The 112,097-nt window shown below is 61.9% G+C and carries 102 protein-coding genes, 1 tRNA gene, 3 rRNA genes and 1 pseudogene (2 of these 107 only partly in view); 46 read left to right on the top strand and 61 right to left on the bottom strand.

The annotated features are described in order from the left end of the window. The 5 genes in view from rplB to rpsJ are tightly spaced (at most 22 nt apart) and all read right to left on the bottom strand, a layout consistent with a single transcriptional unit that may run on beyond the window. On the bottom strand, positions 1–334 hold the start of the coding sequence (gene rplB, locus ACPW74_RS21125; RefSeq protein ID WP_010672560.1) for a 50S ribosomal protein L2. The gene continues 488 nt to the left of window position 1, outside the view; the window shows 334 of its 822 coding nt (coding positions 1–334); it begins with the start codon at positions 332–334; its stop codon lies off the left edge, out of view. A gap of 15 nt (positions 335–349) precedes the next feature. Further along, positions 350–652 carry a 50S ribosomal protein L23 gene (gene rplW, locus ACPW74_RS21120; protein WP_005307955.1) on the bottom strand — a complete coding sequence of 101 codons (303 nt, stop codon included), beginning with the start codon at positions 650–652 and terminating at the stop codon, positions 350–352. After that, positions 649–1,254 carry a 50S ribosomal protein L4 gene (gene rplD / locus ACPW74_RS21115; protein WP_005340616.1) on the bottom strand — a complete coding sequence of 202 codons (606 nt, stop codon included), beginning with the start codon at positions 1,252–1,254 and terminating at the stop codon, positions 649–651. The genes rplW and rplD overlap by 4 nt, the downstream gene beginning before the upstream one ends. Before the next feature lie 17 nt (positions 1,255–1,271). Beyond that, a complete protein-coding gene (gene rplC / locus ACPW74_RS21110; protein ID WP_010672559.1) occupies positions 1,272–1,904 on the bottom strand; it encodes a 50S ribosomal protein L3 in 633 nt (210 codons plus the stop codon). Positions 1,905–1,926: 22 nt separating this feature from the next. Then, the gene (gene rpsJ, locus ACPW74_RS21105; protein WP_005307944.1) at positions 1,927–2,238 is read right to left on the bottom strand and encodes a 30S ribosomal protein S10; all 312 of its coding nucleotides are present in this window, start codon (positions 2,236–2,238) and stop codon (positions 1,927–1,929) included. A gap of 355 nt (positions 2,239–2,593) precedes the next feature. Between rpsJ and ACPW74_RS21100 the strand changes: the two genes are divergently transcribed. Beyond that, complete coding sequence (locus tag ACPW74_RS21100; RefSeq protein WP_104452026.1) at positions 2,594–3,508, top strand: DMT family transporter; 915 nt, start codon at positions 2,594–2,596, stop codon at positions 3,506–3,508. A 35-nt stretch (positions 3,509–3,543) separates the two neighbouring features. Here the strand turns inward: ACPW74_RS21100 and envZ are convergent, their stop codons facing one another. Both envZ and ompR read right to left on the bottom strand, forming a co-directional pair. Next, positions 3,544–4,854, bottom strand: a complete 1,311-nt coding sequence (gene envZ / locus ACPW74_RS21095) for a two-component system sensor histidine kinase EnvZ (RefSeq protein ID WP_010672557.1) — start codon at positions 4,852–4,854, stop codon at positions 3,544–3,546. Beyond that, a complete protein-coding gene (gene ompR / locus ACPW74_RS21090; protein WP_010672556.1) occupies positions 4,851–5,570 on the bottom strand; it encodes a two-component system response regulator OmpR in 720 nt (239 codons plus the stop codon). Before ompR ends, envZ begins: the two co-directional genes overlap by 4 nt. A 202-nt stretch (positions 5,571–5,772) precedes the next feature. Between ompR and greB the strand changes: the two genes are divergently transcribed. After that, positions 5,773–6,246 carry a transcription elongation factor GreB gene (greB, locus tag ACPW74_RS21085; RefSeq protein ID WP_039039492.1) on the top strand — a complete coding sequence of 158 codons (474 nt, stop codon included), beginning with the start codon at positions 5,773–5,775 and terminating at the stop codon, positions 6,244–6,246. A 268-nt stretch (positions 6,247–6,514) separates the two neighbouring features. Next, entirely contained in the window at positions 6,515–8,821 is a 2,307-nt protein-coding gene (locus ACPW74_RS21080) for a Tex family protein (RefSeq protein ID WP_128273070.1), read from the top strand. Between the two features lie 58 nt (positions 8,822–8,879). Here the strand turns inward: ACPW74_RS21080 and ACPW74_RS21075 are convergent, their stop codons facing one another. From ACPW74_RS21075 to bioH, 3 genes are all read right to left on the bottom strand, one after another. Then, positions 8,880–9,641, bottom strand: coding sequence for a putative metalloprotease CJM1_0395 family protein (locus ACPW74_RS21075; RefSeq protein ID WP_279980958.1), 762 nt, complete (start codon positions 9,639–9,641; stop codon positions 8,880–8,882). Position 9,642: 1 nt separating this feature from the next. Then, positions 9,643–9,876, bottom strand: coding sequence for a flagellar biosynthesis protein FlgE (locus tag ACPW74_RS21070; protein WP_425858463.1), 234 nt, complete (start codon positions 9,874–9,876; stop codon positions 9,643–9,645). Between the two features lie 72 nt (positions 9,877–9,948). Further along, positions 9,949–10,713 (bottom strand): pimeloyl-ACP methyl ester esterase BioH, encoded by a 765-nt coding sequence (gene bioH, locus ACPW74_RS21065; RefSeq protein WP_041212176.1) that lies wholly within the window; start codon positions 10,711–10,713, stop codon positions 9,949–9,951. A 38-nt stretch (positions 10,714–10,751) separates the two neighbouring features. Between bioH and ACPW74_RS21060 the strand changes: the two genes are divergently transcribed. After that, positions 10,752–11,480, top strand: a complete 729-nt coding sequence (locus ACPW74_RS21060; protein ID WP_029313494.1) for a ComF family protein — start codon at positions 10,752–10,754, stop codon at positions 11,478–11,480. A 148-nt stretch (positions 11,481–11,628) separates the two neighbouring features. After that, entirely contained in the window at positions 11,629–12,207 is a 579-nt protein-coding gene (gene nfuA / locus ACPW74_RS21055) for a Fe-S biogenesis protein NfuA (protein ID WP_010672549.1), read from the top strand. Positions 12,208–12,276: 69 nt separating this feature from the next. Here the strand turns inward: nfuA and gpsA are convergent, their stop codons facing one another. The 3 genes from gpsA to ACPW74_RS21040 are packed head-to-tail and all read right to left on the bottom strand — an operon-like array spanning position 12,277 to position 14,233. Next, positions 12,277–13,281 (bottom strand): NAD(P)H-dependent glycerol-3-phosphate dehydrogenase, encoded by a 1,005-nt coding sequence (gpsA, locus tag ACPW74_RS21050; RefSeq protein ID WP_223931880.1) that lies wholly within the window; start codon positions 13,279–13,281, stop codon positions 12,277–12,279. A gap of 2 nt (positions 13,282–13,283) precedes the next feature. Further along, positions 13,284–13,754, bottom strand: coding sequence for a protein-export chaperone SecB (gene secB, locus ACPW74_RS21045; RefSeq protein WP_010672547.1), 471 nt, complete (start codon positions 13,752–13,754; stop codon positions 13,284–13,286). A 47-nt stretch (positions 13,755–13,801) separates the two neighbouring features. Next, positions 13,802–14,233, bottom strand: coding sequence for a rhodanese-like domain-containing protein (locus ACPW74_RS21040; protein WP_010672546.1), 432 nt, complete (start codon positions 14,231–14,233; stop codon positions 13,802–13,804). Between the two features lie 348 nt (positions 14,234–14,581). Between ACPW74_RS21040 and gpmM the strand changes: the two genes are divergently transcribed. Together gpmM and ACPW74_RS21030 are read left to right on the top strand one after the other, a co-directional pair. Then, complete coding sequence (gpmM, locus tag ACPW74_RS21035; RefSeq protein WP_039039496.1) at positions 14,582–16,111, top strand: 2,3-bisphosphoglycerate-independent phosphoglycerate mutase; 1,530 nt, start codon at positions 14,582–14,584, stop codon at positions 16,109–16,111. 9 nt (positions 16,112–16,120) lie between these two features. Then, on the top strand, positions 16,121–17,524 hold the full coding sequence (locus tag ACPW74_RS21030) for a peptidoglycan DD-metalloendopeptidase family protein (protein WP_039039497.1): 1,404 nt from the start codon (positions 16,121–16,123) through the stop codon (positions 17,522–17,524). Positions 17,525–17,730: 206 nt separating this feature from the next. On the opposite strand, the gene ACPW74_RS21025 is transcribed toward ACPW74_RS21030, so the two are convergent. Beyond that, positions 17,731–18,381, bottom strand: coding sequence for a Qnr family pentapeptide repeat protein (locus tag ACPW74_RS21025; RefSeq protein WP_279980956.1), 651 nt, complete (start codon positions 18,379–18,381; stop codon positions 17,731–17,733). 88 nt (positions 18,382–18,469) lie between these two features. Here ACPW74_RS21025 and ACPW74_RS21020 point away from each other — a divergent pair, with 88 nt between their 5' ends. Together ACPW74_RS21020 and ACPW74_RS21015 are read left to right on the top strand one after the other, a co-directional pair. Continuing rightward, positions 18,470–19,477 (top strand): substrate-binding domain-containing protein, encoded by a 1,008-nt coding sequence (locus tag ACPW74_RS21020; RefSeq protein WP_279980955.1) that lies wholly within the window; start codon positions 18,470–18,472, stop codon positions 19,475–19,477. Between the two features lie 109 nt (positions 19,478–19,586). Beyond that, positions 19,587–19,976, top strand: coding sequence for a nuclear transport factor 2 family protein (locus ACPW74_RS21015; RefSeq protein ID WP_041214080.1), 390 nt, complete (start codon positions 19,587–19,589; stop codon positions 19,974–19,976). 55 nt (positions 19,977–20,031) lie between these two features. On the opposite strand, the gene ACPW74_RS21010 is transcribed toward ACPW74_RS21015, so the two are convergent. The 4 genes from ACPW74_RS21010 to ACPW74_RS20995 form a co-directional block, all read right to left on the bottom strand. After that, entirely contained in the window at positions 20,032–20,724 is a 693-nt protein-coding gene (locus ACPW74_RS21010; protein ID WP_104452033.1) for a helix-turn-helix domain-containing protein, read from the bottom strand. Between the two features lie 138 nt (positions 20,725–20,862). Then, complete coding sequence (locus tag ACPW74_RS21005) at positions 20,863–21,504, bottom strand: bifunctional 4-hydroxy-2-oxoglutarate aldolase/2-dehydro-3-deoxy-phosphogluconate aldolase (RefSeq protein WP_039039502.1); 642 nt, start codon at positions 21,502–21,504, stop codon at positions 20,863–20,865. Positions 21,505–21,513: 9 nt separating this feature from the next. Continuing rightward, on the bottom strand, positions 21,514–23,310 hold the full coding sequence (gene edd / locus ACPW74_RS21000) for a phosphogluconate dehydratase (RefSeq protein WP_425858462.1): 1,797 nt from the start codon (positions 23,308–23,310) through the stop codon (positions 21,514–21,516). Positions 23,311–23,370: 60 nt separating this feature from the next. Continuing rightward, positions 23,371–23,880 (bottom strand): gluconokinase, encoded by a 510-nt coding sequence (locus tag ACPW74_RS20995; RefSeq protein WP_039039504.1) that lies wholly within the window; start codon positions 23,878–23,880, stop codon positions 23,371–23,373. A 165-nt stretch (positions 23,881–24,045) separates the two neighbouring features. Here ACPW74_RS20995 and ACPW74_RS20990 point away from each other — a divergent pair, with 165 nt between their 5' ends. The 4 genes from ACPW74_RS20990 (at position 24,046) to ACPW74_RS20975 (ending at position 31,470) form a co-directional block, all read left to right on the top strand. Then, entirely contained in the window at positions 24,046–25,407 is a 1,362-nt protein-coding gene (locus ACPW74_RS20990) for a GntP family permease (RefSeq protein ID WP_223918078.1), read from the top strand. 152 nt (positions 25,408–25,559) lie between these two features. Then, on the top strand, positions 25,560–26,909 hold the full coding sequence (gene pssA / locus ACPW74_RS20985) for a CDP-diacylglycerol--serine O-phosphatidyltransferase (protein WP_279980954.1): 1,350 nt from the start codon (positions 25,560–25,562) through the stop codon (positions 26,907–26,909). A gap of 176 nt (positions 26,910–27,085) precedes the next feature. Further along, positions 27,086–29,155, top strand: coding sequence for an ATP-dependent DNA helicase RecG (gene recG, locus ACPW74_RS20980; protein ID WP_279980953.1), 2,070 nt, complete (start codon positions 27,086–27,088; stop codon positions 29,153–29,155). Between the two features lie 254 nt (positions 29,156–29,409). Next, positions 29,410–31,470: an AsmA-like C-terminal region-containing protein gene (locus tag ACPW74_RS20975; protein ID WP_425858461.1), complete on the top strand. Its 2,061-nt coding sequence runs from the start codon at positions 29,410–29,412 to the stop codon at positions 31,468–31,470. A 46-nt stretch (positions 31,471–31,516) separates the two neighbouring features. Here the strand turns inward: ACPW74_RS20975 and ACPW74_RS20970 are convergent, their stop codons facing one another. Then, entirely contained in the window at positions 31,517–32,425 is a 909-nt protein-coding gene (locus ACPW74_RS20970) for a bifunctional GNAT family N-acetyltransferase/hotdog fold thioesterase (protein WP_010672532.1), read from the bottom strand. 173 nt (positions 32,426–32,598) lie between these two features. On the opposite strand from ACPW74_RS20970, the gene ACPW74_RS20965 reads away from it, so the two are divergent. Further along, positions 32,599–33,279: a spermidine synthase gene (locus tag ACPW74_RS20965; RefSeq protein ID WP_223931886.1), complete on the top strand. Its 681-nt coding sequence runs from the start codon at positions 32,599–32,601 to the stop codon at positions 33,277–33,279. A 65-nt stretch (positions 33,280–33,344) separates the two neighbouring features. On the opposite strand, the gene dtd is transcribed toward ACPW74_RS20965, so the two are convergent. The 3 genes from dtd to typA form a co-directional block, all read right to left on the bottom strand. Beyond that, positions 33,345–33,782 carry a D-aminoacyl-tRNA deacylase gene (gene dtd / locus ACPW74_RS20960; RefSeq protein WP_010672529.1) on the bottom strand — a complete coding sequence of 146 codons (438 nt, stop codon included), beginning with the start codon at positions 33,780–33,782 and terminating at the stop codon, positions 33,345–33,347. A 126-nt stretch (positions 33,783–33,908) separates the two neighbouring features. Continuing rightward, complete coding sequence (locus tag ACPW74_RS20955) at positions 33,909–34,781, bottom strand: virulence factor BrkB family protein (protein ID WP_039039511.1); 873 nt, start codon at positions 34,779–34,781, stop codon at positions 33,909–33,911. Between the two features lie 177 nt (positions 34,782–34,958). Then, complete coding sequence (gene typA / locus ACPW74_RS20950; protein ID WP_143238199.1) at positions 34,959–36,770, bottom strand: translational GTPase TypA; 1,812 nt, start codon at positions 36,768–36,770, stop codon at positions 34,959–34,961. A gap of 350 nt (positions 36,771–37,120) precedes the next feature. On the opposite strand from typA, the gene glnA reads away from it, so the two are divergent. The 5 genes from glnA (at position 37,121) to add (ending at position 43,004) form a co-directional block, all read left to right on the top strand. Next, positions 37,121–38,530, top strand: a complete 1,410-nt coding sequence (glnA, locus tag ACPW74_RS20945) for a glutamate--ammonia ligase (RefSeq protein WP_010672526.1) — start codon at positions 37,121–37,123, stop codon at positions 38,528–38,530. A 191-nt stretch (positions 38,531–38,721) separates the two neighbouring features. Beyond that, positions 38,722–39,291, top strand: coding sequence for a DUF4124 domain-containing protein (locus ACPW74_RS20940; RefSeq protein WP_010672525.1), 570 nt, complete (start codon positions 38,722–38,724; stop codon positions 39,289–39,291). Positions 39,292–39,377: 86 nt separating this feature from the next. Then, on the top strand, positions 39,378–40,433 hold the full coding sequence (glnL, locus tag ACPW74_RS20935) for a nitrogen regulation protein NR(II) (protein WP_010672524.1): 1,056 nt from the start codon (positions 39,378–39,380) through the stop codon (positions 40,431–40,433). A 9-nt stretch (positions 40,434–40,442) separates the two neighbouring features. After that, positions 40,443–41,861 (top strand): nitrogen regulation protein NR(I), encoded by a 1,419-nt coding sequence (gene glnG / locus ACPW74_RS20930; RefSeq protein WP_010672523.1) that lies wholly within the window; start codon positions 40,443–40,445, stop codon positions 41,859–41,861. Between the two features lie 141 nt (positions 41,862–42,002). Beyond that, entirely contained in the window at positions 42,003–43,004 is a 1,002-nt protein-coding gene (add, locus tag ACPW74_RS20925) for an adenosine deaminase (protein ID WP_201927525.1), read from the top strand. Positions 43,005–43,073: 69 nt separating this feature from the next. On the opposite strand, the gene hemN is transcribed toward add, so the two are convergent. The 4 genes from hemN to ACPW74_RS20905 all read right to left on the bottom strand — a co-directional run bounded on the left by hemN (position 43,074) and on the right by ACPW74_RS20905 (position 46,928). Further along, entirely contained in the window at positions 43,074–44,447 is a 1,374-nt protein-coding gene (gene hemN, locus ACPW74_RS20920; protein WP_041212163.1) for an oxygen-independent coproporphyrinogen III oxidase, read from the bottom strand. A gap of 28 nt (positions 44,448–44,475) precedes the next feature. Then, positions 44,476–44,916, bottom strand: a complete 441-nt coding sequence (locus tag ACPW74_RS20915; RefSeq protein ID WP_039039514.1) for a DUF2489 domain-containing protein — start codon at positions 44,914–44,916, stop codon at positions 44,476–44,478. An 11-nt stretch (positions 44,917–44,927) separates the two neighbouring features. Then, a complete protein-coding gene (gene yihI, locus ACPW74_RS20910; RefSeq protein WP_279976827.1) occupies positions 44,928–45,509 on the bottom strand; it encodes a Der GTPase-activating protein YihI in 582 nt (193 codons plus the stop codon). Between the two features lie 801 nt (positions 45,510–46,310). Next, positions 46,311–46,928, bottom strand: a complete 618-nt coding sequence (locus ACPW74_RS20905) for a c-type cytochrome (protein WP_010672518.1) — start codon at positions 46,926–46,928, stop codon at positions 46,311–46,313. A gap of 143 nt (positions 46,929–47,071) precedes the next feature. Between ACPW74_RS20905 and yihA the strand changes: the two genes are divergently transcribed. Further along, the gene (yihA, locus tag ACPW74_RS20900) at positions 47,072–47,725 is read left to right on the top strand and encodes a ribosome biogenesis GTP-binding protein YihA/YsxC (RefSeq protein WP_128272511.1); all 654 of its coding nucleotides are present in this window, start codon (positions 47,072–47,074) and stop codon (positions 47,723–47,725) included. Between the two features lie 980 nt (positions 47,726–48,705). Here the strand turns inward: yihA and aroE are convergent. The 7 genes from aroE to ACPW74_RS20865 all read right to left on the bottom strand — a co-directional run bounded on the left by aroE (position 48,706) and on the right by ACPW74_RS20865 (position 54,758). After that, positions 48,706–49,527 (bottom strand): shikimate dehydrogenase, encoded by an 822-nt coding sequence (gene aroE, locus ACPW74_RS20895; protein WP_041214090.1) that lies wholly within the window; start codon positions 49,525–49,527, stop codon positions 48,706–48,708. A 103-nt stretch (positions 49,528–49,630) separates the two neighbouring features. Beyond that, positions 49,631–50,539, bottom strand: a complete 909-nt coding sequence (gene hemF, locus ACPW74_RS20890; RefSeq protein WP_279980950.1) for an oxygen-dependent coproporphyrinogen oxidase — start codon at positions 50,537–50,539, stop codon at positions 49,631–49,633. Positions 50,540–50,639: 100 nt separating this feature from the next. Further along, a complete protein-coding gene (locus tag ACPW74_RS20885; protein WP_010672514.1) occupies positions 50,640–51,200 on the bottom strand; it encodes a Sua5/YciO/YrdC/YwlC family protein in 561 nt (186 codons plus the stop codon). A 273-nt stretch (positions 51,201–51,473) separates the two neighbouring features. Further along, positions 51,474–52,031, bottom strand: a complete 558-nt coding sequence (locus tag ACPW74_RS20880) for a DNA topoisomerase family protein (RefSeq protein ID WP_080769941.1) — start codon at positions 52,029–52,031, stop codon at positions 51,474–51,476. Positions 52,032–52,086: 55 nt separating this feature from the next. Continuing rightward, positions 52,087–52,560, bottom strand: a complete 474-nt coding sequence (locus ACPW74_RS20875; RefSeq protein WP_010672510.1) for a DUF494 family protein — start codon at positions 52,558–52,560, stop codon at positions 52,087–52,089. Further along, positions 52,553–53,668, bottom strand: coding sequence for a DNA-processing protein DprA (gene dprA, locus ACPW74_RS20870; RefSeq protein WP_279980949.1), 1,116 nt, complete (start codon positions 53,666–53,668; stop codon positions 52,553–52,555). Before dprA ends, ACPW74_RS20875 begins: the two co-directional genes overlap by 8 nt. A gap of 1 nt (position 53,669) precedes the next feature. After that, positions 53,670–54,758 carry a LysM peptidoglycan-binding domain-containing protein gene (locus tag ACPW74_RS20865; protein WP_039039523.1) on the bottom strand — a complete coding sequence of 363 codons (1,089 nt, stop codon included), beginning with the start codon at positions 54,756–54,758 and terminating at the stop codon, positions 53,670–53,672. A gap of 108 nt (positions 54,759–54,866) precedes the next feature. Here ACPW74_RS20865 and def point away from each other — a divergent pair, with 108 nt between their 5' ends. From def to ACPW74_RS20840, 5 genes are all read left to right on the top strand, one after another. Continuing rightward, entirely contained in the window at positions 54,867–55,379 is a 513-nt protein-coding gene (gene def, locus ACPW74_RS20860) for a peptide deformylase (protein WP_010672507.1), read from the top strand. A gap of 12 nt (positions 55,380–55,391) precedes the next feature. Next, positions 55,392–56,336, top strand: coding sequence for a methionyl-tRNA formyltransferase (gene fmt, locus ACPW74_RS20855; RefSeq protein ID WP_104452041.1), 945 nt, complete (start codon positions 55,392–55,394; stop codon positions 56,334–56,336). Between the two features lie 60 nt (positions 56,337–56,396). Next, positions 56,397–57,689 carry a 16S rRNA (cytosine(967)-C(5))-methyltransferase RsmB gene (rsmB, locus tag ACPW74_RS20850; RefSeq protein WP_279980948.1) on the top strand — a complete coding sequence of 431 codons (1,293 nt, stop codon included), beginning with the start codon at positions 56,397–56,399 and terminating at the stop codon, positions 57,687–57,689. 74 nt (positions 57,690–57,763) lie between these two features. Continuing rightward, positions 57,764–59,140: a Trk system potassium transporter TrkA gene (trkA, locus tag ACPW74_RS20845; RefSeq protein ID WP_010672504.1), complete on the top strand. Its 1,377-nt coding sequence runs from the start codon at positions 57,764–57,766 to the stop codon at positions 59,138–59,140. A 93-nt stretch (positions 59,141–59,233) separates the two neighbouring features. Beyond that, positions 59,234–60,676: a TrkH family potassium uptake protein gene (locus tag ACPW74_RS20840; protein WP_010672503.1), complete on the top strand. Its 1,443-nt coding sequence runs from the start codon at positions 59,234–59,236 to the stop codon at positions 60,674–60,676. An 82-nt stretch (positions 60,677–60,758) separates the two neighbouring features. On the opposite strand, the gene rmuC is transcribed toward ACPW74_RS20840, so the two are convergent. Both rmuC and ACPW74_RS20830 read right to left on the bottom strand, forming a co-directional pair. After that, entirely contained in the window at positions 60,759–62,090 is a 1,332-nt protein-coding gene (gene rmuC / locus ACPW74_RS20835) for a DNA recombination protein RmuC (RefSeq protein ID WP_104452043.1), read from the bottom strand. Further along, on the bottom strand, positions 62,087–62,302 hold the full coding sequence (locus tag ACPW74_RS20830) for a hypothetical protein (protein ID WP_010672501.1): 216 nt from the start codon (positions 62,300–62,302) through the stop codon (positions 62,087–62,089). Before ACPW74_RS20830 ends, rmuC begins: the two co-directional genes overlap by 4 nt. Positions 62,303–62,439: 137 nt before the next feature. Between ACPW74_RS20830 and ACPW74_RS20825 the strand changes: the two genes are divergently transcribed. Next, positions 62,440–62,952 (top strand): ferredoxin-type protein NapF, encoded by a 513-nt coding sequence (locus ACPW74_RS20825; RefSeq protein WP_041214095.1) that lies wholly within the window; start codon positions 62,440–62,442, stop codon positions 62,950–62,952. 52 nt (positions 62,953–63,004) lie between these two features. Here ACPW74_RS20825 and ACPW74_RS20820 read toward each other — a convergent pair whose 3' ends face one another. The 6 genes from ACPW74_RS20820 to ACPW74_RS20795 form a co-directional block, all read right to left on the bottom strand. Next, the gene (locus ACPW74_RS20820; protein ID WP_010672499.1) at positions 63,005–63,457 is read right to left on the bottom strand and encodes an Rrf2 family transcriptional regulator; all 453 of its coding nucleotides are present in this window, start codon (positions 63,455–63,457) and stop codon (positions 63,005–63,007) included. Positions 63,458–63,732: 275 nt separating this feature from the next. Then, complete coding sequence (locus ACPW74_RS20815; RefSeq protein ID WP_010672498.1) at positions 63,733–64,572, bottom strand: PfkB family carbohydrate kinase; 840 nt, start codon at positions 64,570–64,572, stop codon at positions 63,733–63,735. Positions 64,573–64,632: 60 nt separating this feature from the next. Continuing rightward, positions 64,633–65,604 carry a LysR substrate-binding domain-containing protein gene (locus ACPW74_RS20810; RefSeq protein WP_210538367.1) on the bottom strand — a complete coding sequence of 324 codons (972 nt, stop codon included), beginning with the start codon at positions 65,602–65,604 and terminating at the stop codon, positions 64,633–64,635. Between the two features lie 153 nt (positions 65,605–65,757). Further along, entirely contained in the window at positions 65,758–66,486 is a 729-nt protein-coding gene (locus ACPW74_RS20805; RefSeq protein WP_279980947.1) for a glutamine amidotransferase-related protein, read from the bottom strand. 83 nt (positions 66,487–66,569) lie between these two features. Beyond that, positions 66,570–68,066 (bottom strand): CoA-acylating methylmalonate-semialdehyde dehydrogenase, encoded by a 1,497-nt coding sequence (locus ACPW74_RS20800; RefSeq protein WP_041212151.1) that lies wholly within the window; start codon positions 68,064–68,066, stop codon positions 66,570–66,572. Positions 68,067–68,164: 98 nt separating this feature from the next. Further along, on the bottom strand, positions 68,165–69,493 hold the full coding sequence (locus tag ACPW74_RS20795; protein WP_279980946.1) for an aspartate aminotransferase family protein: 1,329 nt from the start codon (positions 69,491–69,493) through the stop codon (positions 68,165–68,167). A 171-nt stretch (positions 69,494–69,664) separates the two neighbouring features. Between ACPW74_RS20795 and ACPW74_RS20790 the strand changes: the two genes are divergently transcribed. From ACPW74_RS20790 to ACPW74_RS20765, 6 genes are all read left to right on the top strand, one after another. Then, positions 69,665–70,207 (top strand): cupin domain-containing protein, encoded by a 543-nt coding sequence (locus tag ACPW74_RS20790; RefSeq protein ID WP_010672493.1) that lies wholly within the window; start codon positions 69,665–69,667, stop codon positions 70,205–70,207. Between the two features lie 251 nt (positions 70,208–70,458). Next, positions 70,459–71,955 (top strand): aldehyde dehydrogenase, encoded by a 1,497-nt coding sequence (locus ACPW74_RS20785; RefSeq protein WP_041212149.1) that lies wholly within the window; start codon positions 70,459–70,461, stop codon positions 71,953–71,955. 125 nt (positions 71,956–72,080) lie between these two features. Next, positions 72,081–72,254 carry a hypothetical protein gene (locus ACPW74_RS20780; RefSeq protein ID WP_010672491.1) on the top strand — a complete coding sequence of 58 codons (174 nt, stop codon included), beginning with the start codon at positions 72,081–72,083 and terminating at the stop codon, positions 72,252–72,254. A 122-nt stretch (positions 72,255–72,376) separates the two neighbouring features. Then, positions 72,377–73,273, top strand: a complete 897-nt coding sequence (gene rarD, locus ACPW74_RS20775) for an EamA family transporter RarD (protein WP_010672490.1) — start codon at positions 72,377–72,379, stop codon at positions 73,271–73,273. Positions 73,274–73,329: 56 nt separating this feature from the next. Further along, on the top strand, positions 73,330–74,133 hold the full coding sequence (locus ACPW74_RS20770; protein WP_279980945.1) for an AraC family transcriptional regulator: 804 nt from the start codon (positions 73,330–73,332) through the stop codon (positions 74,131–74,133). A gap of 85 nt (positions 74,134–74,218) precedes the next feature. Beyond that, entirely contained in the window at positions 74,219–74,857 is a 639-nt protein-coding gene (locus ACPW74_RS20765; RefSeq protein WP_010672488.1) for a LysE family translocator, read from the top strand. Positions 74,858–74,910: 53 nt separating this feature from the next. Here the strand turns inward: ACPW74_RS20765 and ACPW74_RS20760 are convergent, their stop codons facing one another. Continuing rightward, the gene (locus ACPW74_RS20760; protein WP_041212148.1) at positions 74,911–75,576 is read right to left on the bottom strand and encodes a chromophore lyase CpcT/CpeT; all 666 of its coding nucleotides are present in this window, start codon (positions 75,574–75,576) and stop codon (positions 74,911–74,913) included. 198 nt (positions 75,577–75,774) lie between these two features. Here ACPW74_RS20760 and ACPW74_RS20755 point away from each other — a divergent pair, with 198 nt between their 5' ends. Continuing rightward, positions 75,775–76,218 carry an SRPBCC family protein gene (locus ACPW74_RS20755; protein ID WP_042882233.1) on the top strand — a complete coding sequence of 148 codons (444 nt, stop codon included), beginning with the start codon at positions 75,775–75,777 and terminating at the stop codon, positions 76,216–76,218. A 171-nt stretch (positions 76,219–76,389) separates the two neighbouring features. Continuing rightward, positions 76,390–76,704: pseudogene (locus tag ACPW74_RS20750) on the top strand (DUF3313 family protein); the annotation flags it as partial. A gap of 60 nt (positions 76,705–76,764) precedes the next feature. Here the strand turns inward: ACPW74_RS20750 and ACPW74_RS20745 are convergent. Then, positions 76,765–77,265 (bottom strand): DUF1993 domain-containing protein, encoded by a 501-nt coding sequence (locus ACPW74_RS20745; protein ID WP_039039533.1) that lies wholly within the window; start codon positions 77,263–77,265, stop codon positions 76,765–76,767. 290 nt (positions 77,266–77,555) lie between these two features. Here ACPW74_RS20745 and ydfZ point away from each other — a divergent pair, with 290 nt between their 5' ends. Then, positions 77,556–77,753 carry a putative selenium delivery protein YdfZ gene (ydfZ, locus tag ACPW74_RS20740; protein WP_010672483.1) on the top strand — a complete coding sequence of 66 codons (198 nt, stop codon included), beginning with the start codon at positions 77,556–77,558 and terminating at the stop codon, positions 77,751–77,753. Positions 77,754–77,857: 104 nt separating this feature from the next. On the opposite strand, the gene ACPW74_RS20735 is transcribed toward ydfZ, so the two are convergent. Beyond that, positions 77,858–78,199, bottom strand: coding sequence for an SH3 domain-containing protein (locus ACPW74_RS20735; RefSeq protein ID WP_042864616.1), 342 nt, complete (start codon positions 78,197–78,199; stop codon positions 77,858–77,860). Between the two features lie 237 nt (positions 78,200–78,436). Between ACPW74_RS20735 and ACPW74_RS20730 the strand changes: the two genes are divergently transcribed. The 3 genes from ACPW74_RS20730 (at position 78,437) to ACPW74_RS20720 (ending at position 81,732) form a co-directional block, all read left to right on the top strand. Continuing rightward, positions 78,437–79,222: a hypothetical protein gene (locus tag ACPW74_RS20730; protein ID WP_104452049.1), complete on the top strand. Its 786-nt coding sequence runs from the start codon at positions 78,437–78,439 to the stop codon at positions 79,220–79,222. 277 nt (positions 79,223–79,499) lie between these two features. Continuing rightward, the gene (locus ACPW74_RS20725; protein WP_279980943.1) at positions 79,500–80,393 is read left to right on the top strand and encodes a LysR family transcriptional regulator; all 894 of its coding nucleotides are present in this window, start codon (positions 79,500–79,502) and stop codon (positions 80,391–80,393) included. Positions 80,394–80,691: 298 nt separating this feature from the next. Further along, positions 80,692–81,732, top strand: a complete 1,041-nt coding sequence (locus tag ACPW74_RS20720) for an IS481-like element ISAs19 family transposase (protein WP_104452167.1) — start codon at positions 80,692–80,694, stop codon at positions 81,730–81,732. Positions 81,733–81,876: 144 nt separating this feature from the next. Here the strand turns inward: ACPW74_RS20720 and ACPW74_RS20715 are convergent, their stop codons facing one another. The 4 genes from ACPW74_RS20715 to ACPW74_RS20700 form a co-directional block, all read right to left on the bottom strand. Next, on the bottom strand, positions 81,877–82,842 hold the full coding sequence (locus ACPW74_RS20715; RefSeq protein ID WP_425858460.1) for an ABC transporter permease: 966 nt from the start codon (positions 82,840–82,842) through the stop codon (positions 81,877–81,879). Positions 82,843–82,844: 2 nt separating this feature from the next. Continuing rightward, positions 82,845–83,963 (bottom strand): ABC transporter permease, encoded by a 1,119-nt coding sequence (locus tag ACPW74_RS20710; protein WP_048209188.1) that lies wholly within the window; start codon positions 83,961–83,963, stop codon positions 82,845–82,847. Positions 83,964–84,042: 79 nt separating this feature from the next. Continuing rightward, positions 84,043–85,620 (bottom strand): ABC transporter ATP-binding protein, encoded by a 1,578-nt coding sequence (locus tag ACPW74_RS20705; protein ID WP_039039558.1) that lies wholly within the window; start codon positions 85,618–85,620, stop codon positions 84,043–84,045. Between the two features lie 86 nt (positions 85,621–85,706). After that, the gene (locus ACPW74_RS20700; RefSeq protein WP_039039539.1) at positions 85,707–86,705 is read right to left on the bottom strand and encodes a BMP family lipoprotein; all 999 of its coding nucleotides are present in this window, start codon (positions 86,703–86,705) and stop codon (positions 85,707–85,709) included. A gap of 567 nt (positions 86,706–87,272) precedes the next feature. On the opposite strand from ACPW74_RS20700, the gene ACPW74_RS20695 reads away from it, so the two are divergent. The 4 genes from ACPW74_RS20695 to ACPW74_RS20680 all read left to right on the top strand — a co-directional run bounded on the left by ACPW74_RS20695 (position 87,273) and on the right by ACPW74_RS20680 (position 93,068). Continuing rightward, entirely contained in the window at positions 87,273–89,201 is a 1,929-nt protein-coding gene (locus ACPW74_RS20695) for a hypothetical protein (RefSeq protein WP_279980941.1), read from the top strand. 4 nt (positions 89,202–89,205) lie between these two features. Beyond that, positions 89,206–89,667: a hypothetical protein gene (locus ACPW74_RS20690; protein ID WP_155488294.1), complete on the top strand. Its 462-nt coding sequence runs from the start codon at positions 89,206–89,208 to the stop codon at positions 89,665–89,667. Positions 89,668–89,735: 68 nt separating this feature from the next. Further along, positions 89,736–91,907 (top strand): DNA helicase II, encoded by a 2,172-nt coding sequence (gene uvrD, locus ACPW74_RS20685; RefSeq protein ID WP_279980939.1) that lies wholly within the window; start codon positions 89,736–89,738, stop codon positions 91,905–91,907. A gap of 180 nt (positions 91,908–92,087) precedes the next feature. Next, positions 92,088–93,068, top strand: a complete 981-nt coding sequence (locus tag ACPW74_RS20680; RefSeq protein WP_026141915.1) for an IS5-like element IS5 family transposase — start codon at positions 92,088–92,090, stop codon at positions 93,066–93,068. Between the two features lie 299 nt (positions 93,069–93,367). Here ACPW74_RS20680 and ACPW74_RS20675 read toward each other — a convergent pair whose 3' ends face one another. Further along, positions 93,368–94,273 carry a LysR substrate-binding domain-containing protein gene (locus ACPW74_RS20675; protein ID WP_039039541.1) on the bottom strand — a complete coding sequence of 302 codons (906 nt, stop codon included), beginning with the start codon at positions 94,271–94,273 and terminating at the stop codon, positions 93,368–93,370. 118 nt (positions 94,274–94,391) lie between these two features. Between ACPW74_RS20675 and ACPW74_RS20670 the strand changes: the two genes are divergently transcribed. The 3 genes from ACPW74_RS20670 (at position 94,392) to ACPW74_RS20660 (ending at position 96,986) form a co-directional block, all read left to right on the top strand. Then, positions 94,392–95,519 (top strand): S-(hydroxymethyl)glutathione dehydrogenase/class III alcohol dehydrogenase, encoded by a 1,128-nt coding sequence (locus tag ACPW74_RS20670; RefSeq protein WP_041212135.1) that lies wholly within the window; start codon positions 94,392–94,394, stop codon positions 95,517–95,519. A gap of 48 nt (positions 95,520–95,567) precedes the next feature. Continuing rightward, positions 95,568–96,416 (top strand): S-formylglutathione hydrolase, encoded by an 849-nt coding sequence (gene fghA, locus ACPW74_RS20665; protein ID WP_279980938.1) that lies wholly within the window; start codon positions 95,568–95,570, stop codon positions 96,414–96,416. Between the two features lie 63 nt (positions 96,417–96,479). Beyond that, complete coding sequence (locus tag ACPW74_RS20660) at positions 96,480–96,986, top strand: DinB family protein (protein WP_279980937.1); 507 nt, start codon at positions 96,480–96,482, stop codon at positions 96,984–96,986. A gap of 71 nt (positions 96,987–97,057) precedes the next feature. Here ACPW74_RS20660 and ACPW74_RS20655 read toward each other — a convergent pair whose 3' ends face one another. Continuing rightward, positions 97,058–97,780: a GIN domain-containing protein gene (locus tag ACPW74_RS20655; RefSeq protein WP_161647001.1), complete on the bottom strand. Its 723-nt coding sequence runs from the start codon at positions 97,778–97,780 to the stop codon at positions 97,058–97,060. 287 nt (positions 97,781–98,067) lie between these two features. On the opposite strand from ACPW74_RS20655, the gene ovoA reads away from it, so the two are divergent. Further along, positions 98,068–100,218: a 5-histidylcysteine sulfoxide synthase gene (ovoA, locus tag ACPW74_RS20650; RefSeq protein ID WP_223932237.1), complete on the top strand. Its 2,151-nt coding sequence runs from the start codon at positions 98,068–98,070 to the stop codon at positions 100,216–100,218. A 57-nt stretch (positions 100,219–100,275) separates the two neighbouring features. Here the strand turns inward: ovoA and ACPW74_RS20645 are convergent, their stop codons facing one another. From ACPW74_RS20645 to ACPW74_RS20595, 11 genes are all read right to left on the bottom strand, one after another. Beyond that, complete coding sequence (locus tag ACPW74_RS20645; RefSeq protein ID WP_279980935.1) at positions 100,276–101,247, bottom strand: bile acid:sodium symporter family protein; 972 nt, start codon at positions 101,245–101,247, stop codon at positions 100,276–100,278. A 273-nt stretch (positions 101,248–101,520) separates the two neighbouring features. After that, positions 101,521–102,966: an amino acid permease gene (locus tag ACPW74_RS20640; protein ID WP_223932238.1), complete on the bottom strand. Its 1,446-nt coding sequence runs from the start codon at positions 102,964–102,966 to the stop codon at positions 101,521–101,523. A 167-nt stretch (positions 102,967–103,133) separates the two neighbouring features. After that, on the bottom strand, positions 103,134–103,472 hold the full coding sequence (locus ACPW74_RS20635; protein ID WP_042015202.1) for a tRNA-binding protein: 339 nt from the start codon (positions 103,470–103,472) through the stop codon (positions 103,134–103,136). A gap of 62 nt (positions 103,473–103,534) precedes the next feature. Beyond that, positions 103,535–104,980 carry an amino acid permease gene (locus ACPW74_RS20630; protein WP_223932240.1) on the bottom strand — a complete coding sequence of 482 codons (1,446 nt, stop codon included), beginning with the start codon at positions 104,978–104,980 and terminating at the stop codon, positions 103,535–103,537. Positions 104,981–105,081: 101 nt separating this feature from the next. Then, the gene (locus ACPW74_RS20625; RefSeq protein WP_042864630.1) at positions 105,082–105,537 is read right to left on the bottom strand and encodes a beta-galactosidase subunit beta; all 456 of its coding nucleotides are present in this window, start codon (positions 105,535–105,537) and stop codon (positions 105,082–105,084) included. Next, a complete protein-coding gene (gene ebgA / locus ACPW74_RS20620) occupies positions 105,534–108,608 on the bottom strand; it encodes a beta-galactosidase subunit alpha (RefSeq protein WP_223932241.1) in 3,075 nt (1,024 codons plus the stop codon). Before ebgA ends, ACPW74_RS20625 begins: the two co-directional genes overlap by 4 nt. Positions 108,609–108,928: 320 nt before the next feature. Beyond that, positions 108,929–109,894, bottom strand: coding sequence for a transcriptional regulator EbgR (ebgR, locus tag ACPW74_RS20615; RefSeq protein ID WP_069651541.1), 966 nt, complete (start codon positions 109,892–109,894; stop codon positions 108,929–108,931). 164 nt (positions 109,895–110,058) lie between these two features. Next, positions 110,059–110,173 (bottom strand): 5S ribosomal RNA (rrf, locus tag ACPW74_RS20610). Positions 110,174–110,195: 22 nt separating this feature from the next. Then, positions 110,196–110,271, bottom strand: a tRNA-Thr gene (locus tag ACPW74_RS20605). A gap of 47 nt (positions 110,272–110,318) precedes the next feature. Further along, positions 110,319–110,433, bottom strand: a 5S ribosomal RNA gene (gene rrf, locus ACPW74_RS20600). A gap of 84 nt (positions 110,434–110,517) precedes the next feature. Next, positions 110,518–112,097: ribosomal RNA gene (locus ACPW74_RS20595) — 23S ribosomal RNA — on the bottom strand; it runs 1,309 nt beyond the window's last position.

The raw sequence follows: 112,097 nt of genomic DNA, 5'->3' as shown, positions 1-112,097 counted from the left end.
CTTTCAGGCCTTTCGGAGCCAGGATGTAACGACGCTCACCGTCTGCATACAGCACCAGGGCGATGTTTGCGGTACGGTTAGGATCGTATTCCAGACGCTCAACTTTGGCCGGAATGCCGTCTTTGTCGCGCTTGAAGTCGATCAGACGGTAGTGTTGCTTGTGACCACCACCGATGTGACGAGTGGTGATACGACCGTTGTTGTTACGGCCACCGGACTTGCTTTTGCTGTCCAGCAGAGCGGCGAAGGGCTTGCCCTTGTACAGCTCTTGGTTGACGATCTTGACGACGTGGCGGCGGCCCGGAGAAGTAGGCTTGCACTTAACGATTGCCATTTTTCAGAACTCCTCTTACTCGGCTGCGCCCATGAAGTCGATGTCCTGACCAGCTTTCAGGGTCACATAAGCCTTTTTCCAATCGGAACGACGGCCTACGCGTGCACCTGCGCGCTTGGTCTTACCCTTCATGTTCAGGGTACGGACGGTCTCAACTTCGACCTCGAACAGTTTCGCAACTGCAGCTTTGACTTCCGCCTTGGTGGCATCAACAGCAACTTTGAACACGATAGTGTTCTGCTTTTCTGCGACCATGGTGCTCTTTTCAGAGATGTGCGGAGCCTTCAGAACTTTCAGCAGACGCTCTTCACGGATCATGCCAGCATCTCCTCGATTTGCTTAACTGCGTCAGCAGTCATCAGAACCTTGTCGAAAGCGATCAGGCTGACCGGGTCGATACCGGCAACGTCACGCACGTCAACTTTGTACAGGTTACGAGCAGCCAGGAACAGGTTCTCATCGACTTCAGCAGTCACGATCAGAACGTCAGTCAGTTCCATTTCTTTCAGCTTGGCGATCAGTTCTTTGGTCTTCGGCGCTTCGATGCCGAACTTCTCAACAACGATCAGGCGCTCTTGACGTACCAGCTCGGACAGGATGCTACGGATAGCGCCGCGGTACATCTTCTTGTTTACTTTCTGGCTGTGATCTTGCGGCTTAGCAGCAAAGGTCACACCACCGGAACGCCAGATGGGCGAACGGATGGAGCCAGCACGGGCACGACCAGTACCCTTCTGACGCCACGGCTTTTTGCCGCCACCAGACACTTCAGAGCGAGTCAGCTGCGCACGAGTACCCTGACGGGCACCAGCGGCATATGCAACGACAACCTGGTGAACCAGAGCTTCGTTGAATTCGCGCCCGAAGGTAGTCTCGGAAACTTCAAGAGCGCTCTTGGCGTCTTTCATTACCAATTCCATTACTATCTCCTCAGACGTTACGCTTTGACGGCAGGTTTGACGATCACGTTGCCGTTGGTTGCACCCGGTACTGCGCCTTTGATGAGCAGCAGGTTGCGTTCAGCGTCAACACGAACCAGTTCCAGGTTCTGAGTCGTTACACGCTCAGCACCCATGTGACCAGCCATCTTCTTGCCCTTGAATACACGGCCCGGGGTCTGGTTTTGACCGATGGAGCCAGGTACACGGTGGGACAGGGAGTTACCGTGGGTCATATCCTGGGTACGGAAGTTCCAGCGCTTAACAGTACCGGCAAAACCTTTACCCTTGGATGTGCCGGTAACGTCTACCAGCTTAACGTCAGCGAGAAGATCTACTTTCAGCTCGCTACCAACAGTGAAAGTTTCACCGTTGTTCAGGCGGAATTCCCACAGACCGCGACCGGCTTCTACACCAGCTTTGGCGAAGTGGCCAGCTTCCGGCTTGGTTACGCGGCTGGCTTTCTTGGCGCCAGTGGTAACCTGAATAGCGTTGTAGCCGTCGGTTTCTACAGATTTGACCTGAGTTACACGGTTAGCTTCAACTTCGATAACAGTCACCGGGATAGAAACGCCATCTTCAGTGAAGATGCGAGTCATACCCACTTTGCGACCTACAAGACCGATTGTCATTGTTATCAACCTCTTTCCGTAATTAACCCAGGCTGATCTGGACGTCTACACCAGCTGCCAGATCCAGACGCATCAGAGCGTCAACGGTCTTGTCAGTCGGTTCAACGATGTCTACCAGACGCTTGTGAGTGCGGATCTCGTACTGATCACGCGCGTCTTTGTTGACGTGCGGGGAGATCAGAACGGTGAAACGCTCTTTGCGAGTCGGCAGCGGGATAGGACCGCGAACCTGCGCGCCAGTGCGCTTAGCAGTTTCAACGATTTCCGCAGTGGATTGATCGATCAGGCGATGATCAAAAGCCTTCAGGCGGATACGGATTCTTTGGTTCTGCATTGACAGAGCTCCAATAGATAAAAGAACATAAATCAACACCGTCCGACCGGGATTACTCCCGCCAGAGGTGTGATTTTTCACGTTTCCTCCCATATCGGGAGGACTGTATGGCTGGCAACTCGTAAACGGGAAGCTCAGCAAGCAGACATATCGTCTGGCTGCCTCATGGGCAAGCGGAGAGGATTATACGGATTTTTTCCACTCACGCAAGTGAAGGCGGACAGATTGTGCGCAATTTTATGTGACAGATGGATCTCGCCAACGGCTGGGCAAGCCCTTGCCTGGCAGGGGTAACGACAATGTTGCAAACAGGCTGATAGACTGCGCCCTCGCCCCTGTCTGCGGAACCCATCCCATGCTCAAGAATCAGAAGAAAGCCTACCAGTACGGGCTCTGTGCCGTCGCCCTCTGGTCCACGGTGGCCAGCGCCTTCAAGATCTCCCTCGCCTACTTTGAACCGGTACAGCTGCTGCTGGTCGCGGCCTGCACCTCGACCCTGACCCTGGGGTGCATCGTGGCCTGTCAGGGCAAACTGCCGCTACTGCTCGACTACATCAAGAGTCGCCCCCTCTACTACCTCGCTCTCGGGGTCCTGAACCCCTTTCTCTATTACCTGCTGCTGTTCAAGGCATATGATCTGCTGCCCGCCCAGCAGGCGCAGACTCTCAACTACACCTGGGCCATCACCCTCAGCCTGCTGGCCGTTCCCTTCCTCGGTCAAAAGCTGCGCCGCCGCGATGGCGTCGCCATCGTGCTCGGCTATTTCGGCGCCCTGGTGATCGCCACCAGGGGGAACGTGTTCGGTCTGCAGTTCGACAGTCCGCTCGGCGTCACGCTGGCGCTGGTGTCGACCCTGATCTGGGCCGGTTACTGGATCCTCAACACCCGCAATCAGGGGGATCCCGTCGTCAGCCTGCTGCTCGGCTTCCTCATCAGCCTGCCCTTCATCATCGTGGCGACCTGGTTGCTCTCGGACTTTGCCATGACTGCCTGGCAGGGATGGGCTGGCGCCATCTATGTGGGGCTGTTCGAGATGGGTTTCGGTTTCGTGCTCTGGCTGATGGCCCTGCGCCACGCCACCAACACGGCCCCCATCAGCAACCTTATCTTCATCTCGCCGTTTGCCTCTCTGGTGCTGCTCAACCTGTTGATCGGCGAAACCATTCACCCGGCAACCCCCATCGGGCTGGTTCTCATCGTCGCCGCCCTGCTTATCCAGCAACTCAAATATGGCAAGCGCTACCGCAAGGTGAGCGATCCCCACCCCTGACAGACAAAGGGCGTATCCCTCGATACGCCCTGCTTTCAATCCATCCACTCCAGCGGCTGGTTCTTGGGTAGCCGGATCTCCACCTGCAAGCCCCCCAGTTCGGAGCGCCCCAGCCTGATGGTGCCGTGATGCTGGGAGACTATCTTGGCAACGATGGCCAGCCCCAGCCCACTCCCGCCACCGGTGCGCGCCACATTGCCCTGGGTGAAGGGCTTGAGCACCCGGGAGTAGTCCTCTTCTGCGATCCCCGGGCCATTGTCGGAGAGTCGCAGCCGCACCCAGTGGCCATCATCCCTGAGCTCGGCCTGCAACCGGGTCGCGCCATAGCGCAGGGAGTTGCCCGACAGATTGTTGAGGATACGGCGAATGCTGATGGGATGGCAGGCCACACGCACCGCCTCCTCCGGCAGGAGCAGCTCCACTTCCAGTCCCTGATCGGTCTGCATCAGCAACGCATCGTGAATGAGCTGGGTCAGGTCGACGGGCCGGGCATCGAGCCCCTCGTTCGGGCGAATGTAATCGATGAACTGATCAATGATGCCGTTCGACTCATCGATGTCCGCATTGATGCTCTCCTTGAGGTACTCATCCCCCGAGGACATCATCTCGGTTGCGAGACGAATGCGGGTGAGAGGGGTGCGCAAATCGTGGGATACCCCGGCCATCATCAGGTTGCGCTCCTCGATCAGCCCCTTGATGGAGCTCGACATGTGGTTGAAGGTGCGGGTCAGGCGGCGCACCTCCCGCGAGCCCTGCTCCCCCAGGGCATCGGGAAAGTTGCCGCGCGCCACCGCCACGGCCCCCGCTTCCAGATCCTCCAGCGGTCGCACCAGCTGACGGGCAAAACGCCAGGCTGCAAACAGGGTCACCACCAGCAAGACGCTCATATAGAGGATGAGCGGTTCGATGTCGTCATCTTCAATTTCCGTCAGGGGAATGCGCACCCACATCTGGCTGGCCTGGGGAGGCTGGATCCAGATGATGTAGTGATCCTGGATTTCAACTCTGACCCTGGTATCCCCTTTCAATTCGCGGCTGATGCTCTGCTCCAGATAGGGGTAGGGCTTGGAATCATTCAGCCCGTGCTGCTCCGCCTCGCTCTGGGTATAGATGTCGCTGCCAGTGGTCACATAGACCAGCGCCTCGGCATCTTCACTGAGCGCCAGCTGGTTGTTGTCCACCGGAAAGATGAGTTTGACCTGGTTTGCCAGCAGGTGGCTGATCTGCTTGACGGTCGGCGCCAGCAGGTAGTTGTAGAAGGTAACGTAGGAGACGACTTGATAGACCACCAGCACGGCAGCCAGAAACCAGAGCATACGGGAGAACATGCTGCCCACTTTCTTCATGCGTTCTCGCCGTCCGGTACGAACACATACCCCAGACCCCAGACGGTCTGCAGATAGCGAGGCTGGGCCGGGTCCTGTTCCAGCAGGCGGCGCAGGCGGGAGACCTGCACATCGATGCTGCGCTCGGTGGCCGTGTACTCGCGACCACGGGCCAGGTTCATCAGCTTGTCACGGGAGAGCGGTTCGCGAGGATGACTCACCAGCACCTTGAGCACGGCGAACTCCCCGCTGGTCAGGGCAACCGGTTCGCCATCACGGCTCAGTTCACGGGTCGCCAGATTGAGCTGGTAGGCCCCGAAACTCACCATCTTCTCCGCCGCGGAAGGGGCGCCGGGCAGCTCCACGGTATGGCGGCGCAGCACGGCGCGGATCCGGGCCAGCAGCTCACGGGGGTTGAACGGCTTGGGCAGATAATCGTCGGCCCCCATCTCCAGACCGACGATGCGATCCACTTCGTCCCCCTTGGCGGTGAGCATCAAGACAGGGATCTGGTTGCCGGCCTCGCGCAGGCGGCGGCAGATGGAGAGGCCGTCTTCCCCCGGCAGCATCAGATCAAGCACCATCAGGCTGAAGTTTTCACGCGTCAGCAGGCGATCGGCCTGCTCCCCGTTGGCGACACCTCGCACTACAAACCCCTGCTCGGTGAGGTAGCGCTCCAGCAAGGAACGCAGTTTCAGATCGTCGTCCACCACCAGGACCTTGTATTGCTGACTCATTGCCACCTCTCTTTTATGTCTCCCCTCATACTAGAGCCGCCCCCTGCAACCACAAAGCATAAATATGTTACCGGTTATTGCCCTCATTCGGCCCCGGAGCCGGGAAGGATGGATGGCCAGCTCTGCTTTTTGCTCGACAGCGCGGCGACAATGACTAAGATCCCGAGCAACCGGATGCAATTGGCGAGGGAGTGATAACTCCATGAAAACCAAACTCATTACCCGTGAAGGCTACACCAGGCTCCGGCAGGAGCACGACATGCTCTGGCGGGAGGAGAGGCCCGATGTCACCAAAAAAGTGGCCTGGGCGGCGAGCCTGGGTGATCGCAGCGAGAATGCCGATTACCAGTACAACAAGAAACGCCTGCGGGAGATCGACCGCCGGGTTCGCTACCTGCGCAAGTGCCTGGAAGAGCTGACCATAGTCGACTACTCACCCTCCCAGGAGGGCAAGGTCTTCTTCGGCGCCTGGGTCGAGGTGGAAAACGACGAGGGTGAGACCAAGCGCTTTCGCATCGTCGGCTATGACGAGATCTTCGGCCGCAAGGATTACATCTCCATCGATTCCCCCATGGCCCGCGCCCTGCTCAAGAAAGAGGTGGGCGATGAAGCCATGGTGCAAACGCCAGTGGGTGACGCCTGCTGGTACATCAATGAGATCAGCTATCCCAAATAAGCCAGGCCGACCCTCACTGCCAAATCGGCTGACAAGGCCAGGAGAGACCGAGCATGTCCGCCCACCGGGTATGAGAAACGTCATTTCTGCCGGGGTGGCATCCCGCTGCCCGACCCCATATAGTGCTCACACCCGGCGCCTTGCGGCGCCAACCGGCCCGCGCGGCAGTGGCCTGGCAGGTATCTAAAGTATCGCCAGGACAGACCCCCTGTTCGGCGACATAGCCCCACGCTGGCCAGTTAGACAGGACCCGACCAAGAGACCCTCGATGCAAAGCCACGTAATAGAACATCAGATCGCCGGTGAGCTGAATGCCCGCCCGGAACAGGTGCAGGCAGCCGTTCGCCTGCTGGACGAAGGCGCGACCGTTCCCTTCATCGCCCGTTACCGCAAAGAGGTGACCGGCGGTCTGGACGACAGCCAGCTGCGTACCCTGGAGAGCCGCCTCGGCTACCTGCGTGAACTGGCGGATCGCCGCCAGGTGATCCTGCGCTCCATCGAAGAGCAGGGCAAACTGACCCCCGAACTGGCCCGCGAGCTGAACGAGGCCGACAGCAAGACCCGGCTGGAAGACCTCTACCTCCCCTACAAGCCCAAGCGGCGCACCAAGGGGCAGATGGCCATCGAGGCGGGGCTGGAGCCACTGGCGGATTTGCTGCTGGGTGACCCCATGAAGGATCCCGAACAGGAGGCGGTTCGCTTCCTCAATGCCGAGCAGGGGATCACCGACGGCAAGGCTGCCCTCGACAGTGCCCGCTACATCCTGATGGAGCGTTTCGCCGAGCAGGCCGATCTCCTTGAGAAGCTGCGGGACTACCTGTGGCAGAACGCCACCCTGCGTGCCCGCGTGGTGGCAGGCAAGGAGCAGGAAGGGGCCAAGTTCAAGGACTACTTCGAACACGACGAACCCCTGCACAAGGCCCCCTCCCACCGGGTGCTGGCCATGTTGCGCGGCCGCAACGAGGGGATCCTCAACCTGGCGCTGGTCACCGGCGAGGATGAGGGTACCAGCCCCTGCGAGGGTATCATCGCCCATCACCTCAGACTCAACCTGCAAAGTCGCCCGGCCGACAAGTGGCTGCAGGGGGTGGTGAGCTGGACCTGGAAGATCAAGCTCTCCCTGCAGATGGAAACCGAGCTGATCGGCCGCATCCGCGAGTCAGCAGAGGAGGAGGCGATCAAGGTGTTCGCCATGAACCTCAAGGATCTGCTGATGGCGGCACCGGCCGGCATGCGCTGCACCATGGGGCTGGATCCCGGCATCCGCACCGGGGTCAAGGTGGCGGTGGTGGATGCCACCGGCAAGCTGGTCGATCACGCGACCATCTATCCGTTCGAACCCAAGCGCCAGGTTGACCAGAGTCTCAAGACCCTGAGCGAGCTGTGCCAGAAGCACAAGGTCGAGCTCATCAGCATCGGCAACGGCACCGCCTCGCGGGAAACCGACCGCCTAGTGAGCGATCTGTTCGAGCGCTACCCGGCCGCCAAGGCACAGAAGATAGTAGTGAGTGAAGCGGGGGCATCGGTCTACTCCGCCTCCGAGCTCGCCTCCCAGGAATTCCCGGATCTCGACGTCTCCATTCGCGGCGCCGTCTCCATCGCCCGCCGGTTGCAGGATCCCCTGGCCGAGCTGGTCAAGATCGATCCCAAGAGCATAGGTGTGGGCCAGTACCAGCACGATGTCGGCCAGAGCCAGCTGGCCCGCCGCCTCGACGCGGTGGTCGAGGATTGCGTGAACGCGGTGGGGGTGGATGTGAATACCGCCTCGGTCGCCCTGCTCAACCGGGTTTCCGGCCTCTCCCAGACCCTGGCCCAGAACATCGTCGCCTACCGCGACGAGAACGGCGCCTTCAAGAGTCGTCAGCAGTTGCTGAAAGTTGGCCGACTCGGACCCAAGGCATTCGAGCAATGCGCTGGCTTCCTGCGCATTCGGGGCGGCAGCAACCCGCTGGACGGCTCGGCGGTGCACCCGGAATCCTACCCGGTGGTGGAGCGGATCCTCGCCAAGCTGGAGCAGACCGTGGACAGCCTGCTCGGCAACAGCAGCCTGCTGCGCACCCTCAAGCCCACCGACTACACCGATGAGCAGTTCGGGGTGCCCACCGTCACCGACATCATCGGCGAGCTGGACAAGCCCGGCCGCGACCCGCGCCCCGAGTTCAAGACCGCCACCTTCAAGGAAGGGGTGGAGAAAATCAGCGATCTGGTACCCGAGATGGTGCTGGAGGGGGTGGTCACCAACGTCACCAACTTTGGTGCCTTCGTCGACATCGGCGTCCATCAGGACGGGCTGGTGCACATTTCTTCCCTCACCGATCGCTTCGTCAAGGATCCCCGCGAGGTGGTCAAGGCCGGTGACATCGTCCGGGTCAAGGTGCTGGAAGTCGACGTACCGCGCAAACGCATCAGTCTGACCATGCGTCTGGATGAAAAAGCCGGCCAGCCTGCACGCAAAACGGCCGAGCCGCGTCACACTGGCAACGCCCGACCGAAACAGGCGCCCCGTCAGAGCGCTCCGACCGAGGGTGCCATGGGCAACGCCTTCGCGGCTGCCCTGTCGAAACTGAAGAAATAAGCCCCCAGAATGCAAAAAAGCCCCGAAAGGGGCTTTTTCATGCCTGTACTGAGCGGGATCAAACGTCCTGACTCAGGCTATGCGGGGAGGCTGGCCTCACCGCTTGCTGATAGTGCCTGGCAATCACCTGGTTTCGATTGTCCATATAAGCACCGAGCGGGCCTGTGGTTTCCTGCCTGAGGGTCATCAGATCCTTGCGGGCCTGTGCCTCCTTGCCAGAGGCGGCACGGGCCACACTCATGTCTTGTGACGATGGTTCATCGGGAGCCAGCGCAGCGGCACGCACCTGCTGCATCTTGGCGATGGTCGCGGCGGGATCCCCGGGAATGGTCCCCATGTCGATGACCACCTCCCCCCCGGTGGCATAACGCTTGCCATCCGGCCCACGGGAAAACTGGTAGGTAGGGCTCCCCGCATGCTCGCCGCCGGCGGCCTGGTGAGCCTGCTCGTGCTTGCGAACTTCGAGATCCCGTTCGACCAGCGCAGCCACCTGACGCTGCTGCTTTTGCTGCTCCTGCTGTTCACCCTCCTGACGTTGTCGACGCTCCCCCTCCTCCCCCGTTGCCTCGACAAAACGGTGCGCCACCATCACGGGGCCGGTCTGGCCGTTCTCTTTCGTGGACGAGGATGGGGCGGCGGGATTGGCCTGGGCGGCCCGGGATCTCTCTTTCTGGGAACCGACGCCGGACTCGGCGTTGGACGCCTCGCTCTGGCGGCTGGGGGGCACCAGTTCTGCGCGGCGGTTGTCAGTCTGTGCCAATTCCGTCTGCGGCTGCAGTTGATTCGGAATGATGGTCGGCAGACTGACGTTGATGTTCATGTCACACCCGGATATCGATCAGGGTGCCCAGCATGTCGCTGGCCGTCTGGATCACCTTGGCGGATGCCCCGGCATGCAGCTCGGCCACCTTGAGATTCACCAGTTCATCCGGCAACTGCACCTGATCACCCGCTGCCGTATTGAGATGGGCGATCTGGCTGGAAGCCTGGCCCGCCAACTGCTCGGCCCGTTGGAACCCCTGCACGCCCGCCGTCATGGCTGATTCGATACGCATTGGCACACTCCTCTGTAGGGTTGGCTAATTATCCATCAACCTGACGAGTTATTGAAGCCTGCCGCTCAAATCTCAGTCAATGAACTGCCGCAGGAGGGTGATGAACTGCTCTGGATGGGAGATGAAGGGGGCATGGGATGCCTTCTCCAGCACCAGACTGTGGCTGGCAGGGTAACGCGCATCCAGCAAGGGAATGGCGGCCTTCGGCACCAGGGTATCCAGCCTGCCGTAAAGACGCAGCCAGGGCAGATCCAGGCCGATCAGTTCATCCCGTAGATCGACCTCGGCCAGCAGGCCCAGACCCGCCTCCAAGGCCGCAAGCCGGGGAGCGGGTCGCTCCGCCAGCCAGTGACGCAACTGGCGAATGTCGTTTCTGGCGTGCTCGCTGCCCATGGCCTGGATCGCGAGGAAGCGCTCTATGGTCTGCATGAAGTCGCCGGCCAGCATCTGGTTGAACCCCGCCAGCACCTTGGGGGCAATCCCGGGCCACTCGTCGCGGGCCATGAAGCAGGGAGAACTGGCTACGGTAATGAGAGAGTGAAGGCGTTCAGGCATGGTCAGCGCCAACTGACTCGCCACCAGACCACCGAGGGACCAGCCGAGCAGATGGCATTTTTCAGGCAATATGGCCGCCACCTGCTCTGCCAGCCAGGGCAGGGTGTAGTCTGTCCCTGCTTGCAGGGGGCTGTTGCCAAAGCCGGGCAGGTCCACCAGATGCAGCCGATAGTGGGCAGCCAGTTCTTGGGCAATACCGTGCCAGACGGCCCCGTTCATGCCCCAGCCATGCAACAACACCAGGTCCGGGCCCTGGCCAAACCGCTCAACCGATACGCTCATCTAGACTCAAGATCCCTGTTTATCTGCTTGGAGCCTGCATGTTAAAGCGGCTGCTCGCCAAAGCAAGTCCGATCCTTGGCACCCAGTCCGACTGGCTCGGTCTGTGCCTGCTCTGTCGCCAACCCTGTGACGAGACGCCTTTGTTGTGCTCCTGGTGCCGCCACGCCCAGCGCCAACACGACAGACGATGCCTGATGTGTGCAGCACCGCTGCCGGAGCAACATCGCGAGAGCGAACTGCTGTGCGGACGCTGCCAGCGCAGACCCGCCCCCTGGGAGCGTTTGCAGGTGATCGGCGATTATCAGGCACCTTATGCCCAACTCATCCCCCGGCTGAAGTATTCCGGTCAGATCCTGCTCGCGCCGCTGCTTGCCCGCCTGCTGGCAGACCATCTGGACCTCGCCAATCCGCCGCAGGTCATCATTCCGGTTCCCCTGCACTGGTGGCGCCAGTGGTGGCGCGGCTTCAATCAGGCAGAAGAAATCGGCCATGCCCTGAGCGCACTCACCGGCATTCCTTGCGACACCCGCGTACTGCGCCGGACAAGGTCGACCCCGCAACAGACCCGGCTCAGTGCCGGCCAGCGGCGACGCAATCTGCGTGGCGCCTTCGAAATAGAACCTCACCACTACCGGCATGTGGCACTGCTCGATGATGTGGTCACCACGGGCGCCACCGCAGGTCAGCTCACCCGGTTGCTTCATGAGCACGGCGTCACCACGGTAGAGGTGTGGGCCATCTGCCGTACCCTCCGACACCTGAAATAACCGGGCAGGGATCCGGCCCGGGAGGCCGCTGGCGGCATGATTCCGATACGCCCGGGCTCACAGGCTCGCCATCGGCACGCTACCCAAGCCCCGCCAAGCGAGTTATCATGAATACCCTAGTCGTACACTCAGGTTTATGAGGATAGTGATGATCAGCATTTCCGACACCGCCCAGGCCCACTTCCGCAAGTTGCTGGAGAAGCAGCCTGATGGCACCAACATCCGGGTGTTTGTGGTCAATCCGGGAACCCAGAATGCCGAGTGCGGCGTATCCTATTGCCCACCCGACGCGGTCGATCCGGAAGATCAGCACCTGCCCTTCAGCGGCTTCGACTGCCTGGTCGATCCCCTGAGCGCCCCCTTCCTGGTGGATGCCACCATCGACTTCGTCACTGATCAGATGGGCTCTCAGCTCACCCTGAAGGCACCCAACGCCAAGATGCGCAAGGTGGCCGATGACGCCCCGCTGATCGATCGCATCGAGTACGTGTTGATGTCCGAGGTGAACCCCATGCTGGCCGGTCACGGCGGCAAGGTCACCCTGGTCGAGCTGACCGACGACAAACTGGCCATCCTGCAGTTTGGCGGCGGTTGCAACGGTTGCTCCATGGTCGACTACACCCTGAAAGAGGGGATCGAGAAGCAGTTGCTGGAGAAATTCCCGGGCGAGCTCAACGGCGTCAAGGATGCCACCGAGCACCAGCGCGGCGACCACTCCTACTACTGATTTGCCCCCTTGCGGCAAAGAAAAGGCCCCGCCAGCTGGCGGGGCCTTTTGCATTCTGCGGCTGGCAGATCACTCGTCCTTCTTGTCTCGCGACAGCAGGGCGATGGCCGCCTCTTTCGGATTCTTGCCCTCGTACAGCACCTTGAAGATCTGTTCGCAGATGGGCATCTCGACGCCACAGCGGGCCGCCAGCAGATGCACCTCCTTGGTGTTGCGATAGCCTTCCACCACCTGGCCTATCTCGGCCATGGCGGTGTCAACCGACTTGCCCGCTCCCAGCGCCAGACCGAAACGGCGGTTGCGCGACTGGTTGTCGGTACAGGTCAGCACCAGATCCCCGAGCCCCGCCATCCCCATGAAGGTCTTGGCGTCGGCCCCGAGGGCGGCGCCCAGACGCTGCATCTCCACCAGGCCCCGAGTGATGAGCGCGGTTCTGGCGTTGGCGCCAAAGCCGAGTCCGTCAGAGAGACCGGCACCGATGGCGATGACGTTCTTGACCGCCCCGCCCAGCTGCAGACCGATGAAGTCCGGATTGGTATAGACCCGGAACGAGCGGCCGCAGTGCAGCAGGTGGGAGAGATCGTCGGCAAAGTCGTCGTGGGTCGAGGCCACCGAGATGGCGGTCGGCAGACCGGCGGCCAGCTCGCGGGCGAAGGTCGGGCCCGAGATGACCGCCAGTGGAATGGCATCCCCCAGCACCTCCCGCGCCACCTCTTGCAGCAGACGGCCGCTGTCCGGCTCCAGCCCCTTGGTGGCCCAGGCGATCCGGGTATCCGGGCGCAGGAAGGGTTTGACCCGGGCCAGTACCTGGCCGAACACATGGCTCGGCACCACCAGCAGCAGCACGGGAGCGGCTTGCACCGCCGCCTGCAGATTCGACGTCAGTTGCAGATCGGCCGGGAAGGGGACATCCGGCAAGAATGCCTTGTTGCAGCGATCCTGTTCCAGCTCGGCGACATGGGCAGGGTCGTGACCCCACAGCAGGGTCGGATGACCATTGCGCGCCAGAGAAATGGCAAGGGCGGAGCCATAAGACCCCGCCCCCAGGACCGAGATTGCGATCTGGTCGGCCATTATCAGGCTTCCGCAGTCGCCTGCTGGGCCTGTACCTGCGCCATGTGCTGGGCGAACAGGGCGTCGAAGTTGACCGGTGCCAGGTTCAGCTGCGGGAAGGAACCCTTGCTCACCAGGTTGGACACCGCTTCGCGGGCATACGGGAACAGGATGTTCGGGCAGAAGGCCGCCAGGCAGTGGGCCAGTTGCGGCTCAGGCAGGTTGCCGATGGTGAAGATGCCGGCTTGCTGCACTTCGCACAGGAAGGCGGTCTCGGTTTCCAGCTTGCAGGTGACAGTCAGGGTCAGCACCACTTCATAGACGCTGTCGGCCAGGACATTGGTCTTGGTGTCCATGTCCAGCTTGACGTCCGGCTGCCACTCTTTCTGGAAGATGTGCGGGGTATTCGGGGCTTCGAAGGAGACATCCTTGGTGTAGACACGCTGGATGTGGAATTCCGGTTGCACTTCCTGGTTGTTGATTTCGTCAGCCATTTCGTTTGATTCCTTTTTAAGATAATGAGTGGGCGCAGGCCCTTAAATCAGCGTTTTTTGGTCACCGGCAGATTGTCTGCACGCCATTGGGCCATGCCACCGCTGAGCACATACACCTGCTTGAAACCGGCCTTGCTCAGTTGGCGACCCGCGCCACCAGCGGTCATCCCCGACTCGCACACCACTATGATGGGGGCATCCTTGTGCTTTTCAACCGGGCCCAGATTATTCGCCTGGATCTGGGCGAGCGGCAGGTGATGGGCCCCGGCCAAATGGCCCTTGGCAAATTCATCCTGACTGCGAATGTCCACGACGGTGGCATTTTCACGGTTGATAAGCAGGGTAGCGGCGTGGTTGTTGACCGCCTTCACCGGAGAAAAACGAGCACGCACAGTGGTATACACCAGAGTGCCTGCCAGGCCCAACCAGGCTGCGGTCAGCAGCGGATTGCGGGCCGCGAAATCCAAATACTCTTGCATCTTCTACTATCCAGGGACCAAGACAAGGGCCCGAGTATACATGGGGCCCTGCATAAGATCAGCCATCTTGGCGGCAAAGCGAGAGCAAGCTCCCATCAGGGATGGCTGCCGATTCTTCCTCCTCCAACCGAGCCGAACGAGAGGATGTGCCATGCCGAAAAGAGGGGGGAAACAGAGGAAACCCCGCCGCGGCAGACAAGCCGGCAACATGCCTAAAACAGCGGGATAACAGTTAAAAAGCGAGGCTGGAGAGGGACTTGGCTATCAGGTGACTATTTCGGCAGATGTAGTAATATTACGCTAGTTTCACTTCCCGCAATTCATTCCTATCCGAGAGGACATAGCCTTATGTCAACAGCTAAGAAACCGCTGGTTCTGGTCATCATGGACGGTTGGGGCTACAGCACCAAGCAAGAGTACAACGCCGTTGCTGCTGCCAAGACCCCCAATCTGGATCGCCTGGCCCGTGACTACACCAGCACCCTGATCTCCGGCTCCGGCCTGGACGTGGGTCTGCCGGACGGCCAGATGGGCAACTCCGAAGTGGGCCACACCAACATCGGTGCCGGTCGCGTCGTCTATCAGGAGCTGACCCGCATATCCAAGGACATCCAGGACGGCGACTTCTTCCAGAACGTCGAGCTGGCCAAGGCTGTCGACGCTGCCGTGACCAAGGGCAAGGCCGTGCACATCATGGGTCTGATGTCCCCGGGTGGCGTACACAGCCACGAAGAGCACATCATGGGCATGATCGAGATGGCCGCCAAGCGTGGCGCCGAGCAGATCTACTTCCACGCCTTCCTGGATGGCCGCGACGTCCCGCCGCGCAGTGCCCAGTCCTCCATCGAGCTGTTCGACGCCCTGTTTGCCCGACTGGGCAAGGGCCGTTTCGCCTCCATGATCGGTCGTTACTACGCCATGGACCGCGACAACCGCTGGGATCGCGTGCAGCAGGCCTATGACCTGATGACCCAGGGCAAGGGCGAATTCACCGCCGACAACGCCACCGACGCGCTGGCCGCCGCCTATGCCCGCGACGAGAACGACGAGTTCGTCAAGGCCACCCGCATCGGCGACGCTGTACCGATGATCGACGGCGATGCGCTGATCTTCATGAACTTCCGTGCCGACCGCGCCCGCGAAATCACCCGCGCCTTCGTCGATACCGACTTCACCGGCTTCGCCCGCACCGCCACCCCGGCCCTGCACTTCGTGATGCTGACCGAATACGCGGCCGACATCAAAACCGCCTGCGCCTATCCGCCCACCGCCCTGGTCAACACCCTGGGTGAGTGGCTGGCCAAGCAGGGCAAGACCCAGCTGCGCATCTCCGAGACCGAGAAGTACGCCCACGTCACCTTCTTCTTCAACGGTGGCGAAGAGGCCTGCTTCAGCGGCGAAGATCGCGAAATCGTGGCGAGCCCGAAAGTGGCTACCTATGACCTGCAGCCGGAGATGAGCTCCGAAGAGCTGACCGACAAGCTGGTTGCGGCCATCAAGAGCGGCAAGTACGACGTCATCATCTGCAACTACCCGAACGGCGACATGGTCGGCCACACCGGCGTGTTCGATGCGGCCGTCAAAGCCTGTGAAGCGGTCGACCACTGCATCGGTCGCGTCACCGACGCCCTGGCGGAAGTGGGCGGCGAGTGCCTCATCACCGCCGACCATGGCAACGCCGAGAAGATGATGGACGAAGAGACTGGTCAGGCCCACACCGCCCACACCAATCTGCCGGTTCCCCTCATCTACTTCGGTCGTAAAGCCGAGGTCGCCGAAGGTGGCAAACTGTCCGATCTGGCCCCCACCATGCTGACCCTGATGGGTCTGCCGGTGCCGCCGGAAATGACTGGCAAGCCCCTGATGATTCTGAAATAATCCTGCCCCATGCGGGGATGCGAAATTATTTCACAGAAAACCAGTCGCGTCGGCCTGTTGGCCGGCGCGCTGTTTTTTTGCCTGATCGGCGGTACCGGCACAGCCCAGGCTGCGAACCAGCAGTTGGGGGCCATGCAGTCCCAGATCAAGGAACAGCAACAGACCCTCAAGCTCAGCAAGCAGGAGCTTGCCAAGCTCAACACCCAGCTCAAGGCTGACGAGCAGGCCATTTCGGCTGCCGCCGCCAAACTCGAGCAGACCAGACAGCAACTCCGGCAGAACCAGCAGAAGCTGGCGTCCCTGCAGCAGGACAAGCTGGCACTGGAGCAACAAGCAAAACATCAGAAACAGTTGCTGGCCAAGCAGGCGGAAAGCGCCTTCCAGGCGGGCAACCACGATTACCTCAAACTGCTGCTCAACCAGCAGGATCCGGCCAAGCTGAGCCGCGCCCTCGACTACTTCGACTACCTCAACAAGGCCCGCATCGAGGCCATTGAAGCCCTGCGCGCCACCCGTGACAAGCTGGCCAAGAACCAGCAGGCCACCAGGGAGACCGAGAACCGCCTCCAGACCCTGCTCGGCGAGCAGCAGGAGCATCACCAGAGCCTGCTGGCCAGCCAGCAGAGCCGTGCCAAGGTGCGCAACCAGTTGCAGCAATCGGTGCAGGCCGACGAGCAGAAGCTAGACAAGCTGGTCAAGGCGGAGAAGGCGCTCAAGGCGCGGCTGGAAGAGCTGCGTCGTCAGCAGGAAGAAAAGGAACGCCGCGAACGGGCCGAGCGGGAGCGCCTTGCCAAGATCAAGGCCGAGCAGGAGCGCCAGCGCCGTCTGGAGGCCCAGCGCCTGGCAGCCGAACAGAAACGCATTGAGGAGCAGCAGCGGATCGCGGCCCAGCAGCGCCAGGTCGGCGAACAGCAGCGGCTGGCGGCCCAGCAGCAACGCGTCGCCGAACAGCAGGCCAAGGTGGCGCAGCAGCAAGCGGCCGCCCGCAACAGCGCCAAGGCGAGCAGCAACGGCTACGGCGGTCTGAGCACGGGTGGCAACCTGCGCTGGCCGGTGCAGGGCCCCATCCTCATCTCCTACGGCTCGCCGCGTACCGCCGAGCTGAAGTGGAAGGGCACCCTGATCGGCGCCAGCGAAGGGACCCAGGTCAAGGCGGTGGCACCGGGCCAGGTGGTCTACGCCGACTGGCTCGACGGCTTCGGCATGCTGCTGGTCATCGACCACGGCAAGGGCTACATGAGCCTCTACGGCCACAACCAGTCGCTGCTGCGACAGGTGGGACAAAAGGTGGAGCAAGGGGAACCCGTGGCCCTGGTCGGCGACAGCGGCGGACAGGAGCGCTCCGGCCTCTACTTCGAGATCCGCTATCAGGGCGAGGCCATCAACCCGACCAAGTGGCTGGCCAGACGCTAAGCCCGCCTTGTCGGTGCCCGAGTGGAGTCCGCTACCTCATCTCCAGCCCTTCTCCCGCGAGAGGGGCAGGGAGCAAAAGACAGCAACACCGCGTCGTTTACCACTTCACCTGACAAAAAGTCTGCATCGCGCAGGCTTTTTGCTTGGCAGGGGAGGCACCACACCGCCCGCCCCGATGATGAAAACTTACCTCTTTTCCACCCCGCTCAGGGGAAGACCACCAGCCCGATCTGCTCCAGCAGCCCCTGCTGCTGATCTTCATTGATCTGCACCCCGGCGAGGTCGACCCGGCGCAGATCCAGGCCGGGCAGATCGCACTGGCGCAGGTCGCAGCCTTGCAGGTTGAAGCTGGTCCAGTCGATTTGCCCGAACTCGGAGCCGCTGAGATCCGAGCCTGCCAGGGAGGCGCCCAGCAGGTTGGCCCCCTGCCAGCGGTTGCCGGCAAGCTCACACCGCTCCAGCAGGCAGCTTTCGAAGTTGGCGTAGCTGAAGTTGTTGCCGGTGAGGTGGGCCTCGCAGAAATAGCTTTTGGCGGTGATCCGGTTGGCGAAGCTGGCATGGGCGAAGTTGATCCCCATGGCCTGGCAGTCGCGCATCTCCAGCCCAAGACACTGGCTGCTGCCGAAGTCCGCCAGGGTGAGATCGCAGCGCAGGAAGCTCGCCTCCCTCAGATCGCAGCCCTGAAACAGGCATCCCAGTTCCCGTTCCCTGTCATAGAAGCTGCAGTCGACGAAGCAGCACTCCCCGAGATCGAGCCAGGAGAAGTGACAGCCGATGAAGCGGCACCCCTGGAACTGCTCCCCCTCCGCCTCCTGCTGCTCGAAGTGGATCCCCTCGAAACACCTACCCTCGATCATCTCCTGCCCCCTGTTGATGGCGTCATATGCTGACATTGCCGTGCAAAAACGGTAATGTTACGTGTAACATTTTTTGCCGGATCCCCAGATGAACGACACCCGCAAGCGCCGCCCTACCCTGCAGGACATTGCCGACCTGACCGGTGTCACCAAGATGACCGTCAGCCGCTACCTGCGCGACCCGTCCGCCGTGGCCGAAGGGACCCGCGAGCGCATCGCCGCCGCGGTGGAGGAGCTCGGCTACATCCCGAACCGGGCGCCGGACATGCTGTCGAACGCCACCAGCAAGGCGATCGGCATCCTGATCCCCTCCCTCTCCAACCAGGTCTTCTCGGCGGTGATCCACGGCATCGAGGCGGTGACCCGGCCCGCCGGCTACCAGACCCTGCTCGCCCACTACGGCTACAGCCCGGAGCGGGAGGAGGAGCAGGTCGCCTCGCTCCTCTCCTACAACGTGGACGGGCTCATCCTCTCGGACACCCAGCACACCGAGCGCACCCGCAAGATGATCGCCACCGCCGGCATCCCGGTGGTGGAGACCATGGATCTGCCCCTCTCCCCCATCGACATGGTGGTGGGCATGGATCATCGGGCCGCCGCCCGGGCCATGGTAACAGAGATGCTGCGCCGGGGACGGCGCAAGGTGATCTACCTCGGCGCCCGGCTCGACGTGCGCACCCAGCTGCGAATGGAAGGCTACTACCAGGCGATGGCCGATTTCGGTCTGACCGGCCAGCACCTGCTGACGGAGCAATCCTCCAGCTTCACCCTGGGGGGAGAGCTGCTGGCCCAGGCCATGGCGCGCTTCCCCGATCTCGACGGCCTGTTCTGCACCAACGACGACCTGGCGGTGGGGGCCCTGCTGCAATGCCAGGCCAGGTGGATCCAGGTGCCCCAGCAGGTGGCCATCGCCGGCAGCAACGCCCTCGACATCGGCCACGCCATGACCCCCAAGCTCGCCAGTATCGTCACCCCCCGCGAGACCATAGGTCGCGAAGCCGCCATCATGCTGCTGGCCCGCCTCGGCGGCCAGCCGCTGGCGACCAGGTGCAAGGACATCGGCTTCTCCCTCTATGAGGGGGAAAGCCTCGGCTGATCCCCGGCCATCATGGCGCGTTCGACCGCCATGATGGCGCCTTCTCCCCTCTCCCCTCGCCTCCCCTGGCCTATGCTGGCTCCTCCATCCACCCTGTCAGGAGCAGACCATGCACCACACCGAACGATTGAAAGCCTGCCTGCAGCGCGTCATCTGCGATCCCGCCTTCCCCCTGGCGGAGCTCGACGCCTGGTTCACCCCCGACTACTGCCAGGAGGTGAACGGCGAGCGGCTCGACTACCCGGCGTTTCACCAGCACATCGCCACACTGCGCCGCCATCTGGCCGGGGCGAGCATCGAGTTTGTCGCCACCCTGGCGCAGGGGGAGCGGGTGCACTCGACCCATGTGGTGCGGGCCACCCGCCAGGACGGCGGCACCCTGGTCTGCAAGGTGAGCGGCCTCTTCACCTTTCGCGGCGATCGGATCTGCCACACCGACGAGGTGACCTGTCTGCTGGCAGGCAGCAAGGAGGATGCGGATATCGGCTCGCGGCGCTGACTGCCGGCAACCCGCAGACACCGCCATGGCGGGCAGGAAGGCAGATAATGCGCCCTCAGGCCGCCGGTTCGCGCCGGGCAAGGCGCTGGAGGGCGCGGGACAAGGCGCCGGGATCCTCGTAGCCGAGCCGATCGGCGATCTGGGCCAGCGTGAGCCCCCGGTGCTGCAACTGGCGCGCCCGCCCCAGCACCACCTGCTCCCGCCACTGGCGAAAGCTGCACCCCAGCTGCTGGAGGAAGAGCCGGTTGAGGGTACGCACCGAGGCGCCGCAATCTGCCGCCAGCGCCGTCAGCGTCAGATGGATGGCGGGTGCCTGGCACACCCTGTCCAGCACCCGCAGCAGGCGCGGGTCCAGCGCCCCGGCGAGGGGAATGCGCGCCGCGAGCGGGTCGGCGCGCTCCAGCTCCTGGCCAAGCACCGTCAGATAGGCCCCTTTCACCTCCTCCTCGGCCAGCTCGGACAGGCGGGCGAAGAGGCCCGCCAGCAGCGGGCTGGCCTGCAAGGGGCCGAAGGCGGTACGGGCCGGCGTCGGCACATAGAGGAGGGAGAGTCGGGAGCGGCGCAGCACGCGAAACTCGTGCTCCCACCCCGCCGGAATAAAGCAGATCTGGCCCGCCACCAGCAGTTCTCCCTCCCCTCGCCCCGTGATGATGCCGCCCCCGTCGTGCAGATAGCAGTATTGGGCATGGGGGTGGCAGTGCAGCGCGGTGAAGTGCCCTTGCGGGTAGGATGGATGCAGACAGGACATGAAGGCTCCAGGGGAGAGGGGCGGCCCCCGACCTTAAGCCAGGGCGAGGCCGGAAGCAAACGGCCCACCCCCTCCGGGGGCGGAAAAACAGCAGGCCACCCGGGGGTGGCCTGTTTAATTTTTCTAAACGATATTTGCTTAGCGTTTAACCAATTCAACCGCTTCCCGGGAGAGGCGGGTCACCTCCTCCCAGTTGCCGCTCTTGACGGCGTCTGCCGGCAGCATCCAGGAGCCGCCGACGGTGGCCACACATTTCAGCGCCAGGTAGTCGGCCACGTTTTTCGGGCCGATGCCGCCGGTGGGGCAGAATTTCACCTGGGGCAGGGGCGCCGCGATGGCGGAGAGTGCCTTGGTGCCGCCGTTCGCCTCGGCCGGGAAGAATTTGAGGTGGTCGTAGCCCGCTTCCAGCGCCTGCATCACCTCGGACGGGGTGGCCACCCCCGGGATCAGCGGCGCCGTGCTCTTGGCCGCGTGGGCCAGCAGGGCCGGGGTCATGCCCGGGGAGATGACGAAGCGGGCACCGGCAGCGACGGCGGCATCAAACTGCGCGCAGTTGAGCACGGTACCGGCACCGACCATGGCATCCGGCATCGCCTTGGCGATGAGGGCGATGGCGTCCAGCGCCACCGGGGTGCGCAGGGTGATCTCGAACACCGAGATGCCGCCATCCAGCAGGGCCTTGGCCATCGGCAGGGCCTGCTCCAGGTCGTTGATGACCATCACGGGTACCAGGGGGGAGGCGGCAAACACCTCGGCAGGGGTCACTTTCCAGTTCTGCATAGCTCTTCCTTAGTCAAAGATGGTGGCGCCGCACTCGGCGCTCGATACCGCGCGACGCATCACGCTGAACAGTTCACGGCCCCACCCCTCTTGTTCCAGGGTGAGGTCGATCTCGGCCTGGGTACGGCCGCTCAAATCGGTCAGGCAGTCGAGGCGGCCAGACTCGGCATCCACCCGCAGCAGGTCGCCATCGGCGAGCAGGCCGATGGCCCCGCCGTGCAGGGCTTCCGGGGTGACGTGGATGGCGGCCGGGATCTTGCCGGAGGCGCCGGAGAGGCGGCCGTCGGTGACCAGGGCCACCTTGTGACCCGCCTTCTGCAGGTTGCCAAGCACCGGCATCAGCTTGTGCAGCTCCGGCATGCCGTTGGCGGCCGGGCCGTTGTGGCGCACCACGATGACGGCGTCCTGGTTCAACTCACCAGCCTTGTAGGCCGCCTCCACCGCATGCTGGGAGGAGAAGACCCGGGCCGGGGCCTCGATGACCCGATACTCGGGCGCGACGGCCGAAACCTTGACCACGGCGCGGCCCAGGTTGCCCGCCAGCAGCTTGGTGCCGCCGGTGGCCTGGAACTCGCTGCCAGAGGGGGAGAGCACGCTCGGATCCGCGCTCTCGCCCACCGGTTGCCACACCAGCTTGCCATCCACCAGTGCCGGACGGCTGAGGTAGTCCTGCATCTCGCCGAAGACCGGGGTTGCATCCATGTGGATCAGCCCCTCTTCGGCCAGACGACGCATCAGGCCGGGCACGCCCCCCGCCTGTTCGAAGGCGTTGACGTCCGCCGGGCCGTTCGGGTACATGCGCACCAGGAGCGGCACCACGTCGGAGAGATCGCTCAGGTCGTCCCAGGTCAGCTCCAGCCCGGCGGCGCGGGCCAGCGCCACCATGTGAATGCTGTGGTTGGTGCTGCCGCCGGAGGCGAGCAGGGCCACCAGGCCGTTGACCAGGGCGCGCTCGTCGATCACCGCACTCAGGGGGCGATAGGCCGGGGAGCCCGGGATCATGGCGCTGATGCGGCGGGCCGCTTCCTCGGTGAGGGCGTGGCGCAGCTCGCTGTGCGGATGTACGAAGGCGGAGCCCGGCAGCATCAGGCCCATGGCTTCGAACACCAGCTGGTTGGTGTTGGCGGTGCCGTAGAAGGTGCAGGTGCCCGCCGCGTGGTAGGCGCCGCACTCCATCTTGAGCAGGGCGTCGCGGCCCACTTCACCGGCAGCGTACTGCTGGCGCACCTTCACCTTCTCGTCGTTGCTGATGCCGCTCGCCATGGGGCCGGCAGGCACGAAGGCGGTGGGCAGGTGGGCGTGGGAAAGCGCCCCCATGATCTGGCCCGGGGCAATCTTGTCGCAGATACCGAGCAGCAGGGTGGCGTCGAAGGTGTTGTGGGAGAGGGAGACCGCGGTGGCCTGGGCGATGAGATCCCGGGAGAAGAGGGACATGTCCATCCCCGGCTGACCCTGGGTCACGCCGTCGCACATGGCGGGTACGCCGCCGGCAACCTGGGCACTGTGGCCGAGCTCCGCCAGGGCGCCCTTGATGATGTCCGGGTAGCCATGATAGGGCTGATGGGCACTCAGCATGTCGTTGTAGGCGGTGACGATGGCCACGTTGGCGCGGGTCATGTCGAGGATCCGCCCCTTCTCGTCACAGCTCGAGGCGGCCACGGCGTGGGCCAGGTTGCCGCAGGAGAGGGAGGCGCGGGTCTTGCCCTGATCGGCCTGGCGCTGGATGCGGGCCAGGAAGCGGGCACGGCGGGCGGTGCTGCGCTCGCGGATGCGGTTGGTCACCTGGGTGATCACGGGATGGGTCATAGCTTTCTCTCCAACTCTATATACGGGCGCGGTCGGCCTCAGCCGGGCGCGCGACATGGCTCATTGCGCCTGCGTCAGCGCGGTGACGGCACGGTCGACCACCTGTTCGAAGGTCCCGTCGATATCGATGCGAAACACGCCGGGCTCGCCATCCGGTCGCTCCAGGGTATCAAACTGGCTTTGTACCATGGCTTCGCGCATGAAATGGCCCTGCCGTGCCCGCATCCGTTCGAGAATGAGGGACTGGCTGCCATCCAGAAACAGGAAACTCACCGAGTCGTTGCCCTCGCGGATCTGGTCGCGGTACTGCTTCTTGAGGGCCGAGCAGACGATGACACCGAGCTCGTTCTTGCGCTCCAGGCTGTAGGCCGCATCGCGGATCCGCTCCAGCCAGGGGGCTCTGTCTTCATCGTTGAGCGGGTTGCCCGCCGCCATCTTCTGGATGTTCGCGCGAGGGTGCAGATCATCGCCGTCGATGAACTTGGCCCCCAGGGCATTGGCCACCTTGAGGCCGATGCTGGACTTGCCGCTGCCACACACACCCATCACGATAATGCACTTGCCCGCCATTATTTGACCTCTCTCTCACTTTTCAAAAAACGTTCGCCTGATGGGTTCTAAGCTACCACGTTACCGGTAACATGTTACCGGTAACGTTTCGCAATGTGAAGTGCAGCACAGAAATGTGCAGAACAACAACTAGAACCATTTGAGGACAATTTTATGGACGGAGCAATGAACACACCCGATGTCGCCTATCTGCTCTCGGTAGCGGGCGGAGCCATTGTCATGTTGCTGGTGCTGATCATGCGATTCAAGGTACATGCCTTCGTGGCATTGACCCTGGTCAGCATGCTGACGGCCCTGGCCACCGGGGTCACCTATGACCAGGTGATCCCCACCATGCTGACCGGTTTCGGCGGCACCCTGGCCTCGGTCGCGCTGCTGGTCGGCCTCGGCGCCATGATAGGCCGGATCCTGGAGATGACGGGGGGCGCCAAGGTACTGGCCGATACCCTGATCAACCGCTTCGGCTCCCACCGCGCCCCCTTCGCGCTGGGTGTGGCCTCCCTGCTGTTCGGCTTCCCGATCTTCTTCGACGCCGGTCTCATCGTCATGCTGCCCATCATCTTCAGCGTGGCGAAGCAGTTCGGCGGCTCCGTCCTCAAGTATGCCCTGCCCTCCGCCGGTGCCTTTGCGGTGATGCACGCCTTCCTGCCGCCCCACCCGGGCCCGGTGGCCGCCAGCGAGCTGCTGGGTGCCAACATCGGTCTGCTCACCATCGTGGGCCTGCTGGTCGCGCTGCCCACCTGGTATCTGGGTGCTTACCTGTTCGGGCTCTGGTCCGGCAAGAAGTTTGAGCTGCCCCTGCCCCCGAGCTTCACTGCCAGTGCCGAGCAGCTCTCCGACAAGGCGCCGAGCTTCGGCCAGGTGATCTCCATCCTGCTGCTGCCGCTGGTGCTCATCTTCATGGATACCGGCCTCAATACCCTGAGCGTCATGGGCGTCATCGACAAGGGTGCGGACTGGGTCAACGTGCTGCGCATGGTCGGCAAGACCCCGGTCGCCCTGCTCATCACTGTGCTGTACGCCCTCTGGATGTTCCGCCAGAGCCAGGGCAAGGTGCAGCTCGAGAAGTTCTGCAACGACGCCCTGGCCCCGGTCTGCGCCGTCATCCTGGTCACCGGTGCCGGCGGCATGTTCGGCGGCGTATTGCGGGCGAGCGGCATCGGCACCGCGCTGGCCGACGTCCTCTCCGATACCGGCATGCCGGTGATCCTGGCAGCCTTCCTGGTGTCCGCCGCGCTGCGGGTCGCCCAGGGTTCCGCCACCGTGGCCCTGACCACTACCGCCGCCCTGATGGCGCCGACCGTGGCCGCCACCACCGGCCTGAGCGAGCTGGACCTGACCTTCATCGTCATCGCCATCGCCGGGGGCGCGACCGTACTCTCCCACTTCAACGACTCCGGTTTCTGGCTGGTCAGCCGCTTCCTGAACATGGACGAGAAGACCACCCTCAAGACCTGGACCGTGATGGAGACCCTGCTCGGCACCATCGCCTTCCTCATCGTGGCCACGGCCAGCGCCATCCTCTGACGGAAACACATCGGGGCCGCATCCGTCGGCCCCGATGTGACTCTGCACCGACTTTTTACGGATTCTTGCTTGGGCCCATCGCCACAGATTGCTAGAATTGCCTATTCTTCGCCCCGAGTGGAACGCTTCATCCCGTGATTTCAGGCTTCTCTATGCATTCATCGGCACATTATCGACAGTTGCTGACCCGCTTACCCCAGATCGCGGTCGCCGCGGATCAGTTTCAGGTGCTCAGCAGCGCCAAGGACTTCAAGAGCCGGATCCTGTCGCTCATCGCCCATGCGACCCAGCGCATCTACCTGATCGCGCTCTATCTGCAGGATGACGAGGCGGGACGGGAGATCCTCTTCGCCCTCTATGCCGCCAAGCAGCGCAACCCCGCCCTCGACATCAAGGTATTCGTCGACTTCCACCGCGCCCAGCGCGGCCTGATCGGCAAGGGCAAGCAGGGGGGCAACCACCTGATGTACCAGGCCATGGCCGCCCGCCACGAACACCAGATCGAGATCTACGGCGTGCCGGTCAAGGGCCGCGAGCTGCTCGGGGTGCTGCACCTCAAGGGCTTCATCTTCGACGACACCCTGCTCTACTCCGGCGCCAGCCTCAACGACATCTACCTGCACCAGCAGGAGCGCTACCGCTTCGATCGCTATCACCAGATCCACAGCCCGGCGCTGACCCGCAGCATGGTCAACTACGTGGATGACGTCTTCCTCGGCAGCGAGGCCGTCCAACGGCTGGATCGCACCGGCATCCCTGGCGCCAAGCAGCTCAAAGGGCAGATCCGCCGCTTCAAGCAGCGCCTGCGCCTCTGCCAGTACCGCTTCGAGAGCATCCAGCCCAACGATCGGGAGATCGCCGTGACCCCCATGGTGGGCCTGGGCAAGCGGGGCAACCAGCTCAACCGGATGATCCGCAACCTGGTGCGGGCCACCGAGCGGGAGATCTTCATCTGCACCCCCTACTTCAACCCCCCCAAGGAGTTGAACAAGGACGTGGAGGCACTGCTCAAACGCGGCTGCAAGGTGACCATCGTCGTGGGCGACAAGACCGCCAACGACTTCTTCATCCCCCCGGAGGAGAAGTTCTCCACCATCGGCGGTCTGCCCTATCTCTACGAGACCAACCTGCGCAAGTTTGCCGAGCGCAACCAGCACCACATCGACAACGGCCGGCTCAACCTCATGCTCTGGTGCTGCGAGAAGAACTCCTATCACCTCAAGGGGATCTTCGTGGATGAGGAGTGGGCCCTGCTCACCGGCAACAACCTCAATCCCCGAGCCTGGGCGCTGGATCTGGAGAACGGCCTGCTGGTACACGACCAGCACCATCACCTGCGCGAGCAGTTCAGTGCGGAGCGGGAGAACATCCTGACCCACACCCGCCGCATCAGTCACTTCGACCAGATAGAGCAGATCAAGGATTACCCGGATCAGGTGCGCAAGCTGCTGGCCCGGATCCACAGGGTCAAGGCTCACCTCCTGCTCAAGCGCATCATCTGACCGCCAGGGCGCCCCGTCAGTGAAAAGGCCTGCCGTTTCCGGCAGGCCTTTTTCATGGATGACCCTCCCCCCGCTCCCTTGCCCACCAGCCCGGAACGGCACAACGCGGCTTGCATCGAGGCCGCAACAACCCCTATCATCTGGACATATTTACAGTGTTTTCGGGCATCTAATTGATGAAATTGGATAAAATCTCCCTCGACAGCCTCAAGGGTGTCGGCAGCAAGATGCTGGAGAAACTCGAGCGGCTGGGGCTGGCCACGGTACAGGACCTGCTGTTCCACCTCCCCCTGCGCTACGAGGACCGCACCCAGGTGTGGCCCATCGGCGATCTGCCGCCCGGCCTGCACGGTGCCGTCGAAGGCGAGATCCAGGACACCCAGCTGGTGATGGGGCGCCGCCGCATGCTGGTATGCCGTATCAGCGACGGCACCGGCAGCCTGACCCTGCGCTTCTTCAATTTCACCGCTGCCCAGAAAAACAGCCTGGCCCAGGGCCGCCTTATCCGCTGCTTCGGCGAGACCCGTCCCGGCAAGTACGGCCTGGAGATGGCCCACCCCGAGTACAAGCTGCTCGGCGAGGAGCAGGCCGGCCAGACCGAAGAGGCCCTCACCCCCGTCTACCCCACCACAGAGGGGCTGCGCCAGCTCACCCTGCGCAGCCTCACGGATCAGGCCCTGGCCCAGCTCGACCTCTACGGGGTCGAGGAGCTGCTGCCTGCCGGCCTCTATCCCCAGCAGATCGATCTGGCCGCCGCCCTGAAGCTGCTGCACCGCCCGCCTCCCTCGGTGGCGCTGGCCCTGCTCGAGAGCGGCCAGCACCCGGCACAGCAGCGGCTCGTACTGGAAGAGCTGCTGGCCCACAACCTCTCGGTCTTGAAGGTACGCGCCCAGGCTCAGAACCAGCTCGCCCGCGCCCTCAAACCCGCACCCGAGCTGGTCCGGCAGCTGCTCGGCGCCCTGCCGTTCACCCCCACCGGCGCCCAGAGCCGGGTGGTGGCGGAGATCGGCCGGGATCTGCAGCAGAGCCACCCCATGATGCGGCTGGTGCAGGGGGACGTGGGCTCAGGTAAAACGCTGGTCGCGGCGCTGGCCGCCCTGCAGGCCATCGGCAACGGCTGCCAGGTGGGGCTGATGGCCCCGACCGAGCTGCTGGCCGAACAGCACGCCATCAACTTCGCCAGGTGGCTGGATCCGCTCGGCATCAAGGTGGGCTGGCTGGCGGGCAAGCAGAAGGGCAAGGCGCGGGAAGAGGCGCTGGCCGCCATCGCGGACGGCAGCGTCAAGATGGTGGTGGGCACCCATGCCATCTTCCAGGAGCAGGTGGTATTCCAGCGCCTCGCCCTGGTCATCATCGATGAACAGCACAGGTTCGGCGTGCATCAGCGTCTCGCCCTGCGAGAAAAAGGAGAGCGGGAAGGGGTGCATCCCCACCAGCTCATCATGACCGCCACCCCCATCCCCCGTACCCTGGCGATGACCGCCTATGCCGACCTCGATACCTCCATCATCGACGAGCTGCCGCCGGGCCGCACTCCCATTACCACGGTCGCCCTGCCGGACAGTCGCCGCCAGGATGTGATCGAGCGGGTGAGGCTCGCCTGCGAGGAGGGCAAGCAGGCCTACTGGGTCTGCACCCTGATCGAGGAGTCGGAGGTGCTGGAGTGCCAGGCCGCCGAAGACACTGCCGCCGAGCTGCAAACCCTGCTGCCCGGCCTGCACATCGGCCTGGTACACGGCCGGATGCGCCCCGTCGAGAAACAGCGGGTGATGGAGGAGTTCAAGGCGGGCATACTGCAACTGCTGGTCGCCACCACCGTCATCGAGGTGGGGGTGGATGTGCCCAATGCCAGCCTGATGATCATCGAAAACCCGGAGCGGCTGGGGCTGGCCCAGTTGCACCAGCTGCGCGGCCGGGTCGGGCGGGGGTCGGTGGCCTCTCACTGCGTGCTGCTCTATCATGCCCCCTTGTCCAAGACCGCCCAGAGCCGCCTCGGGGTACTGCGGGAGACCAATGACGGCTTTCTCATCGCCCAGCGAGATCTGGAACTGCGTGGCCCAGGCGAGCTGCTCGGTACCCGCCAGACTGGTTTGGCCGATCTCAAGATCGCCGATCTGGTGCGCGACCAGCCGCTCATCCCTCAGGTGCAGAAGATGGCGCGCTTCCTGATGGACAAACACCCGGCTCATGTCGAGCCCCTGATCCGCCGCTGGCTGGGCCTGCGAGACCACTACTCCAATGCTTGACCAAGGCAGATGCAGAAGAGGGTCACCTTGCCTGATGGATAAACACCCGAGCCATGTCGAGCCCCTGATCCGCCGCTGGCTGGGCCTGCGGGACCACTACTCCAATGCTTGACCAAGGCAGATGCAGAAGAGGGTCACCTTGCCTGATGAATAAACACCCGAGCCATGTCGAACCCTTGATACGATGCAGGCTCGGTCTACGGGATCACTACTCGAATGCCTGACCAAGCAACAGAAACAGGAGGAAAGCACTGATGAATTCCTGGCTGCGCGGCCTGCTCTACACCTTTGCCTTCCTGCTGCTCTTTGTCTGGGTCGGTCTCGGCCTGTTCGATGCCGAGCGCGCCAAAGGCCCCATCGCCAACTGGCTCAGCCAGCAGACCGGGGTGCCCGTCACCATAGGCCGGCTGGTGTTCAATCCGCTGCACCCCTACACCCTGCTGGCGGAACAGGTGCGCTATGGGGATGCGGTACAGCTGGAAAAACTCTATCTGGAGATCGAGCACATCGACTGGTTTAACCGGGATGTGCGCATCGCCCACCTGGACCTCATCCGTCCCGTCATCAAGCTGCCGCTCCCCAACCAGCTGCCAAGCCTGCCGGTTCACTCCCTCACCATCAGCGACAGCACCATCGACAACCTGAGCCTGCAGAGCGAGGCCCTGACCCTGCGCGGCCTCAGTGCGTCCTTGAGTGACTGGGAACTGATCGACCCGAGACGCCAGCCCCAGGCCAACCTCACCCTGGGCATCAACCAGCTGGAGACCCCCATGTTCACCCTGGCCCGTCTCAGCCTAAAGGGGCGGCTGGAGGGGCAGGTGCTCAGTACCGACAGACTGACCACCAACCTGTTCGACGGCCTGCTCGAGACCGGCATGGTGCTGAACTGGCCAGAGCGCAGCCTGCAACTGCACGATCTCAAGGCCCGCGCCATGCGACTCGAGCTTGGTGACATTCCCCCTGGCGAGTTCCCCCTGCGCCGCATCACCCTGGACAGGGGTCAGCTTGCCCAGGTGAGCATCAATGCCATCGATCAGGAGCTCTCCCTCAACAACTTCAACGGCCAGCTCACCGCCTTCGACTGGCAGGCGGGCAGCCAGCCCAGCGGCTATCTGGCGGGCACCCTGGGCGACATGGGCCGCGGCCTGTTCCAGCTTGAGGCCATCGAGGGCAAGCTCGCCTTCTCCCCCCGGCAGCTGGATGCCGAGCTGCGGGGCAAGGCATACGAAGGGGAGTTCAACGTCGAGCTGGCCCTCGACACCCAGCAGCAGAAGCTCATCCTGAAGGATCTGGCCCTGAGCGGCATGGACATCAGCTTGCCCCAGGGGTGGTGGCAGGATTGGCAGGGCTGGCGCCCGCAACAGATCGACATCCGCAAACTGGCCTTCGACAAGCTCAAGGTGCTCTCTTTCGACGACACCCTGCCCCTCTCCCTGACCGGCTGGCAACTCTACCTGAACGATCTCGCCCTGCGGGGCAACCAGCCAGGCACCTTGCTGGGGCGTGCCCGCATCGAGAGCAAGTGGTTCGAGCTGGTGTGGGACGGTCTCAGTGCTCGCAACGGCACCCTGGATGGCGAGCTGACCCCCAGCTCCTGGCAGCTCAACACCCTCGCCACCTCCCTGCCCGACGAGGGCTCCCTCAACCTGAGCGGCCAGTGGGGCAGGACGCCCGGGCAGGAGAGCCGCCTGCAGTTGCAGGGCAAGCAGCTGGATCTGGAGCAGTGGGGCAAGTTACTGCACTCCCCCGTCTCCTTCGCGGGCAAGGTGGATCTGGCGGCAGATCTGCAGGCCGACCTCAACGGGCAGCCCGGCGAGCAGACGGCCAACTGGCGCCGGACCCTTCAGGGCAGCCTGAGCCTGGAGAGCAAGGATCCCTTCTGGGACAAGGTCGGCATCGACCCCCTGCTGGATGACTGGTTCAGGGAGCAGACCCCCCCCGATCTGACACCGCAGACGCTGTGGCAGGCGATGCAACGCGGAGACACCCCCTTCTATCAGATCAGGCTGGATGCCAGGGCGGAGCAGGGCAAGGTGCGGATCGAGCAAGGCGGTGCCTCCACCATCACCCACCTGCTGGCACTGCAAGGGGGTGTCGACCTGGCCGCAGACCAGTGGCAGCTCGACCTCGGGGTCCTGAACAAGGGACGCTGCGCCGAGCTGCTCGCCCGCTGGCGCGGCCCCCTCAATGCGCCCGACCTGGGCTGGAGTTTCCCCACGGGACAGGACGCCTGTGGCTGGGAGGCGGGTGTGCGCTACCCCGCCCAGGGACGAAGCGGCCCGCTCTGGCGCCCACGGCCACCCGCCGCCCAATAACGAACAAGGCCTCGCGAAGAGGCCTTGTTGCTGTGAACATCAGGGATCAGCGTGCGCCGCGCTTGATGGGCAGCACCACGTACTGACCGACAAACTCCACCGCCAGCTTGCGGCCACTGAACAACTGCACCCGCAGGCTGAACTTGGCGGATTCTCCGCCCCTCAGCGGCTCGAGCACGGCGGGCATGCCCTCCCGGGCCACCCGCGCCTCCGGCTCTTCGCTCACCGGCCGGTAATACTTGATGTTGCCCTCGGCCAGCACGGTATCCCCTCCCAGCCCTGCCTCCTTGAGCTGCAACCAGATGAGACCCCAGCCCGCCAGCACGCACTGGCTGTAGATGCTGCCGGCGAACATGGTGTCGTGGACGTTGAGATTGGCCGCCAGGTTGGCCTTGAGGTGGAAGGTCTGGCCATCGTAGTGGGTGATGTGCACCCCCATCTTCTCGCTGATGGGAATACCCCGCGACCAGCGGGTGGTGAGATCCTGGCACCACTCCGGACGGTACTGGATGGTCTGCATGGGACTCAGGGACTTGATCATCTGGCGGTGAGGGATGCGGCCGAAGGAGACGGGGCCTTCCCCTACCTCGAGGAAGCCGCAGCGGCGATAGAACTCCACTGCCTCCTGGCGGGCGTTCATCACCAGCCGTTTCACCTTCTCGTCGCGGGCAAGCTGCTCGAGATCTTCCACCATGCGGGCGCCCAGCCCCTGGCCGCGAAATTCGGGTCGCAGCGCCATAAAGCGGATTTGGGCTTCATCGCCGCCCACAAAGAGGCGACCCACGGCGATGGGCGTTCCGTCGGGTGAGAGCATCAGCCGGTGAATGGCGACGGTATCGTACTCGTCACGCTCGGAGCCAAGGGGCAGATTGAAGGGTTTGCGCAGCAGTTCCCAGCGCAACTGATAGTAAGCATCCAGCTCCGCTGGTGTTTCTGGGGTGACTACCCGGTACATAAAGCGATCCTTGAGTGTGCGCCGACTGGCAGATGGAAGGACTGACGCAACCATTTCTCCCGGCGCAGCCTGTAGTAGGTATCCAGCTCGGCTGCCGTTTGGGGGGTGACCACCCGGTACATAACAACATCCTTGAGTTACACTGGTCGAAAGCCATCTTGCCGTGCAAATTCATGGACTTCAATCTGCAAGCGTACCAAGCCGATCACTTATTGCACCTCAGCGCCAAACCCGAACGCCGCGTTTCGGTGCTTGAAAATGCCCGTCATCGCTGGCTGGAAATGGACGGCGTGGTGCAATCCGCCATGAGCCTCCACCAGCCGGCCCGCCTCTGTCTGCCTCATCAACGGAGCATCGCGGAGCAGTTGCCAAAGCGGGCAAGCCGGATCCTGGAGCTGGGGCTGGGCGGAGGGGATCTCACCCGTCACCTGGCGGCACGCTGGCCCGATGCCCACCACGACTGCGTGGATCTGGATGCCGAGATCCTCACCCTGTTCCAGCAGTTCTTCCTCCCCTCGTCAGGGGGCTCGCCTCGGCTGCATCACGCCGATGCGCTGCACTTCCTGCACCAGAGCCAGGAGCTCTACGATCTGGTGCTGCTGGATTTGTTCAGCCAGGACGGCAACCCCCTGCTGCTGTTCCAGGCCCCGCTCTATCAGGCGCTGGCCAGCCGCCTGAGCGGAACCCTCATCATCAATCTGCTGCCCCGCACCCGGCTCGAACAGGCACAGGCTCTGCGACTGGCAGAGGAGTGGATAGGCCCGACCCACGTCCACGACGTGTCCGGCTACCGCAACGTCATCCTGCACGCGACCCGTCAGCATGGCCAGGGCGGGCGAGCACCGGCAGGGTGAAGAACCTGCGAAGTGTGCAGGCATCGCGTCCTGCCGTCCGCTGAGTCCTGCCCTGCCTGCCACCCTTATACCTGCAGCCAGAAGGTGACGGGGCCGTCGTTGAGCAGCCTGACCTTCATGTCGGCGGCGAAGCGGCCGGTTTCGGTCGGCACGCCGCTCTCCCTGGCGCGAGCCACGAAGTACTCATAGAGTCGCTCGGCATCTGCGGGATGGGCGCCACCGGAGAAGCTGGGTCTCATCCCCTTGCCGGTATCCGCCGCCAGGGTGAACTGGGAGACCACCAGCAGGCTGCCGCTCACCTGGCTCACGTTGAGGTTCATCTTGCCGTTCTCGTCCGAGAAGATGCGATAGCCGCTCACCTTGTGCAGTAGCTTGTCCGCCTTGGCCTCGTCATCCCCCTGCTCCACTCCGAGCAGCACCAGCAACCCCTGGCCGATGGCCCCGGTCACCTCTCCCTCTACCGTTACGCTGGCCTCGCTGACCCGCTGAATCAGTGCAATCACATCCCTCTCCTCTCAAAACAGCACGACCGCCCATCCTGCGGGATGAGCGGTCGTCGATGCTACCAATAAATGCCCTGCCCGGGCCAACGCCTTTGTGTCGGGATCCGGTGTGATGGCCGGCCGGCGTCAGGCCAGTTCCTCTGCACCGGGCTTCTCGTACTCCCCGAGGCAGGCGGTGGTCTCGGCCCCCAGCAACACCACCAGCCAGCTCAGATATACCCAGACGAACAGGATGGGAATGGTCGCCAGGGCGCCATAGATGGCCTGGTAGGAGGGGAAGTTGGTGATGTAGATGGCAAAGCCACGCTTGGCCAGCTCGAACAGGGTGGCCGCCACCAGGGCTCCGATGAAGGCGTGGGTCAGCCGCACGCGGCAGTTGGGCACCACGGTATAGATCAGCAGGAAGGTGAGCACGGAGAAGAGGAACGGCAGGCTGCGCAGCAGCAGATAGCCGATACCGAACAGGCTGTCAGCCGCGAACAACCTGAGCGAGAGAATGTAGGAGGAGATGGCGATGCTGGCACCGATGAGCACGGGGCCCAGGGTCAGGATCATCCAGTACATGGCGAATGCCTGGGCCAAGGGCCGGCTTCGGGTGGACCGCCAGATGTAGTTGAGATTCTTGTCGATGGCCGAGATGAGCATCAGGGCCACCACGATCAGGGCACCGATACCGACGGCCGTGGTGTTGGTGGCGTTGGCCACGAAGCCGTCGATGTACTCCTTGAGCATCTCCCCTGCGGTGGGGACGAAGTTGTGATAGACAAACTGCTCCATCGCCTGCTTCAGGCTCTGGAACACCGGAAAGGCCGACATCATGCCGAACACCACGGCGATCATGGGCACCAGGGAGAGCAGGGTGACATAGGCCAGGTAACCGGCGGTCACCGTCAATCTGTCCTGCTGGAAGCGGCCCCAGACAAACTGGGCGAAGTGGGCACCATCGTGGCGCAAGAAGGAGAGTGCATGGGCCAGACGGCCGCGGATCTGCTGCTGCATCTTGTTTCTCGTAAGCGTGATCATGCAGACATTGTGTCAGATAGGGTGGTCATTTGGCCACCCGCAGACCGGCCGGATGCGCCTCCATCGAACTAAGGCCCCATGCACCCTCATGTCGAGCCCATAAAAAAAGAGGCCATAAGGCCTCTCTTTGGTCTGTCGATGAACAGCTCTCGATCAAGCACGACCGGCGCGCTTGCGATCCATCTCGGTCAGCAGTTTCTTGCGGATACGGATGGCTTTCGGGGTGATCTCGACCAGCTCGTCGTTGTCGATGAACTCGAGAGCCTGCTCCAGGGTCATGCGGATCGGCGGAGTCAGCACCTGGGCTTCATCGGTACCGGAGGCACGCATGTTGGTCAGCTGCTTGCCTTTCAGGCAGTTGACGGTCAGGTCGTTGGAGCGGGAGTGGATCCCGATCACCTGGCCTTCGTACACCTCGGTCGCGTGACCGATGAACAGACGACCACGGTCTTGCAGACCGAACAGGGCGAAGGTCAGAGCCTTGCCGGTGGCGTTGGAGATCAGCACGCCGTTCTGACGCTCACCGATGCTGCCACCCTTGTGCGGACCGTAGTGGTCGAAGGTGTGATACAGCAGACCGGTACCAGAGGTCATGGTCAGGAACTCGGTCTGGAAGCCGATCAGGCCACGGCTCGGGATGATGAAGTCCAGACGGACGCGACCCTTGCCATCCGGGGTCATGTTGGTCATCTCGCCTTTACGCAGGCCGAGCTGCTCCATCACGGAACCCTGATGCGCTTCTTCCACGTCCACAGTAACGGTTTCGAACGGTTCTTGCAGTTCGCCATCCACGGTACGCAGGATAACTTCCGGACGGGATACCGCCAGTTCGTAACCTTCGCGACGCATGTTTTCGATCAGGATGGAGAGGTGCAGTTCACCACGGCCGGAGACGCGGAACTTGTCCGGATCTTCGGTCTCTTCCACGCGCAGGGCCACGTTGTGGACAAGCTCCTGGTTCAGACGCTCCAGAATGTTGCGGGAGGTGACGAACTTGCCTTCTTTACCGGCGAACGGCGAGGTGTTGACCTGGAAAGTCATGTTCACGGTCGGCTCGTCAACGGAGAGCGGCGGCAGGGCTTCGACGGCACTGTTGTCACAGATGGTGTCGGAGATCTTCAGCTCGCCCAGACCGGTGATGGCGATGATGTCGCCCGCTTGCGCGTCGGTCACTTCGGTACGGGACAGGCCCAGGTAGCCCAGCACCTGACCGACCTTGCCGGTACGCGGTTTGCCGTTGGCACCGACGATGGTGACCTGCTGGTTGGTCTTGACGCGACCACGGGTGATGCGGCCGATACCGATGACGCCCACGTAGGAGTTGTAGTCCAGCTGGGAGATTTGCATCTGGAAGGCACCGTCAACGTCGCCCTTCGGGGCTTCCACGTTGTCGACGATGGCCTGGAACAGGGGTTCCATGTTCTCGGACGGGACGTCCTGATCCAGGGTGGCCCAACCGTTCAGTGCAGAGGCGTAAACAACCTTGAAGTCCAGTTGCTCATCGGTGGCACCCAGGTTGTCGAACAGATCGAAGACCTGATCCATTACCCAGTCAGGACGAGCACCCGGACGGTCGATCTTGTTGATGACCACGATGGGCTTCAGACCCTGGGCGAACGCCTTCTGGGTCACGAAACGGGTCTGCGGCATCGGGCCGTCAACGGCGTCGACCAGCAGCAGCACGGAGTCAACCATGGAGAGCACGCGCTCAACTTCACCACCGAAGTCGGCGTGACCCGGGGTATCCACGATGTTGATGCGGTAGTCGTTCCAACGGATCGCAGTGTTCTTGGCGAGAATGGTGATGCCACGTTCCCGTTCCAGATCATTGGAGTCCATGATCCGTTCCTGACCTTCGCTGGTGCGATCCAGAGTGCCGGATTGCTGCAGCAGCTTATCAACCAGAGTCGTTTTGCCGTGGTCAACGTGCGCAATAATCGCAATATTGCGTAAATTCTCTAACATTCTCGCCTCAAATCACCGGGTAAAATTGGGCGCTAATTGTACTCTCGCCTTTGTGATCTGCCTAGCAGAATTGCAACACATTCACACACAACAAAGGATCAGGATCATGGACCCCGCAGCAAAAGGCTGCTTAGATGGCCTGGATACGCTGGCGCACCATCTCGGTGCACCAAAACGATCCAAGGTTGCACCACTTTAATGCAGCAACCGGCATGAGAACGGGTTTCTCGACAGCCTGAAACGGTGCAAGTGCCCTGAAATCAAGCTGTCACAAACTTGGCACGATACTGGCTTATGTGAATGTGACGACGCATTCACCCAAAGAGTTTTAACACCGGAGGTTACTTAGCATGTCAGCCCAGAACGTTTTGGCCCTGATCCAGGAACACGAAGTCAAGTTTGTTGATCTGCGTTTTACCGACACCAAGGGTAAAGAGCAGCACGTATCCATCCCTTCCCACCAGGTTGACGAAGACTTCTTCGAAGACGGCAAGATGTTCGATGGTTCCTCCATCGGCGGCTGGAAGGGCATCAACGAGTCTGACATGGTGCTGATGCCGGACCCGGCTTCCGCCAAACTGGACCCGTTCACCGAAGAGACCACTCTGAACATCGTCTGTGACGTGCTGGAACCCGCCACCATGCAAGGCTATGACCGCGATCCGCGCTCCATCGCCAAGCGTGCCGAAGATTTCCTGAAGTCCAGCGGCATCGCTGACACCGTGCTGTTCGGGCCGGAGCCGGAATTCTTCATGTTCGACAACATCACCTTCTCCAACACCATGGGCCACAGCTTCGTGAAGATCGAATCCGAAGAAGCTGCCTGGAACTCCGGTACCGACTACGAGCACGGCAACAAGGGTCACCGTCCGTTCGTCAAGGGTGGTTACTTCCCGGTTGCCCCGGTTGACTCCTCCCAGGACATCCGTGCCGCCATGTGCCTGGTGTTGGAAGAGATGGGCCAGGTCGTCGAAGCTCACCACCACGAAGTGGCGACCGCCGGTCAGAACGAGATCGCAACCCGCTTCAACACCCTCACCCTGAAGGCTGACGAAGTACAGGTCCTGAAGTACGTGATCCACAACGTGGCCCATGCCTACAACAAGACCGTCACCTTCATGCCGAAACCCATGTTCGGTGACAACGGCTCCGGCATGCACTGCCACCAGTCCCTGGCCAAAGACGGCGTCAACCTGTTCGCAGGCGACCTGTACGGTGGTCTGTCCGAGATGGCGCTGCACTACATCGGCGGCATCATCAAGCACGCCAAGGCCATCAACGCCTTCGCCAACCCGACCACCAACTCCTACAAGCGTCTGGTGCCGGGCTATGAAGCACCGGTCATGCTGGCCTACTCCGCCCGCAACCGCTCTGCCTCCATCCGTATCCCGGTCGTGCCGAGCCCGAAAGCCCGCCGCATCGAAGTACGCTTCCCGGATCCGGCTGCCAACCCGTACCTGGCCTTCGCTGCCCAGCTGATGGCCGGTCTGGACGGTATCATCAACAAGATCCATCCGGGCGATGCCATGGACAAGAACCTGTACGATCTGCCGCCGGAAGAAGCCGCCGAAGTGCCGACCGTTGCCGGTTCCCTGGACGAAGCGCTGTCCGCACTGGATGCAGACCGTGAGTTCCTGACCCGTGGTGGCGTGTTCAGCGATGACTTCATCAACTCCTACCTGGAACTGAAACAGCAGGATGTTGACCGCGTGCGCATGACTCCGCACCCGCTGGAGTTCGAGCTGTACTACTCCGTCTAATCCGCTTTCCCATGACAAACCCGCCATCTGGCGGGTTTTTTTCATTCTGGCAACGGAAATACCGCCAAACGGGCACGATCGTACAGAAAGATGATCCCGTTCACGGAGCCGTACCACCCTCGGCTGCTCACGCCCCGACCCCGTGGTTTTTCTCTGATAGGATTAAGGTGAACCCCGTCAAGGAGAGATGGATGAACACTGTACCCTGGCTGCTGAGCCTCCTGCTGATGGCCTCCTGTTCTGCACAGGCCGCACGCGTCTACTCCTGGGTCGATCCCCAGGGGGTGACCCACTACACCGATGCCCCCCCTCCCGGCAAGAGCGCAAAAGAGGTGGACCTGCGGGTCTCGCCGCTCATCGGCACAGCCCCCCACTCGGTCCAGGTGGACAACTTCAACAGCCTGACCGGTGTCGATGCCAGGAAAGCCCTGGAAGCGGCTCCCCTGGAGATCGACCTCATCTCTCCGGAACCGGGCAGCACATTGCGCGACAATACCGGCAACATCGTCTTCCAGGGCGAGATCTCTCCCCAGGTCCCGGTGCAATACGATGTTCGCCTGATCCTGAACGGCAAGGCGGTGCCCCTGGTTCACAACAGCCTGGCCATACGGGTGGAAAACCTCGATAGGGGCGCTTACGAGGCACGGCTCGAGTTGCTCGCCAAAGACGGTACGATCCTTGCTAAATCCAAGCCAACCACCTTTTACCTGCACAGGGCGTCGGTGAATCAGGCTCCCAGAGCCGCCCCCAAGGCCAATTAGGGGTGATGTGACGCACCGATGCGGGTAAACTTGATGCACTATATTGGTGCATTCAAGGTGTACAGCACCGTTTTAGGGAGAAACCTGTGCCAACCCGCTCGGACAACGCCAAGACACTCTTGGACAATCTGCTGACCGCCGTCATTCTCATGGATGAACGTCTCTGCATTCAATTCGTCAACCCGGCGGCAGAGCAGCTGCTTTCCCTCAGCGAACGACGACTGATCGGCATCGAACTGCCCCACCTGCTGGAACACATCTCTCTCGATCTGCAGCGTTTCAAACAGTGCCTCATTTCGGGGCAGGGCTTCACCGACAGCGAAGTCACTCTGGTGGTGGAGGGGGAACCCAGGCTGGTGGAGATCAGCGTCAGCCCCATGGCCGATCATGAACAGCGACTGATGGTGGTAGAACTGCGCAAGATCGATCAGCAGAAGAAGATCAGCCAGGAGCTGCAGCAACACGCCCAGCAGCAGGCCGCCAAGGAGCTGGTGCGCGGCCTGGCGCACGAAATCAAGAACCCCCTGGGGGGATTGCGCGGCGCGGCCCAACTGCTGCAAAAGGAGTTGCCCGACCCGGCCTTGCGTGAATACACCGGCATCATCATCGAGCAGGCCGATCGCCTGCGGGTGCTGGTCGACAGGTTGCTCGGTCCCCAGCGTCCCGGCCGTCACCAGATGCACAACGTTCACTCCGTGCTGGAGCAGGTGCGCCGTCTGGTGGACCTGGAGCTGCCGCCGCAGATCCGCATCGAGCGGGACTACGACCCCAGCATCCCCGAATTCGAGATGGAATCGGACCAGCTGCAACAGGCGTTCCTGAACATAGTGCGCAACGCCGCCGAGGCCCTTGGGGATCAGGACGGCCTCATCCGCATCAAGACGCGCACCGCCTTCCAAATCACCATCCATGGCCAGCGCTATCGCCTGGCGGCCGAAATCAAGATCATCGACAACGGCCCCGGCATTCCCGACGCCATTCGCGACACCCTCTTCTACCCCATGATCACCGGCAAGGAAGGGGGAACGGGCCTGGGCCTCTCCATCGCCCAGAACCTGATCGATCAGCACAAGGGGCGCATCGACTGCATCAGCTGGCCGGGCCACACCGAATTCACCATTTATTTACCACTTCGCAAGTAAGGGAACCTCATGACAGCAAAAGTGTGGATCGTCGATGACGACAGCTCCATCCGGTGGGTTCTGGAGCGCACCCTTGGCAGCGAAGGCTTCGAATGCGAAAGTTTCGCCGACGGCGAAGCCCTGCTGAGTTCACTGGAGATGCGCTCACCGGACGTGATCCTCTCGGATATCCGCATGCCGGGCATCGACGGCCTGAGCCTGCTGGAGCAGATCCATCGCCGCCAGGCCGATCTGCCCATCATCATCATGACGGCCCACTCGGACCTCGACAGCGCGGTCAACGCCTACCAGCGAGGTGCCTTCGAATACCTGCCCAAGCCGTTCGACATCGACGAGGCGGTCACCCTGGTACGCCGGGCCGAGAACCACCTCAAGGAGCAACGTACCAAGCGCAAGGCTCGCCAGCAGGAAGCCACCACCACCCCGGAGATCATCGGCGAAGCCCCTGCCATGCAGGAGGTGTTCCGCGCCATCGGCCGGCTGTCGCGCTCCAGCATCTCGGTGCTCATCAACGGCCAGAGCGGTACCGGCAAGGAGCTGGTTGCCCATGCCCTGCACAAGCACAGCCCCCGGGCCCACAAGAACTTCATCGCCCTCAACATGGCGGCCATCCCGAAAGATCTCATCGAATCCGAGCTGTTCGGTCATGAGAAGGGAGCCTTCACCGGCGCCAACAACATTCGTCACGGCCGCTTCGAACAGGCCGATGGTGGCACCCTGTTTCTCGACGAAATAGGCGACATGCCGCTGGACGTGCAGACCCGGTTGCTGCGGGTACTGGCGGACGGGCAGTTCTACCGGGTTGGCGGCCACCAACCGGTGCAGGTGGATGTGCGGATCATTGCCGCCACCCACCAGAATCTGGAGAAGCGGGTCGCCGACGGCGAGTTTCGGGAAGACCTGTTCCACCGCCTCAACGTCATCCGCATCCATATTCCGGCCCTCAAGGAGCGCCGGGAGGACATCCCCCAGCTGGCCCAGCACTTCCTGCTGCGAGCCGCCAAGGAGCTGAACGTGGAGGCCAAGAGCCTGCACCCGGATACCCAGACCTACATCAGCCGCCTCCCCTGGCCGGGCAACGTGCGCCAGCTGGAGAACGTCTGCCGCTGGCTGACGGTGATGGCCTCGGGCCAGGAGGTGCTGGTAGGCGATCTGCCCACCGAGCTGCTGACTCCCATCACCAGCACCGCCGAGCCGGGCCAGCCCGCCCTGACCGGTGGCTGGCAGCAGCAGTTGCAGGACTGGGTGGCCGCCAAGCTGGCGCTGGGGGAGACCGATATCCTGGCGGATGCCATGCCCCAGTTCGAACGGATCATGCTGGAGACAGCACTGGATCACACCCACGGTCACAAGCAGGAGGCTGCCCGCCTGCTCGGCTGGGGCCGCAATACCCTGACCCGCAAGCTCAAGGAGCTCGACATTCCCTGAGCCTGCGGGAAAAACGATTCCCATCACGCCTTGAGGGAAAGCCTGACCAATCACACCCCGTTTGCTTGCAAACGGGGTATCTTTTTCAGGCGTCCCGCCTAGAATGGCAGGCTTTCCAACCCGACTCGCAGAAGGTGCCCCATGATTGACAGATCCCTCCCCCTGACCGACCTGCATCGCCATCTGGATGGCAACATCCGCCCGCAGACCATTCTCGAGCTGGGACGTCAGCACAACATCCGACTGCCGGCCGATGAGCTGGAAGCCCTGCGCCCGCACGTGCAGATCGTCGAGAACGAGCCGAGTCTGGTGGCCTTCCTGAAGAAACTGGACTGGGGCGTTGCCGTGCTGGCCGACTACGATGCCTGCCGCCGGGTCGCCTACGAAAACGTGGAAGATCTGCTGCGTGCCGGGATCGACTATGCCGAGCTGCGCTTCAGCCCGGCCTACATGGCGATGACCCACAAACTGCACCCGCAGGGCGTGGTCGAAGCCATCATCGACGGCGTGGCCGCAGGCAGCCGTGACTTTGGCATCAAGACCAATCTCATCGGCATCATGAGCCGTACCTTCGGCACCGAGCAGTGCAAGCAGGAGCTGGATGCCTGTCTGGCTCATCGCGATCGCCTGGTCGCCATCGATCTGGCCGGCGACGAACTGGGCTTCCCGGGCGATCTCTTCACCGACCACTTCCGCCGGGTGCGGGATGCAGGAATGCGGGTCACCGTGCACGCCGGTGAAGCCGCCGGCCCCGAGAGCATGTGGCAGGCCATTCGCGAGCTGGGAGCCGAGCGCATCGGCCACGGGGTCAAGGCCATCCAGGATCCGGCCCTGATGGCCTATCTGGCCGAACACCGCATCGGCATCGAGTCCTGCCTCACCTCCAACCTCCAGACCACCACAGTGGCGAGTCTGGCCGATCACCCGATCCGCCAGTTCCTGGCCGCCGGCGTGCTGGCCTGCCTCAATACCGACGATCCGGCGGTGGAGGGGATCGACCTGCCCCATGAATACGAGGTGGCGGCCTCGGCTGCCGGCATGACGGTGAGCGAGATCCGCACCGCCCAGCAGAACGGCCTGACCCTGGCCTTCCTGAGCGAAGCCGAGAAGGCCGAGCTGAGTGCCCGTGCGGCTCAACGCTGAGCAGGGGTAAAACCCAATAAAAAAACCGCCGAAAGGCGGTTTTTTTATTGTCCCACGACATTGCCCGGCCTAGATCACCCGGGAGAACTGCTGCTGGCGCGCCTTGTTGCGCAGGTAGACATCGAAGCACATGCAGATGTTGCGGATCAGCAGCTGACCGGTGGAGACCACCTCCAGCCCCTCTTCGGTCATGCGCACCAGACCGTCATCGATGAAGGTCTGCAACAGCTTGAGATCCTCGGCAAAATACTCCTTGAACACCAGGCCGTGGGCCTGCTCCACAGCGGCGAAGTTCAGGGAAAAATCGCAGATGAGGCGCTTGATCACCTCACGACGGATCAGATCGTCCCGATTGAGGGAGCACCCCTTCCACTGGGCATGGCCCAGTGACTCGACCTGGGCGTAGTAGGTTTTGAGATCCTTCTGGTTCTGGGAATAGGCATCCCCCATCATGCTGATGGAAGAGACCCCCAGCCCCAGCAGATCGCAATCCCCCTGGGTGGTATAGCCCTGGAAGTTGCGATGCAGCTTGCCCTCACGCTGGGCGACGGCCAGCTCGTCATCGGGCTTGGCAAAGTGGTCCATGCCGATGAACTGATAACCCTGGCCGGTCAGGAAGGCAATGGTGTCCTGCAGCATGGCCAGCTTCTCCTGCGGTGCCGGCATGTCCGCTTCTTTCAGCTTGTGCTGGGCGGCAAAACGGCTCGGCAGGTGGGCATAGTTGAAGATGGAGAGGCGGGCCGGGTCGGTCTTGAGCACCTCTTCCAGGGTGTGATGGAAGCTCTCCCGGTTCTGGTGCGGCAGACCGTAGATGAGATCCAGATTGGTGGAGCGGAACCCCAGCTCGCGGGCACGAACCAGCATGGCACGGATGAAGTCGTTGTCCTGCTCCCGATTGACCGCGACCTGGACCGCCTTGTTGAAGTCCTGAACGCCAAGGCTGATGCGGTTGAAACCGAGCTCCCGCAGCACATCCAGCATGGACAATTCGATCTCGCGGGGATCCACCTCGATGCTGATCTCCCCCTCCTCGGCGAAGTGGAAGTGCTCCCGCAACATGGCCATCAGACGACGAGTCTGGGGTTCGCTCAGATAGGTGGGTGTGCCGCCACCCCAGTGCAGCTGGGTGACCAGTCTCTCCTTGAACAGGGGGGCCTGGGCCTTGATCTCCTGTTCGAGGTAGTCGAGGTATTGATCTGCCTTGTGCTGGTGCCGGGTAATGACCTTGTTGCAGCCGCAGTAGTAGCAGAGCTTGTGACAGAAGGGGATATGCACGTAGAGCGACAGATTGCGTGCAGGATACTGGCCCGCTGCCTGGACAAAGTCCGGATAGCCGAACCCCTCGTTGAACTCCAGCGCAGTGGGATAGGAGGTGTAACGCGGACCACTGTAGTTGTATTTTTCGATCAGGGCCTGATCCCACACAATCTGTTCTGCTTGCACGCTTGCTTCCTCTGTCTTTGTCATGGGCTCACCGGCTTAACTGAAAATCCTTCAGTCTGGCGACATCCTCAAGGATCTGCGCCTCCAGCTCGGCCTCGTAGCCGCTGCGTTCGAGATCCATCTTCATCACTTCATTGCGCTTGAGTGCCCGCCTCGCCTCATGGGTCGGCATCTCCTTCACCTTCTCATAGAGGCCGTAGAGCCCCGGGAACTCGGTGGCAAAGGCGCGGCCCCCCTTTATTTGCAAGGCATCCAGCAGATTGGTCAGCCGGATGGCACCTTCTGAGTAGTCGCACTGACCATCTCGTACCGCGTGGGCGATCACCCTGACACTCTCCAGGATCCGCTCGTTGCGGGCCGCAATGGCGTGCTGCTGCATCTCTTGCTGGCGTTTGAGACGCGCCATCAGGGTGCCGGCATAGACGGCCAGCCCCAGCAAAATCAGGCCACCCAACAAGGCGGCCAGCATCCATCCACTCATCACTTTTTCTTCGGCTCGGGTTTGGCTTCAGGCTGGTAGTCTGCCTGAGAGAAACGTTCCCACAGCTCCTCTTCGGAGGCAGGCTGACTCGGCTCGTCAAAATCGGCATCATCAAAATCCATGTCGCCATCTTCGTCATCGCCGTTGTCGATGATACCGAGCTCGTCCATCAGCTCCTGATAACGGTCAACCCGCTGATCGACCCATGCCTGCTCTGCGGCCTCCAGGGTTTCACCGGCATCCAGACGATCCAGCAAGGCATTGAGGCGATCATCATTTTCGATGGACGCCAGCTCCTGCTCGGGGGTCATCACCACCCGCTTCTCTTTCGCAGGCTTGGTCGCCACCGGCTTGCTGCCCTTCTCGTCGGCAATCAGCGCGATGGGCTTGCGAGAGCCGATGCGTGGATCCTTGGCCTGCTTGGAGCCGCTCTTTTTGCCCGCCTGCTCGACCTGTTGGCGGGAGCCCGCCTTCAGGCCCTTGCGCTTGGCGGCGCGCTTGCGCTCACGACCTTCCTGAGCACTGGCATCTGATTCTTTGCGCTTGCCGGTAGGCTTGCGGTTGGGTTGTTTGGCCGACATGAATAACTCCGACAAATAACTGAATGGAAACCCCCGGAGCGTGTCGTCCGGGGAGGATGCTGAAGCGGGGAACAGTAAATATGGAACAAGAGTGGGATCCCGCACCAATTCGACCACGTTGGGTCGCTGAACACCGCAGGATCGGCATCCTCTGGGCATGTTGCTGGTATTTTGACACAGAATGTCTTGGCGGGTTAATGACCCAATAGAAAAAAGGCAGCCGAAGCTGCCTTTTTCCATCATGCGAGTTCCATTCCCTGGTAGCCAATCGCCTTATCCCTGGGCGAACCACGGCGCATCATTTCGTTGGATCATCCTGATCCTTATTGACCAGTCCTGAGTGTGCGTGTGTTTGTTTGTCTAACCCAAACCGGCGACATCCTGCCTCCCATCGGGGTGGTTGCCTCCCGCAGCCCCGCTCATCCCTGGCGGTCACCATCCTGGCTTTTTGCATCTATTGCTCATCGCATGCTCCGAGCCGACATCCTGTCAAACCGAAGACGGGTCTTGCACCCTCTCTCCGGCCAATCCTGATTGCCTACTGTAACTTCTTCGCCGGATGACTCAATCAACCAAAGCACATTTCGAACTGGTACAAAGTGATGTTCTTTTTATTAACCAATTGAAAAATAAAACATAAAAAAAATATACGTGAGCAATCTTTCAGACACGGCCAGCCCCGTATATAGAAGATCTCTTACAGCAAAGCAGGCTGTTTACGGGCGATCGCTACAACCTCAAAAAAGAACAGGGAACACAATGGTTCCCTGTTCTTTTCAACAAGATAACTAACAGGCTATATCAGTGAAGCCCCGCCACATACTTGGAGAGCGCCTCGATGTCCTGATCCGTCAGCTTTTTGGCCACATCCCGCATCATGCCATTGGGATCGTTGTCGCGGGTCGCCGAACGAAAAGCGGTGAGCTGGGCCTTGATATAGGCGGGATGCTGCCCTGACAGGCTGGGGTACTTCGCTTGCTCGACGCCGGAACCCCGTGGGCCATGACAGGCGGTACAGGCGGCCAGGCCTCGCTCCATGTCCCCCCCCATATAAAGCGCCTTGCCTGCGGCAACCACCTCATCGGGCACGGCAACCGGCGTCACCTTCTGGCTGGAGAAATAGGCGGCAAGATCGTCCATATCCTGCTCGGACAACGGCAACGCCATGGGTCCCATGACGGGCGCAACCCGACCAGTTTGGCCAGAAGCTGCAGCCTTCAGTTCAACTAATTGTTTTTTGATATATGATGCGTGCTGACCAGCAATCTTGGGATACATGTCGACTGGGCTGTTGCCGTCCGGTCCATGACAGGCCGCACAGACGGCAGCCTTGGTTTGTCCCGCAGCGGCATCGCCCTTGGCTTGTGCCATCCCAGTTACGCCAACCATCAGAGCAAGTGTAATGACTAGGTTCTTCATGGCGTTCCAACTTTCTCGTTATTAGGCTTCCAGATCCCATGCCGCTGAAGGCATGTTAAAATAAACGCGTTCAAGCGACGCCATTTTACACTATTTCACAAAAAAGTAACTCTATAACCCTCTATCTCTATGGGGAATTTACGTTGGATACACAAACTCTGAATTTCAATAAGGTGCATTTTGTGACCAGCGCACCCGACATCCGCCACCTGCCAAATGATGGGGGTGTCGAGATTGCGTTTGCCGGTCGTTCCAACGCTGGCAAGTCGTCTGCATTGAATACCTTGACCAAACACAAGAACCTGGCACGTACCAGTAAGACCCCTGGCCGTACTCAGCTGATCAACCTGTTTGAGCTGGAACCGGGCAAACGTCTGGTCGACTTGCCCGGCTATGGATATGCCCAGGTTCCGCTGGAAATGAAGCTCAAGTGGCAAAAGTCACTGGCTGAATACCTGCAACGACGGGAGTCCCTGAAAGGGCTGGTGATCCTGATGGACATCCGCCATCCGCTCAAGGAAACCGACATGAACATGCTGGAATGGAGTTCACACCGTGAACTGCCGGTGATGCTGTTGCTGACCAAGGCGGACAAGTTAAGCCCGGGGCCCCGCAACAACCAGGTGATCAAGGTTCGTCAGGCGGTGGCAGAACTGGGCCCGCAGATCCAGGTTGAAGCATTCTCTTCTCTGACCAATATCGGCGTCGAGAAGCTGGCCCAGACCCTGAGCGGCTGGTACCTGTCCGAAGCAGACAACGCCCAGGTAGACGACGAAGATCATCAGAACGAGGAGTAAACAACTCCTCTCCCTGGCTGCAATTGGCGGAGTTGGACCTCCGCTGATTGAAAGGCTTTCATGATCCCCCCATCTCCGAGCCCTCCCTCCCCGCCTTCGCCACCTCTGAAGAAAAACCTCAAAAAATATATTTAAATCATACTGATAGCATGTTTAGACGCGAAAAGAATTAACTAATCATCAACCTGATACCGTTTTCATGGATATCGAGTAAAAAATCAGAATTGAAGGCTGTAACAAACGAAACTGAAATTTAATTACACGGTGAGGCAATATAGGGATAAAAATGAGGCCGGTCTTGCCATTGCAAACCGGCCTGAAGAAATGAGTTCAAAAATTTGGGAAAAAGCGAGTTCTCGAGAACAAAGACGATTGGTTTTCCTCAAGAAACGCCTTCATTCTAACAAAGAACGGCAACAATTAAAGCATTTACTCTAAATGTTGTGCATAAAAAAACGCCCCGACGATGACTCATCGGGGCTGCTATTCAGCCACATTCAATTACGTGAAATAAAAGGTCTGAAAGATAGAACATCTTACCTCTGTACCCTACGCCGACAACTGTACAGCAAAGCAGCAGAAAGTGAAAGTAATTTATGTAATTTAGTTTCAATGGTAGGAAAAAGAAAAAATATTCATAATTTTCATGCAGATAAAAAAATCCCCAGTACGAATACCGGGGAGTTATAAAGGTGACTAGCTAGCACTTCCTCAACTATCCAGTTAGTCAGCAGTCCGTTACAGAAGTTCCGCTGCTTTGAGAAAAAACTCAAAAAATTCTGCGAGTGACGGCAAAGTAAAAGTAACTTATTGTTACGCAATGGTTTTATAAAAATGGCACCTGTTCTGCCACACACCCACCGCAGAACGACCGTTTCACATCACACGTGCCGTGCCGCATCACGAGGGATGCCCTTATCCAGCGATGCAAAATCTCTACATCAGATCTGCCGACCGCCCAATAGAGCGCACTAGCTGGTTCACACGACGCCCAGATTGCGCTGCAACTCTCTCAATACCTGCTTGGTGCCGGGCCGGATCCCTCGCCATACGGTAAAGGCCTCAGCAGCCTGCTCGACCAGCATGCCCAATCCATCCATGGTATGGCGCGCGCCATGTTGTTTGGCCCAGCCGATGAAGGCTGTGTCCGTTGCGCCATACATCATGTCGTAGATCGCGATGTCCGGGTGGATGAGGGTTGGAGCCAAAGGTGGCAACTCACCTTGCAGACTGGCTGAGGTGGAATTGATGATGAGATCGAACGGCCCCACCAGCTGTTCATAGGATTGAGCCGTGATGCTGCCCAGATCCCTGAATTCCACAGCCAGCTGTTCCGCCTTGGCATGGGTACGGTTGACCACGACGATCTCGCCCGGTGCTTCCGCCAGCAGGGGGGCCAGGGCGCCACGAGCTGCGCCACCAGCCCCCAGAAGCAGGATCCTGCTACCGGCAAGGTTCACTCCGTGAGCCTTGAGATCGGCGACCAGCCCGGCGCCGTCGGTATTGTCACCCAGCAGCACGCCATCATCAGTCAGTTTGATGGTGTTGACCGCTCCCGCCCGCTTGGCCCTGGGGCTCAGCCGCTCCACCAGCACGAAGGCTTGCTCCTTGAAAGGTACGGTCACGTTGCACCCCTTCCCTCCTTCGGCGAAGAAGTGGTTCAGAGCGCTGGCAAACTCATCGACGGCCGGTTCTGCCAGACCATACTCCAGCTCTTGCTGGGTCTGCCTGGCAAACAGGGTATGAATGAAGGGAGATTTGCTGTGGCGCACGGGGTGGCCAAAAACCAGATAACGATCCATCAAGGCGTTCCTTTTGAGGGCAATATCCCGATTTAACGGGTTTTCTCATGAAGGAACAAGCCGAATATCGGCCAATAAGAAGAGGCCATCATGGCCCCTCTGGTCACAACCACTCGCGCGGTTTGAGGTAGTCGCTGTAGAGCAATGCCTCCGGGCTGCCAGACTCCGGCTGCCAGTCGTACTCCCAGCGCGCCAGCGGCGGCATCGACATCAGGATGGATTCGGTGCGCCCCCCCGTCTGCAGTCCGAACAGGGTCCCGCGGTCGTAGACCAGATTGAACTCCACGTAGCGGCCACGGCGATAAAGCTGGAATGCCCGTTCCCGCTCCCCATAAGCAAGCTCCTTACGTCGCTCGACAATCGGCAAGTAGGCCGCCAGGTAACCCTCACCCACTGCACGCATGAAGGCAAAGCAGTCGGCAAAGGGCCAGCGGTTCAGGTCATCGAAGAAAAGACCACCCACCCCGCGCGTCTCGCCCCGATGCTTGAGGAAGAAGTAACGATCGCACCAGGATTTGAACTCGGGATAAATGTCGGTGCCGAACGGCTGACAGAGCTCATGGGAGACCTGGTGCCAATGCCTCACGTCCTCTTCGAACGGATAGAAGGGCGTCAGGTCGAAGCCGCCACCAAACCACCAGATCGGCTCCTCCCCCTCTTTCTCGGCGATGAAGAACCGCACATTCGCATGGCTGGTCGGTACATAGGGATTATGCGGGTGGATCACCAGCGATACCCCCATGGCCTCAAACCTGCGGCCAGCCAGTTCGGGACGATGTGCGGTCGCGGATGCCGGCATGGCATCGCCATAGACATGGGAGAAGTTGACCCCACCTTGCTCGATCACCGCCCCCTGACGCAGCACCCGTGTAATACCGCCACCACCACCTTCGCGACTCCAGGCATCTTCCACAAAGCGCCCGCATCCATCGGCCTGCTCCAGGCCACGGCAGATATCATCCTGCAATTGCAGCAGGAAGGCTTTTACCTGGGCCACATCCGGTTTGCTCATTTTATCTCCTGTCAGACAGGCATCATGCATGCACTGCCTGCACTTCTCGTATTGTCATGACCTCATCGCACAACCTGCATGAAACAGGGCCGTGCCCAACTCAGGATGGGCGAATGATGGCCCCGGTGCGGGCGTCCTTGATTTCGGACGGGTTGGCTTGTCCCCCGACTTCGCCGGGCAGAATGTAAGCCAGCTGGCTTGCCAGCAGATCGCCAATGTCAGCCACCCGGCGAGCAGGTTCCTCACCGGTGAGATTGGCACTGGTGGACACCAGCGGTTTGCCAAATGCTCGGCAAAGCCCTTGCACCTGGGGATGGCCTGTGACCCGCACCGCCAGAGTATCGAACTGACCGGTCAACCAGGACGGTGTCGTCGCGCGAGCGGGCATGATCCAGGTGAAGGGACCAGGCCAGCTCGCCTGCACGCGAGCAAGCTGCTCATCGCTGAGCTGGCTCAGATCGATGTAGTCCTGCAATTGCGCCAGATCTGCCGCGATCAGGATCAATCCCTTCTCCACCGGCCGCTGCTTGATGGCCAGCAGCCGCTGCACGGCGGCTTCGGAATCAGGATCACACCCCAGACCAAACACGGCTTCGGTGGCATAGGCGATAACCCCTTCTCCTTGAAGGGCGGCAACCGCTTGTTCAAATTCATTTGGCATAAGCACATGCGACAGCCACGCTGCCGCCTCTCATCACTGGATTGTCTGTTGAACCGACATGACGGCATCGGGGCCATCACTGCTGCGATATGGGCTATATCCCTGCTCCTCTTCAGTCATGCATTTCGGCTCAGACGCTTGCGTGCATCAGTGAACCGAACAACCGCAGGGAGCTTGAGATGGCGATCAGGAGCAGGGCGACTTGGGCGATGCGCATCGGCTCACAACCTCACGCTGACCAGCAATCCGCCTGCCTGATCACGGGCGGCGAGATTATACCCGCTCAATCTGGTGGGAGCATTTCTTTTGCGGGCAGACCCAGCGCAGGTTTCCCCGCACCTTCTTCTCGACCATGATGCCCCAGCCACACTCGGGACAGGGTATGGGAACCGGCTTGTCATTCACCACATACTTGCAGTGAGGATAGGCGTCACACGAGTAGAACTGTTTGCCATAACGGGATGTGCGGCTCACCAGATGACCTTTGCCACACTCCGGGCAGAGGATTTGGGTATCGTCACTCTCCTGAAGGGATTCGATATGCTGACAGGCCGGGTACTGGGTACATCCCACAAACAGACCGTAACGACCCTTCTTGATGGCCAGTGGATGGCCACAATCCGGACAGGACGACCCCTCGAGCACTTTCTCTATGTCGCGGCCAGAGGGGGTGAGGGAGCGAATGTAATCGCAAGCGGGATAGGCTGAACAACCAAGGAAGGGACCGTGCTTGCCCTGGCGGATCACCAGTTCAGCACCACACTGCGGACACGGCTCGCGCTCGAAGGCATGTTCGTGGGCAGAGAAGAGGTGGTGATCGATCTTTGACATGGGCCGCGCCTTGAAATCCAGATGGCCTGAATTCTACCAGCGCGGCACCGGGCTGTCAGTGGATGACGCCGTCCGACTCGTCAAACACCAGCTCTTCCATCTGCTGGTAGGCGTTTTCGCTGCCTGGCACATTGAACAGCACCATCATGACGACCCACTTCAGATCGTCCAGCTCGATGTCCGGCTTGTCCAGCTCGAGCAACCGTTCGATGCAGATTTCACGGGTTTCGGCATTCAGCACTTGCGCCTGCTCCAGGAACAGCAGGAAACCGCGACATTCAGTACTGAGGCGAACAAGCTCCTGCGGCGCATAGATCCGCATAGAGCCCTGCTGGCTTGCGGTGACATAGACTTCCCGCTCGCTGTCGTGCAGGTTGGCCAGTCGCTCCAGCCAGTTGAGCGCTTTCTCGATCTCGTCCTTGTCGAAACCGGCCCGGCTCAGTTCGTCGGTGAGTTCATCCTGCTCGACCATCACATCTGCATCGCTGTGGATGTAGGTCTCGAAAAGGTACATCAATACATCAAACATGATTCGCCCTCCTCGCTCTGACGTATCCACCGGCTACCGCCATCACTGCACCAACCAGCTCCAGCTCTACCAACCTGCCCAGTACGACATCGACAGGAAGCCGGGCCCGTTCGGCAACGGTATCCACGCTCGTGGTCTCATAATCTACGTTATCCAACAAATCGGCATAAGGCAATTCGCTATTATGCTGCGCCTCGGAAGAACCGTTGGCGGGTCCGGGGGACAAGACCAGCCTTGGAAACTCTTCCAGGATATCGGCGGCATTCAAGACCAGCTTGGCACCCTGTTGAAGCAGACGGTTGCACCCTGCTGCCTGTGCATTTTGCGGAGCGCCGGGAACGGCAAAGACCTCGCGGCCCTGCTCCAGCGCATAACGGGCCGTGATGAGCGAACCACTCTGTTCTGCCGCTTCCACCACCAGTGTCCCCAGCGACAGGCCACTGATGATACGGTTGCGGCGAGGGAAGTGTTCAGCCAGGGGGCATTGCTGGGGCGCCAACTCGGAAACAAGCAGGCCTTCCTGCTCGAGGATTTGCATCGCCAACCCCTGATGACGCTTGGGGTAGAGACAATCCAGACCGGACCCGAGCACCGCCAGGGTGATTCCGCCCGATGCCAGCGCCTGCTGATGGCAGACGCCATCGATGCCCAACGCGAGGCCGGAGGTGATCGCCAGACCACAGCCCACCAACTCGGCACACAAACGTGTCGCATTGTCTTTGCCGGCATAGGTGGGGTGGCGGGTACCCACCATCGCCAACTGTGGCAGGGAGAGGGATGAGACGTTCCCGCGGCAGTAGAGCAAGAGCGGGGCGCCGGGGATCTCTTTGAGCAGGGCAGGATATGCGGGGTCATCGGGACAGAGGAGGTGATTGCCGGGCTCGGCGGCCCAGCTCAATCCCTGCTCCACGACAGGAAGAGGCCATCTCATCTGCTGAATCTGGACACTCTGCAGACCAAGAGCTCGCAGGGCGCCATCGTCTGAGTCAAACAGAGTTGTGATGTCACCACCCACATGAGCCAACAGGCGAGCGGCGGTGACCGGGCCTATGCCTGTAACGGCATCCAGCGTCAGCCATAGCGACAACCGCTCCAGTGGCAAGGACACGTCAGAAATTACTGACCTGATAACCAGATCCGACCAGATCCTGGCTCTGCAGGATAAGACCGTAACTCAATTTGTCGTAGACCTTGAACAGCATGACTCTGGCAACAGCCTCGGCAGGCAGCGATGACTTGCCGGCAGAATAGAACGCCTTGTCATAGACGGATGAATATTCCCGGTATGACACCTTGCCATTCTTGTCCACCATCTCGGCTCCCGGGCGCAGGATCTCGAGCACATCGCCCGGGGCCACCTGATCACGCTCCCCCTTGTTGATGAGTACCACATCAAACTTGCCCCCACCATGTACCTTGCTCGGCAGCTCGATCACATAGCCGGGGGAAATGGAAGGTGCCGCCTTTGGCATGAACACGGCAGAGATGCTCTCCTGCGACGGCAGCGGCATCACCTTGTCGCCCTGATACACCTCACGCCGGTTATGGGTCAGCGTCACTTTGGTGGTGTCGTGGGCAAGGTACTCCTCTGCCCGCACCGTGCCGACAAAAATTGCCTCCTGACCGAGCGACTCGCCGGTATGCTTGTCCTTGTATGCCACCCCCGGGCGATAGAGGCCATAACTCTGGCCCGGGTTCAGGGCTCCTTTCACATAGAGAATGTCGCCCTCCAGCATCCCGACATGCTTGTCATTGTTGCCGAGCACATAGGGCAGGTCCTTGCTCTGCTGGCTGTTGGCCAGAATGTGGTCGGTCTGCAGGAAGGGCGCTATCTCGCTCAGAGGCAGGGTCGGTATGGGATTGGCCTTGTTTTCATAGCGGTTCTTGGGTGAGAGACGGATGACCTGCTTGCCCCCCTGATTGGCTTTGCCGAGCCGAGGCTCACCATTGACCCAGCTCAGGTGCAGCACGTCACCGGGATAGATCCAGTGGGGATTGGCGATCTGCGGATTGATGTTCCAGAGGCGTGGCCAGAGCCAGGGTTCGGCCAGATACTGGCCCGAGATATCCCAGAGGGTGTCCCCTTTTTGCACCACATAAGTCTCGGGGTAACCGGATTTGAGCGTCAACTGCTGTGCCATGGCGCCACCGGCCAGGGCTGTCGCCAGGCAGGCGACGACGATTTGCTTCAGATACATAACACTCCCTGTTACTTCTGCACGCAAAGTGTTGCTGTTTTTTGTCGGCGTAAATGACTAGAATTACGTCAATATTGACTGCGTTTATATGAAACTAAAGAAAAAATTATGGCCATTCTAGATGTATTGCGTTTCCCCGATGAGCGTCTGCGCACAGTCGCGGCCCCTGTCGAAGCCTTTACACCCGAGTTACAACACATTGTAGATGATATGTTCGAAACCATGTACGCGGAGGAAGGCATCGGCCTGGCCGCGACCCAGGTCGACATTCATCAGCGCATCATCGTCATCGATGTCTCCGAGAACCGCGAAGAACAGCTGGTGTTGATCAACCCAGAGATCCTGGAGCAGTCCGGCAGCACCGGCATCGAAGAGGGCTGCCTCTCCGTGCCCGGCAACCGTGCTCTGGTTCCGCGCGCCGAGTGGGTCAAGGTCAGGGCGCAAGATCGTCACGGCAACACCTTCGAGCTGGAAGCGGACGATCTGCTCGCCATCTGCATACAACATGAGATGGATCATCTGGTCGGCAAGCTGTTTGTGGATTACTTGTCCCCGCTCAAGCGCCAGCGCATTCGTCAGAAGCTGGAAAAGATGGCCCGTGAAGATCGCAAAGTCCTCTGAGGATCCGCTCCATTGAACAAGCTGAAACTGATTTTTGCCGGTACCCCCGACTTCGCCGCCCGTCATCTGGCGGCGTTGTTGTCTTCCGGCCACGAGGTCGTCGCCGTTTATACCCAGCCGGACAAGCCCGCCGGTCGCGGCCAGAAGCTCACCGCCAGCCCGGTCAAGGAGCTGGCGCTGGCCCACGATCTGCCGGTCTATCAACCTGCCTCCCTGCGCAATGAAGCGGCGCAGGCCGAACTGGCTGCTCTGGGTGCCGATCTGATGGTCGTCGTGGCTTATGGCCTCATCCTCCCCAAGGCGGTGCTCGATACGCCGCGTCTGGGTTGCATCAACGTGCACGGATCCCTGCTGCCGCGCTGGCGCGGTGCCGCCCCGATTCAACGCTCCATCTGGGCAGGGGATGCCGAAACCGGCGTCACCATCATGCAGATGGACGTGGGGCTGGACACCGGCGCCATGATCCGCAAGGTAACCTGCCCCATCGCCAGTGATGAGACCTCTGCCAGCCTCTATGACAAGCTGGCCGGTCTGGGCCCGCAGGCACTGGTCGATACTCTGGACGCCATGGCTGCCGGCGACACCGCTGCCGAGCCCCAGGACGATGCGCTGGCCAACTACGCCGAGAAGCTCTCCAAGGAAGAGGCCCGCATCGACTGGTCGATGGACGCCGTTGCCATCGAACGCTGCATCCGTGCCTTCAACCCCTGGCCCATCAGCTGGTTTGAAGTCGCCGGCCAGACCGTCAAGGTGTGGCAGGCCGAGGTCGTCGCACAAGATCACGGCCAGGCAGTCGGCACCCTGCTCAAGGCCGACAAGCAGGGGATCGAGGTTGCCACCGGTCAGGGCGTGCTGCGCCTGCTGACCCTGCAACCTCCCGGCAAGAAGGCCATGTCCGTTTCGGATCTGCTCAACTCTCGCCGCGACTGGTTTGAACCTGGCACGCAACTGATTTGATCTGGATTGAATTGACACAAGCGGGGCCCTGGCCCCGACTTGTGCATCTAAGGTAACGCTATGAAAACACGCGCACAGGCTGCTCTCGTCATTCAACAGGTGCTGGATCAGGGTCAATCTCTCTCCGCCGTTCTGCCTGCTGCCCAGGAGAAGGTCGCCCCTCGCGATCGCGCCCTCCTGCAAGAACTCTGCTACGGCACCCTGCGCTGGCTGCCCCGTCTCGATGCGGCGGTCAGCGAGATGATGGACAAGCCGCTCAAGAACAAGAGCCGCATCTTCCACTACCTCATCCTGGTCGGCCTCTACCAGCTCATCTATACCCGCATTCCGGCTCACGCCGCCGTGGCCGAGACCGTCAACGCCGTCAAGCTGCTCAAGGGTTCTTCTCTGCGCGGCCTCATCAACGGCGTACTGCGCAACTTCCAGCGCAGCGCCGAAGTGATCCTGCTGCGCATCGACCGCGTTCCCAGCGTCCGCCTCGGCCACCCCGAATGGCTCACCAAGCGCCTGCGTCAGGCCTATCCCAATGACTGGGAGTTCATCATGGAGGCCAACAACCAGCGCCCGCCCATGTGGATCCGCAACAACAGCCAGCGCCAGAGCCGCGAGGCCATGCTGGCCCGCATGAGCGAGGCGGGCATCCCGGCCATGGCCGGTGTGGAAGGGGAAGATTGCATCCTGCTGGAGCGCCCCTGCGACGTGACCAAGCTGCCCGGATTCGAGCAGGGTGACTGCTCGGTGCAGGACGGTGCCGCCCAGCAGGCCGCCGCCCTGCTCGATACCCAGCCGGGCGAGTGGGTGCTGGACGCCTGCGCCGCCCCCGGCGGCAAAACCGCCCACCTGCTGGAACGCCAGCCGGCCCTTGCCGGCGTGGTTGCCGTCGACGCCGACGACAACCGCCTCAAGCGGGTGCAGGAGAACCTGGATCGTATCGGCCTTCAGGCCCAAGTGATCCACGGTGATGCAAGCACGCCGGATCTGTGGTGGCCACGGGGGCAGTTCGACCGCATCCTGCTGGATGCCCCCTGCTCCGCCACCGGCGTCATCCGTCGTCACCCCGACATCAAGTGGTTGCGCCGGGATCAGGACATCCGCGAACTGGCCGAGCTGCAACGCCGCATTCTCGACGCCCTCTGGGGCAAGCTGAAGCAGGGCGGCACCCTGCTCTACGCCACCTGCTCCGTGTTGCCGGAAGAGAACCGGGAGCAGATCCGCGCCTTCCTGGCCGATACCCCGGATGCCCGCCTGGTGCCGTTGCATGCAGAAGACACCCCGGCCTGTCCGGGTCGCCAGTTCCTGCCCGGCGAGGCGGAGATGGACGGCTTCTACTATGCCAAGCTCATCAAGCTGTAGGCCGAACCGGCGGATGGCAGGCCCGGTGACGGGCCGCCTCATTACGAAGCAACAACCTTGAGTAAGATGGCCTTATGAAAATCATCATTCTGGGCGCAGGTCAGGTGGGTGGCACCCTGGCCGAGAATCTCGCCGGCGAGAACAACGACATCACCATCGTCGACACCGACAGCGAGCGCCTGCGCGAACTGCAGGACAAATTCGACCTGCGGGTGGTGAATGGCCACGGCGCCCATCCCAGGGTGCTGCGCGAAGCCGGCGCCCAGGATGCCGACATGCTGGTCGCCGTCACCAACAGCGACGAGACCAACATGGTCGCCTGCCAGGTCGCCTACTCCCTGTTCAACACCCCGAACAAGGTGGCGCGCATTCGCTCCCCCGCCTATCTGGTGGAGCGGGATCGCCTGTTCCTGCCCGAATCCGTCCCCGTGGATCACCTGATCGCCCCCGAGCAGTTGGTGACCGACTATGTGCGTCGCCTGATCGAGTATCCGGGGGCGTTGCAGGTGGTGGATTTTGCCGACGGCAAGGTGGGCCTGGTGGCGGTCAAGGCCTATTACGGCGGCCCCCTGGTGGGCAATGCGCTCTCCACCCTGCGGGAACACATGCCCAACATCGAAACCCGGGTCGCCGCCATCTTCCGCCAGGGGCGCTCCATCCGCCCCCAGGGCACCACCATCATCGAAGCCGATGACGAGGTGTTCTTCGTAGCTGCGGCGGGCCATATCCGTGCCGTGATGTCTGAACTGCAACGCCTCGAGAGCCCCTACCGGCGCATCATGATCGTCGGCGGCGGCAACATAGGCGCCGGCCTCGCCCGCCAGCTAGAGAAGCGCTACAGCGTCAAGCTCATCGAGCGCAACCAGAAGCGGGCGGAGCAGCTCTCCGAGCATCTGGAACACACCATTGTCTTCTGCGGCGATGCGGCGGATCAGGAGCTGCTGGCGGAGGAGCACATCGACCAGATCGACGTCTTCATCGCGGTGACCAACGAGGATGAGGCCAACATCATGTCAGCCCTGCTCGCCAAAAAGATGGGGGCCAAGAAGACCATGGTGCTGATCCAGCGCGGCGCCTACGTGGACCTGGTACAGGGTGGCTCCATCGACATCGCCATCTCCCCCCAGCAGGCCACCATCTCGGCCCTGCTGACCCATGTGCGCCGTGCCGACATCGCCAACGTCTACAGCCTGCGCCGCGGGGCGGCCGAAGCCATCGAGGCGATCGCCCACGGGGACGAGAACACCTCCAAGGTGGTGGGCAAGACGGTGGGCGAGCTCAAGCTGCCCCCGGGCACCACCATAGGCGCAGTGGTGCGCGGTGATGAGGTGCTGATCGCCCACGATCGTACCCAGATACAGCAGGATGACCACGTGGTGATGTTCCTGGTGGACAAAAAGTACATCCCGGAAGTGGAGCGTCTGTTCCAGCCCAGTCCCTTCTTCCTGTAAGCCGGCCATGTCTCTGGCAACGGTATCCGGACCCGGCCCCTTTTCTCAGGAAAGGTCCGGGTCTTTTTTCAATCAACGACCAGGTTTTCTTGCATGATCAAGCTGCATCCCATCGTCTTCACGCTCGGGCTGGTGCTCTCCAAGCTGGCGCTCTTCATGTGGCTGCCCACCCTGCTGGCCCTGCTGACCGGTTCGGAAGGTTTCGTCGAATTTCTCAAGTCGGTCTTGATCACCCATGGTGCCGCTCTGCTCTGCCTCCATTACGGTCGCAAGGCAGAGTTTCACCTCGGCGTGCGGGAGATGTTCCTGCTCACCACCTCGGTCTGGGTGGTCGCCTGCGTCTTCGGGGCCCTGCCCTTCGTCTTCATCACCCATATCGACTTTGCCGACGCCTACTTCGAGACCATGTCGGGGGTCACCACCACGGGATCCACCGTGCTGTCGGGGCTCGACGGCATGGCCCACAGCATCCTGCTGTGGCGATCCATCCTACAGTGGCTGGGCGGAGTCGGCTTCATCGTGATGGCGGTGGCGGTACTGCCCTACCTCAACGTCGGGGGCATGAAGCTGTTCCAGACCGAGAGCTCCGATTGGTCCGACAAGAGCGCCCCCCGCGCCAAAACGGTGGCCAACAACATAGTGCTGGTCTATCTGGTACTCTCCATGCTCTGCTTCCTCGCCTACTGGGTGAGTGGCATGAACCTGTTCGAAGCGGTCAACCACGCCATGACGACCCTCAGCACCGGCGGCTACTCCACCTCGGACCAATCCATGTCCCACTTCTCCCACGCGGCGCACTGGATAGGCACCCTCTTCATGTTCCTCGGTGGCCTGCCCTTCCTGCTCTATGTGCAGGCTCTCTCCCGCCGTGACAACAGCCTGTTCAAGGATGCCCAGGTGCAGGGCTTCTTCTGGCTGATCGTCTGGGTGACCCTGGTCGTCACCTTCTATCTCTGGGTGAGAGACATCTACGGCTTCATGGATGCCTTGCGCATCAGCAGCTTCAATATCGTCTCCGTGCTCACCACCACGGGTTTCGGACTCGGCGACTTCGGCACCTGGGGCCCGCTCACCACCATTATCTTCATCATCCTGCTGGCACTCGGCGCCTGCTCCGGCTCCACCTCGGGCGGGCTCAAGATCTTCCGGGTCCAGGTGGCCTTCGCCCTGTTCAAGAAACAGATGCGCCAGCTGATGCACCCCTCCGCCGTGTTTCCCCAGAAGTACAACGGCCGTCCGGTCAACGACGCCATCATCCGCTCCCTGATCTCCTTCGTGCTGGTCTACTTCGCCATCATCCTGCTCATCGCCGCCCTGCTCGCCGCCATCGGGCTGGACCCCCTGACCGCCATCTCGGGCTCCATCACCGCCGTGGCCAACGTGGGCCCGGGCATGGGGCCTGTCATCGGTCCCAGCACCAACTTCGCCAGTCTGCCGGATGCGGCCAAGTGGATACTGTCGTTCGGCATGCTGCTGGGACGCCTCGAGATCCTGACGGTGGCGGTGCTCTTCTTCCCCTCCTTCTGGAAGCAATAAGCAGCCGTCCAGGCTGTTGCATGAAACGAAAAGGGCAGCCAATGGCTGCCCTTTTCGTTGTCCCGGCGAATGACGATTCCCCTCAGTCCGCCGACTCCTCCCGCTCCAACGCCCGGTCCACCAGCGCGTCCGGCAAGGGCTTGGTCACCTCGACCCCCAGCTCGCGAAAGCGCTCGGCCTGGGCGATCAGGTTGCCACGACCGTTGACCAGCCGGCCCATCGCCTTGTCGTAGCTCTCCTGCGCCTTGTGCAGGCTGCCCCCCATCTGCTGCATCTCCTCCACGAACAGCCGCAGCTTCTCGTAGAGGCGGCCGGCCCGCTCCGCTATCTGGCGCGAGTTCTGGTTCTGCCGCTCGTAGCGCCACAGGTTCTCTATGGTGCGCAGCGCCACCATCAGGTTGGTAGGGCTCACCAGCAGGATGTTGTGTTCCAGCCCGTAGCGCACCAGGGAAGGGTCTGCTTCCAGGGCAGCGAGGAAGGCAGGCTCCACCGCCACGAACATCAGCACATAGTCCAGGGTGCGCACCCCGGGCAACTGCTGGTAATCCTTGCGGCCCAGCTCGCGGATATGGTTGCGCACCGAGGCGACGTGCTCCTTGAGCGCCACCGCCTTCTCCAGATCGTCAGCGGCGTTGTACCAGCGCTCATAGGCGGTCAGCGACACCTTGGCGTCGATGATGATGTCCTTTTCCTGGGGCAGGTGGACGATGACGTCGGGCTGGTAGCGCTTGCCCTTGTTCACCTCGATGTTGACCTGGGTGTGGTACTCATGCCCCTCGCGCAGGCCGCACTCGGAGAGGATCCGCGCCAGCACCACCTCCCCCCAGTTGCCCTGCTGCTTGCTGTCGCCCTTGAGGGCCCGGGTCAGCGCCGCCGCCTCTTCGGTCATGCGGGCGTTGAGCTCGGCAAGGCGCTCCAGCTCGAACTTGAGGTTGTGGCGTTGGGCCGTCTCCTGGGCGTGGGTCTCTCCCACCTGGCGGCGAAAACCCTCGAGCTGCTCCTTGAGTGGAGTCAGCAGGAGATCCATGCTGTTCTGATTCAGTTCGCGGAAGTTTCCAGCATTTTGTTCAAAGATACGATTGGCGAGGTTCTCGAACTGCTGGCTGAGGCGCTGTTCAGCCTCTTGTTGCAGTTGCAGCTTCTCGGCGCTGGCGATGCGCTCGCTGCGCAGGGTCGCCTCGGCTTCCTTGAGACGGGCGGTGAGCTTGAGCAGCAGGGTCTGCTGCTGATCCAGCTTCTGCTGAGCCAGCATCTTCTCGTCCTGCAGCGCGTCCCAGCGATCCTGCAACCCCTGATGACGCTCCTCCAGCAGCAGCGCCTCTTCACGGCCGCTGCGTCGCCCCCACCACCAGCCGAACAGCAGCGCCAGCCCGCCAACCAGCATGGCAGGCCACCAGGTCAGCAGCGGGGTCATCGGCGCCCCCGCTGGCGCAGGAAGAGTTCGAGATAGCGGTTGAGCAGCAACCAGATCAGCACATAGAGCAGATAGGCCGCCAGCACCACCCACTTGTGGCTGTTGACCCCGGTATCCAGTTCACTGAACTCGATACCCTTGAGATGGCAGTAGGCCCACATCAGCAGGGGGAAGACATAGAGCAGAGAAGCACGCCACAGAAATAGCCACATGAGTTCATTCAATCCCGCAAAAAGACCCGCCTAGCTTACACAAGGGCAACCCGGCTTGCGATCCTGCCCGCCGCTATTCTCTGGCTTGCCGGCCCAAAACTGGATAAAATTAACCCCTAATAGGTATAGAGGTGGGCATGACGCATTTTTTCTGTCGCTGGCTGGCACACGCATGGGGGAGCCCCCGCAGACCCGAGGTGGTCTGCCATGAGGCACGCCCGCCCTGGGCCATCGACGAGTCCCAGTTCCTCACCCTCTGCACCCGTTGTGGCGACTGCTTCAAGGCGTGTCCCAACGGCCTCATCAAGCCCGCCGATCGCCCCGAATATGACGGCAGCCCCATCGCCGGTACCCCAGTGCTGGATCTCGCCTGTGGCCAGTGCAGCTATTGCGGCAGCTGCGCCAGAGCCTGCCCCACGGGCGCACTGGATCTCTGCCTCGGCCGCCAGGTGCAGACCCGGGTCAGGATAGAGGCGAGCTGCCAGGCCCGTCAGGGCTACTACTGCCTGCTGTGTGAAGATGCCTGCCCCCAGCAGGCGATCAAGGTCGGCAACGAGGGAGTAACCGTCAACATGGCCGCCTGCGATGGCTGCGGCGCTTGCGGCCTCGCCTGTCTGCACGGTGCCATCACCCTTGTGCCCCAGCTCTGATCGCTGGCAATGACAGAGGGGCCCGCAGGCCCCTCTGTCATTCACCGTGGCATCATGCCATGGTCAGAATATTATCCTGCTCTATGCCGAGAAGGTGGCACAGACGAGTGGGATCCCGCACCGCATCCGCTAAAGTGTACTCCCCCAGTACCTCGAGGAAGGCGTGCATGGCGCGGCGCAGAATGCCCTGGATGCGGCAGCCCCCGGAGAGACGGCAGTTTTCGCGCTTGCAGTCCACCGGGCAGAGCACGTGCTCCATGTCCATCACCACATCGCGCAGGTTGATGGAGACGGCGGCACGGCCGAGGCGGATGCCCCCATGCTTGCCACGCACCGTCTCGATGTAACCTTTGATGCCGAGCTGATGCACTATCTTGACCACGTGATTGCGGGAGATGGCGAAGGTGTCGGCCACTTCCGTGATGGTCGACAGGCGATCACCGGGCTGGATGGCCAGGAAGGTCAGGGTACGCAGGGCGTAGTCGGTAAATCGTGTCAGTTGCATGGTCGCACTTGCCTCTTACTACAAGCCAGAAATCAGGACGACAGCCGGTGGCCAAAGAGGGGGTCTGCACATGCGTGCGCACGGGATGGGCTTCTTCGACCGAGTCGTGAAGTCACAAGGGTAAGAGCAGCCCGGGCGGGTGTCGACGAAGATGTACATAAATCGACACTTTCTTTGATTGATCGCAAACTTGCCGCCTCAGCGAGGGGTTTTGGCGGTTTCCGTCGACAAACCCCCACCTCCTCTGCCATCGCCGGAGCCGTTGTCCGGCGAGTTCAGTGGGGCTGTTTCAGCCAGTTGCGCAGCGCCTGGGAGGGGATGGAGCTCTCGGAGGCCACCGCGAAGGCGCCCCAGTCCACGGCGCACTGCAACGCATCGGCCATGGCCATGCCCCGCGCAAGACCGTGGATGAGGCCGCCCGCGAAGGCATCCCCCGCCCCCGTGGTATCCACCACGGAGACCGGTCGCGCCGCCACCCTGACCTGCTCCTCCCCGTGAATGGCCACGGCGCCCGCCTTGCCCTCGGTCAGCACCAGCCATTCGAGCTGATCCCCCGCGAGCTGGCGGGCATGCTGCCAGGGGTCGCTCACCTCGCCGAGATCGGAGCGGGAGGCCACCAGCACGTGGCAAGGGCGGCGGGCCTGCCCCCCCTTGGGATATTGGGCCACCACGAAACTCTTGGCGAGCATCTGGCGCATGTAGCCCACGATGGCGGTGCCCGGATAGTTCACATAGAGGCAGTCCACCCCTTCGGTCGGCAGATCCCCCGGCAGATCCGGACGACGTGGGCGCCTGAGGATGGTGCGCTCACCGGTGGCGTCCACCAGCACCAGCAGCTCGCCGGTCTCGCCGCCAAAGCGTTCCACATGGCTGCAATCCAGGCCGTATGAGGCCGCCTGCTCCAGCAGCCAGTCACCGGTGTCGTCCAGCCCGACCCGGGAGGCGATGATCACCTCGTGCCCCGCCCACACCAGTCCGATGCCGGTATTGGCGGCGCCGCCGCCGAGTCTGCGCCCCTGATCCACGTATTGCAGCCGCGCCCCCGCCACCAGGGGTTCGGCCAGGGAGAGCACATGATCACAGTTGAGATTGGCGAGCAGCAGGATGCGGGACATGGAAACCTCGGCGGGAGGAGGCCGGCACCCCGGGGTGCCGGCACAGAAACGGAAGCGGGATCAGTAGACAGGCAGCTCCACCCCTGACAGCAGCTCGTCGATGCGCGCCTGGGTCGGCTGCTGCATCACGTTCTGGATCATCTCCTTGGTGAGATGGGGGGAGAAGGAGCTGATGAAGTCATACATGTAGTTCTGCAAGAGGATGCTCTTGCTGAAGCAGATCTGGGCCGGGCAAGGCTCGAACAGGTGCTCCAGATTGATGGCCACGAGGCTGGGGGCATCGCTATCGTTGGCAACCAGGGAGGAGATGATGCCGATGCCAAAGCCTAGCTCCACGTAGCGCTTGATGACGCCGGCATCCATCACCGTCATGTAGTAGTTGGGGGTGAGGCCGGCCGCCTGGAACACCTTGTCCTGCACCTGACGCCCGGTGGCGCCGCTCTCGTAGCTCAGGATGGGATACTGGCAGAGCTGCTCCAGGGTCGGCTTCTTCACCTTGGCCAGGGGGTGCTCCTGGGGCACCACCAGGGAGAGGGTCCAGAGGTAGGCGGGCAGCGCGATCAGCTCCTTGTCGAAGCCTATCTCGTGGGCCACGATGGAAAAATCCGAGTATCCCTTGCTGATCTGCTCCTTGGTGGCGGACATCACAGGATGCAGGTGGAACGAGATCTTGGGGTACTTTTTGGTGAAGTAGGTGACGCTTTTCGGCAGCAGGTAGCGGGCGATGGTGTGGGTGGTGTGGATGTTGAGGGTGCCCACGGTCGGATCCAGGTATTCCCGGGAGATGGCCTTGATCTTGCTCTCGATATTGAGCATGGCCTCGGCACACTTGATGATCTCCTCCCCCACCGGGGTGATCCGGTGCAGGTGCTTGCCGCGGCGCTCGAAGATGCGCACCCCCAGCTCGCTCTCCAGCAAGCCGATCTGCTTGCTCACCCCAGGCTGGCTGGTATAGAGCGCATCGGAGGCAACGGAGACGTTGAGATTGTGGTCCCGCACCGCGATCAGATACTTCAACTGCTGTAGTTTCAAGGTTGCCCCCTCACAGACTGACGCGGCGCTCGTCGATGGACTAGGCCGCCAAAAATGGCGGCCAGTGTATCATCCGGACTGGGCATATCGCCGCTTGATCCTTCATTTTGCTACAAAATCTAGCATCAGCGCGGTGGATATGACAAACGGGGTTCAGCGCACGTCGGCCCCGATCGGCAGGATGCCGAGGAACTGCAGCAGCCACTGCATCATGGTGGCGGAATCCACCTCCCCTTCCAGGGAAGAGAGACTGCTCTGGTAATGTGCATCGGGCAGCCTGTCCCGTCGCCGCTCGATCAGGGCCCGGTTGTACGCCACCGAGAATTCCGGGTGCCCCTGGATGGCGACGATGTGATCCCCCTGCAGGAACATGAAGTTGGGGCAGAAGTCGTTGCCCGCGAGCAGGGTCGCCCCCGGCGGAAGCTGCTCCACCTGATCCTGGTGGCTTGCCAGGATGCGGATGGTGTCCAGCCCCGGCGCCATCCAGGGTTTTGTCATCTGCATGGCATGGACAGACACCCCCAGCCCCCACCCCTTGGTGGACTTCATTACCTCCCCTCCCAGCGCCTGGGCGATCACCTGATGGCCGAAGCAGACCCCGGCCAGCTTGACGTTGGCATCGTGGGCCCGGCGGATCCAGTCGCGCAGCGCCAGGATCCAGGGGATGTCGCTGTAGGCATCGTGGCGCGAGCCGGTGATGAGCCAGGCATCGCATTCGGTCAGATCCGGGGGCAGATCGCCGTCGAGGGCGGACCAGACCCGAAATTCCAGCCCGGGGGCCAACGCCCGGAAACCCTTGATAAACATCTCGGAGTAAACGGGACCAAAATCCCCCACCAAATCGGGGTCCAGCCGGTCACAATCGAGAATACCCAGTCGCATCTGTTACTCCTTGACAGAAGCGCCCCCGCAGACCGGCGGCCTGCGGGGGCAAGAGATTAAAGCCATGGCAGCGAGCCGGTGGCTCACTTCATGGTCGGCATGGAGAACTCGGCGCCGGCGCGCAGGCTCTGGGGCCAGCGGGCGGTCACCGTCTTCATCCGGGTGTAGAAGCGCACCCCATCCGGCCCGTGCATGTTGAGCGGCCCGAAGATGGACCGTTTCCAGCCACCGAAGCTGTGAAACGCCATGGGCACCGGAATGGGAACGTTCACCCCTACCATACCGACCTGAACCCGCGTGGTGAAGTCCCTTGCGGTATCTCCGTCACCGGTGAAGATGGCGGTGCCATTGCCATACTCGTGTTCGTTGATGAGGCGCAGGGCCGTCTCGTAGTCCGGGGACCGCACGATGGCGAGCACGGGGCCGAAGATCTCCTCCCGGTAGATGCGCATCTCGGGGCCGACCCGATCGAACAGGCTGCCCCCGATGAAGTAGCCCTCGCCATGGCTCAGGCCCCGGCCATCCACCACCAGCTCGGCCCCCTCGGCCACTCCCTGATCCACGTAGCCGCGCACCTTGGCCAGGTGTTCCCGGCTGATGAGGGGCCCCATCTCGTTCTCCGGACTCTGACCGAGGCCGGGGCCGACCCGCAGGGCCGCCACCAGGGGAGAGAGCTTCGCCACCAGGGCATCGGCGGTCTCGTCACCCACCACCACGGCCACCGAGATCGCCATGCAACGCTCGCCCGCCGCGCCATAGGCGGCCCCCATCAGGGCGGAAACCGCCTGATCCAGATTGGCATCCGGCATGACCACCATGTGGTTCTTGGCGCCGCCCAGGGCCTGCACCCGCTTGCCGTGGGCCGAGGCGGTGGCATAGATGTACTGGGCGATGGGGGTGGAGCCGACAAACGACACGGCACCGACCCTCGGGTCGGTCAGCAGCACGTCCACCACCTCCTTGTCGCCGTTGACCACGTTGAGCACCCCGTCCGGCAGGCCCGCCTGCTTGAGCAGTTCGGCCATGCGCAGAGAGAGGGACGGATCCTTCTCCGAGGGCTTGAGGATGAAGGTGTTGCCGCAGGCCAGGGCCACCGGGAACATCCAGAGCGGCACCATGGCAGGGAAGTTGAACGGGGTGATGCCGGCGCAGACCCCCACCGGCTGCATCATGGAGTGACTGTCCACCCCGCGGCCCACGTTGAGAGAGTGCTCCCCCTTGAGCAGGTGGGGAATACCGCAGGCAAACTCCACCACCTCCAGCCCCCGGGTCAGCTCCCCCTGGGCGTCGGAGAAGACCTTGCCGTGCTCGCGGCTGATGAGCTGGGCCAGCTCGTCCCTGTGCTGCTCCATCAGCTCCTTGAAGCGGAACAGCACCCGGGCCCGCACCAGCGGCGGGGTCTGGGACCACTCCCCAAAGGCGCGCTCGGCGCAGGCAATCGCCTCGGCACACTCATCGGCCGTGCTGAGAACGACGGAGCCTTGCTGCTGGCCGGTGGCCGGATTGAAGATGGCACCGAAACGCTCGCTGCGACTCTCGGTCGTCTCGCCGTCGATGAAGTTGTCGATCCTGTAACTCATAAATCCTCCGTGATGGGTCATCCGTCCTCCCCTCGCCGCGCCGGGGCAGCACAGGGGGATGACGCCCGGGACGAGCGCCATCCTGTGTGATGTGGGGGTCAGTCCTGGGCCTGCAGGGCGTCCTGCAGCAGGGTGAAGAGATCGTCGATCTGGCTGCGCTCGATGATGAGGGGCGGCGACAGGGCGATGATGTCTCCCGTCACCCGGATCAGCGCCCCCTTCTCGAAGCAGCGCACGAACACCTCGTAGGCCCGCTTGCCCGGCGCATCGGGCATGGGTTTGAGCTCGATGCCCGCCACCAGGCCGTAGTTGCGCACGTCCTTCACGTGCTTGCAGCCCTTGAGGGAATGGGCCGCCTCCTCCCAGTAGCCCGCCAGCTCGGCCGCCCGGGTCAGCAGATTTTCGTTGCGATAGATCTCGAGGGTCGCCAAACCCGCCGCCGCGGCCACCGGGTGGCCGGAGTAGGTGTAGCCGTGGAACAGCTCGATGGCCCCCTTGCCCGCCGCCATCATGTCGTCATAGATATGGTTTTGCACCAGCACGGCCCCCATGGGGATGGCGCCGTTGGTGAGCCCCTTGGCGCAAGTGATCATATCGGGGATGACGTCGAACTCCTGGGCGGCGAAGGGGGAGCCGAGGCGGCCGAAACCGGTGATCACCTCGTCAAAAATCAGCAGGATGCCATGTTTGGTACAGATCTCCCGCAGCCGCTTGAGATAGCCCTTGGGGGGCATGATGACCCCGGTGCTGCCGGCGATGGGCTCGACGATGACCGCCGCGATGTTGCTGGCGTCGTGCAGGAAGACAATCTTCTCCAGTTCATCGGCCAGGGTGAGGTCTTCTGCTGGCAATCCCTTGGTGAACGCATTTTTCCCTATGTTGAGGGTGTGGGGCAGATGATCCACCCCGGTCAGCAGGGAGCCGAACCACTTGCGGTTGCCGGGAATGCCCCCCACCGAGATGCCGCCAAAACCCACCCCGTGGTAGCCGCGCTCGCGGCCGATGAGCCGGGTACGGGTCCCCTGGCCACGAGCCCGCTGCCAGGCCAGCGCAATCTTGAGCGCGGTGTCCACGGACTCCGATCCGGAGTTGGTATAGAAGACGTGACCGAATCCCTTGGGGGCGATCTCCACCAGCCGGTTGGCCAGCTCGAACGGCAGGGGGTGGCCCATCTGGAAGGTGGGGGCAAAATCGAGGTGGGAGATCTGCTGGGAGACCGCCTCGGCGATCTCGCGCCGACCATGGCCTGCGTTGCAACACCAGAGTCCGGCAGTGCCATCCAGTATCTTGCGGCCATCCTCTGAGTGATAATACATCCCCTCTGCCGACTTCAGGATGCGCGGCGCCGCCTTGAACTGCTGGTTGGCGGTGAACGGCATCCAGAATGCGGACATGTCGGGGGTATTGATGTCGCTGACAGGTTTCATGGTCACCTCATCCTTAAGGCGTTTAGTAACACCCGGCTCATGCCTATTAAATTAAACACCTGAATCCATAAAAAAGGGCTTTTATCGCCCGGCTTGGTGTCACCCCTCAGGGGTGGTATAAGATATTTAACACAATTTTAATAATAGTAAACAGTCAAGGAGTGTCTATCGATGGATATCGGTCACCGCCTCAAGGCGGTTCGCACCAAGGCGGCCCTCTCCCAGCGCGAGCTGGCAAAACGCTCCGGTGTGACCAACGGCTTTATCTCCCAGATCGAGAAAAATCAGGTGAGCCCCTCGGTGGCCTCCCTGCGCAAGGTGCTGGAAGGCATCCCCATGTCATTGGCCAGCTTCTTCACCGACGAGACGGAGATGGATTCCGAGGTGATCTTCCGTGCGGACGACATGCCGGATCTCGGCACCCACCCCATCAGCTACCGTCTGGTGGGTCACAGCCGCGCCAACCGCGCCATCGGCATGATGCAGGAGATACTGCCTCCGGGCGCCGACACCGGTGACGACATGCTGAGTCACGAAGGGGAAGAGTGCGGCATCGTCATCCGGGGTCAGGTGGAAGTCACGGTAGGCGAGCAGGTTCACCTGCTGGCACCGGGGGATGGCTACTACTTCGACAGCCGCACTCCCCACCGTTTTCGCAACGTGGGGGATCAGGAGTGCGTGCTGATCTCGGCCAACACGCCCGCCAGCTTCTGACGGGCCTTCTCCCGGAACAGCCCGCCGGGATCCGCCCCTGCCCGGCTCGGGGATCAGGCCCGCGACACGGGCTCCCGCCCCGCCGCACGGCCCCCGACACCACAAGCCAGGGCGCCCGGTTTGCCCCGCCGTTGGCCCGGGTTGTTCGGGGTCAGTGTTTAATGAATTGTTACAAGATGGATTTACAAGCGGCGGGATGTTTAGCATATTGATACGCGGAGACTGACTTTCTGCCGGTTCAAGGAGTGAACATGAGTGACCTGACCCTGGCCCAGTGGCAACACAAGGCCGCCCATCTGACCCTGCCCTCGCAAGCCTTTATCGACGGCACCTACCGGGATGCCGTCAACGGCGCCACCTTCGATTGCATCAATCCGGCCAACGGCCAACTGCTGACCAAGGTCGCCTCCTGCGACGCCGCCGATGCCGAGCTGGCGGTCAAGGCGGCCCGTGCCGCCTTCGACGACAAGCGCTGGTGCGGCCTCTCTCCCAAGCAGCGCAAGCTCATCATGCAGCGCTTCGCCGAGCTGATGCGCCTGAACCTGGTGGAGCTGGCACTGCTGGAGTCGCTGGATATGGGCAAGCCCATCGGCGACGCCATGGGGTATGACGCCCCCGCCGCCGCGAACTGCATCGCCTGGAACGCCGAGGCGATAGACAAGATCTACGATCAGGTCGCCCCGGTGGAAGAGTCCGCCCTGGCCCTGGTGACCCGCGAGCCCCTCGGTGTCGTGGCTGCCATCGTGCCCTGGAACTTCCCCCTGGTGATGGCCTGCTGGAAGCTGGGCCCGGCGCTCGCCACCGGCAACTCGGTGATCCTCAAACCCTCCGAGAAATCCCCCCTCACCGCCCTGCGCATCGCGGGTCTGGCGAAGGAGGCGGGCATCCCCGACGGCGTGTTCAACGTGCTGCCGGGCTTTGGTCACACCGTGGGCGAGGCGCTGGCCATGCACATGGACGTCGACTGCATCACCTTCACCGGCTCCACCAAGATCGGCAAGCACCTGGTGCAGTGCTCCGGGAAATCCAATCTGAAACGCGCCTTTATGGAGTGCGGCGGCAAGAGCCCCAACATCGTGCTGGCGGATGCACCGGATCTGGACGCCGCCGCCCGCAGCGCCGTCGGCGCCATCTTCTACAACCAGGGGGAAGTGTGCACCGCCGCCTCCCGCCTGCTGGTGCAAAACAGCATCAAGCCCCAGTTCATGGAGCGGCTGCTGGCCCACGCCCGCGAATGGATCTCGGCCAACCCGCTCGACCCCACCACCCGCATCGGCGCCATGGTGGACCACATCCAGATGGAGCAGGTGCTCAACTACATCGCCATCGGCCAGCAGGAGGGCGCCAAGCTGCTGCTGGGGGGCAAGCGCACCCAGCCCGAGGAGGGCGGCTACTACATCGAACCCACCATCTTTGACGACGTGACCCCGACGATGCGCATCTTCCGCGAGGAGATCTTCGGCCCCGTGCTGGCGGTGACCGGCTTCGACACCCTGGAAGAGGCCATCGCCCTTGGCAACGACACCGACTACGGCCTGGCGGCCGCCATCTGGACGGCGGATCTCAACCAGGCGGTGAAGGGGTCGCGCGCCCTGCGCGCCGGCACCGTCTTCGTCAACAACTGGGATGGCGGCGACATGACCATGCCGTTTGGCGGCTTCAAGCAGTCCGGCAACGGGCGCGACAAGTCCCTGCACGCCCTGGAGAAGTACACCGAGCTGAAAAGCACCTGGATCCAGCTCGAATAACGTCATAAATGACGCTTATCAACAAAACAGGGGGGAGAAATCCCCCTTTCTCATTTTTACTCTTTTATCCCCTCGCTCAATCGATATAATCGTCAAATAGCAAGCCATTAAATTTAAAGATAAAAATGCTGTTTTTTCTGGGAAGTGTACTGTTTCTGGTGGTGGGACTGCCGCTGTTGTTCTTCGTGCTGGGTCAGGGGGAAGCCTATGTCACCTGGGGCCCCTGGATCTCCGCCATCGCCCTCATGCTGTGGCTGCTGATGGACGTGGAGAAGATCCGCCGCGGGGGCGGTCGCTGAAGTCGCTCCTGCTGTTAAAATCCCGTCAGACCCATTTATTGTCTTCTTTCCCTGCAAAAGGATCGCTACACTGACTTTTTGCGATGTTTCCCGACATCCGCACTCCAGTGAAGGTTATCCGCATGCAACAACAGATCCAGCGCCAGGGCGTCCTCTATGCCCTCGGCGCCTACACCCTTTGGGGCCTGGCACCCATCTACTTCAAGTCCCTCTCCGCCGTGCCGGCCGCCGAGATCCTGACCCACCGCATGATCTGGTCCTGCGCTCTGCTGATGGTGCTGGTGCTGCTCGGACGCCAGTGGCACAAGGTGCAGGCGGTGCTGCGCCAGCCCAAGGTGCTGCTCACCCTGGCCTTCACCTCCGTCACCGTCGGCGGCAACTGGCTGCTGTTCATCTGGGCCATCAACAACGGCCACATGCTGGATGCGAGCCTGGGCTACTACATCAACCCCCTGTTCAACGTGCTGCTCGGCATGGTGTTTCTGAGCGAGAAGCTGCGCCGCCTGCAGTGGTGGGCGGTGGGGCTCGCCTTTGTCGGTGTCGCCGTCCAGCTCATCGCCTTCGGCTCCCTGCCCTGGATAGCCCTGGTGCTGGCCTCGAGCTTCGCCATCTACGGCCTCATTCGCAAGAAACTGGCCCTGGACGCCCTCACCGGCCTGCTCATCGAGACCCTGATCATGCTGCCGCCCGCCGCCTTCTATCTGTGGGGCATCGCCGACAGCCCCACCAGCCACCTCACCCAGAATGACTGGCACCTGAACCTGCTGCTCATCGCCGCGGGCGCCGTCACCACGGCCCCCCTGCTCTGCTTCACCGCAGCGGCCACCCGGCTCAAGCTCTCCACCCTGGGCTTCTTCCAGTACATAGGCCCCAGCCTGATGTTCATCCTGGCGGTGACCCTGTATGGCGAGGCGCTGGCGCTGGACAAGATGATCACCTTCGGCTGCATCTGGAGCGCCCTGGTGCTGTTCAGCCTGGATGGCCTGCGCAGCGGCAAGCGGCGCCAGGAGGCCGGCTGAGGCGCCGGCGCAATAATCTACAAGCCAAGGGGCCGCTTTCGGGGTATCAATAGGGGATGAACGCACCCCAATCCCGCATCCACTACTGGCAATCCCGGCTGCTGCCGGGGGTTGAACTCTCCCACTCCCACCACAGGGAGTTCAGCTATGGCCGCCACGTGCATCTGGACTACCACATCGGTCTGGTGCAGCGGGGCCGCCAGAAGTTCATCCACAAGGGGAACAGCCACCACCTGGTGCGCGGCGAACTCTCCACCGTCAACCCGGACGAAATGCACGACGGCCTCAGCCTGCTGCCGGAAGGGTACGAGGTACGGGTCTTCTCCATCGCCCCCGAGCAGCTGGCCCGCTGGCTGCCGGAACACCCCGAGCCCTTTTTCCACCAGGGATTGCAGAGCCGCCCCGACCTCTACCAGGGCTTTGCCCGACTGCACATGCACCTGGACGGCCCTGCCCCCGACGGCCTGCTGGCGGAGAGCCAGTTGCTGGCCCTGCTGGGCGAACTGTTCCGGCTCGCCCCCGAGCGCCACGCCCTGGCGGATCCCCAGCTCAGGTTCCTGCGCGACCATCTGCTGGCCCGGCTGGACGAGCGCCACACCCTGGAGGACCTGGCCGCCCTGTTCGGGCTGGATCGCTTCGCCTTCCTCCGTCAGTTCAAGAAGAAGACCGGCATGACCCCCTATGCCTGGCTCAAGCGGCTGCGCCTCGAACAGGGCAAGCGCCTGCTCGGCAGCGGTCTGCCGGTGAGCGAGGTGGCACTGGCGGTGGGCTTCTTCGATCAGAGCCACTTCCACCACGGTTTTCGTCAGGCCTTCGGGCTCACCCCGGCGGAGTATCGCCAGCAGATGCTGCCCGCCTGAATCGTCGCCGCTGCAATCTTTTACAATCTCCCGTCCCCCGTCCTGCCCCATGCTGTCACCTCCATACCGCTGTCGGAGGTCTTTTATGTTCACCAGCCTGTTTCTGACCCTGGGTCTCGTCCACCTCGTCGCCCTGGCGAGCCCGGGCCCGGATTTCGCGCTCATCCTGCGCACCAGCCTGCACAGGCCCACCGCCCTCGGAGCGGCCCTTGGCATCGCCCTCGCCATCCTGCTCCACGCCACCCTGAGCCTGACCGGCATCAGCCTGCTGATCGCAAGCCAGCCCTGGCTCTTTCTCGCCGTGAAACTGGTGGGTGCCCTCTATCTGGGCTGGCTGGGCTGGGGGGCGCTGAAAGCGGCCTGGCAGGGAAGCGGGGATCTGGCGCTGCGCGCCGGAGGCGAGCGGCCGGGCTGGCGCAAGGGGGTGAAGAGCGGGCTGGCCACCAATCTGCTCAACCCCAAGGCGATGCTGTTCTTCATGGGGCTGCTGGCCGCCATGGTGACGCCCCAGGTGGATGGCCTGACCCGGGGATTGCTGATCCTGGAGCTGTTCCTGCTCTCCCTCGTCTGGTTCAGCGCCCTGGCCTGGAGCCTCTCCACCCCCCGCGCCCAGCACCTGCTCGGCCGCATCCAGCGCCCGCTCAACCTGATGACGGGCCTGCTGTTTGGCGCGGTCAGCCTCTCCATCCTGGTGGATCTGCAGGGGCACTGGCCAGCGGCCTGACCGGCACGTCCTTGTTGGCGGCAAGCAGGGAGGGGCCTTGACGGACGGCGCGACTACTCCCCGCGCCGCATCCCCTTGCGCAGGTAGACGTAACCCTCCCCCGGGCTGCCCCAGCGCTGATGGGCGCCGTTGTCATAGGCCCTGTCCAGCAGCCGGACACTGTCCGGGCCGATCCAGAGGTACTGCACCAGGGTGGTGGCACCGCCAAAATCGGTGGCGCAATGCCCGACCCGGGTCTGTCCTTTGTACTCCCCGCCCGGCTGGCGGGTCAGCCAGATCTCGCACCCTTCGCGCAGGGAGAGTTGCTGCGGGGTGAGGGAGTCGAGCAGCTCGGGCCGACGCCAGGCGCCGGCAAAATCCGTGGCCCTCGGCATGGTCAGTTCGGCCATCAGGATGCGGCCATCGGGCAGGGAGGAGAAGCGGTAGATGCGCTGGCGAAACGGCCGCTGCGCCCGCTCGGTCAGAAACTGCTCCGCATAGACCCAGCGGAAGGGGCCCTCCCCGGGCCAGATCTCCACCAGCCGCAGCTCGGCACTGGTGAAGCGGGCATCGAAGGTGGCCTGCTCCTGGCTGGAAAACTCCCCCGAGAACCAGGAGAGCAGGGGCTCCAGCCTCCCCTGCGTGGCATGGGGGCCGGGGGCCGTCACGAAGGGGACGGGCGCCGCCCAGATCAGGCTGGCGTAAAACAGCCCCAGCAGGGCCGCCATCAGCTGTGTCATCGAATCCTTCCGAGTCGCTTGCATGGCGGCGATTATATGAGCGAACGGTGACAATAACCTCTATCTTGATCAACTCCTTGAAGAGAAAACGAAAAATCCTCTCTGCAGGCGAAAGGAGGCGACGCCCCCCCGCAGGCCACGGGGATGACGGCTATCCTTGCTGCGACCCGTCCCTGTTGCCACCAAGAGGAGTCCCCCATGAACACAGTCACCCTGCATCGCGTGCTCAAGGCCCCGCCACAGCGGGTTTACCAGGCCTTTATCGAGCCGGACGCCCTGGCCAAATGGCTGCCCCCCCATGGCTTCACCTGCAAGGTGGCGGCGCTGGATGCCAGGGTCGGCGGCCAGTTCAGGATGTCGTTCACCCACTTCGCCAGCGGCCACACCCACGCCTTCGGCGGCGAGTATCTCGCGCTGGAGCCGGGCAAGCGCATCCGCTACACCGACCGCTTCGACGACCCCAACCTGCCGGGGGAGATGCAGGTCACCATCACCCTCACCCAGGTGCTGTGCGGCACCGATCTCGCCATCGAACAGGCGGGTATACCGGCGGTCATCCCGGTGGAGATGTGCTACCTCGGCTGGCAGGAGTCCCTGATGCAGCTCGCCACCCTGGTGGAGCCCGAGATCCCCGCCGAGTGACCCGACACGGGGGCTCCCCCGGTGGCCCCCACATAGATACCCCTTGTGAGAGAGGGGCCTGATCAGGTATCTCTGTGGGCAGGGCGGGCTGCGCTCTTGCAGCGACCATCCACCGCCAGGAGCCCCCATGAAACGAGTCTTGATGATGACCATGGCCGCCGCCCTGCTGGGCGGGTGCAGGCGGCCATCACCAACTTCGACCTGACCCGGCCCGACCCCAAGCTGCGGGATCTGCTGCCCGCCAAGATCGCCATCAACGTCACCCGCGAGGTAATAGGCAAGGAGCCCTATCTGCTCAAGGTGGGCAGCATGGCACAGTTGCTCGACGCCCAGAGCGGCAAGCTGCTGGTGCGGGTGATGGACGCTCGCGAGAGCCCGGACACCACCCACAAGGATTCCCCCATCACCGCCCTGGAGATGGAGAAAATGATCGATCAGTGGGCCGCAAGCCGCGCCAAACAACTGGCCGACAACCTGGGGCGCTGAGCCGGGCCGAAAACGACAAAGCCTGCCAGGGGGCAGGCTTTGTTGTCGCTGAAGCGCGGTTTATTGCAGGTTCAGACCGCCCAGGTAATCCCGCTTGCCCAGATCCACCCCGGCCTGGCGCAGCAGGGCATAGGTCATGGTGAGGTGGAAGTAGAAGTTCGGGATGCCGTACTCATGCACGCAGCTATGGCCGTCCATCCCCTTGCCACCGGCCCAGTAGGGGTAGTAGTGGCCGCTCGCATACTGGCTGAAATCCGCCTCCAGCTTGCCTTGCAGGTAGGCGATGGTCTTGGCCACGTGGGCGCGCAGATCCGCCATGGTCTTGGGATCATCCCCCAGCACCGGCGGCTCGCTCAGGCTGGCGGTGGCCACCACGGCGCGGGCGCTGTCACAGCAGATCAGCACCTGCTTGCTCAGGGGCAGCATGTCGACGATGAGGCGCTCATTGAAGAAGTTGTCCACGTTGAATTTCTTTGCCTCGGCGTGGGCCTCGGCCTTGGCCAGACACTGGTCCAGGTTGGTCAGCATCTTGATGAACTGGGCTGCGATATCACGATTCATAATGCACTCTCGGTTGGTTGAAGGCAGTAAAACGAGCGGCTCCACTATAGCGCATCCCCCTTGCAGTTCGAGCCCGAGGGGATGAAAAGCGAGGGCGTCCTCCTTGCCCTGCGACAGGCAGTGGCGATCACCGGCGGGCAGCGAGACCAGAACGCCGCGCCCCGTCGCCGCCCCGAGTCCCTCTTTCCCCTTTTTTTGATCTGTGACAGGCATCTCTTTTTTCGAGGGGCGTAGTCTGGAGCCCGTTGCCCCGGCACGGGCCGGGGCACCCATCCCACAAGGAGAATGCCATGAAGATCTACGATCGAAACCGCAATGTGCTGACCCTGGGCCAACGGGTAATGATTGCCGCCACCGGCGCGGTCGACACCCTCAAGGAGGCGCACACCGACAACCTGACCCCCTATGAGGCGGAACATGAGAAGTGCGTGCTGCTGACGAACAGCCAGGAGCGCTACGCCCCCATCGAGTTGATTAGACTAGGCTGATCCCGTTTTCCGTCACCCTACTCTTTACAATTCACCCGGCCGCACGCCCCGTCGCTGGCCGGGTTTCTCTCTCCGCTCTACTCCTTCTCCGAGCCGCTGCCACCTTATGAGGGCGAGGCGATGCAGCTTGCCGGTATCCAGCCTGATTGCCCCGCTTCGTTGTGAACCCAGAGCCAGCCTGCCAGCTCCCGATCCACCCGTACCCGCTCCCCCACCGCCACATCCAGCTCCCGGGCGGTATAGTCCTGGCGCGCCTGCGCCTCCCCGGCGCCGATCGGGGTCAGCAGGGACAGGGGCGCCCACCCCTCGTTGCCGTCTGCGGTAAAGGTGCGCACCCAGCCAGGAAACTCGTCGTCCTCGTGGCCGATGCGTACCCGCTCTCCGGCCCGAAAGGCGATGGGATTGGGGTAGCAGGTGTGGTGCGCCGTGGTGATCAACGCCAGCATTGTCTCGTCCTCCGACAGGTTCTGTTTGATGACGCCCCGAGTCATACCACAACCCGGGCCCCGTTGCGTCAACCGGGCTCACACCCTCTGGCAGAGGGTGCTCTCCCCCGGGGCGGGCCGACGACCCTGATCCCCACGATTCATTACTATCAGTGAATTTTCATATCATCCGAGTGTCATTTCAGTGAACACATCACCGCCCTAGACTGCTTCTCGAACCTTAACGAGGAGTCTTGTATGAAACTCACCCATATCCCGTTGCTGGCCGGCACCCTCGCCTCGGCCTTCTCTTTCAACACCTTCGCCGGTGACCTGGTCTCGGTGCAGTTCAGCGATGGCCGCCCCGCCGTGACCGGGGTCGAGGCGGTCAACAACGCACTCAACCCCATCGGCGTCAACGTGGTCACCGTCGACATTCCCGAGGCCGCCAGGCCGCTGCTTGAAGCCTCCCACCGCCGCGCGTTGACCAAAGCGGAGCACGGCGCCCTGATTGCGGCCTTCAACCTGAGTCAGGGGGAGCTGCTGGAGCAGGCCAGGCTCGCAGGGCGCGAGCCTGCGGTGCAAGGGGGCGGCGTCGCCACCGAGGAGACCGGCGTCGGCCCCTACCCCAAGGTCTATGACCTGATGGCGCTGGACGAGCGCACCCGCAGCGCCGTGCTCGGCAAATATGGCCGCATGCACGTCAACTCCGCCGAGGACGGCACCGACATCGACGAGGTGATGACGGTGGTCAGCGGCGGCCCGTTCCGCTGGGGCTTTACCCTCAAAGACGGCAGCATCGCCCGCTTCCAGATAGACAAGGTGGGCCTGGAGGACAAGGCCGTGCGGATCAGCTATCACGGGCTCGGCATGCACGCCGGGCTGATGGATGCAAAACAGGGGCTGTTGGTGGCCTTCGCCCACGGCCCCAGGGCATTCACCATGCGCTACCAGGCGGACGTGCCCCACGCCCAGCTGCTTGGCACCAACCCCTGGGCCGATGTCGGCATCACCCTGCCCCCCGCCCCCGGCAAGGTGCAGTAAGCCGGTGCGTGCCATCTGGCGGCGGGGCCCGGGCCCTGCCGCCTGCTTTTATGCCTGCCGTCACGGGCCGGGGTGCCCGGGGCTCATCGCCTCTCTTTCACCTGCGTCTCTGCCGGGCCCGTCACGGGCCGCAGGGCCATGATCCGGGCCGGTCTGCCACGGGCCACTCTCTGTCTGGGGGGGATGGGGGGTGGACACCCCGGGGATCCGCACTATTGTGATAAAAGTGCGCAATGATGGCGCCATCATTTACCAGTAGTGAATTAACGGGGGCAGGATGAACAAGATCACGGCGCTGAACGTCTTTCGCCGGGTGGTGGAAATGGGCACCTTCAGGGCGGCGGCGGACGACCTGCGCCTCTCCCAGGCGGCGGTCAGCAAGAACATCAACGAGCTGGAAGCCTTTCTCGGCATTGCGCTGATCAACCGCACCACCCGGCGGCTGAGCGTCACCGAATCGGGCATGGCCTATTACGGCCAGATATGCGCCGTGCTGGACAGCCTGGAGGCCGCCGACCAGTCCATCATGGCCGCCTCCTTCACCCCCAGGGGCAGGCTGAGGATCGGCATGCCCATGTCCTACGGGCTGATCCGGCTCAACCCCCTTGTCTGCGAATTCCAGCGCCGCTATCCGGAAATCGGCATCGAGGTGATCCTGAGCGACGCCTACATGGATCTGGTGGATCAGGGGCTGGACGTGGTGATCCGGGGGGCTGGCACCCTGGAGGACTCCACCCTGCGCGCCAAACCCCTGTGCGAGGTGCAGCGGGTGCTCTGCGCCGCCCCCGATTACCTGAAGGAGGCGGGCCAACCCGCCCACCCGGCGGATCTCAAGGGCCACAACTGCCTGCGCTACAGCCTCTCCTCCTCCCCCAACAAATGGTTCTTCACCCGGGACGCGGAGAGCGTGGCGGTGGAACTGCCCCCCGCCAGCTTCTGCGCCAACAACGGCATCGCCCTGAAACAGGCGGCGGTGCAGGGGCTCGGGGTGATCCTGGTACCGGATGAATTCGTGTCGAACGAACTGGCAGACGGCACCCTGGTCAAACTGCTCCCCGACTGGCAACCCGACCCCCACGCCCTGTTCGCCGTCTACCCCTTCCACAAGGAGCAGTCCCGCAACGTGCGGCTCTTTATCGAATTTATCGTCAAGGCGTTTCAGTTGCGGTGAGCCAGACAGGCGAGCCTGGGGTTTATGCCTCTCGGCCACGATACCGATAACCCATCTTATGCTGCGTGTAGGTTCGATTAGCGAAGCGTAATCGGACGATCGCGGAATCGAACCTACACCTCTCAAAAAAGACCTAAGAATTTGCGGCGCTGCGAGCGATTGGCATGGGAGTTTTTAATGGTGGACAATGTGTATGGAGATGGTATTCACCTGACAGTTGCCCACAAAAGGGAGTGGTCATACGGCTTCAAACCGGATAACAAAACGGTACCCCTACCGTGTTATCCGGAGTCACCGTATGACCACCAACGAGAAAGTAGCACGTCGCAAACTCAGCCTGCTAGAGCTCGCCAAAGAGCTCAATAACGTCAGCAAAGCCTGCAAGCTCATCGGCTACAGCCGTCAGCAGTTCTACGAAATTCGCCGTAACTATCAGACCTATGGCGCCGAGGGCTTGCTCGACAAACTACCCGGCTGTAAAGGGGCGCATCCCAACCGGGTCGCTCCCGAGATTGAACAGGCTATCCTCGATTACTCTCTCACCAGACCAACCCATGGCCCGCTGCGGGTCGCGCAAGAACTGGCTCTGCAAGGCATCAACGTCAGTGCGGGCGGTGTGCGTGGCGTGTGGCAACGTCACGACTTGCTCTCCAAGCATGACCGCTTGTTGCGCCTCGAGAAAACCCACAGGGAACAGACGATTGAGCTCAATGACGAGCAGATCCGCCTGCTCGAGCGCTTCAGCCCCGAGTTTCGCGAACGCCAAATTGAGGTTCACTACACCGGGGAACTGGTGGCGGTCGACACCTTCTTCGTCGGCGCACTCAAGGGGGTGGGCAAGGTGTATCTGCAAACCGTACTGGACTGCTACAGCCGCCACGCCTGGGGACGGCTCTACACCAGCAAGCTGCCGGTGACCTCGGTCCATGTGCTCAACGAAACGGTCCTGCCGTTCTTCGAGGCTCACGAGGCGCGGGTCTATACCATCCTGTCAGATAACGGGCGCGAGTTCTGCGGGCGCCCTGACCATCACCCCTACGAGCTGTTCCTGCAACTGGAGGGGATTGAGCACCGGACCACCAAGGTACGCAGGCCGCAGAGCAACGGCTTTATCGAGCGGCTACATCGCACCCTGCTGGATGAACACTTCCGTATCAAGGGGAGAACGACCTGGTATGAGTCGGTAGAACAGATGCAGACAGACCTGGATAGCTACCTGGGACACTACAACACCCAGCGGCCACATCAGGGCAGGATGATGGAGGGTCAGACCCCCTACAGCATGTTCAAGAAGGGTCTGAAATTGATACCGAAGGAAGTGCGCACTAAAGTAGCGTAAACAAGACACCGGTTTGAGGCCGGTGTCAGGTGATAACTAGATCTGTACAGGCCGGGTTATTTTTCTATTCAGCCAAGAACATCCTGGATATCTCAAAGAAAAGGCCCGCATGTGCGGGCCTTTTGCATGGCATGAAGGGCGGGGCTATTCCCGCTCCTTGACGTAGGGGGTGCCGAGGGCCTTGGGGGCCACCGCCTTGCCGATGAAACCGGCCAGCAGGAAGACCGTCAGGATGTAGGGCAGCGCCTCGATGGCCTGCACCGGGATCGGGAAATCGCCGATGCTGACCCCTTGCAGCCGGATGGCGACCGCGTCGAGGAAGCCGAACAGCAGACAGGCCGCCATGGCGTTCCAGGGGCGCCACTTGCCGAACACCAGAGCCGCCAGCGCCATGAAGCCCTTGCCCGCGCTCATGTTGGGGATGAACTGGGCGGTCTGGGCTACCGCCAAATAGGTGCCCCCGATCCCCGCCAGCAGGCCGCCGATGATGAGGGCGGTATAGCGCATCCGCACCACGGAGATACCGGCGGTATCCACCGCAGCCGGTGCCTCGCCCACCGCCCGCAGCCGCAGGCCGAAGCGGGTGCGGAACAGCACCCACCAGGCCAGGGGCACGGCGGCGAAGGCCACGTACTCCAGCAGGGAGTGACCGCTCAAGAGCTCGCTGTAGAGCTGGCCGATGACGGGCACGTCATAGAGCTCCTTGACATAGGGCAGGTCGATGGGGGCGAAGCGCGCCGCGCCGGAGAGCGCCGGGGTCTGGCCCCCCTGATCGAACCAGTAGCGCCCCAGGGTCACGGTGAGACCGGCCGCCAGGATGTTGATGGCCATGCCGCTCACCACCTGATCACCCCGGTGGGTGATGGTGGCGAAGCCGTGCAGCAGGGCGAACAGGATGGAGATCCCCACCCCGACCCCCAGCCCAATCCAGGCGGAACCGGTGACGGCGGCCGCCGCCGCACTGGCGAAGGCGGAGGCCAGCAGCTTGCCCTCCAGGGCGATGTTGACTACCCCGGAGCGTTCACAAAACATCCCGGCCATAGCGGCAAGAATGAGCGGAGGCGCGGTACGAATGGTCGCGTCCAGCATCAGGATCAGCATTTCGAACATGATCAGGCTCCTTTCACTTGGGCGGCCGGGCGGTTGGCAAAGGCCAGATAGGCCTGCTCGATGCGCGGGCGCAGCATGTGCTCCAGGGCGCCGCAGAACAGGATCACCAGACCCTGCAGCACCACGACGATGTTGCGGTCCACCCCGAACTCGAAGCTGAGCTCGGCGCCGCCCTGGTAGAGGAAGCCGAACAGCAGGCTGGCGATGATGACGCCGACCGGGTGGTTGCGACCCATCAGGGCCACCGCGATGCCGGTGAAGCCGAAGCCTTCCACGAAGTTGAGCTTGATCTGGTGCAGCTCACCCTGCAACACGTTGAGGGCGAAGAAGCCCGCCAGCATGCCGGAGATCACCATGGCCAGGATCACCACCTTGGGATAGGAGATGCCCGCGTAGGCGGAGGCGCTCTGGCTGGCGCCCACGGAGCGGATCTCGTAGCCCCAGCGGGTATGCCAGATGAAGACCCAGACCAGGGCCGCACAGATCAGCGCCCAGAAGAAGCTGATGTTGAGCGGGCTGTTCGGCACCGTCACGCCGACCGCCGCCAGCAGCTCGCTCATCTTCGGCAGCCAGCTCGCCATGGCGAACACCTTGCTCTCGGTGGCCATGGATCCTGGCGGCTTGAAGACGTCGACCAAGAGGTAGGCCATCAGGGAGGCGGCGATGAAGTTGAACATGATGGTGGTGATGACGATGTGGCTGCCCCGCTTGGCTTGCAGCCAGGCCGGGATGAAGGCCCAGGCAGCGCCGAACAGGCCGCCGGCGATGATGGCGAGCGGCAGCAAGAGGGCGAACGGCAGCACGTCCCCGAGCAGCAGACAGACCAGACCGACCCCGAGGCCGCCGATATAGGCCTGCCCCTCACCGCCGATGTTGAACAGGCCGGCGTGGAAGGCCACCGCCACCGCCAGACCGGTGAAGATGAAACCGGTGGCGTAGTAGAGGGTGAAGCCTATCCCCTCGCCGGTGCCGAAGGCGCCGTACCACATGATTTCGGCTGCCTCGATGGGGCTGATGTCGAGGTAATAGAACAGGATGGCCGACACCAGGAAGGCCAGCAGGATATTGACTGCGGGCAGCACGCCCACGGATATCCAGGCAGGAACACGTGCTTGGCTCATGAATGGGCCTCCTTGATATCGTCGGGGACTGGTGTGTTGACCATCATCAGGCCGAATCCGTTACAAGTGGTTGTGACCTTCATGATGTGGCTCCTTGTGATTGGCTTGCCGCCACGTCGTCAGGAACTATGTTCGCCATCATCAGGCCTATGGTGCGTTCATCCGCCCTGGCGCCGTCCAGCTCGCCGACGATGCGGCCATCGGCGATGACCAGAATGCGGTCGGAGAGGCTCATGATCTCGTCCAGCTCCACCGACACCAGCAGCACCGCCTTGCCCTTGTCGCGCATGGCGATGATCTGCTGGTGGATGTACTCGATGGCGCCGATGTCGACGCCCCGGGTCGGCTGGCCGACCAGCAGCACATCCGGGTCCTGCTCCACTTCCCGGGCGATCACCAGCTTCTGCTGGTTGCCGCCGGAGAAGTTGGCGGTCTTGTGCTCCGGGCTCGGCGGGCGCACGTCCCACTTGTCCATCTTGGCCTGGCAATCCTGGCGGATCGCCTCCTTGTCCTGCAGCCAGCCCTTGTTGTACTGGGCACGGCGGTGATAACCGAGGATGAAGGCCTCTTTCGCCTCGAAGCGGTTGATGAGCCCCATCTTGTGCCTGTCTTCCGGGATGTGGCCCAGGCCGAAGTTGCGCACCTGCTCCGGGTCGGCCGGGTGGCTCTGGCTCACCTCGTGGCGCTGCGCCCCGGCGATGGTGAAGCCGCCCTTGCTGGGCTTGAGGATGCCGCCGAGCATGCTGAGCAGCTCGGACTGGCCGTTGCCGGAGACCCCGGCGATGCCGACCACTTCCCCCGCCCGCACCTCGAAGCTGACGGATTTGACCCGTTCCACCCCGGCGTCATCGACGTAAGAGAGGCCCTCGACCTTGAGCTTGGCCTCGCCCGGCTGGGCGGTGCCCTTGTCGACCTTGAGGCGCACCTTGCGGCCCACCATCAGTTCGGCGAGCTGCTCCTTGTCGGTGTCTTTGGTGGCGACATGGGCCACCATCTCCCCCCGGCGCATGATGGAGACCTGATCCGTGATGGCCAGGATCTCCCGCAGCTTGTGGGTGATGAGGATGACGGTCGCCCCCTGATCCCGCAGCTTTTTCAGCACCTCGAACAGGTGATCCGCCTCTTGCGGGGTCAGCACCCCGGTGGGCTCGTCGAGGATCAGGATGCGGGCACCGCGATAGAGCGCCTTGAGGATCTCGACCCGCTGTTGCAGGCCTACCGGCAGATCCTCGACCTTCTCGTGCAGCGGCACCTCGAGACCATAGTCCCGTGCCAGCTCGCCCAGCAGCTTCTCGGCGGCCGCCAGGCTCTTGCCCAGGCGCCAGCCGTTCTCGGCCCCCAGGATGACGTTTTCCAATACGGTAAAGTTGTTCACCAGCATGAAGTGCTGGTGCACCATGCCCACCCCGGCGGCAATCGCATCTTGGGAGCCATGGGGTTTGAAGGGGTTACCGTCGATCAGCATCTCGCCTCTGTCGGCGTGGTAGAAACCGTAAATGATGCTCATCAGGGTCGACTTGCCGGCGCCATTTTCGCCGACGATGCCGTGAATACTGCCTTTACGAACCTGAAGGTCGATCTGCTTGTTGGCGTACACGTCGCCGAACCGCTTATCGATACCCCTTAATTCGATGGCATAGCGATCTGTCTGGTCCATGATGCAGTCCTTGCGGGTCATGAAGTAGAGACTAAAAACCGGCCCGTGCGGGCCGGTCATCACTGGTTGAGAGTCGTAGCAGGGACTCAGTACTTGCAGGAGTTGTCGCTCATGTAGTCGTGCACCTTGATCTTGCCGGCGATGATGTCGGCCTTGATGGCTTCGACCTTGGCCTTCATCTCCGGGGTGATCAGCTTGGCGTTGTTCTCGTCCAGCGCCCAGTCAACACCGCCTTCGGCCAGACCCAGGGACTGGATGCCCGGCTTCCAGCTGCCCTTGGCGGCGTCATCCCAGCTCTTGTACGCGGCCAGACCCACGGACTTGACCATGGAGGTCAGCATGGTGCCCGGCTGCAGGTGGTTCTGGTTGGAATCCACACCGATGGCCAGCTTGCCTTCGTCCTTGGCAGCCTGATAGACACCGATACCGGTGCCACCGGCGGCGGCATAGACCACATCGGCGCCCTTGGCGAACTGGGACTTGGCCAGTTCTGCACCCTTGGCCGGGTCGGCGAAGGCTGCCGGGGTGGAGCCGGTCATGTTCTGATAGACGTCGATCTTCGGATTGATGTACTTGGCGCCTTGCTCATAGCCGCACTGGAACTTGCGGATCAGCGGGATGTCCATGCCGCCCACGAAGCCGACCTTGCCGGTCTTGGAGGCGATGGCCGCCAGGGCACCCACCAGGAAGGAACCTTCATGCTCCTTGAAGATGAGGGACTGGACGTTCGGCTTGTCGACCACCATGTCGATGATGGTGAACTGGGTGTTCGGGAACTCGGTGGCAACCTTCTCTACTGCGGAACCCATGTTGAAGCCGACGGCGACGATGGGGCCGTTGCCACGGCTGGCCAGACGACGCAGGCCCTGCTCGCGCTGGGCTTCGTTCTGGGGTTCGAACTCCTTGACCTTGACGCCTTTGTCCTTGTTGTAGACTTCGACGCCGTTGCGGAACACGGCCTCGTTGAAGGACTTGTCGAATTTGCCTGCGGTGTCATAGATGACGGCGGGCTCGGAGGCTGCCTGGGCGGACAGGGCAGCGAGGGTGAGGGCGGCCACGGTGGCCAGCTTGAGCACTTTAGTCACGATCGTATCCTTGATTGTTATGTGAGGGTCCACAACCTGTCTTGGCAGGTCATAAAGCACGCTGGCTAACTGTAAGTGAGCCAGCCCGTTGGTCAAGGGGATCATAGAGGAAAAACGTTTGCGTTAACGGTTTGAAATATAAGCAAATTGCCTTATAAGTGTTTGTTTTATGATGTTTTTGCAGAATTAAATTCCGGGATTAATAGGGCTCGATCGACATTTGTGTTTGGATTCATGATGTTAGGCGCAACCGTTTTCCTCCTCTGATGAAAAAACTGGCTTCCATCGGCACCAGCCCTGCGGCCTCATCGACGCCACGTTGGCGGGCGGGCTGGCTGATCGCCAGGAGATCCGCCCCGGGTGTGACAGCCCACGATGGGTGGCTATTTCCCCTCCCAGGGCCGTCGTCTGTGGCCGTTTTTCCTGCTCGTTCGGGGCCTGCGTGATGGCAAGCACGTTCATATGGAAATGTATTGGTGTTTGTCATATGGGTACGCTAGGTTATACCCGGGTTAACTTGGCCCCCGGGATGGGGGCGTATTTTTTACATTTGTTCGGGTGATAAAAATGAAAAAGAACGTGCTGAGTATGGCAGTGGCTTGTGTGTTGTCCGGTGTCATGTTGACCGCTTGCGGGGGCGGTGGTGACGATAACGGTGGCGGCAGCAATGGTGGCAACAATGGCGGTGGCACCGACACCGGCAGCAAGCCTCTTCACACTGCCGTCTTCCTGGATTCCGTCGTGGGTGGCCTCGACTATCGGTGCAACGATTACACCGGTGTCACCAATGCCAAGGGTGAATTCCTGTTTGATGATGGCGACACCTGCGAATTCGCATTGGGTAACCAACGCCTGGGGGCGGTGACCCTCAAGGCGGGCAACTCGCTGGTGACCCCTTACACCCTGGCGGGTGACGACAAGGAGAAAGCGATCCGCATTGCGGCATTGCTGCAGACGCTCGACAGCGACAGCAATCCGGAGAACGGCATCACCCTCGACAAGGCGCAGGTCGCGCAACTGGGGATCGTCGAACTGGGTAGCGATGACGCCTTCAACACCTCCCTGGTCGAGGCGCTGAAAACAGCGGGCCTCACCAAAGCCGTCGTCTCTCTGGCTGCGGCGAAAGCCCACCTCTCCGCCACCCTGGCTGGCGTCAATGGCCGCTCCGTGGCGGTCGACAAGGTGCTGAGCGATCTGCAGCAACTGACCGATCTGAAAAACCTGGACGTCGAGAGCAAGTTCAAGGAGTACAAGGAGACCCTGCAGGCCGAGACCGGTGAGAGCGGCAAGGCCGATCGCCAGATCGTGCTGGCCATGCTGACCATGCTGGAGGTGACCAACAACCCCGTAGTGGCTGAACGCCTGGGCTTCACCTCGTCCGCCATTGGCAGTGGTTACAGCACCAGCCTGGCCAAGGTGATGGATGTCATCATCCATACTCCCGGTACCGCCTCCGTGGCGCTCAAAGGTGGCAAGGGATATACCCGTGACGTGGCCAAGCTGATGGGCGCCTATGCCGACAGCCTGGAAAACGTCGCGGCTGCCCTGGCCGATATCCAGGATCCGGATTACAGCGCCACCTATGGCGATGACGATACCGTCACCCTCAACCTCGACGGTGCCAAGGCCCTGCGGGCCTCGGCGCTGGCGATGGCATCGGCCCTCAACATCGCCGCCTCCTACCAGTACGGTCCGGACAGCGCCTATGTCACCCAGCAGGAAGAAGTGATCTTGCCGCGTATGCACATCAAGGACACCTGGGGCATGCAGCCGACCACCACCTATGAAGAGAGCAGCAGCACCTTCGAGACCCAGTTCAGTCAGCAGGAAATCGAGCCGGATGCGCTGGTGGCGCACGCCGATTTCTTCCGTTTGACCGACGATGCCAAGGCACGGTTGGCCAAGGCCAAGTCGCAGTTGAAGGATGCGGTGAGCCTCGCTCTGACCATCGATCAGAGCAAGCTGGACGAGTCGTTGACCCAGGATGAGATCGAGGCCAATGCCGCGACCCTCAAGGAGCTGGCGAACCACTTTGCAGGCACTGTGCCCACTATCCAGTGGGAAAGCGTCGAGACCCGATACGTCAATACCGGCATGGGCTGGCAGCCTCAAGAGGTGGGGGTGAAGTACAACATCAATGTGCTGCCGTTCTTCGATGAGATGCTGGATCGCAGTGACATGACCATCAAGGTGACCGGCGGCTGTGATGGCGCCGTGGGGGCGCGGGATGCCGAGCTGTCCAAGGCCATGGGAGAGCCCATGTGTCTCATCACGAGCGACGAGTTCAAGGCACTTGCCCAAAGCGATCGCGGCACACTGAAGAACATCGGCTGGATGCAGGAAGATCAAGAAAGCCACACCGCCATCTATGCCAAGGGGGTGGGTTATGACTGGTCAACCCAGATGACACCGGTGGCCGGGTCGACCTTTGACAAGGTCTTCGTCTCCTGTACCGACCTGGATGACAACAAGGTCAGCTGTGCCGATCAGCTGTAAACCAGTGGGAGCGCTCCTGACGGGGGCGCTCCTGTTGTGGATGCCGGTGGCACAGGCTGCCGGCATGCTGACGCGCTACACCGATTATCGGGAGCGTGTCTTCGATCGTCAGGGTCAGTTGCAATATCAATTGACCACCCACGAATACTTGCAGCGGATGCCCAGCGGGCGTCCGTCATTGTCCAGTCTGTTTGCGTTGCGAGAGATGCAACGAGCATCACTGCAGCTCAAGCAGGGTACCTTGATGGTGAATGACGTCATCGTGCGCTTCGAGCATGGGCATTATCAGGACGGCATGCTGGTGATGGGGAACACGGAAGTGACCCTGCCTGAGGGCCGCATGCTGGCCGCTTCACTTCGATTTGATCCCGTCCAGCAGGTGCTGGATGCCCCCCGCGCCCGGTTGCTCAGCTTTTCCGGTGAGGTACTGGGCCAATACCGGAACTATCACCGCCCCCTTCGTTGATCCTGCCGGTTGGTCTCTGGCGGCTCAGGCCGTATAATCCCCGCCTGTATAAATAAACAGGAGTGGTGATGGACGTTTCAACCCTGCTCGACGGGCTCAACGACAAGCAAAGAGATGCCGTTGCGGCGCCCCGCAGCAACCTGCTGGTGCTGGCCGGTGCCGGTTCGGGCAAGACCCGGGTGCTGGTGCACCGTATCGCCTGGCTGATGCAGGTGGAACGCTGTTCACCCTTCTCCATCATCGCGGTCACCTTTACCAACAAGGCGGCGGCCGAGATGCGCGGCCGGGTCGAAAAAGTGATCGGCGACGGCGTGCGCGGCATGTGGATCGGTACCTTCCACGGCATCGCCCACCGATTGCTGCGGGCCCACCATCTGGATGCGGGCCTGCCGCAGGATTTCCAGATCCTCGACTCCGACGACCAGTACCGCCTCATCCGGCGGGTGCTCAAGGCCCTCAACCTCGACGAGAAGCACTGGGCCCCCCGCGCCGTGATGGGCTACATCAACGGCAAGAAGGACGAGGGCTTGCGCCCCGGCGACATCGACCTCTACGGAGACCCCGTCACCCGCACCTATCAGCAGATCTACAAGACCTATCAGGAGACCTGCGATCGCTCCGGGCTGGTGGACTTTGCCGAACTCCTGCTGCGCGCCCACGAGCTGTGGCTGGGCAAGCCCCACATCCTCGAGCACTATCGCGACCGCTTCCAGAACATCCTGGTGGACGAGTTCCAGGATACCAACGGCATCCAGTACGCCTGGCTGCGGATGCTGGCCGGCGACACCGGCAAGGTGATGATCGTCGGCGACGATGACCAGTCCATCTACGGCTGGCGCGGCGCCAAGATTGAGAACATCCAGCGCTTCCTGACCGACTATCAGGGCGCCGAGACCATTCGCCTCGAGCAGAACTACCGCTCCACCGCCAATATCCTCAAAGCCGCCAACAGCGTCATCGCCAACAACTCGGAGCGGCTCGGCAAGGAGCTGTGGACCGAAGGCGCCGAGGGCGAGCCGATTTCCCTCTACGCCGCCTTCAACGAGGTGGACGAGGCCCGCTTCGTGGTCGGTCGCCTCAAGGACTGGAAAGAGAAGGGGGGGCTGCTCGCCGACTGCGCCATCCTCTATCGCTCCAACGCCCAGTCCCGGGTGCTGGAAGAGGCGCTGATGCAGGACGCCATGCCCTATCGCATCTACGGCGGCCTGCGCTTCTTCGAGCGGCAAGAGATCAAAGACGCCATGGCCTACCTGCGCCTCATCAACAACCGGGGCGACGACGCCAGCTTCGAGCGGGTGGTCAACACCCCGACCCGCGGCATCGGCGATCGCACCCTCGAGATCCTGCGCAATAACGCCCGGGATCAGGGCCAGAACCTGTGGCAATCGGCCAAGGCGCTGCTCAACGACAAGGTGCTGACCGGTCGCGCCGGTAACGCGGTGCGCGGCTTTGTGGATCTCATCGACGCGCTGGAGGAACAGGTCTCCCTGCTGCCCCTGCACCAGCAGGCGGATATCGCCATCCAGCACTCCGGCCTCAAGGCGATGTATCTGGCGGAAAAAGGCGAGAAATCCCAGGCGCGGGTAGAGAACCTGGACGAACTGGTCACCGCCTGCCGCCAGTACCAGCGCCCGGACGAGCTGGAAGACATGAGCGATCTCTCCGCCTTCCTCGCCCACGCGGCGCTGGAATCCGGCGAGAATCAGGCGGACGAATATGCCGACGCGGTGCAACTGATGACCCTGCACAGCGCCAAGGGGCTGGAATATCCCCTGGTGCTGCTGGTCGGTGTGGAAGAGGGCATGTTCCCCAGCCAGCAATCCACCGAGGAGTCGGGCCGGCTGGAAGAGGAGCGCCGCCTCTGTTACGTCGGCATGACCCGCGCCATGGAGAAGCTCTACATCTGTTATGCCGAGAGCCGCCGCATCTACGGCCGCGAGATGTTCCACAAGCCGAGCCGCTTTATCCGCGAAATGCCCGCCGAGTGCCTGGAAGAGATCCGGCTGCGCACTCAGGTCAGTCGCCCCACCCAGTACGGCCGCTTCAGCCAGAACGAGGTGCAGCAGAGCTTCGACGCCAGCGGCATCAAGCTCGGCCAGCGAGTACTCCATCCGAAATTCGGGGAAGGAATCGTGCTCAACTTCGAAGGGGTCGGCCAGCAGAGCCGGGTTCAGATCCAGTTCGACGACGTCGGCGCCAAGTGGTTGGTGACGGCCTATGCCAGATTGGAAGCGCTTTGATTTTTCCTGCCTTTTGAAAAAACCAACCCGGCTTAGGCCGGGTTGGTTGTATCTATCAAGCATTGCGATAATCTAAATGACGCGATCATCCGATTATGCTTCGCTATTCTAAGGAAGGTGCGAACAAGTCCCTGATATGAGATCATGTTTGTCATCTGGAGCCATGGAACAGGGTTCATCATGAGTCATCAACTTACCTTCGCCGACAGTGAATTCAGCAGTAAGCGCCGTCAGACCAGAAAAGAGATTTTCTTGTCCCGCATGGAGCAGATTCTGCCATGGCAAAACATGGTGGAAGTCATCGAGCCGTTTTACCCCAAGGCTGGTAATGGCCGGCGACCTTATCCGCTGGAAACCATGTTACGCATTCACTGCATGCAGCATTGGTACAACCTGAGCGATGGCGCGATGGAAGATGCTCTGTACGAAATCGCCTCCATGCGTCTGTTTGCCCGGTTATCCCTGGATAGCGCCTTGCCGGACCGCACCACCATCATGAATTTCCGCCACCTGCTGGAGCAGCATCAACTGGCCCGCCAATTGTTCAAGACCATCAATCGCTGGCTGGCCGAAGCAGGCGTCATGATGACTCAAGGCACCTTGGTCGATGCCACCATCATTGAGGCACCCAGCTCGACCAAGAACAAAGAGCAGCAACGCGATCCGCAGATGCATCAGACCAAGAAAGGCAATCAGTGGCACTTTGGCATGAAGGCCCACATTGGTGTCGATGCCAAGAGTGGCCTGACCCACAGCCTAGTCACCACCGCGGCCAACGAGCATGACCTCAATCAGCTGGGTAATCTGCTGCATGGAGAGGAGCAATTTGTCTCAGCCGATGCCGGCTACCAAGGGGCGCCACAGCGCGAGGAGCTGGCCGAGGTGGATGTGGACTGGCTGATCGCCGAGCGCCCCGGCAAGGTAAGAACCTTGAAACAGCATCCACGCAAGAACAAAACGGCCATCAACATCGAATACATGAAAGCCAGCATCCGGGCCAAGGTGGAGCACCCATTTCGCATCATCAAGCGACAGTTCGGCTTCGTGAAAGCCAGATACAAGGGGTTGCTGAAAAACGATAACCAACTGGCGATGTTATTCACGCTGGCCAACCTGTTTCGGGCGGACCAAATGATACGTCAGTGGGAGAGATCTCACTAAAAACTGGGGATAACGCCTTAAATGGCGAAGAAACGGTCTAAATAGGCTGATTCAAGGCATTTACGGGAGAAAAAATCGGCTCAAACATGAAGAAATGAAATGACTGAGTCAGCCGAGAAGAATTTCCCCGCTTATTCGCACCTTCCTTAGCAATAAGAGGATAAAGACCCGGTATGAGCAGGTCTATTGCGTTTGACAGGCTACAACAACAAAAGCTCATTTGAAACAAAAATTCATTTATGAATACTTGTATTCTACCAACCCATTCAAGCCTCTTTCTTATACCTGTATCGCCCCCATCAACCGATGGGCCGAACCAGAGCGGGTTGGTGGGGATCGCTGAGGCGCTCGGCCAGATAGTCCACCAGCAGCCGCACCTTGGGGGAGAGGTGGCGGTTGTGGGGATAGAGGGCCCAGATCCCCTCCTCGGGGGCCCGCAGCTCCGGCAGCAGCTCGATGAGCTCCCCCCGGGCGAGGTGGTCGCTCACGTAGTAGTCCGGCAGCTGGATGATGCCGATCCCCTTGATGGCCGCATCCAGCAGGGCGTGGCCGCTGTTGCACTGAAGCAGACCGCGTACCCGCACGCTGTGGGGTTTACCGTTCAGGGTGAAGTGCCACTCGTCCCCGTTGCCCACCAGGCAGGTGTGACGGGCCAGCTCCGAGAGACTGTTGGGCATGCCGTGGCGGGCGGTGTAGGCAGGGGAGGCGCACACATAAGGAACCCGCTGCGCCAGCTTGCGGGCCACCAGGGTCGAATCCTTGAGGTGGCCGAGGCGGATCGCCAGATCGAACCCCTCGTGCACCAGATCCAGCAACTGGTTGGTGAGGTTGAGGGTCACCTCCAGCTGGGGGAAGCGCACCATGAAGTCGTTCACCAGGGGGGCGATGCGGCTCTCGCCGTAGGAGACAGGGGCCGTGATGCGCAAGGAGCCCTGGGGCACCGCCTGATGGCGTCCCACCGCCAGCTCCGCCTCGTAGAGGTTGTCCAGCAACTGGCGGCAGTGGCGAAAATAGATCTCCCCGAGTTCGGTGAGTCGCACCTGGCGGGTGGTGCGCAGCAGCAGCTTGGCCTGCAGCCTGTCTTCGAGCTGCGCCACCTGGCGGCTCACCTGGGCCACCGACACCCCAAGCTTGCGCGCGGCCGGGGTAAAGCCCCCCTGCTCCGCCACGCTGACAAATTCACAGACCCCTTCCCAGCCGAACATTATTACCTGTGTGTAAAAGTGATTTGATACTTAGCGTTATTATCACCAAATCGGCGAGAAACTACACTGGATCTCCGAACTCATTTCCGTTCATCCAACCACTACGAGGACGTCATTCATGGCACAGGTTCAGAGCATCAAGTGTAAAGCCGCCATCGCCTGGGGACCGGGTCAGCCCCTCTCCATCGAAGAGGTCGAGGTCATGCCGCCCCAGGCCGGCGAGGTGCGGGTGCGGATCGTCGCGACCGGCGTCTGCCACACCGATGCCTTCACCCTCTCCGGTGAAGATCCGGAAGGGGTCTTCCCCTGCATCCTGGGCCATGAAGGGGGCGGTATCGTCGAGTCCGTCGGCGAGGGCGTCACCAGCGTCAAGGTCGGCGATCACGTGATCCCGCTCTACACCCCCGAGTGCGGCGAGTGCAAGTTCTGCAAATCCGGCAAGACCAACCTTTGCCAGAAGATCCGCGCCACCCAGGGCAAGGGGCTGATGCCGGACGGCACCACCCGCTTCTCCAAGGACGGCCAGCCTATCTACCACTACATGGGCACCTCCACCTTCAGCGAATACACGGTACTGCCCGAGATCTCCATCGCCAAGGTGGATCCGGCCGCCCCCCTGGAAGAGGTCTGCCTGCTGGGCTGCGGCGTCACCACCGGCATCGGCGCCGTGATGAACACCGCCAAGGTGAAAGAGGGTGAGAGCGTCGCCATCTTCGGGCTGGGGGGCATCGGCCTCTCTGCCATCATAGGCGCGCGCCTGGCCAAGGCCGGCCGCATCATCGCCATCGACATCAACGAGAGCAAGTTCGAGCTGGCTCGCAAGCTGGGCGCCACCGACTGCATCAACCCGAACGACTTCGACAAGCCCATCCAGGAGGTGATCGTCGAGATGACCGACGGCGGCGTCGACTTCTCCTTCGAGTGCATCGGCAACGTCAAGGTGATGCGCGCGGCGCTGGAGTGCTGCCACAAGGGCTGGGGCGAGTCGGTCATCATCGGCGTGGCCGGTGCGGGCCAGGAGATCAGCACCCGTCCGTTCCAGCTGGTCACCGGCCGGGTGTGGCGCGGCAGCGCCTTCGGCGGCGTGCGCGGTCGCAGCGAGCTGCCGAGCTACGTACAGCGCTACATGCAGGGTGAGTTCAAGCTGGACGACTTCATCACCCACACCATGCCCCTCGAGCAGATCAACGAGGCGTTCGATCTGATGCACGAAGGCAAGAGCATCCGCACCGTCATCCACTACTGATCCCATGAGCGCCCCGCCCATCGCATGGGCGGGGCAAGGAGTCCTTACATGAATCTGGACATCATCAGCAGCAACAAGAGCTTCAGCGGCTGGCACAAGCAGTATCGCCACCGCTCCAATGTGCTGGGGTGCGAGATGCGCTTCGCCATCTACCTGCCGCCCCAGGCCCTCACCGGCCAGAAAGTGCCGGTGCTCTACTGGCTCTCCGGTCTCACCTGCACCGACGAGAACTTCATGCAAAAAGCCGGGGCCCAGCGCATCGCCGCCGAGCTCGGCATCGCTCTGGTAGCGCCGGACACCAGCCCCCGCGGTGAAGGGGTGGCGGACGATCCCGGCTATGACCTCGGCATGGGGGCGGGTTTCTACGTCAACGCCACCCAAAGCCCTTGGCGGGATCACTACCAGATGTACGATTACGTCACCCGGGAGCTGCCCGAGCTCATCGAGACCCACTTCCCGGTCTCGACGAAGCGCGCCATCAGCGGCCACTCCATGGGAGGCCACGGCGCCCTCATCGCCGCCCTGCGCGAGCCGGGTCGCTACCGCTCGGTGTCGGCCTTCAGCCCCATCAGCCACCCGAGCCGCTGCCCCTGGGGCCAGAAGGCCCTCGGCGCCTACCTCGGCAACAACCCCCTGCTGTGGCAGGAGTGGGATGCCTGCCAACTGCTGCGCCACCACGACAGCCCGCCCCTGCCGACCCTGGTGGACGTGGGGCTGGACGACCCCTTCCTGGCGGAGCAGCTCGGCATCGACACCCTGGCCGAAGTGGCCGCCACCCGGGCGTGGCCCCTGACGCTCAACCGCCATGCCGGCTACGACCACAGCTATTACTTCGTGGCGAGCTTCATCGAGGCACACCTGCGCTTTCACGCCAACCACCTGGGCGAACCGGCCTGAGGCTGATCCGCTCGTGGCCGCCCCGTCAGCGGGCGGCCATTCACCCGGAAACAGGAGACAAGGATGCCTCTCTTCACCACATTGCTGGCCATGCCTGATCAGTTCGAGCGGCTGCTGGCACAGGTCCCCACCGACCGTCTGGACTGGGAACCCGCCAACTGGGCCGGGATCCCCTCCGAGCGTTTCAGTGCCAGGGGGCACCTCTGCCACCTGCTGGACATCGAGGTGCTGGGCTATCAGGTGCGGTTTCGTCGCACCCTGGCGGAGAGCCTGCCGGAACTCGCCTCCCTCGATGGTTATCAGCTGGCGCTGGACCATGATTACCCCCGACAGGATACCGCCACGCAGCTCGACCGCTTTCGCACCGCCCGCCTGCAGACCGTCGAATGGCTGAAGACGGTACCGTCCGACGCCTGGCAGCGCCGCGCCCGCTATGGCGGCTATGGGGAGGTGACCCTGGACGGTCTGGTGCGCCTGCTCGCCAGCCATGACCACCAGCACCTCGCCGGCATGCAGTGGCTGCTGATGCGCCTGAACGCCGATATGGGCCTCGCACTTCCCCTCGAGTGAGGTGTCGTCCCACAGTGTCGCATCCTGCAAAAAGGCCCCGAGGGGCCTTTTTCATTGTTGCGATGATGGGATCAGCTCCCCAACCGGCTCACCTGACCCGAACCCGCGATCTCGCTGGTCAGCGCTGGGCTGCCCCAGTAGTTGACCGCACCGGCACCGGCGATCTCTATCTTGAGCCGCGACTGGGCCCGCACCTCGACCTCGCCACTGCCGGCGATGCTCACCTCGACCTCCTCGCTGGCGAGCCCGGCCCCCTTGACGCCACCAGCGCCGGCGATGTTCAGCGCCATCACCCGGGCGGAGCCCTGCCCCAGATCCAGGTTGCCCAGCCCGGCGATGTTACCCTCCAGCCGATCCAGCGTCAGCCCGCTGGCGACGATGTCCCCCGTGCCCGCCAGGGAGAGCACCAGATCATCCCCCTTGAAGTCGCGCAAGGCGCCGTTGCCAACCCCCGCCAGTGCCAACTCGTGCAGCGTCGGCAGGGTGATGGTGATCTCCAGCGGCTGGGTGGGGTCGAGCCGGTAGCCATCCTTGACCTCGATCTCCAGCTTCTCCCCCTGCTCGGTGAGTACCAGATAGGGCAGCAGGTTGGCCTCCCCCTTGACCCTGAGGGTGTGGCTCTCTCCCGCCACCAGGTACAGGTTGGCGGGCACGCCCGCCAGCACCCGGGTTACCTCCCGCCCCAGGGGATGCTGCTGCTCCACCACGGCTCCCTCCCCGCGCACCTTGACGTCATCCTGCCAGCTGCATCCGGTCAGTCCCAGGGCCAGCACCACTCCCAGCATCCATTTCATCCCGCTACTCCTCGTTTCCTCTTTGCCGCACGGCGCGGCAGGTGAGTGGCAATTAGCAAACCCTGTGCCATATGGCTAACATCATGATTTATCTATCCATTTCAATATTGCGAGGCTCGATGGGCCCACAACAAAGAGTCATTCAGACCACAATCTGGTCAATCTGACCACACCCGAAGGAGGGCGTTGACCCATTTTTTTGGTTGCCGCCCCGGTTCGTTGAGCCAATAGTGATACCTGGTGCGTATAGAGCACTCCATCGATGCATACCAACAAGGAGTCAGAGCGTGACCCAAGCCAGCCACCCCTTCGTCACCCCAGAGGGCCTGCCCGCCCCCACACGAACCCCGCTGTTGACCGGCACGGATCCCGAGCACAAGCGCCACGAGCTGCTCGCCTACTTCTGCCAGACGTTTGATCTCTATGACTCCCTGTTCGAGTGCCTGGCCGACGAGCGCGCCTGGTTCAACAAGGCGATCCCCCTGCGCCACCCGCTCATCTTCTACTACGGCCACACCGCCGCCTTCTTCGTCAACAAACTGCTGGCGGCCCGCCTCATCGAGAGTCGGCTCGATCCCCGCATCGAGGCCATGGTCGCCATCGGGGTGGACGAGATGAGCTGGGACGATCTCGACGAGACCCACTACGACTGGCCCTCCGTCAGTGAGCTGCGCGCCTATCGCGGCCGGGTGCGCGCCCTGGTGTGTGATTTCATCGAGCGGATGCCGATCGAGCTGCCCATCCATTGGCAGAGCCCGGCCTGGGTCATCCTGATGGGGATAGAGCACGAGCGCATCCATCTCGAGACCTCCAGCGTGCTGATCCGCCAGCTGCCGCTCGCCTGGGTGCGCAGCCAGCCCCAGTGGCCGGTTTGCCCCGAGGCGCGCCATCGCCGTGACGAAGTGCCCGCCAACAGCTTGCTGCCGGTGGCCGGTGGCCGAGTGCGGCTCGGCAAGCAGGACGCCACCTACGGCTGGGACAACGAATACGGCGAGCGCCATATCGAACTGGCCCCCTTCCAGGCCAGCCGCATGCTGGTGAGCAACGCCGAGTACCTGGCCTTCGTGCAGGCGGGCGGATATGAAGCGCCCGCCTGGTGGGATGACGAAGGTTGGGGCTGGCGCCAGTATGCCGGGGCGCGCATGCCCACCTTCTGGGTCGGCGATCCCGCCGAGCCCGAACAACTGCAATTGCGGCTGATGACCGGGCAGGTTCCCATGCCCTGGGACTGGCCGGTGGAGGTGAACCAGCTGGAGGCCGCCGCCTTCTGCCGCTGGAAGGCGGATCAGACCGGCCTGCCCATCCAGCTGCCGAGCGAGGCGGAGTGGATGCTGCTGCGAGAGCAACTGGCCGGCGATCAGCCGGACTGGATCGAGGCACCCGGCAACATCAACCTGGCCCGCTTCGCCTCCTCCTGCCCGGTGGATGCCTGCCCCCAGGGCAGCTTCTTCGATCTGGTGGGCAATGTCTGGCAGTGGACCAGCACCGCCATCGACGGCTTCGAGGGGTTCAAGGTGCACCCCCTCTACGACGACTTCTCCACCCCCACCTTCGACGGCAAACACACCCTCATCAAGGGCGGGAGCTGGATCAGCACCGGCAACGAGGCACTCAAATCCTCCCGCTATGCCTTCCGTCGCCACTTCTTCCAGCACGCGGGCTTCCGCTACCTGGTCTCACGCCATCAGGAACCCGTCATCGTGAACCCTTATGAAACCGACACCCTGGTCGCCCAGTATCTCGACTTCCAGTACGGCCCGAACCACTTCGGGGTCGCCAACTACGCCGAGGCTCTGGCCGGTCTTGCCAGCGAGCTCTGCGGCCGCCATGAGCGGGCGCTGGATATCGGCTGCGCCACCGGCCGCGCCAGCTTCGAACTGGCTCGCCGCTTCGCCCACGTGGACGGGGTGGACTACTCGGCCCGCTTCATCGACGTGGCCCTGACCCTGGCAAGACAGGACAGCTTCCGCTACGCGGTGCCGGTGGAAGGGGATCTGGTGGAATATTGCGAGGCGCGCCTCTCCCGCCACGAGCTCGGTCGTGAGCAGAGCGAGCGGGTCCACTTCAGCCAGGGGGATGCCTGCAACCTCAAGCCCAGGTACGGTGACTACGACCTGGTGCTCGCCTCCAACCTGATCGACCGGCTGCGGGAGCCCGCCCGCTTCCTGCGGGACATTGCTCCGCGCCTTCGCAGCGGCGGCCTGCTGGTGCTCACCAGCCCCTACACCTGGCTGACCGACTACACCCCCAAGGCCAACTGGCTCGGCGGCATCCGGGAAAACGGCGAGGCCCTCGGCACCTATCAAGCGCTGCAACGGCTGCTGGCGGAGGAGTTCGAGGAGCACATGCCCCCGAGGGACGTCCCCTTCGTCATCCGCGAGACCGCCCGCAAGTACCAGCACACGGTGGCCCAACTCACCGTCTGGCGCAAACGCTGACGATGCGGCAAACGAAAGAGGGAGGCCCATGGCCTCCCTCTTTTTTATCCAGACGACTTACCCCTGCTGAACCTGGGGCAGGGCCTCCTGCTCGCGGTAGCGGCGGGCCAGCACGGCGCACACCATCAGCTGGATCTGGTGGAAGATCATCAGGGGCAGCACCATCACCCCGACGCTGGCGGCGGGGAACATGACGTTGGCCATGGGCACCCCGTTGGCCAGGCTCTTCTTGGAGCCGCAGAAGACGATGGTGATCTCGTCCGCCCTGTTGAAACCGAGGCGACGGCTGATCCAGACGTTCCACCCCAGCACCAGTGCCAGCAGCACGCAACTCAGCAGCACGATGCTGGCGAGATCGTACCAGCCGACCTGGTGCCAGATCCCCTGCACCACCGCCTCGCTGAAGGCCACATAGACCACCAGCAGAATGGAGCTCTGATCCAGCTTGCCGATGAGCGGGCGATGGCTGTCGACCCAGCCACCGATGAGGGGGCGTGACAGGTGGCCCACCACGAAGGGCAGCATCAGCTGCACCATGATGGCCTGAATGGAGTGCCAGGTATCGACCCCCTCCCCCTGCACATTGATCATCAGCCCCACCAGCACCGGCGAGAGGAAGATGCCGAGGATGCTGGAGGCCGAGGCGCTGCACACCGCCGCCGACACATTGCCCCCCGCCATGGAGGTGAAGGCGATGGCCGACTGCACGGTGGCGGGCAGGGCGCACAGATACAAGAAGCCGAGATAGATGGCCGGGCTCAGCCACTGGGGCACCAGGGGCGTGAGCAAGAGCCCCAGCAGCGGGAAGAGCAGGAAGGTGCTGGCCATCACCACCAGGTGCAGCCGCCAGTGGCCCAGGCCCGCCAGCAGGTTCTGGCGCGACAGCTTGGCACCATGCATGAAGAACAAGAGCGCCACCGCCAGCTTGGTCAACAGACCGAACCAGACGGCCACCTGCCCCTCGCAGGGGAAGAAGGAGGCCAGGGCCACCACGGCAATCAGCACAGAGGTAAAAGGATCCAGACGCACGGAGAGTCTCCAGAGAAAGCGCGTCCCGCACGGGATGGGGACGACAGGGCACGGGGAAGGCGTCATCAGGCGGCGACCCCGGATACGAAGGGACAAGCTTACCCCGAACACCCTGTGGTGCAAAGTTGAGCGGCAGCTTCATTTGTTTCATTTTGTTAAACGATAACGCGCATTCTCACAGCAAAACTAAACGATTTTGCCCCTCCGGCCCCGGATCCGGCCAACAAAAAACGGGCGACCAAGGCCGCCCGTCTCCTGTTTGCCACATGCCGGTCAGCGCTGGCTGGCCAGGGGGCCGCTGCCCGCTTTCTTCTCATTGCCACCGAGCTTGCGGGCCTGCCGCTTCTCGAAGCGGGAGATCCACCAGTAGGCCACCGCCGAGAAGACCGCGGTCATGAAGACGTTGATGAAGAAGGCGCGCACCAGATCCACCCCGGCCGGGAAGGCGGAGGCGCTCATGCTCACCACGAAAATGGCGATCAGCACCGACACCACCCCCATCCCGAACTTGCGCGACCCCATGCGGAAGTCGCGCGGGGTGTCGTCATGTTTCCAGCGGAACACGAAGTAGGCCACCATGATGAAGATCGGCGGCAACATGGCAGTCCCGGCAGTGAGGTTGATGGCGGTGTTCATCATCTGCTGTACCGACTCGGAGCCGAAGCCGTTGACCACCAGCATCGCGAACACGAAGACAAACTGCCACCAGGCGGCGCGCACCGGCACCCCATGTTCGTTGAGCTGGGTGGTCTTCTCGCCGTAAACCCCCTGCGGGATCTCGGAGAAGTGGATCTTCACCGGCGCCGAGGTCCACATCATCATGGAGCCGAACATGGCGATGAACAGCACCACGCCGACGAAGCGGCCCACCAGCGCCTCGGAGAGCCCGAAATACTGCGCCATACCGGTGAAGATCTCCACCATGCCGCCAGCATAGGTGAGGCTCTCGCGCGGTACGAACACGTTCACCAGCAGGGAACCGACCGCATACATGGCGCCGATGACGATACCCGCGCTGATGATCACCTTGATGAAGGACTTCTGGCCCCCCTTCACATCATTGAGGTAGGCCGCCGCCGTCTCGGCACCGCCCGCCGCCTGGAAGATCCAGCACATGATGCCCAGCGTCGCCCAGTTGACGGTGGGAGTCATCGCCTCCAGCGTGATGGGCTGGGCCGGCACATGATCGCCACTCAGGGCCATCAGGGCACCCAGCACATAGATGGCGAACAGGGCAAACACCCCGTAGGCCACGATCTCGGCAATCTTGCCCAGCCAGCTCGCCCCCTTGGTGGAGATGTGGGTCGCCGCCGCAAACAGCACGATGGAGATGACCGAGGTGACCATGGGCGAGAAGCTGTACTCATAGCCCAGCATGGCGTAGGAGGCGTAGGCGATGACGTTGGGCAGCAGGGAGACGAACCAGAACAGGTTCACGAACCAGTAGAGAAACGAGCCCAGATAGGCCATCCGGGTGCCGAGCGGCTTTTTCAGCCAGTCGTACATCCCCGACTCGGAGTTTTTGTTGGCCGAGACGAACTCGGCGATGATGAAGACGAACGGGATGAAGTAGACGATGGTCGCCAGCAGGAAGATGGGGGCGGAGCTGAGCCCCAGCTCGATGTTGTTGTTGACGATGTTGCGCACGTTGAACACGGCGGCAAAGGTCATCGACAACAGGGCAAACTTGCCTATGGTGCCGCGTACGGATTCAGACATGGTGTCCTCCAGTGGACTCGCGCTCCCTGCGGGTAACGCTGTGACTCTGTGATGTGTTCGGCAAGGGTCTGTCGACCCTGCCCTTTACTCTCTTGTTATGATCGGACCGCGTGGACGGCCTTCTTGGTGAACCGGTGCAATCTCACCGCACCGGCTCGCAATACCAGTCAGACGATCGGGGTGCCCGGCGCCATCGGCACCCGCGGTTGCAACAGCACGCTCCGGCTCTCGTCCGGGGTCTCGGCACAGAGCAACATGCACTCGGATCGCTCACCGCGCATTTTGGTGGGCTTGAGGTTGGTCAGTACCACCACCTCGCTGCCCATCAGCTCCTCTTCGCTGTAGTAAGGCACCAGACTGGTGACAGTCTGCAGCGGCCGCTCGCCACCCACGTCGATCTGGACGATGTAGAGTTTGTCGGCCCCGGGGTGACGCACCACCTCCAACACCTTGCCCACCTTCATCTCGACCCGTTTGAATTCGGCAAACTCGATCGTCTCGCTCATGCTCTTTTCCTTTTCTGGTTCAACGGTTTGCGGGTGGCCAACGGCCACCCGGTTTGATGGGGTCATGACGGCTGGATGACGACCTGCGCCGTCGGCTCGGCCTCTTTCGCGCGCGCCTCGGCGCTGAGGGAGGCCTCGTATCGGTTGTATTTCCACCAGGCGAAGCCGAGGAAAATCACGCTCCCGCCGACGTTGTAGAAGATGATGGTCATGATGTCGGCGCCGGTCGGGAAGGTGGAGGCGAGGAAGCCCACCGAGAAGAGGACGATCAGCACCGACACCACGGCGATGCCAGTGGTGCGCGAACCCATCTTGAACTCCCGCGGCAGGTGGTCGAGCTTCAGCCGCAGATTGAGGTAGGCCAGCATGATGAACAGCGGCGGCAGCATGGAGGCGGCGGCGGTCATGTTGATGACGGTGTTCATCAGATCCTGGGCGGTGTTGGAGCCCAGGGTCGGGATCACCATCAGCGGCAGCACGATGAGGTACTGGATCCAGGCTGCGCGGGCGGGCACGCCGTTCTCGTTCAGCTCGACCGTCTTCTTGCCGAAGATGCCGGCCGGGATTTCGGAGAAGAAGATCTTCACCGGGGTCGCCGTCCACATCAGCAGGGAACCGAACATGGCGGTGAAGGAGACCAGCCCGACGAAGCGGTTCATCAGGATCTCCGGCAGGCCGAAGTAGGCCGCCAGCCCCTCGAACACCTGCACCGAGCCGCCGGTGTATTTCAGGGTGTCACTGTGGACGAACACGTTGATCAACAGCGATGCGATGGAGTAGAGCACCCCGATAAAGATCCCGGCGACGATGATCACCTTCACAAAGGACTTGGAGCCGCCCTTCACGTCATTGACGTAGACCGCCACCGACTCGGCGCCACCGGCTGCCATAAAGATCCAGGTGGTGATGCCGAGGAAGGCCCAGCTGAAGTCGGGGACCATGGCTTCTACCGTGATGGGGTCGGCTGGCTGTACGCCGCCCACCAGTGCCGCACCCGCCAGCAGAATGTAGGAGAGGGTCAGCAGCAGCATCAGGGACGAGGTCACCGAGGTGATGGGGCCCAGCATCTTGGCACCGTTGGTGGAAACGTAGGTGGCAAAGGCGAACAGCACCATGCTCAATGTCGTGGTCGCCACCGGAGTGAGAATGTACTCGTAGCCGAGAAAGGCATAGGAGGCGTAGGCGATGACCCGCGGCAGCAGCGAGGTGAAGAAGAAGAGGTTAACGAACCAATAGGTGTAGGCGGAGATAAAGGCCCAGCGACCGCCGAGGGAGCTCTTCACCCAGGCATACACCCCCGCTTCGGAGTTTTTGTTCAGTGACACGAACTCCGCAATGATCAGGCAGAACGGAATGAAGTAGAAAATGGTGGCCAGAAAGAACATCGGGGCCGAGGCCAGACCGATCTCGATGTTGTTGTTGATGACGTTGTTGAAGCTGAATACCGCCGCGAAGGTGAGCGACAGCAGACCAAACTTGCCTATCGTATTGCGTTTGGAATCAGACATGGTGCATCTCCAGACCTGTAGTTATCTCGCGAAAGGGCGGGGCATGATGTGTAGGGTGAGCCCCGCCCTTTCGGCTTTGTCAGTGCAGAACCGGCGGCTTGTTATTTGTTCTTGAAGTAGCCGCCTTCGACGGTGACCTTGATGATCACCTTGCGCACCGGCCCGTCGCCGACGAAACGGTAGGCCTCGTCGTTCTCGAAGATCACCACCTGACCGTTGCCCACCTGCTGGCGCTCACGCACCTCGCCTGCCAGCCACTCGCGGTCTGTGGTGTCGTCATAGGCCTGCTCGACCGCCAGCTCGCTCTTGGCTGCCCACTCCACCGTCTCTGCCCCTTCCAGGTAGTAGTGAACGTCGAAGTAGCGGCGCTGCCCCTCGAACAACGAGGTGGCCGGGCTGGCCCCCTCCTGCAAGCGGTAGGTGAGGGAGTCACCGATGGAGTGGCAGATTCCGGGCTTGAGGTTGGCCAGGTTGTCGATGGCCTCCACGCAGCGGCCCCACTTCTTGCCCTCCCGGTAGATGTTTTTGAACAGGGTCAGGTTGTCCAGGGTGATCATGCGAGGTTCCTCCCGCCGTTGATGGTGAGATCGAGCCCGGCCAGCGCAGCCGGATTGAGGTTGCCACGGGAGATGGGCAGCAGGGTCAAGCCGAAGCTGAATGGCTCGAATCGCACCCGCCAGGAGTCCAGCACCTCGGAGCCCCAGGAGTTGGAGCCGAGCCCCAGTACCTTGTGATCCAGATTGAGGGTGAGATAACCGCTCGGTTCCAGCTCGTTGATGTGCTGCGCCGCGTGGATATGCTCCCAGCTGTAGGGCCAGACGCTCAGGTTGATGGGGGCATCGGGCCGCACGTAGAGACCGGCGCCGTGGCGGTTGGTCAGGGTCGCCCAGCGCACCTGCTGGCGGTTGCCGTTATCCTGTGGGAAGGGGTAGTGCTCCCACATCTCGCCGACTGTGCTCTGGAAGCTGTCGATCCAGTTGCTCTGGCGGCTGTCCTGATAGTTTTCGCCCGGCCCCATGCCGTAGTAGTGCACCCGGTCGAGATCCTGACGAATGCCCAGCTCGAAGCCGATCTTGGGGATGATGTCGTCATAACCGCCGTAGGGCTGACCGGACAGCGCCACATGCAGCTGGCCGTTCGGGCTAAGGGTGTAGACGTAGCGGCAGCGCATGCCGAAGTCGAACACCGGCGGCGCGATCAGGCTCTCCACCGTCACCTCGACCGCCTCGCCCAGCTGACGCCAGCTTAAGGTGCGGAAGTGTTCCTGCATGATCTGCAGGTGGTTGGGGTGCCACAGGCTCTCGTACTCCTGTTTGTGGTTGTCGATCATCGGCTTGAAGAAGGTGAGGCGTGGGGCTCGCTCGATGAGCTCGATACCATCCTGCTGCCAGCTCACCAGCTTGCCGTCGAGGCGTGAGAAGCGCAGGGCGAAGCCGCTGCCGCTCAAGGTCAGCGCGAGCCGCTCGTCGGCAATCTGCAATGCTGTGGCATTGGGATTGGCAAAGGGCTGCAGCTGACGAGTCGACTCCTTCAGCTGGAACTGGTACTGACCCAGTTCGTGCTCCGCCGCGCTGTAATGGGTGGCGGTGGCCTTGATGACCCGCAGCTGGACGAAAGTCTCCCGCCCATCTAGGGATGGCAGTTCGAGTTGCAGATCTGTGGTGGCACCGGGGGCAATCCCTTCCAACCGGATTTGCTGGCTGGCCAGCAGTTCGCCCTCGGCCTTCACTTCGACCAGCAGGCGGATATCGTCGAGAGTGGAGAACCAGTAACGGTTTTCCACTTCCAGCTTGCCGCTCGCCAGATCCAGCGCGCGCACCTTGACCGGGCAGATCACCTGCTTGTATTCACGCAGGCCAGGCCCCGGGGTCTGATCCGGATAGATGAGGCCATCCATGCAGAAGTTGTAGTTGTTGGGATAGTCGCCGTAGTCGCCGCCGTATTTGTAAACGGGGCGGCCCTGCTCGTCCTGATCCAGAATGCCGTGATCGCACCACTCCCAGATGTAGTGGCCCTGAATGTGGGGATGACGGTCGAACACCTGCTGGTATTCGCTCAGGCCACCCGGGCCGTTGCCCATGGCGTGGGCGTATTCGCAGAGGATGCGCGGCTTCGCCATCGGGAACTCGCCGAAGCAGTTCATCTGGGAGACGCGGGAATACATGGTGCTCACCACATCCACCACCTCGGCATCGCGATCCTCTTCGTAGTGCACCAGCCGGGTCGGGTCGATCGCCTTGCAGCGCTGGTACATGGCTCTGATGTTGCTGCCGTAGCCGGACTCGTTGCCGAGCGACCAGATGATGATGGAGGGGTGGTTCTTCTGGGCGTGCACGTGGCGCTCGATGCGATCCACAAACACCGGCTCCCAGAAGGGGTCGTCGGTGATGCGGCTGAGATCGCCGACGTTGGCAAAACCGTGGGTCTCCACGTCGGTCTCCGCCATCACGAACAGACCGTACTGGTCGCACAGCTCGTAGAAACGCGGGTCGTTCGGGTAGTGGGCGGTGCGCACCGAGTTGAGGTTGTGCTGCTTCATCAGCACGATATCGCGTTCAACACGATCCATGCCGACCGCGCGGCTCTTGAGGTGGTCGTTGTCGTGGCGGTTCACCCCGTGCAGCTTGAGGTAGTGGCCGTTGACATGGAAGAGGCCATCCTTGACGGTGATTTCACGCACCCCGACCCGCTGCGGGACCACTTCCAGCAGCTCGCCCTGACCGTTGTAGAGGGAGAGTTGCAGCTGATAGAGGTAAGGGTCTTCGGCATTCCACAGATGGGGGTTGGCCAGATCCAGCGTGAAGCGGCAATCACACTTGCCGTCGATGGCGAGATGGTCGAGGGAGCCGCTGGCGATCTCGCTGCCCTGATCCAGCAGCGACCAGACCAGACGGTGATCACGGGCAGCCGCCCCCAGATTTTCCAGCTGAATGTCGCAGCTCAGGGTGGCGCTTTGATTGTCATCCGCCAGCGCGGTGCGGATGAAGAAGTCCTGCACATGGGCGGCCGGTTTGCCCACCAGATAGACGTCGCGGAAGATCCCCGCCATCCACCACATGTCCTGATCTTCGATATAGGTGGAGTCAGCCCACTGCATCACCCGCACCGACAGCAGGTTCTCGCCGATGTTGGCGTAGGCGCTGATATCGAACTCGGCGGTGAGACGGCTCCCCTTGCTGAAGCCGACGTAGTGACCATTCACATAGACCTCGAAGTAGGTCTCCACCCCGTCAAACTTGATGATCACCTGCTCGCCGTCCCAAGCTGGGCTCAGCGTGAAGCTGCGCTGATAGGCGCCGGTGGGGTTGTTGGTCGGCACAAAGGGCACATCGATGGGGAAGGGAAAACCTTCGTCGGTGTACTGCAAGTTGCCATGTCCTTCCATCTGCCACATGTTGGGCACGGTGATCTGGCCCCACTCGCTCATGGGGCTGTGATAGAAGGCCTCCGGCACCTGCAGGGGGTGGTCGAAGTAGTGAAACTGCCACTGGCCGCCAAGGCTCAGAAAACGGCGGCTCAGCTCGCGCTGCATGGTGGCCGCCAGCGCGTGGTCGGCATAAGAGAAGAAGTAGGCGCGCGGGGCCAGCCTGTTTTCACCAACGAATTGGACGTTTTCCCAGTTATTCACATGTCCTCCCGGAACAAGGCAACGTTAACTGGGTAAACTCTAGATAAACATTTACTAAATATCAGCTTTGAATTGGTAAAGTTTTAACCTGATCACAATGAACAGATGGTTTTGTGAGCGAGATCAGAAGCGGGAGATAAAGGAGGGCAAGATATGGATGAGTGGCATGGATGTTGATAGTAGCTGGCTGAGCTATAAAAAATCAACTATAAAACAATATGATATGAAGTTGTTGGATGATATGGGAAAGAGGTTTGCTAGGGAGAGGTGTCGCACCACCGCAAGATGGTGCGACTAAAAAGCATAATATTTTACTAAAATCAGCGAGTGGTGCCACGCAGGGTCAGCTTGCTCGGTACCAGCACTCGGAGTGGAATATCCCGCTCGTCTCGCAGCCGTTCAACCAGCAGATTGACCCCCTGGGAGCCCATTAACTCGGAGTGGATCCGCACCGTGGAGAGCGGCGGGAAGGTGAACTTGGCGGTCGGAATATCGTTGACGCTGATAAGCTCGATCTGCTGGGGAATCGCCAATCCCTTCTCGTGGATTGCACGCAGCACGCCGATGGCGATGGAGTCGGAGGCAACGAACAGCGCCCTGGGCCAGTCGCCAGCCAGCATCTCCTTCGCCAACTTGTAGCCGGAAGCGCTGGAGAAGTCTCCGCGATAGAGGTCGCTCTCCTGCACCACGCCAAGCCGCTGGCCATAATCGCGAAAGGCGAGTTCCCGCAGATCCGGGCCATCATCCTGGCCACCGATATAGCCGATGCGCTGATGGCCCTCGGCGATGAAGAAGTCCACTACCTGCTGGCTGATGAGTGCCAGATCCACGTCAATCGAGTCAAAATCGCCCTGAGAGCGGCAATCCACGAACACCAGCTGGGCAGACAGGCCGCGCAGCACGGCCAGCCGTTCTTCCGGCAGATGGCCGATGACCAGGATGCCATCGACGGCAGAGAGCTCACGCCCCTCGGCACCGTTGTAGCAGTGGGTCAACTCGATGTTGAGGCGGGTGCACTGGGTCTCGATGCCATAGCGGATGGCGAGGTAATAGGGATCGTTGACCTCGGTGCTCTGGGGATAGGCGTAGACAGCCAGGAGCTGCAGCTTGCTCTTGTGCACCCCTTTGCGGGCGCTGCTGGTCTTGTACTCCAGCCGCTCGGCAATCTCGAAGATCTTCTGCCTGGTCTCGTCCTTGACGCTCAGGCTGGGATCCTCGTTCAGCACACGGGATACGGTAGCAAGCGATACCCCCGCCTCCTGTGCAATTTCCTTCAACGTAGCCATCAATACCTCGCAGGCAGCATCACGTGTTCATCGGGCAACGGCTAAAGAGTAACGAGCAATCCCTTGATAGCCCAGCATTTTTACTGAAATAGGAGCAGGGAATTGAGGTGGGAGGACAGAAATGCAAAAAGGCCTCCCGCATGGGAGGCCTCTTCTGAATAGGTGCCTGACAGTGTCCTACTCTCGCATGGCGAATGCCACACTACCATCGGCGCTACCGCGTTTCACTTCTGAGTTCGGCATGGGATCAGGTGGTTCCACGGCGCTATTGCCGTCAGGCAAAAGCTGTACTGCTTGAAAATGGTGCTGATACCCAGAATCGAACTGGGGACCTCATCCTTACCAAGGATGCGCTCTACCGACTGAGCCATATCAGCACACTAACCGGTAAAGACCACGCTCAATGCGTAATCTAAAATTGGGTGCCTGGCAGTGTCCTACTCTCGCATGGCGAATGCCACACTACCATCGGCGCTACAGCGTTTCACTTCTGAGTTCGGCATGGGGTCAGGTGGTTCCACTGCGCTATTGCCGCCAGGCAAAAATCTTCAATCTGAAAAAGCTGATTTAGTTATTCGTTCTCGGTATCTGCTACAAGTCTCTGAACACTTCTTGGGTGTTGTATGGTTAAGCCTCACGGGTAATTAGTATGGGTTAGCTCAACGTATCGCTACGCTTACACACCCCACCTATCAACGTTGTGGTCTCCAACGGCCCTTTAGGACCCTCAAGGGGTCAGGGATGACTCATCTCAGGGCTCGCTTCCCGCTTAGATGCTTTCAGCGGTTATCGATTCCGAACTTAGCTACCGGGCAGTGCCACTGGCGTGACAACCCGAACACCAGAGGTTCGTTCACTCCGGTCCTCTCGTACTAGGAGCAACTCCCTTCAATCATCCAACGCCCACGGCAGATAGGGACCGAACTGTCTCACGACGTTCTGAACCCAGCTCGCGTACCACTTTAAATGGCGAACAGCCATACCCTTGGGACCGACTTCAGCCCCAGGATGTGATGAGCCGACATCGAGGTGCCAAACACCGCCGTCGATATGAACTCTTGGGCGGTATCAGCCTGTTATCCCCGGAGTACCTTTTATCCGTTGAGCGATGGCCCTTCCATTCAGAACCACCGGATCACTATGACCTACTTTCGTACCTGCTCGACCTGTCCGTCTCGCAGTTAAGCTGGCTTATGCCATTGCACTAACCTCCTGATGTCCGACCAGGATTAGCCAACCTTCGTGCTCCTCCGTTACTCTTTGGGAGGAGACCGCCCCAGTCAAACTACCCACCAGGCACTGTCCGCGGCCCAGATTCATGGGCCTGCGTTAGAACATCAAACATACAAGGGTGGTATTTCAAGGACGGCTCCAGCGCAACTGGCGTCACGCCTTCAAAGCCTCCCACCTATCCTACACATGTAGGTTCAATGTTCAGTGCCAAGCTGTAGTAAAGGTTCACGGGGTCTTTCCGTCTAGCCGCGGGTACACCGCATCTTCACGGCGAATTCGATTTCACTGAGTCTCGGGTGGAGACAGCATGGCCATGGTTACACCATTCGTGCAGGTCGGAACTTACCCGACAAGGAATTTCGCTACCTTAGGACCGTTATAGTTACGGCCGCCGTTTACCGGGGCTTCGATCAAGAGCTTCGCTTGCGCTAACCCCATCAATTAACCTTCCGGCACCGGGCAGGTGTCACACCCTATACGTCCACTTTCGTGTTTGCAGAGTGCTGTGTTTTTGATAAACAGTCCCAGCCATCTGGTCACTGCGACTCCCGACAGCTCCATCCGCAAGGGACTTCACCATCAAGAGCGAACCTTCTCCCGAAGTTACGGTTCTATTTTGCCTAGTTCCTTCACCCGAGTTCTCTCAAGCGCCTTGGTATTCTCTACCCGACCACCTGTGTCGGTTTGGGGTACGATGACTTGTAATCTGAAGCTTAGAGGCTTTTCCTGGAAGCAGGGCATCAATGGCTTCCGCACCGTGGTGCGTTCGTCTCGTGTCTCAGTGTTGTGTCTCCGGATTTGCCTAGAAACACCACCTACGCACTTTCACCAGGACAACCGTCGCCTGGCCCACCTAGCCTTCTCCGTCCCCCCATCGCAATTACAAGTCGTGCAGGAATATTAACCTGCTTCCCATCGATTACGCCTTTCGGCCTCACCTTAGGGGTCGACTCACCCTGCCCCGATTAAC

Source organism: Aeromonas sp. INTO2 (assembly GCF_049860605.1).
GTDB lineage: Bacteria > Pseudomonadota > Gammaproteobacteria > Enterobacterales > Aeromonadaceae > Aeromonas > Aeromonas caviae.
This window is presented reverse-complemented; position numbering and strand designations above follow the sequence as displayed.

Excerpts from the sequence above, each read along its gene's own strand:
- ACPW74_RS20770 (WP_279980945.1), top strand. The coding sequence starts at position 73,330 with ATGAACGCACCCCAATCCCGCATCCACTACTGGCAATCCCGGCTGCTG.
- ACPW74_RS21100 (WP_104452026.1), top strand. The coding sequence starts at position 2,594 with ATGCTCAAGAATCAGAAGAAAGCCTACCAGTACGGGCTCTGTGCCGTC.
- ACPW74_RS20745 (WP_039039533.1), bottom strand. The coding sequence starts at position 77,265 with ATGAATCGTGATATCGCAGCCCAGTTCATCAAGATGCTGACCAACCTG.
- ACPW74_RS20885 (WP_010672514.1), bottom strand. The coding sequence starts at position 51,200 with ATGCCAAATGAATTTGAACAAGCGGTTGCCGCCCTTCAAGGAGAAGGG.
- ACPW74_RS20655 (WP_161647001.1), bottom strand. The coding sequence starts at position 97,780 with ATGAAATGGATGCTGGGAGTGGTGCTGGCCCTGGGACTGACCGGATGC.
- ACPW74_RS21015 (WP_041214080.1), top strand. The coding sequence starts at position 19,587 with ATGCACCACACCGAACGATTGAAAGCCTGCCTGCAGCGCGTCATCTGC.
- ACPW74_RS21075 (WP_279980958.1), bottom strand. The coding sequence starts at position 9,641 with ATGAACATCAACGTCAGTCTGCCGACCATCATTCCGAATCAACTGCAG.
- typA (WP_143238199.1), bottom strand. The coding sequence starts at position 36,770 with ATGTTAGAGAATTTACGCAATATTGCGATTATTGCGCACGTTGACCAC.
- ACPW74_RS20765 (WP_010672488.1), top strand. The coding sequence starts at position 74,219 with ATGTTCACCAGCCTGTTTCTGACCCTGGGTCTCGTCCACCTCGTCGCC.
- ACPW74_RS21040 (WP_010672546.1), bottom strand. The coding sequence starts at position 14,233 with ATGCAAGAGTATTTGGATTTCGCGGCCCGCAATCCGCTGCTGACCGCA.
- ACPW74_RS20630 (WP_223932240.1), bottom strand. The coding sequence starts at position 104,980 with ATGTCTGATTCCAAACGCAATACGATAGGCAAGTTTGGTCTGCTGTCG.
- gpmM (WP_039039496.1), top strand. The coding sequence starts at position 14,582 with ATGTCAACAGCTAAGAAACCGCTGGTTCTGGTCATCATGGACGGTTGG.
- rplD (WP_005340616.1), bottom strand. The coding sequence starts at position 1,254 with ATGGAATTGGTAATGAAAGACGCCAAGAGCGCTCTTGAAGTTTCCGAG.
- secB (WP_010672547.1), bottom strand. The coding sequence starts at position 13,754 with ATGGCTGACGAAATCAACAACCAGGAAGTGCAACCGGAATTCCACATC.
- trkA (WP_010672504.1), top strand. The coding sequence starts at position 57,764 with ATGAAAATCATCATTCTGGGCGCAGGTCAGGTGGGTGGCACCCTGGCC.
- ACPW74_RS20720 (WP_104452167.1), top strand. The coding sequence starts at position 80,692 with ATGACCACCAACGAGAAAGTAGCACGTCGCAAACTCAGCCTGCTAGAG.
- ACPW74_RS20790 (WP_010672493.1), top strand. The coding sequence starts at position 69,665 with ATGGATATCGGTCACCGCCTCAAGGCGGTTCGCACCAAGGCGGCCCTC.
- hemF (WP_279980950.1), bottom strand. The coding sequence starts at position 50,539 with ATGAGCAAACCGGATGTGGCCCAGGTAAAAGCCTTCCTGCTGCAATTG.
- envZ (WP_010672557.1), bottom strand. The coding sequence starts at position 4,854 with ATGAAGAAAGTGGGCAGCATGTTCTCCCGTATGCTCTGGTTTCTGGCT.
- ACPW74_RS20760 (WP_041212148.1), bottom strand. The coding sequence starts at position 75,576 with ATGACACAGCTGATGGCGGCCCTGCTGGGGCTGTTTTACGCCAGCCTG.
- ACPW74_RS21060 (WP_029313494.1), top strand. The coding sequence starts at position 10,752 with ATGTTAAAGCGGCTGCTCGCCAAAGCAAGTCCGATCCTTGGCACCCAG.
- gpsA (WP_223931880.1), bottom strand. The coding sequence starts at position 13,281 with ATGGCCGACCAGATCGCAATCTCGGTCCTGGGGGCGGGGTCTTATGGC.
- rarD (WP_010672490.1), top strand. The coding sequence starts at position 72,377 with ATGCAACAACAGATCCAGCGCCAGGGCGTCCTCTATGCCCTCGGCGCC.
- nfuA (WP_010672549.1), top strand. The coding sequence starts at position 11,629 with ATGATCAGCATTTCCGACACCGCCCAGGCCCACTTCCGCAAGTTGCTG.
- glnG (WP_010672523.1), top strand. The coding sequence starts at position 40,443 with ATGACAGCAAAAGTGTGGATCGTCGATGACGACAGCTCCATCCGGTGG.
- ACPW74_RS21025 (WP_279980956.1), bottom strand. The coding sequence starts at position 18,381 with ATGATCGAGGGTAGGTGTTTCGAGGGGATCCACTTCGAGCAGCAGGAG.
- ACPW74_RS20940 (WP_010672525.1), top strand. The coding sequence starts at position 38,722 with ATGAACACTGTACCCTGGCTGCTGAGCCTCCTGCTGATGGCCTCCTGT.
- ydfZ (WP_010672483.1), top strand. The coding sequence starts at position 77,556 with ATGAAGATCTACGATCGAAACCGCAATGTGCTGACCCTGGGCCAACGG.
- ACPW74_RS20730 (WP_104452049.1), top strand. The coding sequence starts at position 78,437 with ATGAAACTCACCCATATCCCGTTGCTGGCCGGCACCCTCGCCTCGGCC.
- ACPW74_RS21080 (WP_128273070.1), top strand. The coding sequence starts at position 6,515 with ATGCAAAGCCACGTAATAGAACATCAGATCGCCGGTGAGCTGAATGCC.
- ompR (WP_010672556.1), bottom strand. The coding sequence starts at position 5,570 with ATGAGTCAGCAATACAAGGTCCTGGTGGTGGACGACGATCTGAAACTG.
- ACPW74_RS21005 (WP_039039502.1), bottom strand. The coding sequence starts at position 21,504 with ATGCAGAACTGGAAAGTGACCCCTGCCGAGGTGTTTGCCGCCTCCCCC.
- ACPW74_RS20635 (WP_042015202.1), bottom strand. The coding sequence starts at position 103,472 with ATGAGCGAGACGATCGAGTTTGCCGAATTCAAACGGGTCGAGATGAAG.
- rplC (WP_010672559.1), bottom strand. The coding sequence starts at position 1,904 with ATGACAATCGGTCTTGTAGGTCGCAAAGTGGGTATGACTCGCATCTTC.
- aroE (WP_041214090.1), bottom strand. The coding sequence starts at position 49,527 with ATGGATCGTTATCTGGTTTTTGGCCACCCCGTGCGCCACAGCAAATCT.
- ACPW74_RS20695 (WP_279980941.1), top strand. The coding sequence starts at position 87,273 with ATGAAAAAGAACGTGCTGAGTATGGCAGTGGCTTGTGTGTTGTCCGGT.
- ACPW74_RS21030 (WP_039039497.1), top strand. The coding sequence starts at position 16,121 with ATGCGGGGATGCGAAATTATTTCACAGAAAACCAGTCGCGTCGGCCTG.
- ACPW74_RS20755 (WP_042882233.1), top strand. The coding sequence starts at position 75,775 with ATGAACACAGTCACCCTGCATCGCGTGCTCAAGGCCCCGCCACAGCGG.
- edd (WP_425858462.1), bottom strand. The coding sequence starts at position 23,310 with ATGACCCATCCCGTGATCACCCAGGTGACCAACCGCATCCGCGAGCGC.
- ACPW74_RS20975 (WP_425858461.1), top strand. The coding sequence starts at position 29,410 with ATGAATTCCTGGCTGCGCGGCCTGCTCTACACCTTTGCCTTCCTGCTG.
- ACPW74_RS20780 (WP_010672491.1), top strand. The coding sequence starts at position 72,081 with ATGCTGTTTTTTCTGGGAAGTGTACTGTTTCTGGTGGTGGGACTGCCG.
- rmuC (WP_104452043.1), bottom strand. The coding sequence starts at position 62,090 with ATGACCCCGCTGCTGACCTGGTGGCCTGCCATGCTGGTTGGCGGGCTG.
- uvrD (WP_279980939.1), top strand. The coding sequence starts at position 89,736 with ATGGACGTTTCAACCCTGCTCGACGGGCTCAACGACAAGCAAAGAGAT.
- fghA (WP_279980938.1), top strand. The coding sequence starts at position 95,568 with ATGAATCTGGACATCATCAGCAGCAACAAGAGCTTCAGCGGCTGGCAC.
- ACPW74_RS20880 (WP_080769941.1), bottom strand. The coding sequence starts at position 52,031 with ATGTCAAAGATCGATCACCACCTCTTCTCTGCCCACGAACATGCCTTC.
- ACPW74_RS20625 (WP_042864630.1), bottom strand. The coding sequence starts at position 105,537 with ATGATCACCCTGGACAACCTGACCCTGTTCAAAAACATCTACCGGGAG.
- ACPW74_RS20840 (WP_010672503.1), top strand. The coding sequence starts at position 59,234 with ATGATCAAGCTGCATCCCATCGTCTTCACGCTCGGGCTGGTGCTCTCC.
- ACPW74_RS20995 (WP_039039504.1), bottom strand. The coding sequence starts at position 23,880 with ATGGCGGGCAAGTGCATTATCGTGATGGGTGTGTGTGGCAGCGGCAAG.
- ACPW74_RS20990 (WP_223918078.1), top strand. The coding sequence starts at position 24,046 with ATGAACACACCCGATGTCGCCTATCTGCTCTCGGTAGCGGGCGGAGCC.
- ACPW74_RS20640 (WP_223932238.1), bottom strand. The coding sequence starts at position 102,966 with ATGTCTGAATCCGTACGCGGCACCATAGGCAAGTTTGCCCTGTTGTCG.
- ACPW74_RS20675 (WP_039039541.1), bottom strand. The coding sequence starts at position 94,273 with ATGTTCGGCTGGGAAGGGGTCTGTGAATTTGTCAGCGTGGCGGAGCAG.
- ACPW74_RS20955 (WP_039039511.1), bottom strand. The coding sequence starts at position 34,781 with ATGCAGCAGCAGATCCGCGGCCGTCTGGCCCATGCACTCTCCTTCTTG.
- yihI (WP_279976827.1), bottom strand. The coding sequence starts at position 45,509 with ATGTCGGCCAAACAACCCAACCGCAAGCCTACCGGCAAGCGCAAAGAA.
- ACPW74_RS21070 (WP_425858463.1), bottom strand. The coding sequence starts at position 9,876 with ATGCGTATCGAATCAGCCATGACGGCGGGCGTGCAGGGGTTCCAACGG.
- bioH (WP_041212176.1), bottom strand. The coding sequence starts at position 10,713 with ATGAGCGTATCGGTTGAGCGGTTTGGCCAGGGCCCGGACCTGGTGTTG.
- greB (WP_039039492.1), top strand. The coding sequence starts at position 5,773 with ATGAAAACCAAACTCATTACCCGTGAAGGCTACACCAGGCTCCGGCAG.
- ACPW74_RS20660 (WP_279980937.1), top strand. The coding sequence starts at position 96,480 with ATGCCTCTCTTCACCACATTGCTGGCCATGCCTGATCAGTTCGAGCGG.
- ACPW74_RS20680 (WP_026141915.1), top strand. The coding sequence starts at position 92,088 with ATGAGTCATCAACTTACCTTCGCCGACAGTGAATTCAGCAGTAAGCGC.
- rplW (WP_005307955.1), bottom strand. The coding sequence starts at position 652 with ATGATCCGTGAAGAGCGTCTGCTGAAAGTTCTGAAGGCTCCGCACATC.
- ACPW74_RS20865 (WP_039039523.1), bottom strand. The coding sequence starts at position 54,758 with ATGTATCTGAAGCAAATCGTCGTCGCCTGCCTGGCGACAGCCCTGGCC.
- def (WP_010672507.1), top strand. The coding sequence starts at position 54,867 with ATGGCCATTCTAGATGTATTGCGTTTCCCCGATGAGCGTCTGCGCACA.
- ACPW74_RS20705 (WP_039039558.1), bottom strand. The coding sequence starts at position 85,620 with ATGGACCAGACAGATCGCTATGCCATCGAATTAAGGGGTATCGATAAG.
- ACPW74_RS20785 (WP_041212149.1), top strand. The coding sequence starts at position 70,459 with ATGAGTGACCTGACCCTGGCCCAGTGGCAACACAAGGCCGCCCATCTG.
- ACPW74_RS20715 (WP_425858460.1), bottom strand. The coding sequence starts at position 82,842 with ATGTTCGAAATGCTGATCCTGATGCTGGACGCGACCATTCGTACCGCG.
- ACPW74_RS20820 (WP_010672499.1), bottom strand. The coding sequence starts at position 63,457 with ATGCAACTGACACGATTTACCGACTACGCCCTGCGTACCCTGACCTTC.
- ACPW74_RS20735 (WP_042864616.1), bottom strand. The coding sequence starts at position 78,199 with ATGCTGGCGTTGATCACCACGGCGCACCACACCTGCTACCCCAATCCC.
- ACPW74_RS20875 (WP_010672510.1), bottom strand. The coding sequence starts at position 52,560 with ATGTTTGATGTATTGATGTACCTTTTCGAGACCTACATCCACAGCGAT.
- ACPW74_RS20795 (WP_279980946.1), bottom strand. The coding sequence starts at position 69,493 with ATGAAACCTGTCAGCGACATCAATACCCCCGACATGTCCGCATTCTGG.
- rsmB (WP_279980948.1), top strand. The coding sequence starts at position 56,397 with ATGAAAACACGCGCACAGGCTGCTCTCGTCATTCAACAGGTGCTGGAT.
- ACPW74_RS20965 (WP_223931886.1), top strand. The coding sequence starts at position 32,599 with ATGGACTTCAATCTGCAAGCGTACCAAGCCGATCACTTATTGCACCTC.
- ACPW74_RS20805 (WP_279980947.1), bottom strand. The coding sequence starts at position 66,486 with ATGCGACTGGGTATTCTCGATTGTGACCGGCTGGACCCCGATTTGGTG.
- ACPW74_RS20725 (WP_279980943.1), top strand. The coding sequence starts at position 79,500 with ATGAACAAGATCACGGCGCTGAACGTCTTTCGCCGGGTGGTGGAAATG.
- ACPW74_RS20670 (WP_041212135.1), top strand. The coding sequence starts at position 94,392 with ATGGCACAGGTTCAGAGCATCAAGTGTAAAGCCGCCATCGCCTGGGGA.
- recG (WP_279980953.1), top strand. The coding sequence starts at position 27,086 with ATGAAATTGGATAAAATCTCCCTCGACAGCCTCAAGGGTGTCGGCAGC.
- ACPW74_RS20830 (WP_010672501.1), bottom strand. The coding sequence starts at position 62,302 with ATGTGGCTATTTCTGTGGCGTGCTTCTCTGCTCTATGTCTTCCCCCTG.
- ebgR (WP_069651541.1), bottom strand. The coding sequence starts at position 109,894 with ATGGCTACGTTGAAGGAAATTGCACAGGAGGCGGGGGTATCGCTTGCT.
- ACPW74_RS20915 (WP_039039514.1), bottom strand. The coding sequence starts at position 44,916 with ATGCTGGCCGCCTTGTTGGGTGGCCTGATTTTGCTGGGGCTGGCCGTC.
- ACPW74_RS20815 (WP_010672498.1), bottom strand. The coding sequence starts at position 64,572 with ATGTCCCGCATCCTGCTGCTCGCCAATCTCAACTGTGATCATGTGCTC.
- pssA (WP_279980954.1), top strand. The coding sequence starts at position 25,560 with ATGCATTCATCGGCACATTATCGACAGTTGCTGACCCGCTTACCCCAG.
- ACPW74_RS21020 (WP_279980955.1), top strand. The coding sequence starts at position 18,470 with ATGAACGACACCCGCAAGCGCCGCCCTACCCTGCAGGACATTGCCGAC.
- ACPW74_RS20905 (WP_010672518.1), bottom strand. The coding sequence starts at position 46,928 with ATGAAGAACCTAGTCATTACACTTGCTCTGATGGTTGGCGTAACTGGG.
- ACPW74_RS20825 (WP_041214095.1), top strand. The coding sequence starts at position 62,440 with ATGACGCATTTTTTCTGTCGCTGGCTGGCACACGCATGGGGGAGCCCC.
- ACPW74_RS20970 (WP_010672532.1), bottom strand. The coding sequence starts at position 32,425 with ATGTACCGGGTAGTCACCCCAGAAACACCAGCGGAGCTGGATGCTTAC.
- ACPW74_RS21010 (WP_104452033.1), bottom strand. The coding sequence starts at position 20,724 with ATGTCCTGTCTGCATCCATCCTACCCGCAAGGGCACTTCACCGCGCTG.
- ACPW74_RS20710 (WP_048209188.1), bottom strand. The coding sequence starts at position 83,963 with ATGAGCCAAGCACGTGTTCCTGCCTGGATATCCGTGGGCGTGCTGCCC.
- glnA (WP_010672526.1), top strand. The coding sequence starts at position 37,121 with ATGTCAGCCCAGAACGTTTTGGCCCTGATCCAGGAACACGAAGTCAAG.
- ACPW74_RS20800 (WP_041212151.1), bottom strand. The coding sequence starts at position 68,066 with ATGAGTTACAGGATCGACAACTTCATCGACGGCGAGACGACCGAGAGT.
- rpsJ (WP_005307944.1), bottom strand. The coding sequence starts at position 2,238 with ATGCAGAACCAAAGAATCCGTATCCGCCTGAAGGCTTTTGATCATCGC.
- add (WP_201927525.1), top strand. The coding sequence starts at position 42,003 with ATGATTGACAGATCCCTCCCCCTGACCGACCTGCATCGCCATCTGGAT.